The 92259-nt window shown below is 67.4% G+C and carries 87 protein-coding genes and 1 pseudogene; 45 read left to right on the top strand and 43 right to left on the bottom strand.

Annotated elements, in window-relative coordinates; translation table 11 throughout:
* From C9424_RS16630 to C9424_RS16620, 3 genes are all read right to left on the bottom strand, one after another.
* On the bottom strand, positions 1 to 1734 hold a 1734-nt coding region (locus C9424_RS16630), incomplete at its 3' end, for an HNH endonuclease signature motif containing protein (RefSeq protein WP_133247527.1).
* Positions 1735 to 2077: 343 nt separating this feature from the next.
* Positions 2078 to 2851 carry an IclR family transcriptional regulator gene (locus tag C9424_RS16625; protein WP_116767999.1) on the bottom strand — a complete coding sequence of 258 codons (774 nt, stop codon included), beginning with the start codon at positions 2849 to 2851 and terminating at the stop codon, positions 2078 to 2080.
* Between the two features lie 21 nt (positions 2852 to 2872).
* Entirely contained in the window at positions 2873 to 4600 is a 1728-nt protein-coding gene (locus tag C9424_RS16620; RefSeq protein ID WP_116767998.1) for an FAD-dependent oxidoreductase, read from the bottom strand.
* A 132-nt stretch (positions 4601 to 4732) separates the two neighbouring features.
* Between C9424_RS16620 and C9424_RS16615 the strand changes: the two genes are divergently transcribed.
* The 6 genes from C9424_RS16615 (at position 4733) to C9424_RS16590 (ending at position 10111) form a co-directional block, all read left to right on the top strand.
* Positions 4733 to 5518, top strand: coding sequence for an IclR family transcriptional regulator (locus tag C9424_RS16615; protein WP_116767997.1), 786 nt, complete (start codon positions 4733 to 4735; stop codon positions 5516 to 5518).
* A gap of 120 nt (positions 5519 to 5638) precedes the next feature.
* Entirely contained in the window at positions 5639 to 6400 is a 762-nt protein-coding gene (locus C9424_RS16610; protein WP_091252424.1) for an SDR family NAD(P)-dependent oxidoreductase, read from the top strand.
* Between the two features lie 37 nt (positions 6401 to 6437).
* Positions 6438 to 8126 carry an FAD-dependent oxidoreductase gene (locus tag C9424_RS16605; RefSeq protein ID WP_116767996.1) on the top strand — a complete coding sequence of 563 codons (1689 nt, stop codon included), beginning with the start codon at positions 6438 to 6440 and terminating at the stop codon, positions 8124 to 8126.
* Position 8127: 1 nt separating this feature from the next.
* Positions 8128 to 8457, top strand: a complete 330-nt coding sequence (locus C9424_RS16600) for a Dabb family protein (protein ID WP_091252371.1) — start codon at positions 8128 to 8130, stop codon at positions 8455 to 8457.
* An 11-nt stretch (positions 8458 to 8468) separates the two neighbouring features.
* Complete coding sequence (locus C9424_RS16595; protein WP_116767995.1) at positions 8469 to 9866, top strand: MFS transporter; 1398 nt, start codon at positions 8469 to 8471, stop codon at positions 9864 to 9866.
* Between the two features lie 29 nt (positions 9867 to 9895).
* On the top strand, positions 9896 to 10111 hold the full coding sequence (locus C9424_RS16590) for a hypothetical protein (RefSeq protein WP_116767994.1): 216 nt from the start codon (positions 9896 to 9898) through the stop codon (positions 10109 to 10111).
* 71 nt (positions 10112 to 10182) lie between these two features.
* Here C9424_RS16590 and C9424_RS16585 read toward each other — a convergent pair whose 3' ends face one another.
* Positions 10183 to 10995 (bottom strand): GNAT family N-acetyltransferase, encoded by an 813-nt coding sequence (locus C9424_RS16585; RefSeq protein WP_237563517.1) that lies wholly within the window; start codon positions 10993 to 10995, stop codon positions 10183 to 10185.
* 247 nt (positions 10996 to 11242) lie between these two features.
* The gene (gene aspS / locus C9424_RS16580; RefSeq protein ID WP_116767992.1) at positions 11243 to 13027 is read right to left on the bottom strand and encodes an aspartate--tRNA ligase; all 1785 of its coding nucleotides are present in this window, start codon (positions 13025 to 13027) and stop codon (positions 11243 to 11245) included.
* 121 nt (positions 13028 to 13148) lie between these two features.
* On the opposite strand from aspS, the gene C9424_RS16575 reads away from it, so the two are divergent.
* A complete protein-coding gene (locus C9424_RS16575; RefSeq protein WP_116767991.1) occupies positions 13149 to 14486 on the top strand; it encodes an APC family permease in 1338 nt (445 codons plus the stop codon).
* 6 nt (positions 14487 to 14492) lie between these two features.
* On the opposite strand, the gene hisS is transcribed toward C9424_RS16575, so the two are convergent.
* A complete protein-coding gene (gene hisS, locus C9424_RS16570; RefSeq protein ID WP_116767990.1) occupies positions 14493 to 15842 on the bottom strand; it encodes a histidine--tRNA ligase in 1350 nt (449 codons plus the stop codon).
* 264 nt (positions 15843 to 16106) lie between these two features.
* Here hisS and C9424_RS16565 point away from each other — a divergent pair, with 264 nt between their 5' ends.
* From C9424_RS16565 to C9424_RS16555, 3 genes are all read left to right on the top strand, one after another.
* Positions 16107 to 16913, top strand: a complete 807-nt coding sequence (locus tag C9424_RS16565) for a peptidylprolyl isomerase (RefSeq protein WP_116767989.1) — start codon at positions 16107 to 16109, stop codon at positions 16911 to 16913.
* 61 nt (positions 16914 to 16974) lie between these two features.
* On the top strand, positions 16975 to 18612 hold the full coding sequence (locus tag C9424_RS16560; RefSeq protein WP_237563512.1) for a DUF349 domain-containing protein: 1638 nt from the start codon (positions 16975 to 16977) through the stop codon (positions 18610 to 18612).
* A gap of 103 nt (positions 18613 to 18715) precedes the next feature.
* Complete coding sequence (locus tag C9424_RS16555) at positions 18716 to 19357, top strand: type IV toxin-antitoxin system AbiEi family antitoxin (protein WP_237563511.1); 642 nt, start codon at positions 18716 to 18718, stop codon at positions 19355 to 19357.
* A gap of 14 nt (positions 19358 to 19371) precedes the next feature.
* Here the strand turns inward: C9424_RS16555 and C9424_RS16550 are convergent, their stop codons facing one another.
* The 9 genes from C9424_RS16550 to pdxT form a co-directional block, all read right to left on the bottom strand.
* Positions 19372 to 21663, bottom strand: a complete 2292-nt coding sequence (locus tag C9424_RS16550) for a RelA/SpoT family protein (protein ID WP_237563510.1) — start codon at positions 21661 to 21663, stop codon at positions 19372 to 19374.
* Positions 21664 to 21908: 245 nt separating this feature from the next.
* The gene (secF, locus tag C9424_RS16545) at positions 21909 to 22928 is read right to left on the bottom strand and encodes a protein translocase subunit SecF (protein ID WP_116767985.1); all 1020 of its coding nucleotides are present in this window, start codon (positions 22926 to 22928) and stop codon (positions 21909 to 21911) included.
* On the bottom strand, positions 22929 to 24704 hold the full coding sequence (gene secD, locus C9424_RS16540; RefSeq protein ID WP_116767984.1) for a protein translocase subunit SecD: 1776 nt from the start codon (positions 24702 to 24704) through the stop codon (positions 22929 to 22931).
* Between the two features lie 105 nt (positions 24705 to 24809).
* A complete protein-coding gene (gene yajC, locus C9424_RS16535) occupies positions 24810 to 25232 on the bottom strand; it encodes a preprotein translocase subunit YajC (protein WP_116767983.1) in 423 nt (140 codons plus the stop codon).
* A 212-nt stretch (positions 25233 to 25444) separates the two neighbouring features.
* The gene (ruvB, locus tag C9424_RS16530) at positions 25445 to 26569 is read right to left on the bottom strand and encodes a Holliday junction branch migration DNA helicase RuvB (protein WP_116767982.1); all 1125 of its coding nucleotides are present in this window, start codon (positions 26567 to 26569) and stop codon (positions 25445 to 25447) included.
* Positions 26562 to 27206, bottom strand: coding sequence for a Holliday junction branch migration protein RuvA (gene ruvA / locus C9424_RS16525; RefSeq protein ID WP_116767981.1), 645 nt, complete (start codon positions 27204 to 27206; stop codon positions 26562 to 26564). Before ruvA ends, ruvB begins: the two co-directional genes overlap by 8 nt.
* A 99-nt stretch (positions 27207 to 27305) precedes the next feature.
* Entirely contained in the window at positions 27306 to 27884 is a 579-nt protein-coding gene (gene ruvC, locus C9424_RS16520) for a crossover junction endodeoxyribonuclease RuvC (protein WP_116767980.1), read from the bottom strand.
* Positions 27885 to 27929: 45 nt separating this feature from the next.
* On the bottom strand, positions 27930 to 28685 hold the full coding sequence (locus tag C9424_RS16515; protein WP_091252341.1) for a YebC/PmpR family DNA-binding transcriptional regulator: 756 nt from the start codon (positions 28683 to 28685) through the stop codon (positions 27930 to 27932).
* Positions 28686 to 28688: 3 nt separating this feature from the next.
* Positions 28689 to 29390 carry a pyridoxal 5'-phosphate synthase glutaminase subunit PdxT gene (pdxT, locus tag C9424_RS16510; RefSeq protein ID WP_116767979.1) on the bottom strand — a complete coding sequence of 234 codons (702 nt, stop codon included), beginning with the start codon at positions 29388 to 29390 and terminating at the stop codon, positions 28689 to 28691.
* A 92-nt stretch (positions 29391 to 29482) separates the two neighbouring features.
* Here pdxT and C9424_RS16505 point away from each other — a divergent pair, with 92 nt between their 5' ends.
* Genes C9424_RS16505 through C9424_RS16495 form a run of 3 tightly spaced genes read left to right on the top strand, consistent with a single transcriptional unit; the run spans position 29483 to position 32071 of the window.
* Positions 29483 to 30772, top strand: a complete 1290-nt coding sequence (locus tag C9424_RS16505; protein WP_116767978.1) for a Mur ligase family protein — start codon at positions 29483 to 29485, stop codon at positions 30770 to 30772.
* Positions 30769 to 31563 carry a type 1 glutamine amidotransferase gene (locus C9424_RS16500; protein WP_272914157.1) on the top strand — a complete coding sequence of 265 codons (795 nt, stop codon included), beginning with the start codon at positions 30769 to 30771 and terminating at the stop codon, positions 31561 to 31563. The genes C9424_RS16505 and C9424_RS16500 overlap by 4 nt, the downstream gene beginning before the upstream one ends.
* Positions 31564 to 31582: 19 nt before the next feature.
* A complete protein-coding gene (locus C9424_RS16495; RefSeq protein ID WP_116768005.1) occupies positions 31583 to 32071 on the top strand; it encodes a GNAT family N-acetyltransferase in 489 nt (162 codons plus the stop codon).
* Between the two features lie 55 nt (positions 32072 to 32126).
* On the opposite strand, the gene C9424_RS16490 is transcribed toward C9424_RS16495, so the two are convergent.
* From C9424_RS16490 to C9424_RS16480, 3 genes are read right to left on the bottom strand one after another with little or no spacing between them, the layout of a single operon-like run.
* Positions 32127 to 32963, bottom strand: coding sequence for an alpha/beta fold hydrolase (locus C9424_RS16490; protein WP_161958239.1), 837 nt, complete (start codon positions 32961 to 32963; stop codon positions 32127 to 32129).
* 12 nt (positions 32964 to 32975) lie between these two features.
* Positions 32976 to 33827, bottom strand: a complete 852-nt coding sequence (locus C9424_RS16485; protein WP_237563509.1) for an alpha/beta fold hydrolase — start codon at positions 33825 to 33827, stop codon at positions 32976 to 32978.
* An 11-nt stretch (positions 33828 to 33838) separates the two neighbouring features.
* The gene (locus C9424_RS16480) at positions 33839 to 35110 is read right to left on the bottom strand and encodes a CapA family protein (protein ID WP_116767976.1); all 1272 of its coding nucleotides are present in this window, start codon (positions 35108 to 35110) and stop codon (positions 33839 to 33841) included.
* An 82-nt stretch (positions 35111 to 35192) separates the two neighbouring features.
* Between C9424_RS16480 and C9424_RS16475 the strand changes: the two genes are divergently transcribed.
* Entirely contained in the window at positions 35193 to 37205 is a 2013-nt protein-coding gene (locus tag C9424_RS16475; protein WP_116767975.1) for a M3 family metallopeptidase, read from the top strand.
* A gap of 326 nt (positions 37206 to 37531) precedes the next feature.
* On the opposite strand, the gene pdxS is transcribed toward C9424_RS16475, so the two are convergent.
* From pdxS to C9424_RS16445, 6 genes are all read right to left on the bottom strand, one after another.
* A complete protein-coding gene (pdxS, locus tag C9424_RS16470; RefSeq protein ID WP_116767974.1) occupies positions 37532 to 38458 on the bottom strand; it encodes a pyridoxal 5'-phosphate synthase lyase subunit PdxS in 927 nt (308 codons plus the stop codon).
* Positions 38459 to 38666: 208 nt separating this feature from the next.
* On the bottom strand, positions 38667 to 39305 hold the full coding sequence (pgsA, locus tag C9424_RS16465) for a phosphatidylinositol phosphate synthase (protein WP_116767973.1): 639 nt from the start codon (positions 39303 to 39305) through the stop codon (positions 38667 to 38669).
* Positions 39298 to 39918, bottom strand: coding sequence for an HIT family protein (locus tag C9424_RS16460; RefSeq protein ID WP_091252325.1), 621 nt, complete (start codon positions 39916 to 39918; stop codon positions 39298 to 39300). Before C9424_RS16460 ends, pgsA begins: the two co-directional genes overlap by 8 nt.
* Before the next feature lie 19 nt (positions 39919 to 39937).
* Positions 39938 to 41947 (bottom strand): threonine--tRNA ligase, encoded by a 2010-nt coding sequence (gene thrS, locus C9424_RS16455; protein ID WP_116767972.1) that lies wholly within the window; start codon positions 41945 to 41947, stop codon positions 39938 to 39940.
* A gap of 158 nt (positions 41948 to 42105) precedes the next feature.
* Complete coding sequence (locus C9424_RS16450) at positions 42106 to 45618, bottom strand: DNA polymerase III subunit alpha (protein WP_116767971.1); 3513 nt, start codon at positions 45616 to 45618, stop codon at positions 42106 to 42108.
* Positions 45615 to 45950, bottom strand: coding sequence for a DUF6504 family protein (locus C9424_RS16445; RefSeq protein WP_116767970.1), 336 nt, complete (start codon positions 45948 to 45950; stop codon positions 45615 to 45617). Before C9424_RS16445 ends, C9424_RS16450 begins: the two co-directional genes overlap by 4 nt.
* A 538-nt stretch (positions 45951 to 46488) precedes the next feature.
* Here C9424_RS16445 and C9424_RS16440 point away from each other — a divergent pair.
* On the top strand, positions 46489 to 46875 hold the full coding sequence (locus C9424_RS16440) for a hypothetical protein (protein WP_091252316.1): 387 nt from the start codon (positions 46489 to 46491) through the stop codon (positions 46873 to 46875).
* Between the two features lie 29 nt (positions 46876 to 46904).
* Here C9424_RS16440 and C9424_RS16435 read toward each other — a convergent pair whose 3' ends face one another.
* Positions 46905 to 47231: a chorismate mutase gene (locus C9424_RS16435; RefSeq protein ID WP_091252314.1), complete on the bottom strand. Its 327-nt coding sequence runs from the start codon at positions 47229 to 47231 to the stop codon at positions 46905 to 46907.
* A 14-nt stretch (positions 47232 to 47245) separates the two neighbouring features.
* Here C9424_RS16435 and C9424_RS16430 point away from each other — a divergent pair, with 14 nt between their 5' ends.
* Positions 47246 to 47668: a VOC family protein gene (locus C9424_RS16430; protein ID WP_116767969.1), complete on the top strand. Its 423-nt coding sequence runs from the start codon at positions 47246 to 47248 to the stop codon at positions 47666 to 47668.
* Between the two features lie 16 nt (positions 47669 to 47684).
* Here the strand turns inward: C9424_RS16430 and C9424_RS16425 are convergent, their stop codons facing one another.
* On the bottom strand, positions 47685 to 48434 hold the full coding sequence (locus tag C9424_RS16425) for an SOS response-associated peptidase (RefSeq protein WP_116767968.1): 750 nt from the start codon (positions 48432 to 48434) through the stop codon (positions 47685 to 47687).
* A 135-nt stretch (positions 48435 to 48569) separates the two neighbouring features.
* Between C9424_RS16425 and C9424_RS16420 the strand changes: the two genes are divergently transcribed.
* The 4 genes from C9424_RS16420 (at position 48570) to C9424_RS16405 (ending at position 51278) form a co-directional block, all read left to right on the top strand.
* A complete protein-coding gene (locus C9424_RS16420; protein ID WP_091252308.1) occupies positions 48570 to 48827 on the top strand; it encodes a mycoredoxin in 258 nt (85 codons plus the stop codon).
* A 147-nt stretch (positions 48828 to 48974) separates the two neighbouring features.
* Positions 48975 to 50060 (top strand): S-(hydroxymethyl)mycothiol dehydrogenase, encoded by a 1086-nt coding sequence (locus tag C9424_RS16415; RefSeq protein ID WP_116767967.1) that lies wholly within the window; start codon positions 48975 to 48977, stop codon positions 50058 to 50060.
* The gene (locus C9424_RS16410) at positions 50057 to 50701 is read left to right on the top strand and encodes an MBL fold metallo-hydrolase (protein WP_116767966.1); all 645 of its coding nucleotides are present in this window, start codon (positions 50057 to 50059) and stop codon (positions 50699 to 50701) included. The genes C9424_RS16415 and C9424_RS16410 overlap by 4 nt, the downstream gene beginning before the upstream one ends.
* Before the next feature lie 76 nt (positions 50702 to 50777).
* A complete protein-coding gene (locus C9424_RS16405; protein ID WP_116767965.1) occupies positions 50778 to 51278 on the top strand; it encodes a DinB family protein in 501 nt (166 codons plus the stop codon).
* Here C9424_RS16405 and C9424_RS16400 read toward each other — a convergent pair.
* From C9424_RS16400 to C9424_RS16390, 3 genes are all read right to left on the bottom strand, one after another.
* Positions 51275 to 51544: a hypothetical protein gene (locus tag C9424_RS16400; protein ID WP_116768003.1), complete on the bottom strand. Its 270-nt coding sequence runs from the start codon at positions 51542 to 51544 to the stop codon at positions 51275 to 51277. The genes C9424_RS16405 and C9424_RS16400 overlap by 4 nt on opposite strands.
* 32 nt (positions 51545 to 51576) lie before the next feature.
* Positions 51577 to 52266 carry a hypothetical protein gene (locus tag C9424_RS16395; RefSeq protein ID WP_116767964.1) on the bottom strand — a complete coding sequence of 230 codons (690 nt, stop codon included), beginning with the start codon at positions 52264 to 52266 and terminating at the stop codon, positions 51577 to 51579.
* A gap of 125 nt (positions 52267 to 52391) precedes the next feature.
* A complete protein-coding gene (locus tag C9424_RS16390; protein ID WP_116767963.1) occupies positions 52392 to 55106 on the bottom strand; it encodes a LuxR C-terminal-related transcriptional regulator in 2715 nt (904 codons plus the stop codon).
* 135 nt (positions 55107 to 55241) lie between these two features.
* Between C9424_RS16390 and C9424_RS16385 the strand changes: the two genes are divergently transcribed.
* From C9424_RS16385 to C9424_RS16355, 6 genes and pseudogenes are all read left to right on the top strand, one after another.
* Positions 55242 to 56282 carry an NAD-dependent epimerase/dehydratase family protein gene (locus C9424_RS16385; protein ID WP_116767962.1) on the top strand — a complete coding sequence of 347 codons (1041 nt, stop codon included), beginning with the start codon at positions 55242 to 55244 and terminating at the stop codon, positions 56280 to 56282.
* Positions 56283 to 56871: 589 nt separating this feature from the next.
* Complete coding sequence (locus tag C9424_RS16380; RefSeq protein WP_116767961.1) at positions 56872 to 57513, top strand: VC0807 family protein; 642 nt, start codon at positions 56872 to 56874, stop codon at positions 57511 to 57513.
* Between the two features lie 196 nt (positions 57514 to 57709).
* Positions 57710 to 58051 (top strand): Hpt domain-containing protein, encoded by a 342-nt coding sequence (locus C9424_RS16375; protein ID WP_237563508.1) that lies wholly within the window; start codon positions 57710 to 57712, stop codon positions 58049 to 58051.
* Positions 58052 to 58143: 92 nt separating this feature from the next.
* Positions 58144 to 59088, top strand: a pseudogene (locus C9424_RS16370) (threonine/serine dehydratase).
* 438 nt (positions 59089 to 59526) lie between these two features.
* Complete coding sequence (locus C9424_RS16360) at positions 59527 to 60018, top strand: hypothetical protein (protein ID WP_133247526.1); 492 nt, start codon at positions 59527 to 59529, stop codon at positions 60016 to 60018.
* Between the two features lie 31 nt (positions 60019 to 60049).
* Positions 60050 to 60664 carry a hypothetical protein gene (locus C9424_RS16355; RefSeq protein ID WP_116767957.1) on the top strand — a complete coding sequence of 205 codons (615 nt, stop codon included), beginning with the start codon at positions 60050 to 60052 and terminating at the stop codon, positions 60662 to 60664.
* 26 nt (positions 60665 to 60690) lie between these two features.
* On the opposite strand, the gene C9424_RS16350 is transcribed toward C9424_RS16355, so the two are convergent.
* Genes C9424_RS16350 through C9424_RS16340 form a run of 3 tightly spaced genes read right to left on the bottom strand, consistent with a single transcriptional unit; the run spans position 60691 to position 63113 of the window.
* Positions 60691 to 61479 carry a GNAT family N-acetyltransferase gene (locus C9424_RS16350; protein ID WP_116767956.1) on the bottom strand — a complete coding sequence of 263 codons (789 nt, stop codon included), beginning with the start codon at positions 61477 to 61479 and terminating at the stop codon, positions 60691 to 60693.
* Between the two features lie 11 nt (positions 61480 to 61490).
* Positions 61491 to 62030, bottom strand: coding sequence for a methyltransferase family protein (locus tag C9424_RS16345; protein ID WP_116768002.1), 540 nt, complete (start codon positions 62028 to 62030; stop codon positions 61491 to 61493).
* Between the two features lie 18 nt (positions 62031 to 62048).
* Positions 62049 to 63113, bottom strand: a complete 1065-nt coding sequence (locus C9424_RS16340; RefSeq protein WP_116767955.1) for a hypothetical protein — start codon at positions 63111 to 63113, stop codon at positions 62049 to 62051.
* A gap of 224 nt (positions 63114 to 63337) precedes the next feature.
* Between C9424_RS16340 and C9424_RS16335 the strand changes: the two genes are divergently transcribed.
* The 3 genes from C9424_RS16335 to C9424_RS16325 are packed head-to-tail and all read left to right on the top strand — an operon-like array spanning position 63338 to position 66499.
* Complete coding sequence (locus C9424_RS16335) at positions 63338 to 64276, top strand: ABC transporter ATP-binding protein (protein WP_116767954.1); 939 nt, start codon at positions 63338 to 63340, stop codon at positions 64274 to 64276.
* Positions 64273 to 65382, top strand: coding sequence for an ABC transporter permease (locus tag C9424_RS16330; protein ID WP_116767953.1), 1110 nt, complete (start codon positions 64273 to 64275; stop codon positions 65380 to 65382). Before C9424_RS16335 ends, C9424_RS16330 begins: the two co-directional genes overlap by 4 nt.
* A gap of 13 nt (positions 65383 to 65395) precedes the next feature.
* Entirely contained in the window at positions 65396 to 66499 is a 1104-nt protein-coding gene (locus tag C9424_RS16325; protein WP_116767952.1) for an ABC transporter permease, read from the top strand.
* Between the two features lie 123 nt (positions 66500 to 66622).
* On the opposite strand, the gene C9424_RS16320 is transcribed toward C9424_RS16325, so the two are convergent.
* Entirely contained in the window at positions 66623 to 67810 is a 1188-nt protein-coding gene (locus C9424_RS16320) for an IS30 family transposase (protein WP_116767951.1), read from the bottom strand.
* A 118-nt stretch (positions 67811 to 67928) separates the two neighbouring features.
* Between C9424_RS16320 and C9424_RS16315 the strand changes: the two genes are divergently transcribed.
* Positions 67929 to 68801 (top strand): SGNH/GDSL hydrolase family protein, encoded by an 873-nt coding sequence (locus C9424_RS16315; protein WP_116767950.1) that lies wholly within the window; start codon positions 67929 to 67931, stop codon positions 68799 to 68801.
* Positions 68802 to 68829: 28 nt separating this feature from the next.
* Here the strand turns inward: C9424_RS16315 and C9424_RS16310 are convergent, their stop codons facing one another.
* On the bottom strand, positions 68830 to 69057 hold the full coding sequence (locus tag C9424_RS16310; RefSeq protein WP_116767949.1) for a hypothetical protein: 228 nt from the start codon (positions 69055 to 69057) through the stop codon (positions 68830 to 68832).
* Entirely contained in the window at positions 69054 to 69611 is a 558-nt protein-coding gene (locus C9424_RS16305) for a hypothetical protein (protein WP_116767948.1), read from the bottom strand. The genes C9424_RS16310 and C9424_RS16305 overlap by 4 nt, the downstream gene beginning before the upstream one ends.
* Before the next feature lie 364 nt (positions 69612 to 69975).
* Between C9424_RS16305 and C9424_RS16300 the strand changes: the two genes are divergently transcribed.
* Positions 69976 to 70635, top strand: coding sequence for a GAF and ANTAR domain-containing protein (locus C9424_RS16300; RefSeq protein WP_237563507.1), 660 nt, complete (start codon positions 69976 to 69978; stop codon positions 70633 to 70635).
* Between the two features lie 27 nt (positions 70636 to 70662).
* Positions 70663 to 71376, top strand: coding sequence for a GAF and ANTAR domain-containing protein (locus C9424_RS16295; RefSeq protein WP_116767947.1), 714 nt, complete (start codon positions 70663 to 70665; stop codon positions 71374 to 71376).
* Between the two features lie 103 nt (positions 71377 to 71479).
* Here C9424_RS16295 and C9424_RS16290 read toward each other — a convergent pair whose 3' ends face one another.
* On the bottom strand, positions 71480 to 74089 hold the full coding sequence (locus C9424_RS16290; RefSeq protein WP_237563506.1) for a bifunctional lysylphosphatidylglycerol flippase/synthetase MprF: 2610 nt from the start codon (positions 74087 to 74089) through the stop codon (positions 71480 to 71482).
* Positions 74090 to 74366: 277 nt separating this feature from the next.
* Between C9424_RS16290 and C9424_RS16285 the strand changes: the two genes are divergently transcribed.
* The 6 genes from C9424_RS16285 to C9424_RS21310 all read left to right on the top strand — a co-directional run bounded on the left by C9424_RS16285 (position 74367) and on the right by C9424_RS21310 (position 81343).
* On the top strand, positions 74367 to 75743 hold the full coding sequence (locus tag C9424_RS16285; protein ID WP_116767945.1) for an alpha/beta hydrolase: 1377 nt from the start codon (positions 74367 to 74369) through the stop codon (positions 75741 to 75743).
* A gap of 163 nt (positions 75744 to 75906) precedes the next feature.
* A complete protein-coding gene (locus C9424_RS16280) occupies positions 75907 to 76605 on the top strand; it encodes an ABC transporter ATP-binding protein (RefSeq protein WP_116767944.1) in 699 nt (232 codons plus the stop codon).
* Entirely contained in the window at positions 76602 to 77888 is a 1287-nt protein-coding gene (locus C9424_RS16275) for an ABC transporter permease (RefSeq protein WP_116767943.1), read from the top strand. Before C9424_RS16280 ends, C9424_RS16275 begins: the two co-directional genes overlap by 4 nt.
* A 100-nt stretch (positions 77889 to 77988) precedes the next feature.
* Positions 77989 to 79620: an FAD-dependent oxidoreductase gene (locus C9424_RS16270; protein ID WP_116767942.1), complete on the top strand. Its 1632-nt coding sequence runs from the start codon at positions 77989 to 77991 to the stop codon at positions 79618 to 79620.
* 55 nt (positions 79621 to 79675) lie between these two features.
* Entirely contained in the window at positions 79676 to 80950 is a 1275-nt protein-coding gene (locus C9424_RS16265; protein ID WP_116767941.1) for a cytochrome P450, read from the top strand.
* A 102-nt stretch (positions 80951 to 81052) separates the two neighbouring features.
* Entirely contained in the window at positions 81053 to 81343 is a 291-nt protein-coding gene (locus C9424_RS21310; protein ID WP_133247525.1) for a hypothetical protein, read from the top strand.
* A gap of 35 nt (positions 81344 to 81378) precedes the next feature.
* Here the strand turns inward: C9424_RS21310 and C9424_RS21950 are convergent, their stop codons facing one another.
* Together C9424_RS21950 and C9424_RS16255 are read right to left on the bottom strand one after the other, a co-directional pair.
* On the bottom strand, positions 81379 to 81867 hold the full coding sequence (locus C9424_RS21950) for a hypothetical protein (protein ID WP_237563505.1): 489 nt from the start codon (positions 81865 to 81867) through the stop codon (positions 81379 to 81381).
* The gene (locus tag C9424_RS16255) at positions 81852 to 82496 is read right to left on the bottom strand and encodes a GNAT family N-acetyltransferase (protein ID WP_116767940.1); all 645 of its coding nucleotides are present in this window, start codon (positions 82494 to 82496) and stop codon (positions 81852 to 81854) included. The genes C9424_RS21950 and C9424_RS16255 overlap by 16 nt, the downstream gene beginning before the upstream one ends.
* Before the next feature lie 136 nt (positions 82497 to 82632).
* Between C9424_RS16255 and C9424_RS16250 the strand changes: the two genes are divergently transcribed.
* The 4 genes from C9424_RS16250 (at position 82633) to C9424_RS16235 (ending at position 84412) form a co-directional block, all read left to right on the top strand.
* Positions 82633 to 83265: a cysteine hydrolase family protein gene (locus C9424_RS16250; protein ID WP_237563504.1), complete on the top strand. Its 633-nt coding sequence runs from the start codon at positions 82633 to 82635 to the stop codon at positions 83263 to 83265.
* Positions 83266 to 83405: 140 nt separating this feature from the next.
* Positions 83406 to 83654 carry a hypothetical protein gene (locus tag C9424_RS16245; RefSeq protein WP_161958238.1) on the top strand — a complete coding sequence of 83 codons (249 nt, stop codon included), beginning with the start codon at positions 83406 to 83408 and terminating at the stop codon, positions 83652 to 83654.
* Complete coding sequence (locus C9424_RS16240; RefSeq protein ID WP_116767937.1) at positions 83605 to 83883, top strand: hypothetical protein; 279 nt, start codon at positions 83605 to 83607, stop codon at positions 83881 to 83883. Before C9424_RS16245 ends, C9424_RS16240 begins: the two co-directional genes overlap by 50 nt.
* 157 nt (positions 83884 to 84040) lie before the next feature.
* Positions 84041 to 84412, top strand: a complete 372-nt coding sequence (locus C9424_RS16235) for a hypothetical protein (RefSeq protein ID WP_237563503.1) — start codon at positions 84041 to 84043, stop codon at positions 84410 to 84412.
* A gap of 27 nt (positions 84413 to 84439) precedes the next feature.
* Here C9424_RS16235 and C9424_RS16230 read toward each other — a convergent pair whose 3' ends face one another.
* Positions 84440 to 85771 (bottom strand): carboxylesterase family protein, encoded by a 1332-nt coding sequence (locus C9424_RS16230; protein WP_116767936.1) that lies wholly within the window; start codon positions 85769 to 85771, stop codon positions 84440 to 84442.
* Positions 85772 to 85777: 6 nt separating this feature from the next.
* Positions 85778 to 86485 carry a FadR/GntR family transcriptional regulator gene (locus tag C9424_RS16225; RefSeq protein WP_116767935.1) on the bottom strand — a complete coding sequence of 236 codons (708 nt, stop codon included), beginning with the start codon at positions 86483 to 86485 and terminating at the stop codon, positions 85778 to 85780.
* A gap of 126 nt (positions 86486 to 86611) precedes the next feature.
* Here C9424_RS16225 and C9424_RS16220 point away from each other — a divergent pair, with 126 nt between their 5' ends.
* The gene (locus tag C9424_RS16220; RefSeq protein ID WP_116767934.1) at positions 86612 to 87871 is read left to right on the top strand and encodes a CaiB/BaiF CoA transferase family protein; all 1260 of its coding nucleotides are present in this window, start codon (positions 86612 to 86614) and stop codon (positions 87869 to 87871) included.
* On the top strand, positions 87865 to 89424 hold the full coding sequence (locus C9424_RS16215; RefSeq protein ID WP_116767933.1) for a carboxyl transferase domain-containing protein: 1560 nt from the start codon (positions 87865 to 87867) through the stop codon (positions 89422 to 89424). The genes C9424_RS16220 and C9424_RS16215 overlap by 7 nt, the downstream gene beginning before the upstream one ends.
* On the opposite strand, the gene C9424_RS16210 is transcribed toward C9424_RS16215, so the two are convergent.
* Positions 89421 to 90167 carry a lipoate--protein ligase family protein gene (locus C9424_RS16210; protein ID WP_116767932.1) on the bottom strand — a complete coding sequence of 249 codons (747 nt, stop codon included), beginning with the start codon at positions 90165 to 90167 and terminating at the stop codon, positions 89421 to 89423. The genes C9424_RS16215 and C9424_RS16210 overlap by 4 nt on opposite strands.
* 16 nt (positions 90168 to 90183) lie before the next feature.
* Here C9424_RS16210 and C9424_RS16205 point away from each other — a divergent pair, with 16 nt between their 5' ends.
* Positions 90184 to 90573 carry a DUF2177 family protein gene (locus C9424_RS16205; protein WP_116767931.1) on the top strand — a complete coding sequence of 130 codons (390 nt, stop codon included), beginning with the start codon at positions 90184 to 90186 and terminating at the stop codon, positions 90571 to 90573.
* A 16-nt stretch (positions 90574 to 90589) separates the two neighbouring features.
* Here the strand turns inward: C9424_RS16205 and C9424_RS16200 are convergent, their stop codons facing one another.
* Both C9424_RS16200 and C9424_RS16195 read right to left on the bottom strand, forming a co-directional pair.
* The gene (locus C9424_RS16200) at positions 90590 to 91393 is read right to left on the bottom strand and encodes a thioesterase family protein (protein WP_116767930.1); all 804 of its coding nucleotides are present in this window, start codon (positions 91391 to 91393) and stop codon (positions 90590 to 90592) included.
* On the bottom strand, positions 91390 to 92259 hold an 870-nt coding region (locus tag C9424_RS16195; protein WP_237563502.1), incomplete at its 5' end, for a CPBP family intramembrane glutamic endopeptidase. The genes C9424_RS16195 and C9424_RS16200, both read right to left, overlap by 4 nt.

Here is a 92259-nt window from a genome sequence, read left to right as displayed (position 1 = left end):
GGGGTCGTCGGTGTTTGCGGCGGGGAATGGGTGCCCGGCCGTGAAGTGGTGCCAGTCGGGGAAGGGGTCCGGGGGCAGTTCCGGCTCGGGATCCGCGGGCACGCCTCGCTCCGGCCATGGGTCTGTGTCTCTAGCCGTGATCGGGAGGTGGTCCGGCCAGCGGGGCGGTTCCCAGTCCTGATGCTCACTCGGATAATAGCGTTTTGCCGGCGAAAGCCAGCCCGGCGGGCTCGTTGTGGTGGCCCCGCTCGGTGTCCAGGCGGAGGAGTGTTTGAGGCGGTGATGTTTCGGGCAGGGCTGGCCCAGGTTGGAGATACCGGTGGTGCCTCCGTCGGCCCAGGCCAGGAGGTGGTCCGCCTCGTTGTCCAGGGAATGGTTGTTACAGCCGGGAAACGGGCATCTGCCGTCGCGGAGCCGGAGCCAGTGCCGCTGCGCCGCCGTCAGGCGGTAGCTGCTCCGCCAGATCTCCAGCGGCGCCCCGTCCCGGGGATCGGTCAGGACCCGGTAGAAGGAACCCGCGCCGCCGGCGACGAGGCGGCGGGCCATCGACGGCGGGATCGGACCGTACCCGTCCAGGACGGCCGGTTCGTCCGTGAGGCCCAGCAGCGACAGCACCGGCACGGTGACCAGGACCTGCGCCCGCGGCACCGGAACACCCCCAACCACACACCCGCCCGTCCCGCCGCCGGCAAGTCCGCTGGTGCCGTTGGAGCCCCCGCTGGCAAGTCCGTTGGTCGCGCCGCCCGCCGTTCCGCCGTTGGTGCCCCCGCCGGCACGTCCGCCGTTGCTGCCGCCGCCGGCAAGTCCGCCGTCGGCGGCTGTTGCGGCTGTGGTCCCGGTGGTGGGGCCGGTGGCGTTGGTGAGGAGCCAGGTCGCGGTGATGTCGGCGCGGAGCTGGGCCAGGGTGCGGGTCTCGGCCGGGCCCTGCAGGGCCCGGGCGGCGGCGGTGGTCCGTTCCCAGATCCCGGCCGCGGTCTCGGCCGGGAGCCGGGCCGAAAGCCAGGCCATGCCGTCCCGGTCCGGGACGAACTCGACCCGCCGGTCCGCGACGCTCACGGTGTGGCGTGCCTCGATGCTCTCCGGATGGTGGCGTTCGCGCCAACCACGGGCCTTGGCCCGGAACCGGGACGGCACGAGCTCCCCGGCCGCACAGCCCCGGGCCGCCCCGGGCGCGGCCGGGTCCAGGAAATGCCCCTCCAGCGAGGCCGCCCCGGCACCGTTCAAGGAAGCGGTTTCGTCGACAAGGATCCGGGCGTGCTGCCAGGAAATCGTCCCGGCCCGCAACGCCGCCCAGGTCAGCGGCAGCCCGGTCGTCAACGCCCGGGCCTCGGACAACAACGCCCCGGCGGTGCGTTCGCTCACGGTCAGGACACACGCGACCTCGGCGACCAGGGCCATCTCCTGGACGGCACGGTCCCGCACGGATCCCGCCGGCGGGGCCAGGAACCTCGCCGCCCGCGCGTAGTCGGCGGCCAACTGAACCTTCAGCGCCGCCGTCCGGGCCTCCAACCGGGCCACCTCAGCCAACCCGTCCAACAACCCATCCGCCAAATCCCGCAACGGATCAGCGTCCCGGAGGGCACCGGCATCCCGCTGGGCATCGGCGGCGGCCGGATCAGAGCGGTCCGGGCCGCCGGCGCCGGACCCGAGCAAAGCAGCCAGCACAGCCACAGACGCCGCCACGGCGTCCACCGCCGCCCCGCTGTCCCCGCTCCAAGCCACCCTGCTTTGCATACCCCAAGTCTATGAAGGGGCACTGACAATCTTGATGCTGCCCCGACGGGACGCCGGCAATGACGCCCGGTCCGCCGTGACATCTCTTTGACCGGTGCCGTGGTCGCCGTGGTGCCTGCAACCGGGTCTGCTGCAGGCCTGTTCGTGCAAGCGTGGAACTCGCCCTTCCCGTCCAGCAGGGCTCAAGCCTGGGCAGCGGGCTGGGGTGCGTGCTGATTGCATCTGCAATAACTGCACGGCTCCTTCGCTACACCGGAACCTTGCGGACGGAGCCTGACGACCAGCCATGGGTCCGGCAGACCGCCGCCCACCGCTGCTCACGGACACGTCCACAGGCACGCCCTCAGACGCGCCGGGGAACCGGGCCGGAGGCCTTCAGTGCACGGGAGATCCCGTGCGCTGCGGTCAGGAGCGCCGGGACGGTGAGGGGCACGGCGGCTTCCTGCCGCGGAACGATGGCATTGAGCGCGGCGGCGACGGTGTTGCCCGGGCCGAAGACGGGCACGGCGATGCCCGTCCACTCCGTTACGCCGATGCCCGGCAGGGCAACGTAGCCGCGCTGCCTAATGTCGGCCAGGTGTTTCCGGATGAGTGCCGGGTCAGTAATGGTCTCCGCGGTCACCGCCGGCAGCGGGCGCGAAAGCACGTCGTCCTGGACGGCAGCCGGCGCGAAGGCCAGCAGCACCAGGCCGGACGAGGCGGCATGAATAGGCATCCTCTGCGCGATATGGGCGGCGTCCAAGCTGGATTGGGGCGAGGACAGCCGCTCCACGTAGAGCACGGTTCCGTGGTCCAGCACCGCCAGCGTGGTGTGCTGGTGCACGGCCGCGTGGACATCCTCCATGAAAGGCAATGCCAGCTCACGAAGATTCAGCGCACGCGATCCCCGTGCTGCCAGCTCCCACATCCGCATCCCCGAACGCAAGTTCCCGTCCGCCAGCCGCTCGATCAGGCCGTGCAGCACTAGATCGTCCACGAGCCGGTGGGTGGTGGTCAGGGGCAGGTCTGCGCGGCGGGCTAGGCCGGAGAGCGTCATGGTAGGGAGGTCGCGGTCGAACGCGCTCATGAGCCGCACAACGCGGCTGATGACCGATTCACCGGTGGGTGAGTTTGCCACGGACGCCTCCGGCCCTGCGCCTTAGCCGGCTTCCACGGTGGCCGCGCGCTCCACACCCCGGACCGCGGAGAGCTTCGCGATGTCGCGGCCCGCCCGGTAGCCAAACACGAGGGCCGGCCCAATGTGCGAGCCGTAGCCCGGGTAGCCGCCGCCGAAGACGCTGACCGCTGCCGCACCGACGGCGATCAGGCCGGGAATGGCAGTCCCCTCTTCAGTGACCACCTCGGAGCGTTCGTTGACGCCGATCCCGGCGAAGGTGCCGAGGTCGCCCATCTGAATCTTGGCGGCATAGTACGGGCCGTTGCCCACCGGGGCCAGGTTCGGGTTCGGCTTGTGCTGCATGTCCCCGCGGAAGTGGTTGTAGAGCGTGGAACCCCGGCCAAAGGACGGATCCTCGCCGCGCTCCGCCGCCGGGTTGAAGTCAGCCACCGTCGCCTTCAGACCCGCGGCGTCGATGCCGAGCTTGCCGGCCAGTTCCTCCAAGGTGGCGCCCTTGACCAGGTACCCGGTCTTGTAGAAGTACCCGCGCGGCATCGGCCAGGGCTTGGCGTAGCCGATGCCGTATTTGTGCATCGTCTTCGCATCCCCGATCACGTACCCGAACGTCTTGTCCCGGCCCTTATTGTGCTCGATCATGGTGCCGCCGAAGTCGTGGTAACTCAGGGCTTCGTTCCCGAACCGCTTGCCGTGGCGGTCGACGGCGATCAGCCCCGGCAGTCCGATGGCGCGCAGGTGCGGGAAGAGGCGCTGCTTGCCGTTGAGGTATTTGAATACCGTGACCGGCGCCCAGGACCCGACGCTGAATACCGAATTGTCGATGTGGCCGCCTGCGCTGATCGCCAGGGTGGCGGCGTCACCGCCGTGGCCCACGGTCGGGGTGAAGTGGTCCTCGCCGTCGGCGTCGTGCGGGAAGTACTGCTGCCGCAGTTCCTTGTTGCCGGAGAAGCCGCCGGCGGCGAGGATGACGCCGAGCCGCGCCGTCACTGTGGCGGCATGCTCACCGCCGATGAACGCCCCGGTGATGGTTCCGTCGTCGTCGCGGGTCAGGGAGAGGGCCGGCGAAGACTTCCACAGGCGCACGCCCAGGTCATCGGCGCTCTTGACCATGCGGGTCATCAGTGCGTTGCCGTTGGAGCGCAGGACGGGTCGCTTGTAGCGGGCGGCGTCGGCCCAGGTGCGCAGCAGCTTCTTAGCCACATACACGAACGAACTGACCGACTGGTTCACGTGGAAGAACTCGTTGATATCCGGGCCGACCTGCGGCATGTAGCCGAACACGGTGTAGGAACTCATGTACGGCTGCATGAGGAGTCGCTTGTCCCCCAGCACGCGCGCGTCAACATCCTGCGGCAGAATGGCCCGGCCCGAGAGCTTTGCGCCCGGCAGGTCCATCTTGTAGTCCGGCGACTTCTCCGGGTAGGTGAACTTCACCTCGGTCTCGTTCTCGAAGAAGGAGATGGCTTCCGGCACGGTGTCCAGGAAGTCACGGACGCCAGCCTCGTTGAACGTCTCCGGGGCCAGGTTCCTCAGGTAGGTCTCGGCTTCCTCCCGGGTGTCCCCCTGCTCCACGCCCTGCTTGTTGCCGGGGACCCACGCCCAACCGGCGGAGATCGCCGTCGTGCCGCCGAAGTACTGTTCCTTCTCGGCCACGATCACGTTCAGTCCTTGCGAGGCGGCTTTCAACGCTGCGGCCATTCCGGCCACACCGGAGCCAATGACGAGGACATCACAGAGGACGGGTTTGCTCATGGTTTTGCTCCGTTCAGTCGGCCGCACGCTTCGCTGCGGCAGCCGGGTTGGAATGCTAGACCCCCAGTAGAGCCGGTGACGCGGATCACCGCGAGGACGATTACCATTGAGCGGGAATCCTGAGGAGGGTCAATGGCGAATTCCGCATCGGGCGAGTCGATCATCGGACGCTTTGTGAAGATCGTAAGCGCGTTCGACGACGGCCACACCTCCATGAGCGTCGCGGAACTGGGGCGCCGGACCGGGCTTCCGGTGACGACGACCTACCGGCTGGTCAACGATCTGCTGCTCGAACGGCTCCTCGAACGCGAGCCCGGCGGTGACATCCACATCGGCACCCGGATGTGGGAGCTCGTCTCCCGCGGATCCAAGATGCTGGGGCTGCGGGAGGCCGCCCTGCCGTTCATGGAGGACGTCCAGGCAGTGGTGCAGCACTCCACCACCCTGGGAATCCTTGATTCGGATGAGGTTCTGTACATCGAGCGGCTGGGCTCCGACAAGGCAATCGTGGACATCACCAAGATCGCCGGCCGCCTCCCCGTCCACGCGACGTCGTCCGGGCTGGTCCTCCTCGCCTACTCCCCCGCCGCCTACCAGGACACCATCCTGGCCCGCCCGCTGACAAAGTACACCGAAACCACCCTGACCGATCCCGCCCTGCTGCGCCGCCACCTGGCCGAGATCAGGCAGCGCGGCTTCGCGGCCATGCCCGGCGTGATCGTGCCCGAGTCCAGCGGCATCGCCGTCCCCGTCTTCGGCCCCGAGAACACCATCCGCGCCGCCCTCAGCGTGGTGGTGCCGCGCAACGAGGAGAACGCGGCCGCCCGCGTCCCCGTCCTGATGGCTGCCGCACGGGGCATCTCACGGGCCCTGGGCTGGCGCGGCGAACTCAAGGGCACCCTCCGCCAAAGTCACTGAACCACAGTTTTCCGGTCAGACTTTTGCCGTTCATCGGCAATCGTGTGGCTGCCGTCACAACTCCCCTGCCACTCTGGCTTAGACGCAGCGAAGATGCTGCAGGAGTACGAGGAGCAGCACATGAACCCCACACAGAGCCGCGTGGCCGGGAAGACCGCCGTCGTCACCGGTGGCCGCGGAGATTTGGGTAGCGCCACCGCCGCCCTGCTCGCCGAGCACGGCGCGAAGGTCGCCAGCCTGGACGTTGCGGGCATTCCGTCCGCCGCCACCCACGAAAACATCAGCCAGTACGACGTCGACGTCACCAGCGAGGACAGCGTCGCTGACGCGATCCGCCGGGTGACGGACGAACTCGGCGCCCCGGACATCCTGGTCAACGCGGCCGGCATCATCGGCCCGGCCGGGGCCTCGCACACCGCATCACTGACGGACTTCGACACGATCTTCAACGTCAACGTCAAGGGCGTCTGGCTGATGACCAAGCACGTGGTCCCCGGCATGATCGAGAAGGGCGCCGGCAGCATCATCAACTTCTCGTCCATCCACGGCATCACGGGCGGCCGGAACGTGCCGCTCTACCACGCCACCAAGGGCGCCGTCCGGCTGCTGAGCAAATCCGACGCTGCGGCCTACGGAAGCCACGGCATCCGGGTCAATTCCATCCACCCCGGGTCCATGAACACCCGCATGAGCCGCCGCTCCGCCGAGCAGTCCGACATCGGCCCGGAGGCGTATTACAAGCAGCTCGTCGGCTCAAACCCACTCCCGCGGCAAGGCGAACCCGACGAGATCGCCTACGGCGTGCTCTACCTGGCCTCGGACGAATCGCGGTTCACCACCGGTTCCGAGCTCGTGATCGACGGCGGCTACACCGCCGTCTGACGGCCGCATACTCTTCCCTTCCTGAAAGGCAACACCCATGAAATTCGTCCATGGAACCGCGTCGGACCGCTACGACGTCGTCGTCGTCGGCTCCGGCGCCGGCGCCCTTACCGCGGCGGCCACCGCCGCCCGTGCCGGCAAGTCCGTCGTCGTGCTGGAAAAGAGCGCCCTGCTGGGCGGCACCTCGGCCGTCTCCGGCGGCATGCTCTGGGTGGCCGACAACCACCACGCCCGCGAAGCCGGCATCACCGATTCCAAGGAAGCTGCCGCCAAATATGTGCGGGCCGTGGCCCGCGGCCGCGGACGGGAGGAACTCCTGGACGCCGCCTTGGACTACGGGGACCAGATGCTCCGCTTCGTGGAAGAGGAATGCGGCGTACGCTTCATCTTCCTGAACAACTTCCCGGACTACCGCCAGGACCTGCCCGGCGCTGTCGAGGGGGGCCGCACGGTGGAGCCTGAACTCTTCAACAGCAAGGAAGCCCTGGGCGCGCTCACCCCGCACGTCCGCACCGACGGCCGCGCCCCGTTCACCATGCAGGAGTACGAAAACTGGGGCGCCTTCACCAAGTTTCCCTGGGACGAACTGAACCGGCGCCAGGCCGACGGTTTCGTGGCCAAGGGCCAGGCCCTCGTATCCATGCTCCTTGCGAGCCTGGTCCGCGACGGCGCAGCCCTCGTCACCGGGGCCCGCGGACACCGCCTGCTGACCGACGGCGGCCGGGTGACTGGCGTCGAACTCGAAACCGGCGACGTCTTCCAGGCGAACGACGGCGTGGTGCTGGCCACCGGCGGCTTCGAATGGGACAAGGCACTGGCCGACTCGATGCTCGCATCGCGGCTCTACACGATGTGCTCTCCGCCCTCGAACACCGGCGACGGCTTGCGGATGGTGCAGCGGATCGGCGGCCAGACCCGCGGCACCCGGGAAGCCTGGTGGGCCCCGATGTCGGTCACCGGCGACACCCGCGACGGGCAGTCAATCGGCACCCTGCTCCGCTTCGAGCGCCAGGGCCCCGGATCCTTGATGGTCAACCGCCACGGCCGCCGCTTCGCCAACGAATCCCAAAACTACAACGACCTGGCCCGGAGCCTGCAGTCCTGGGACTCCCCCCGGAACCAGACCCTCAACACCCCGGCACACGTGATCGTCGACCATGCCTACATGGAGCGTTACGGCATCCTGGCGCACCGGGCCGGTCAGCCCGTCCCCGACTACCTGATCGAAGCGTCGACACTGGCGGAGCTCGCGGCAAAGATCAAGGTTCCCGCCGGAAATCTGACGGCGACTGTGGCGCGGTTCAACGAGTTCGCCGTCAAGGGCGAGGATCCCGACTTTGGCCGCGGCGAAAGCGCGTACGACAAATACTGGGGCGACGACGACAACCCGTACCCGAACCCGTCCCTGGGTCCCCTCCAGACCGGACCGTTCTACGCCATGGAGGTAGTGAACGGCGCCTTCGGAACCAACGGCGGCGTCGCCACGGACGGCCGCGCCCGCGTCCTGGACGTGGACAACCGCCCCATCGAGGGTCTCTACGCCGCCGGCAACACGACCGAAAACGCCTACGCCGCCGGCTACCCCGGCGCCGGCGCCACCCTCGGCCCGATCATGACCATGGGCTACCTCGCCGGCCGCACCATCGCCGGCCAGGACCCCGGCTTCGCCCCGACGGCCCGCACCACGGCCACCGCTGACGCAGCCGCTGAACTGGTGGAGGCCTGAGATGATCCGCCACACCGTCCTCTTCAAGTTCAAACCGGACTTCCCTCCCGCCGACAAACAGGCCTGGATCACCGGACTCAACAAGATGACCGGGAATATCCCCGGCATGCTCAGCCTGACCCACGGCCCGGATGTGCTCAGCACAGAGCGCTCCTTCGACTACGCCATCGTGGCGGACTTCGAAAAGGTCGAGGACATCGCGGTGTACAACACCCATCCGCTGCACGAACCGCTCAAGGCCTATTCATTCCCCAACAGCCAGCAAATCCTCTCGGTGGACTTCCACCTCGGGGATACCCAGCCGGCTGCCACTAAGACGCCGTCGTCTTAAAGGAGATCCCCATGCACACTGCACCCGCTCCACGCCTGGCCGCGCGAAAGACACCGCGGAAGGCAGCCCTGGCGTCCTTCCTGGGCAGCACCCTGGAGTACTACGACTTCTTCATCTACGGGACCGCCGCGGCGCTGGTGTTCCCGCACCTGTTCTTCCCCGCCGCCGACCCCGCCATCGGCCTGATCGGCGCCTTCGCCACCTTCGGCGTCGCGTACGTGGCGCGGCCGGTGGGCGGGCTCGTCATGGGCCACTTCGGCGACAAGCTGGGGCGCAAGAAGATCCTGCTGCTCACCCTTGGCATCATGGGCCTGGCCTCGCTCGGCATCGGTTTCCTGCCAAGCTACGAGCAGGTGGGCATCTGGGCCCCGATCCTGCTGGTGGCCGGGCGGCTCGCGCAGGGTTTCTCCGCCGGGGCTGAATCGGCGGGCGCGTCCACGCTCACGCTGGAACACTCCCCGGAGGGCAGTCGCGGGTTCTTCACCAGCTTTGTGATGACCGGCTACGCCTCCGGCATGGTGCTCGCCACCCTCGTCTTCATCCCGGTCACCTCCATGCCGCAGCAGGCCATGATGAGCTGGGGCTGGCGCATCCCGTTCTGGCTCTCCATCGTGGTCCTGGCCATCGCGTACTGGGTGCGGACCCACCTGGACGAGACCCCGGTCTTCGAGGAGGCCCAGGAACACCGGCAGGTCGCCCCGATGCCGGTCAAGGACGTGCTGAAGTTCCAGGGCACCGATGTGCTCCGTGTGATGGGCATGTCCATCATGTCCGTCATGCAGACCATCTTCACCGTCTTCGGGCTGGCCTACGCCACCTCCACCGCCGGGTTTGACCGGGCCTCCATCCTGACCGTCAACGCCGTCGCCATCGGCTTGTCGATGTTCGCCATGCCGCTGGCCGCGAGGCTCTCGGACCGGATCGGCCGGCGCCCGCTGCTGCTGACCGCCGCGATCGGCTGCTCGATCACGATCTTCCTGTACTTCCTGGCCCTGTCCTCAGGCAATATCGTGCTGGTGTTCCTGGCTGCTCTCCTGAACATGACGGTGCTGTACTCCGGCTTCAACGGCATCTGGCCCTCGTTCTTTGCCGAGCAGTTCGCCGCCCCGGTGCGCTACACGGGCATGGCGATGGGCAACCAGCTGGGCCTGGTCCTGGCCGGTTTCGCCCCGATGATCGCCGGCATCCTGCTCACCCCCGGCATCACCGGGTGGGTTCCCGTGGCAGTCTTCGCCACGGTCTGCATGCTCATCGCCGCCGTCTCCGTGTACTTCTCCCGCGAGACGTACAAGACCCCCATAGAGGACCTGGGCGGCCCCTACCTGGCCGGGACCGCCCGCCGCCGGGAACTGCTTGCCGGGGAGAATCCCGCCGCGCAGCAGGCCCCGCCGGCCCTGCAGCTTCCCTGAACCGCCGCCACCACCCGAAGGAGAACCCCGTGTCCAGACGTCACAACGCGTTCCCGCACCACTGGCCAATCCACGTGGCCGGGACCCGGATCCTGGGACCACAGGGGTCCGGCATGCACGGATCCGCAGGGTGCCTGGTCCCTGTTGCAGGCACCGGGGAACCGCCGGCCACGCCTCGGACCTCCACCGGTGAACTGACTGCCTCGCCGTGGCTCGGCCTGCACTATGACACGGAAGACATGTAGAGCAGCCAGTGGCTCCGCACTGCCCGACGGCGCCTGCCGCCCCGATCCGTTCGGGTGCCGCAGGCGCCGTTTCAGCAGCCGGTCAAGTGACGCTTCGGCCGCTCCTGCCGGTAGAGGTACCGGCAGGCTTCGCGGAAGCCTGCTTGTGCGTACAGGTCCCGGGCACCGGCGTTGGACGCCATCACCAACAGCCAGTAGCCCTCCAGCCCGCGGGCGTCGCCTTCTCGCAGCAGGGCCCGGACAATCCGGCCGCCATAGCCGCGCCGCCGCGCGTCGGGGCGCGTCGCCATGCAGTACAGGCCGCCCCAGCCCGGCCCGGCGGGCGCAGGGCCGGCCACGACGGGGACAGGGTCGGTCAAGGCGGGCACCGTCCCGGGCATGGCGAGCCGCGCGACGGCGGCCGGTACGCCGTCGTCGTCCCGCACCAGGGCGTAGACGGCCGGGCAGCACTCGAGGATGCCGCGGGCGACGGCGAGCTCGGCCGACCCGCCGCGGCCGTCGACGCTCCACCACAGATCCAGCCAGTCGGCAGTGGGTTCAGGGGTGATTTCCACGGCCGGGTCCGGGCCCGCAGAGCCGCCGCCAGGCTCCGCCCCGGACGGACGTACCAGGACCAGGGTTTCGGACTGCCGCGTGAACCCTTCGGCGTCGAGCACCGCATTCAGGGCCGCATAGCGCGGGCCGTCAAAACTCTGGAAGATCAGAGGGAGCCGCCGGTCCCGGTACCACAGCCGCGCCTGCCGGAGCCTGGCGATCAACCGGTGCGGGTCCTCGCCGGGATCCCGCGTCCAGACCGAGTTCGCCCGCTGGGTCACGCCGGACGCGGCCCGCAGCACCCACCCGCCGGACTCCTCGCATTCGGCGGCGCGCCAGGCGGCATCCATCAGCGCCTCCAGACGGCAAATCGCTGCGGGCTTCCCCGGCGCGGTCTGTGCGGGCTTTGGTGCGGGGTTCGATGTGGGGTTCTGTGCGGGGTTCAGGCTCTGATCCATCGAGGTTCTCCGTCCGGAACGAATGAAGGGGCAGCTGTGCGGAGTGTAGGCAACTGTGCAGAGAGTAGGCACTTGTGCAGACAGCAGGGGCTCCCCGGTTTCCCGGGGAGCCCCTGCTGTTGATGCTGATGCTAGACGGCTAGTTCTTCGCCTCGGGGGCCTTCGTGGCCTCGGGCTTGAAGTCCACGCCGGCTTCCTTGCGCTGCTGCGCCGTGATGGGAGCGGGCGCCTGGGTCAGCGGGTCGAAGCCGCCGCCGGACTTCGGGAATGCGATGACGTCGCGGATGGACTCCACACCGGCCAGCAGGGCCACAACGCGGTCCCAGCCGAAGGCGATGCCGCCGTGCGGAGGAGCGCCGAACTTGAAGCCCTCGAGCAGGAAGCCGAACTTGGTCTGGGCGTCCTGCTTGTCCAGGCCCATGAGTTCGAAGACCCGTTCCTGGACATCGCGCTCGTGGATACGGATCGAGCCGCCGCCGATTTCGTTGCCGTTGCAGACGATGTCGTAGGCGTAGGACAGTGCCGACTCGGGATCCTGGTCGAAGGTGTCCATGAACTCCGGCTTGGGCGAGGTGAATGCGTGGTGCACGGCGGTCCATTTGCCGGCTCCGACGGCGACGTCGCCGGACGCGACAGCGGCGGCGGCGGGCTCGAACATCGGCGCGTCCACGACCCAGCAGAAGGCCCAGTCGGAGGGGTTGATCAGGCCGGTCCGGTGGCCGATTTCCACGCGGGCCGCGCCGAGGAGGGCGCGGGACGGGGTCTTCTCGCCGGCGGCGAAGAAGATGCAGTCACCGGGCTTGGCGCCGACGGCGTCGGCGAGACCGGCACGCTCCGTGTCGGTGAGGTTCTTGGCCACGGGACCGGCGAGTTCGCCGTCTTCCTTGTACAGGACGTACGCCAGGCCCTTGGCGCCGCGCTGCTTGGCCCATTCCTGCCAGGCGTCGAGGGCGCGGCGGGCCTGGGAGGCGCCGCCCGGCATGACGACGGCACCGACGTAGGGCGCCTTGAAGACGCCGAAGTTGGTGTCCTTGAAGAACTCGGTCAGCTCGGTGAGCTCCTGGCCGAAGCGCAGGTCCGGCTTGTCCGAGCCGTAGCGGGCCATGGCATCGTGGTAGGTGATGCGCTGGATCGGCGTCGGGATTTCGACGTCGATCAGCTTCCAGAGTGCCTTGACGATGTTCTCGCCGAGACGGATGATGTCGTCCTGCTCGACGAAGCTGGCTTCGATATCCAGCTGGGTGAATTCCGGCTGGCGGTCCGCACGGAAGTCCTCATCGCGGTAGCAGCGGGCGATCTGGTAGTACTTCTCGAAACCGCCCACCTGCAGGAGCTGCTTGAACAGCTGCGGGGACTGCGGCAGCGCATACCAGGAACCCGGCGCCAGGCGTGCGGGGACCACGAAGTCGCGGGCGCCTTCCGGCGTCGAGCGGGTCAGCGTCGGCGTTTCGATCTCCACGTAGCCGTCCTGGTGGAGCAGCTCGCGGGCCACGCGGTTGGCCTCCGAACGCAGGCGCAGGTTGCGGGCGGGGCCGGGGCGGCGCAGGTCCAGGTAGCGGTGCTTCAGGCGGGCTTCCTCGCCCACTTCGACGTGCTCGTCGATCTGGAAAGGCAGCGGATCCGAGGTATTGAGGATGGTGACCTTCTCGGCCATGACCTCGATCTCACCGGTGGGAAGCGCCGGGTTCTCGTTGCCTTCGGGGCGCTGGGACACGGTGCCGACAATCTGCAGCACGTACTCGTTGCGCAGGCCGTGGAAGACTTCTTCTTCGCGGACCACAACCTGGGCGACGCCGGACGCGTCGCGCAGGTCAACGAATGCGACACCACCGTGGTCACGACGCCGGCCGACCCAGCCGGCGAGGGTTACGGTTTGTCCAATGTGCTCGGAGCGAAGCGATCCGAGGTCATGTGTGCGCAGCACAGCACGCCTTTCTGAAGAAGACAGAGGGAAAATCAAAAGCGACATTAAGAAATGACGTTCTATAGGATCGCTACGGGAACGATCCCGTACGAGTTTACCCGTTGATAAGGACCCTTCCGCCATGGCAACTCGGCATAACGGAACCCAGCCCGGTGACCGGACCGGCGGTAACCCCGGTGACCGGCCCGGCCAGCAGCAGCTGCAACGCCGGCTCGGCGTCTTCGATTCGACGGCAATCGGCCTCGGTTCCATGCTGGGGGCCGGGGTGTTCGTGGTGTTCTCCCCCGCCGCCGCCCTGGCCGGCCCGCTCCTGACTTTGGCCGTGGCCGTCGCCGGCGTCATTGCCTACTGCAACGCCGTCGCCTCGGCGCAGTTGGCGGCCAGATACCCCGCCAGCGGCGGCACCTACGTGTATGGTCGCCGGCAGCTTGGCGAATGGCCAGGGTTCATTGCGGGCTGGGGCTTCGTGACGGGCAAGACGGCATCCTGCGCGGCAATGGCGCTCACGTTCGGGCACTACGTGGCACCGGCCTACGCCACACCGCTGGCGGTCGCCGCCGTCGTGGTCCTTACCGGAATCAACCTGCTCGGCATTACCCGGACCGCCTTCCTGACCAGGATCCTGCTGGCCATCGTGCTGGCCACGATCGTTTTCGTCGCGGTGGCGTCGCTGCTGGGTCCGCACCCGGACGGCGCCCCCGCGGTGTCGGCGGCACCGGTCTACCCGACGCCGTCCGGCGTCGGCTGGGGCGTCCTTCCGGCGGCGGGGCTGATGTTCTTCGCCTTCGCTGGCTACGCCCGGATCGCCACCCTCGGCGAAGAGGTCAAGGACCCCACCCGCACCATCCCGCGCGCCATCCTGGCAGCGCTGGCCGGGGCCTTCGTGATCTACCTCGGCCTGGCCGCACTGCTGCAGTGGCACCTTCCGCCGCAGCAGTTGGCGGAGTCGACGGCGCCGCTGCTTGACGCGGTGGCCGTCTCACAGCTCAGCGCCGGAGTTCCCTTCGTCCAAGCCGGGGCGGCGGCCGCGTGTCTTGGCGCGTTGCTGGCCCTGATCACCGGGGTGGGCCGGACCACCCTGGCAATGGCCCGGGAACGCGACCTGCCGGCCCGGCTGGCCCGGGTGGGCGGCCCCCACACCGTCCCGTTCGTCGCAGAACTGGCGGTCGCCGCCGTCGTCATCGTCCTGCTGCTGAGCACGAACGTGATGACCGTCGTCGGATTTTCCAGCTTCGGGGTGCTCATCTATTACGCCGTGACCAACGCCGCCGCCTTCACGCTGGCCCGCCGCCCGTGGCATGCGCCGCGCTGGCTCAACGTGCTGGGTTTCCTCGGCTGCCTCGTCCTGGCCGTGACCCTCCCGCCGGCTTCCATGCTGGTCATGGCGGCGGTGCTGGCCGTCGGGGTGGCCGGGCGGTTCCTGGTCCTGCGGTGGCGCAGGACTCCCCAGCAGCGCTAGCTGGCTTTAGTTCCCGCCGACGGCGGTCACCCGGACGTGCAGGTCCTCTTCGGCGGGCGTCCACGTGGCCGGGTCTGCGTCAACCTGCTCGCCCGTGCGGATGTCCTTGACCTGGTGCTTGCCGTCGTCGTCGGTGAACCAGACGAACGGGATGCCGCGGCGGTCCGCGAACTTGATCTGCTTGCCGAATTTCTCGGCCTTCGCGGCCACCTCCGTGGCGATGCCCCGGCTGCGCAGCTGCGCCGCGACGTCCTGCGCCGCGCCCCAGCTGTCGTCGTTGTTGAGGGTCACCAGGACGGCGGTCGGAACGGAGCGGGTGGCCTTGGCGAGGTCCTGGCTCAGGATCCGCGACACCAGGCGGGTCACGCCGATCGAGAGGCCGACGCCGGGGAACTTGCGGTTGCCCTTGGTGGCCAGGGCGTCGTAGCGTCCGCCGGAGCAGATCGAGCCCAGCTGCTCGTGCCCCACCAGGACGGTTTCCACCACGGTGCCCGTGTAGTAGTCGAGCCCGCGGGCGATGCTGAGGTCCGCGACCACGCGGCCCGGTGCGCGCTGGACGGCGGCCGCAATAACCTGTTCCAGCTCGTTCAGGCCCTCTTCGAGCAGCTCGTTGGTGACGCCCAGTGCCCGGACCTGGTCCACGAAGGACGTGTCCATGGTGCGGATGCTCGCGAGTTTGAGGGCGGCCTGCGCCTGTTCGTCGGTGGCCCCGAGTTCCTCCTTGAGCAGCTCGGCCACTTTCGCGGGCCCGACCTTCTCAAGCTTGTCGATGCTGCGGAGAACGCCGGCCGTGTCGGTGAGCCCGATTCCGGTGTAAAAGCCTTCGGCCAGCTTGCGGTTGTTGATTCGGAGCAGGAAGTCGGGGATGGGCAGCGCGTTGAGCGCTTCGGCGATGACGAGCGCTATTTCGACGTCGTAGCGGAACGGCAGTTCGCCGTCGCCGACCACATCGATGTCCGCCTGGGTGAACTCGCGGGCCCGCCCCTCCTGGGGACGCTCGCCGCGCCAGACTTTCTGGATCTGGTAGCGGCGGAACGGAAAGGCCAGGTAGCCGGCGTTCTCCACGACGTAGCGGGCGAAGGGCACGGTGAGGTCGAAGTGCAGGGCGAGGGCGTGGGGATCGGTCTTGGCCGCCGCGTCGCCTTCATCGTCCTGGAGCCGGCTGAGGCCGTAGACCTCTTTGTCGATTTCTCCCTTGCGCAGCAGCTGCCCCACCGTTTCCACGGCACGGGTCTCGATCGAGGAGAAGCCATGGAGCTCAAACGTCCGGCGCAGGGTGTCCAGCACATGGAGTTCCACCAGCCGCTCCTCGGGAAGCCACTCGGGGAATCCTGACAGGGAGGCTGTGCGTGCCATGGTGAAATTTTCTCCTCTAGTTGCTGCTGGTGCCGGTGCAGAATCCGGGCGCGGACGTCACGCGGCATTCTCTGTCGAAACGTAACGAAGATAGGCGGCAGACCGGCCAGTCGTGCATAAACTGTGTGCGGCAGTCAGTTTATGCGTTCGGCGCCCGCTTCTTCCAACGGAGGCGGCCCGGCGGGACTGCCGGCAGCTTGCAGCTGTGACCGCGACGGCGCCCACGGCCCGTCACGGTCACGCACCTTACAACCAGGAGGACCTTTGGCGGCCAGTTCACGCAACGCACGCGAGGCGAAGCGGCGCGTTCAGCAGATGGAGGCCAGGCGCGGCCTGCGCCGGGACCAGGACAAGCGCCGCAAGCGCGACAACGTTCTGGCCATCAGCGCCGGCACCGGTGCGATCGCCCTGGCCCTGGTCCTGCAGCTCACCGTCTTTTCGTCGAACCCCACCGAGGAAGAGTTCGCGGCCGCGCAGGCGGGACTCCAGAGCCCCTCGGCGTCTGCCACGCCGACGGCGGCCGCCACGAATGCGGACAACATCCCCAAACCGGACACTGCCGCGGGCAAAACCTTTACCGGCGAACTCGCGCTGAACCGCGGCACGCTAGGCGTTGAAATTGACGGCACGAAGGCCCCGCAGGCCGCGGCCGTCTTCAAGTCCCTCGCCGACCAGAACTTCTACAAGGGCCTCAGCTGCCACCGGCTGACCACGGGCGAGACCTTTGGTGTCCTGCAGTGCGGGTCCAAGACCGGCGACGGCAGCAGCGATCCTTCCTACACGTGGGGCCCGCTGGAGAACACCCCGGCGGACAACAAGTACCCGGCCGGAACCATCGCCGTGGCCCGGACCAGCGGCAACGCCAACGGCAACGGCACCCAGTTCTTCATCGTCTACAAGGACACCGTCATTCCCGCGGACGCCGCCGGCGGCTACACGGTGGTGGGCAAGGTGACCTCCGGGCTCGACGTGGTCGGCGGGATTGCCGCCGCCGGTCTGAAGCCGGGCGATAACGCCACGGACGGCGCACCTGTGGAACCAGTCACGATAGACTCGTTCACACTGAAGTAACCAGATGCGGCCCTGAAGGCCGTAGTCCCGGTATTTCCCTCCAAGCGAAAGACTTCTAGCGGTGACAGACAGTCAGAAATCCGACGAAACAGTGGCAACAGCAGCTGCCAACGAAACCGAAGCCGAGGCAACCACTGCCGAGGGTGCAGGCGCTGCCGTAGACGCGGCACCGGAAACGGCAGCCGAGGCAGGCGAGAACGCCGAGGCAAGCGAGAACGCCGAGGCCGCCGATCCCGCCGTGGCCGCTCCGGCGGACCCGGCCGTCGAAACGGCAGTGGAAACGGCAGCCGAGCCTGTTGCCGAGGCAGCTGCTCCGGCTCCTGGTCCCGCCCCGTCAGCGGCGGCGCGGCCCGCGCCGAGCCCGGCAGCCTTCGCTGCCCGGCCCAAAGCCAAGCCCTCCGCAGCCGCACCGGCTCCCGCACCCGCGGCAGTCTCCTCCGCAGCCTCGCTGGCCGAGGCGGCCCGCTGGGGCCGCGTTGAAGGTGACGGCCACGTCTTCCTGACCGTTGACGGCACGGAATACCCCGTTGGCCAGTACCCCGGAGTGAGCGCCGACGAGGCGCTGGGCTACTTCGCCCGCAAATTCGAGGACATCGTGGCCCAGATTGTTCTGCTGGAACAGCGCGTGAGCTCCAAGGCGCCCACCACGGACATGCAGAAGACCGTCACGCACCTGCGCGAACAGCTTGCCGAGCGGAACATGGTGGGCGACTACCTCTCCGCTGAGGCCCGGCTGGATGCCCTGGTATCGCAGATCGGCGAGCTCGAGAAGGCCGAGAAAGCCGAACACGACGCCGTCCGCGCCGCCGAGCTTGCCGCCCGCGAGGCCATCGTGGCCGAGGCCGAGGAAATCGCCGGCCACGATCCTGCGCAGATCCAGTGGAAGACCTCCAGCGCACGGATGAACGAATTGTTCGAGAGCTGGAAGATCGCCCAGAAGAGCGGCGTCCGTCTCGGCCGCAGCAACGAAGACGCGCTGTGGAAGCGGTTCCGTGCCGCCCGGACGGTCTTCGACCGCCACCGCCGCGCCTACTTCTCCCAACTGGACAGCAACAACTCGGCTGCCAAGGCCGTCAAGGAGAAGCTGATCACCGAGGCCGAGGCACTCTCCTCCTCGACCGACTGGGGCTTTGCCGCCGGCGAGTACCGCCGCCTGATGGACGAATGGAAGGCCTCGCCCCGCGCCAGCCGCAAGGACGACGACGCCCTGTGGGCCCGCTTCCGCGCCGCCCAGGATGTCTTCTTCACCAACCGGCAGGCCGCCAACGACGAGATCGACCAGGAATACGGTGCGAACCTCGTGGTGAAGGAAGCGCTCCTGGTGGAGGCCAACGCGCTCCTGCCCATCAAGGACCTCAACGCTGCCAAGAAAGCGCTGCAGTCCATCCGTGACCGCTGGGAAGAAGCCGGCAAGGTTCCGCGCGCCGACATGGGCCGCATCGAAGCCGGCTTGCGGAAGGTGGAGGACGCCGTCCGCCAGGCCGAGGACGAGAACTGGAAGCGCTCCAACCCGGAGACAAAGGCGCGCACCAACAGCGCCCTGACCCAGCTCGAAGCCGCCATTGCCGGTCTCAAGGAAGACCTCGCCAAGGCGGAGAAGGCCGGCGACGAGCGCAAGATCAAGGCAGCCCAGGAGGCCCTCGAGGCGCGCCAGGCCTGGCTCGAGCAGCTCGAGCGCTCAGCGAGCGAACTCTCTTAAGCAGCCGGCACGCCGGGAAACCAAGTACAGGCCCCGTTTCGGTTTATCCACATGACCGGAACGGGGCCTGTTCTGTGTCCGGGGAACCGGGAACGATGGCGGAATGGTACTCATGCCCCGCGCCCCCGCGGATCGTCCGGGTTTGCCGGTGCCGGGCCCGGGTCCGGGTCGGGGTCGGGAGCAGTGCGAGCTTTACTCCCCCGGCGCCCTGTTCTCCTGGCCGGAGCTGCAGGCCATGGCCGCCGACGGCGTGCTGACGCAGCTGTATCAGCGCGGGTACCTGCCGCCCGGCGTCCCGGCCAGTCCTCAGCTGCGCGCCCGCGCCGCGTCCTTGGCCGTGGCGCCGGCGATCCGGCAGCGGGTGGTGGCGGGGCGGATGACCGCTGCGTGGATCTATGGCTGCGCCGACGAACCTGACCGCCTGGCCCTGCTGGTCGATGCCAACCGGCGCATTTCCAGCCTGAGGTCCGTGCGCGGCTGTACCTTCCATGAAGTGCGGCTGGGGCCGTTCGACGTCGTGAGCCTGGGCGGTTTGATGGTGTCCAGCCCGTTGCGCACGGCGTTGGATGTGGCCCTGCACGTGGAGGCGGAGCGCGCTGTGCCGGCCCTGCGGGCGCTCCTGGCCAGCCCCGAGCTGGGAGTGCGGCTCCGGCTGCTCAGGCTGGCCGTCGAGGCCAGCCCGCGCGTCCCGCACAAGAACGCCGCCCTGGCGAAGCTCGCCGCCCTCGTGCCGGATCCGGAGTAGCTGGCTAAAACGCCTTAGCTCCGGCGGCGGTTGCCGGTGGTGCGGTACACGTCGAAGACACCGTCGATCCGACGGACGGCACTGAGCACGTGGCTGAGGTACTTCGGGTCGCCCATCTCGAAGGCAAACTTGGAGATCGCCACCCGGTCCGTCGAGGTGTGGACGCTCGCCGCCAGAATGTTGACGTGGTTTTCCGAGAGCACACGGGTGACGTCGGAGAGCAGCGACTTGCGGTCCAGCGCCTCGACCTGGATCTCCACCAGGAAAACGCTGGATTGGGTCGGCGCCCAGTCCACTTCCACGATCCTGTCCGGCTGGTCCATCAGGCCGCTGACGTTGGTGCAGTCGGTCCGGTGAACCGACACTCCGGAGCCGCGCGTGACGAAGCCCAGGATCGGATCCGGCGGGACCGGTGTGCAGCACCGGGCCAGCTTCACCCAGACGTCGTCCACGCCGCGGACAACAACACCGGAGTCGGAGAAACGGGCTTTGCTGACCTGCGTGGGGATGGAGACCTCGGCGAGGTCATCGTCCGGGTGCTCGTTCCCGCCAAGGCTCTCCACGAGCCGCTCCATGACTGACTGCGGGGACGTGTGGCCGTCGCCCACGCCGGCGTAAAGCCCGGAGATGTCCGCGTACTTGAAGTCCTCCGCGATTGCCGCCAGGGCATCGTGGGTCATGAGCCGCTGCAGCGGAAGGTTCTGCTTGCGCATCGCCTTGGTCAGCAGGTCCTTGCCGCGGTCAATCGCTTCCTCGCGGCGTTCCTTGCTGAACCACTGCCGGATCTTGTTCCGGGCCCGGGCGCTCTTTACGAAGTGCTGCCAGTCCTGGCTGGGCCCGGCGCCCTCCGCCTTGGAGGTGAAGATCTCCACCCAGTCGCCATGGTTCAGTTCGCTGTTGAGCGGGACGAGCTTGCCGTTGACGCGTGCGCCAATGGTCCGGTGACCAACTTCGGTGTGCACGGCGTAGGCAAAGTCCACCGGGGTGGAGCCGGCGGGCAGGGCCATGACCTCACCCTTGGGGGTGAAGACAAACACCTCGCGGGCGTTGATCTCAAAGCGCAGGGAGTCGAGGAACTCGCCGGGGTCCGAGGTTTCCTGCTGCCAGTCCACGAGGGAGCGCAGCCAGCCCATGTCGCCGTCGCGCGGGCTGCCGGGGCCGGCGGCCGTCCGGTTCGGCTGGTCCTTGTACTTCCAGTGGGCGGCCACACCGTACTCGGCCCGCCGGTGCATCTCGTGGGTCCGGATCTGGATTTCCACGGGCTTGCCGCCCGGACCGATCACCGTAGTGTGCAGGGACTGGTACATGTTGAACTTCGGCATCGCGATGTAGTCCTTGAACCGCCCGGGGAGGGGGTTCCAGCGGGAGTGCATCGCGCCCAGGGCCGCGTAACAGTCCCGGACCGAATCGACTAGCACACGCACGCCCATGAGGTCGTTGATGTCGTCGAAGTCCTTATCGCGGACGATCATCTTCTGGTAGATCGAGTAGTAGTGCTTGGGCCGGCCGGTGATCGTTGCCTTGATCTTTGCCGCGCGGAGGTCCTCGGTGATCTGGTTGCGGATGACGGCCAGGTTCTTCTCGCGCTCCGGGGTCCGGTCCCCCACCATGCGCACGATTTCCTCGTACACCTTGGGGTAGAGGGCGGCGAAGGAGAGATCCTCCAGTTCCCATTTGATGGTGTTCATGCCGAGCCGGTGGGCCAGCGGGGCGAAGATTTCCAGGGTTTCGCGGGCCTTGCGCGCCGAAGACTCGGCCGAGACGAAGCGCCACGTACGGGCGTTGTGGAGCCGGTCGGCGAGTTTGATCATCAGGACGCGGATGTCCTTGGCCATCGCGACGACCATCTTGCGGACGGTCTCGGACTGGGCCGCCTCACCGAAGCTCACCTTGTCCAGCTTGGTCACGCCGTCCACCAGCATGGCCACTTCCGGGCCGAACTCGGCCTTGAGGTCGGCCAGCGTGTAGGACGTGTCCTCAACGGTGTCGTGCAGCAGGGCTGCGGCCAGCGTCGTGCCGCTGAGGCCGAGCTCGGCGAGGATGGTGGCCACCGCCACCGGGTGCGTAATGTACGGGTCGCCGCTCTTGCGCTTCTGGCCACGGTGGCAGCGCTCAGCCACCACGAAGGCGCGCTGGATCAGGTCGAAGTCTTCTTTGGGGTTGTTGGCCCGGACGGTGCGCAGCAACGGCTCCAGGATCGGAGAGTAGGCGGGGGCTCCGCGGCCCGTCAGTCGGGCAAGGCGTGACCTCGTGCGTTCACGCCGTCCGGGGAACGTGGGCCGGGCGCCCGAATTATCGACCGGCACGGGAACATCAGGACGTCCGGGAGCCACAAGGCCAGTTTGAGAACTCTGGCCTTGGCCCTTGCCCGCAGGTGCCTCCGGCACCGGCGTCGAACGTTCTTCCAATGGAACACCTCTCGCGACCGGTTAATTATTCAAGTGTATTCCCGCAGCAGGATACTTCGATAACCGGCCCGGATACGGCGGCGGGCCGGAGGTCGTCCCCAAGGACGTTCTCCGGCCCGCCGGTGGTGCACTTGAGCCTCCGCCTAGGCGGTGGCGGCGGATTCCTGCGCGGCGGTCTTGGCGGCCGCTTCCGCGCGCCGCTGTTCCACCCGCTTGGCCTGCTTGACCAGTTCAGGTTCGCCCTGCCGCAGCGCGGCGTACAGCGGCGCCGCGATGAAGATCGTGGCGGCGGTGCCGACCAGGATGCCCACGAACAGCGCCAGGGACAGGTCCCGCAGGGTCCCGGCGCCCAGCAGACCGGCGCCGATGAAGAGGATGGCGGCGACCGGAAGGATGGCTACCACCATGGTGTTGATGGAGCGGACCAGGGTCTGGTTGATGGCCAGGTTGACCTCTTCGGCGAAGGTCCTCCGGGTGGAGGCCTGCATGTCCGAAGTGTTCTCCCGAATCTTGTCAAACACCACCACGGTGTCGTACAGCGAGTAGCTGAGAACGGTCAGGAAGCCGATGATGGCCGACGGCGTCACCTCGAAGTCGCTGAGCGCGTAGACGCCGGCGGTCATGAACAACGTGACAGCCATGCCGGCCAGTGCCGAGAGCGACATCTTCCAGGTCCGGAAGTAGAGCGCCATCAGGACGGCGGCGAGGCCGACGAAGATCGCCAGACCCATGAGGGCCTGCTTGGTGACGTCGGCGCCCCAGGTGGGGCCGACGAAGGTCGACGTCACCTCGTTGTCTGTCACGCCGTAGGCCTTGGTCAGGCCTTCCTTGATCTGCAGCGTCTCGTCATCGGACAGCTTGTCCGTCTGGATGCGCATGGTGTTGCCGGCGACGTTGGCCACGCGTGGCACGGACCCCGCCACGACGTCCTTGACGGCTTTCTCGCCGCGGGACGCATCCGTGTTCTGGACGTTGGACACCGTGAACTCGGAGCCGCCACGGAATTCGATGCCGAGGTTGAAGCCGCCCTTGGCAACCGGAATCAGGATGGACAGGGCGATGGCGACCCCGGCAATCAGGAACCAGATCTTCCGGTAGCCGACGAAGTCATACGAGCGTTTGCCCGTGTAGAGCTCATTGCCGAACGTTGAGAAGTTGACCATTTACTTGCCCTCCTTGGACGCGCTCTTGGAGGTACCGGCGAGCTGTGCCTGTTGTGCCTGCTCCTGCTTTTCGGCGAGGCGGCGTTCTGCGATGGTCATCCGGCGCTCGGCCTCTGCGGCTGCACCCGTGTTCTTCGCGCGCACCACCGCCACTGGCTTGTCTTCCGGAGTACGGATCCGGCCGGCCCCGCGGTAGAGCGGCACAGCGCCCAGGCGCTTCGGATCCAGACCCGAGAACCTGTGGCCCTCGCCGAAGAACTTGGTCCGGGCCAGCAGCTGCAGGGTGGGGTGCGTGAACATGAAGACGACGATGAGGTCGGCGATCGCGGTGAGACCGAGGGTGAAGGCGAAGCCGCGGACGTTGCCCACGGCCACGAAGAACAGCACCACGGCAGCGAGGAGGTTCACGGCCTTTGACGCGAGGATGGTGCGTTTGGCCCGCTTCCAGCCGTTCTCCACGGCCGAGACCAGGCCGCGGCCTTCGCGGAGCTCATCTCGGATGCGTTCGAAGTAGACGATGAACGAGTCGGCCGTTTGGCCGATGGCCACGATCAGACCGGCGACGCCGGCGAGCGAAAGCCGGTAGTTTTCGGTCCAGCCCAGGATGGCGATGGCCAGGAACGTGAGCACACCGGCGATCACGAGGGACGCCAGCGTCACGAAGCCCAGGGCCCGGTACTGAAACAGCGAGTAGACGGCGACCAGGAGGAGCCCGATAAGGCCGGCGAGCATGCCCATGCGGAGCTGCTCCCCGCCGAGGGTTGCGGAGATCTGCTGTTCGCTTTGGATTTCGAAGCTGATCGGCAGGGCGCCGAAACGGAGCTGGTCGGAGAGGGCCTTCGCGGAATCCTCCGTGAAGCCGCCGGTGATCTGCGGGCGGCCATCGGTGATGACAGCCAGGGAACGCGGGGCGGAGATGACCTGGTCGTCCAGGACGATGGCGAACTGGGACTTCGGATCCGAGCCCGACTCACCGCCGCCGGCGGCATAGAACTGGTACAGGCGCTGGGTGACGTCCTTGAACTTGGCGGTACCCTCATCATCGAACTGGATGTTGACGGCCCATTCGTTGGTCACGGCACCCTGGGCGCCGCGCTGCAGCTGGAACGAGGAGGACTTGATGTTCGAGCCCTTGACTTCCACCGGACCGAGGATGTACTTGATCGCCGGCGACTTCGCCGAGGCCGGCTGGCAGGTCACCAGCGGCTTCGTCGGGTCGGAGCGCTGCTGCTTGTCCTGCGAGGGGTTGTCACAGTCGAGCGCCTCGAACTGCTTGTAGATCTCGGGGGTAACCCAGTTCTCGTCGCTGCTGTTGGCAGGCGCGGCCGTCGGCTTGGGCAGCTGCGCGTCCGGGGTCCGGGATGCCTCGGGGACCGCCGCGCCGGGGCCAGCCTGGATAACGGGGCGGAAGTTCATGTCGGCGGAAGCCTGGATCAGGGCGCGGGTTTCCTTGGCAGGAGTTCCCGGGAGGCTGACCACGACGTTGCGGCCGGACTGCGTGCTGATTTCCGCTTCCGCGACGCCCGAGCCGTCCACGCGCTGACGGATGATCGCCACGGCCTGGTTGAGCTGATCTTCGGTAATGCCCGAACCGCCCTCAACCTTGGGCGCCAGGATCATCTGTGTGCCGCCTTCAAGGTCCAGGGCGAGCTTGGGAGCCCAGCTGGCCTGGCCGGCAATCGTGCCGCCCGCCAGGACGGCCGTCATGGCGGCGATGATTACGCCGAGCCAGACCAGCATCCTGATGGCTGAGTTTTTGGGGCCAGTTCGTGCCATTGTCGATCTTTCTATTATTTACGGCGGATCCGCCGACGCGGGCACTTGGCCCCCGACGACGGATGCCCGCAACCGTTGCTTCGCGGGATAGCTCAGGTAGGCAGACTAGCTGTCTTTCTTACCTTCGTCGTTGAGGCGGCGCAGGGTTTCCTCGGGAGTTTCGATGCCGGCCGGCTCGTTGAAAGGGGCAGCGCTTTCCGGCGTCTCAGCGTCCGGCTTGTCAAGGGTCAGCGAGGATGCGTCGTCAGGAACAACTGTCGGCTCTTCGGCTGCAACAACCGGCTCCACAATCTTGGTGACGGACTGGCGGTGCACGGTGGCGGTGTTGCCCGGGGAGAGTTCCAGCGTGACCTTGTTCTCCGCTTCATTGATGTCGACGATCCGGCCGAACAGTCCGAAGCTCGTCATGACCTCGACACCGGGGCCGAACTTCGACTGGAGCTCCGCCTGCTGCTGCTGCGTCTTCTTGTTGCGGCGGAACATCATAAAGACGAACACGCCGAGCATGACGAACAGGAGAATTGTCATTGGATCCAAGGGGAAAGTTCCGTTCTGTACTTGCATAGCTGTTTTTCAGCAACGTCCGTTTGCTCCGGGCGGCGCGGCAGAGGCCTGCACAGCAAGCTGGCAGAGAGACCATCCCCCAACCGCCGGCGGCTACCTGCTCTCCGCCCACGGAAACAAAACCCGAACGTGCCGAGCGTCATACCAGTCTAAAGGGAAAAGCTGGAGGAAGGGTGTTAGCGGCTATTTCGGATCCGCTCCGGACCTGTTTCCTCAGCGATGTCGGCGCCGGGCTCCCCCTGCGCGGCGTCGTCCGGCTCGTCAGTCTGGAACAATTCCAGCGGGTCCTGTCCGAAGACGCCGGCGGGAACGGCGAAGCCCAAGTGGGTCCATGCCGGCGCCAGCGCAATGCGGCCCCGCGGGGTCCGGCCCAGCAGCCCCTCGCGAACGAGGTAGGGCTCGGCGACCGTTTCCACGGTCTCGGTTTCCTCGCCGACGGCGATCGCGAGGGTGGACAGGCCCACGGGCCCGCCGCCGAACTTGGTAATGAGGGCTTCCAGGACAGCACGGTCCAACCGGTCCAGGCCACGCTTGTCCACCTCGTACATGTCCAGGGCCGCGGACGCCGCCCGGGCATCGATTTGTTCGATGCCGTGCACGAGCGCCCAGTCACGGACCCGCCGCAGGAGCCGGTTGGCGATGCGCGGCGTGCCCCGGGACCGTCCGGCGATCTCGCTGAATCCTGCCGAGTTGACCTTCAAATCCAGCAGCCCGGCCGAACGGCGCAGGACGAGTTCCAGCTCCTCGACGGAGTAGAACTCGAGGTGGCCGGTGAAGCCGAAGCGGTCACGCAGCGGCCCGGGAAGCAGGCCGGCCCGCGTGGTGGCTCCGACCAGGGTGAAAGGCGGCAGCTCCAGCGGGATCGCGGTGGCGCCGGCGCCCTTGCCGACGACGATGTCGACCCGGAAGTCCTCCATGGCCATGTACAGCATTTCCTCTGCCGGCCGGGACATGCGGTGGATTTCGTCCAGGAACAGGACTTCGCCCTCGGAGAGCGAGGACAGGATGGCCGCGAGGTCGCCGGCGTGCTGGATGGCCGGCCCGCTGCTGATCCGCAGCGGAACGTTCATTTCGGCGGCGATGATCATGGACAGCGTCGTCTTGCCCAGGCCCGGCGGACCCGAGAGCAACACATGGTCCGCGCTGCGGCCTCGCATGCGCGAGGCTTCCAGGACGAGGGACAGCTGCTTCCGGACGCGGTGCTGGCCGACGAAGTCGTGGAGGTTCTTGGGCCGCAACGCGGCTTCGATGGCGCGCTCCTCCGGCTCCTCTCCCCCGGTGACAATCGACGGCTCAGCCACGCGCGCCTACCCGGTTCCCGGCGCGGGCGCCGTCCTGGCCCAGCCACCGCAGGGTTGCGCGGAGGATTTCCGCCACGTTGCCGTTGGCGGCCAGTTCGGGGGAATCGGCGAGTGATTTGTCGATGCTGGCGGCGGCATCCTTTTCGGACCAGCCAAGGCTGGTCATCGCCGCGATGACCTGCGGCTTCCAGACGGACTCGGCGGACACCGACGGGACCGATGCACCCGCGGTGCCGTGAGGTACGAGCTTGCCGGCGAGTTCCAGCACAATCCGGCCGGCCACCTTGGGTCCGATGCCCGGGACCTTCGTGAAGGCCTTGCCGTCGCCTGAGTGGGCGGCCACCCGGATGGCTTCGGGTTCGTGGACGGCCAGCACGGCCAGTGCGAGGCGGGGTCCGACGCCGCTGACGCTGAGCAGGACATCAAACACTTCCCGCTCGTCGTCGCTCGCGAAGCCGAAGAGCGTCAGCGAGTCCTCGCGCACGATCAGGGACGTGAACAGCTTGCCTTCGTCCCCCACCCGGAGGCTGCTGAGGGTCTGCGGCGTGGCGTTGACGCTCATGCCGGCCCCGTTGAGGTCGATCACGGCGGAGGACAGGCCAACATGCGCTACGGTTCCGCGAAGAAAACTGATCAAAGCCGGGCTCCTGGGGTTACAGCGAAACCGGGCAAATAAAGAAGGGCAACCCGGTTATCCGAACATATCTACGAATAGCGTAGCAAGCGGCGCGGACATTCAGCGCGCACGGCGCGCTTTTGCCTCCGCCTCGGCCCACGCCCGCTGGGCCGGGGTGAGGGACTGGCTCCCCGGCCCCGTGGTCGCGACCGCGGCCCCGCTCCCGGCACGCCAAGCGTGGGTGATGGCCAGGGCGAGGGCGTCGGCGGCGTCGGCCGGGCGCGGCGGCGCATCCAGCCGGAGGATCTTGGTCACCAGCTTGGTGACGGCGTCCTTGTTGGAGGTACCGCTTCCCGTGACGGCGGCCTTGACTTCCGACGGCGTGTGCAGCGCCACCGGGATGCCGCGGCGCGCGGCGGCCGCGATGACCACGCCGGAGGCCTGGGCCACACCCATGACGGTGCTGACGTTGAGCTGGGAAAAGACCCGTTCCACGGCGAGGACGTGCGGTTCGTAAAGGTCCAGCCATTCGTCGATGGACGTGGCAATGACGAGCAGGCGCTGGTCCAGGCTCTCCTCGGGCGAGGTTCCCACGACGCCGAACGCCACCATCGTGGCGCGCCGGTTCTTTTCGACGTCGACCACACCGATGCCGCAACGGGTGAGGCCCGGGTCAACGCCCAGGACGCGCAGCGTCACGCTGGGTCCGTCAAGACCGGGCCTCAAAATCACGAGCTGAGCGGGTCACTCGGCTTCCAGCGCGGCCTGCACTTCGTCGCTGAGGTCGGCGTTGCTGTAAACGTTCTGGACGTCGTCGAGTTCCTCCAGGGCATCGACGAGCTTCATGAACTTCTTGGCGGCGTCGAGGTCCAGCGGCACCTGCATCGAGGGCACAAACTCGGCCTCGTCGGTGTCGTATTCGATTCCCGCTTCCTTGAGTGCGTCACGGATGGCCTGCAGGTCGGTGGGCTCGGAGTGGATCTCGAAGCTGTCGCCGTTGTCCTTGACTTCCTCGGCACCGGCGTCGAGGACCGCCATCAGGACGTCGTCCTCGCTCAGGCCGTTCTTCGGCAGCGAGACGACGCCCTTGCGGCTGAAGAGGTAGCTGACCGAACCGGGGTCGGCGATCGTGCCGCCGTTGCGGGAGATGGCGAGGCGGACCTCGGAGGCGGCGCGGTTCTTGTTGTCCGTGAGGCACTCGATCAGCAGTGCGGAACCCTGCGGGCCGCGGCACTCGTACATGATCTCGGTGTAGTCGACGACCTCGCCGGTGAGGCCGGCTCCGCGCTTGATGGCGCGGTCGATGTTGTCAGCAGGCACCGAGGTCTTCTTGGCCTTGGTGACAGCGAGTTCCAGGCTCGGGTTGCCGGCAAGGTCCGGGCCGCCCATGCGCGCGGCGACTTCGATGTTCTTGATCAGCTTGGCGAAGGACTTGGCCCGACGGCTATCGAGGATGGCCTTCTTGTGCTTGGTCGTCGCCCATTTGGAGTGGCCTGACATGCTTTACGCTTCTCCTCTGATCATTCGAATAAACAGTTCGTGCACGCGTTTTTCCCCTGTCACTTCCGGGTGGAAGGAGGTCGCCAGCAGCTGGCCGGAACGCACAGCAACAATTCTAGCCGTCCCGTCCAACGACTCGGGGTGGCCGGCTTTGGAGGGTTCCACCTGGGCCAGGACTTCGACGCCCTCGCCGACGCGCTCCACCCAGGGACCGCGGATGAAGACGGCGTGGACCGGAGCCACGGCACCGGCGTCGGCGCTGAACTCCAGCCCCTTGAAGTCGAGGTCCGTCTCGAAGGACTCCCGCTGCCGGCCGAAGGCGTTGCGGCGGACGGTGATGTCGAGCCCGCCGAAGGTCTGCTGCGGGTTCCCGGCGAGATCCGTCGCGGGGTCCGCGATCTCGTCCGCGAGCAGGATCATGCCGGCGCAGGAGCCGTAGACGGGCAGGCCGGCCCGGATGCGCTCGCGCAGCGGATCGCGGAGTCCGAAGATCCTGGAGAGCTTGTCGATCGTGGTCGACTCGCCGCCGGGGATGATGAGTCCGTCCAGGCCGTCAAGTTCGGCGGGGCGGCGGACCCCGACGCCCGAGGCGCCGGCGGCCTCAACGGCATGCAGGTGCTCCCGGAAATCGCCCTGAAGCGCCAGGACGCCGATCCGGAGCCCTGTTCCCGCGCGGGATTCAGGGGAAATAGAGGGGGTGGTCATCCCCACAGCATAATGTGCCGCGACTGCCGGGGACGCATGCAACGGGCCCCGGCGTCCGGGTTCCATGCCTCTGCTGGGATATATTACAGAGCATGCTTTACTTCAGCGTTCCGCTCGGCAAGCTCGTCCGCCGGGTCTCCCGGCTCAGGGGCGGAGGCTCGGCCCTTCCCGGGCTTGTGGTCGAAAAAATCGATCCCGGCTTCATGCAACGGACACTGTCCACGCTGCCCCTGGGGGTCGCCGTCGTCAGTGGCACGAACGGGAAGACGACCACCACGAAGATGGTGGTGGAACTGCTGGAGAGCCAGGGACTGAAGGTCTTCACGAACCGCACCGGCAGCAATTTCACCCGCGGCGTGGCCGCGGCGCTCCTGGGCGAGGTGGACTGGCGCGGCCGGCTGGATGCCGACGTCGCGGTCCTGGAACTGGACGAGGCGCACGCGGTGCACTTCGTGAACAAGGTCCCGCCGCGCTACAGCCTCCTGCTCAATGTCCTCCGGGACCAGCTGGACCGCTTCGGCGAGATCGACAAAACCGCCGAGCTCCTCCAGCACATCGCCGCCAAAACCACCGGCACCGTTGTCCTGAACCGGGAAGACCCCCGCGTCGCCCGGATCGCGGCGACCCTGGACGGGCCGGAGGTGCTCTACTTCGGGCTGGACGATTCCCTCCTGAGCACCTTCCCCAACGACGACGACATGCGTGCGGCCCCGGGGAGCCCGGTCCCGGCCGCCCCCGCCCGGCCGGCCGCCGACGTCGTGCTGCGCCGCGTGGGCGTCGATGACGCCGATTTCGAGTACGACGGCGGGACGGTCACCACGGCGATGAAGCTACGCGGCGTCTACAACATCTTCAACGCCGCCGCCGCGCTGACCCTGGCCCGGGCGATTTCAGGGGCCCGCGGCACGGGCACCGACCAGGCAGGACTGCTCACAGCGCTGTCCCAGGTGGCGCCGGCGTTCGGCCGCGGCGAGAGCCTTGTGGTCGATGGCCTGCCGCTGGAGCTGGTGCTGGTCAAGAACCCCAGCGGCTTCCGGCTCGGCCTGAAATCCTTCCCGGCCGCCGGGTACGCCACGATGATTGCCATCAACGACAACTACGCCGACGGCCGGGACATGTCCTGGCTGTGGGACGTCGAATTCGACACCCTCCGCGATGGCGGCGTGGACCAGCTCACGGGCTCCCGCGCCTACGACATGGCGCTGCGCCTGCAGTATGACGACGTCGCCATCGGCGCCGTCGACACGGAGATCGCGCCGGCGCTGGCCGCGTTCATCCGCGGCGCCCAGGGCAAGCCGAAACGGGTTTTCTGCACGTATACGGCCATGCTGGCCATCCGCCGCGAGCTGTCCAAAATCACCACAGTGGAGGTGGTCTCATGACCCCCCAGTCCCCGGAATCGCACGAGCTCTCCTTCGGGCACGAGCTCCCGCCCGAAGACGCCGCCGCCCCGGGCAAGGGAACCATCCGGGTCCTGCAGCTCTACCCGCGGGACATGAACATCTACGGCGACTGGGGCAACGCCCTGGTCCTGGCCCAGCGGCTGCGCTGGCACGGCTACACCCCGGAACTGCTCGAATACAACGTCGGCGACCCGTTCCCCGCGGACGTGGACCTCATTGTGGGCGGCGGCGGGCAGGACAGTGGACAGCTCGTCATCCAGGATGACCTTCTCTCCCGCGAGTCCACGCTGAAGCAACTGGCCGAGGACGGCACCCCGATGCTCGTGATCTGCGGGCTCTACCAGCTCTTCGGCAAGTTCTTCAAGACCCGGCTGGGCTCCGTCATCCCCGGCATCGGCATCCTGGACGTGGAGACCCACGGCACCGACGAACGCCTGATCGGCAACGTCACCGTCTCCTCCCCCGAGTTCGGCAACATCCTCGGCTACGAGAACCACAGCGGCCAGACCACCCTGGGACCGGGCGTGCAGCCGCTCGGAACCACGGCCAAAGGCACCGGCAACAACAGCACCGACGGCCAGGAAGGCGCCCGCTACCGCAACATCGTGGCGAGCTACCTGCACGGCTCGCTGCTCCCCAAGAACCCGGCCTTGGCCGACTTCCTGATCCGGACCGCCGTCGAACGCAAGTACGGCAGCTTCACGCCTGGCACACCGGACGACTCCTACGCGGTACTGGCGCGTGAACACGCCGCACGCCGGCCACGCTGATTCCTTCGCAGGCGACGGCATGCTGATTGAGCGGGACACCCCCGAGCGGGAGGACGTCCGGCAGCTTCTGGCCGGGCACCTGGCCGACATGTACGCGACCTCCCCGCCGGAGAGCGTCCACGCCCTCGATCCCGCCGCCTTGGCCGGACCGGGTGTCAGCTTCTGGACGGCGCGGGAGGGCTCATGGCTTCTTGGCTGCGCGGCACTGAAGGACCTGGCTACCGGCGACGGCGAGATCAAGTCGATGCGCACCGCGGAACCGGCGCGCGGGCAGGGCGTCGCCGCGGCGCTGCTCCGCCATCTCCTGGCGGAGGCCCGGAGCAGTGGGTACCGTCGGCTGTTCCTCGAGACGGGCAGCCACGCGTTTTTCGCCCCCGCGCGGCGGCTCTATAGGCGGCACGGCTTCGCGGAATGCCCGCCGTTCGCCGGCTACGAGCCCGATCCCCACAGCGTCTTCATGACCCTCGACCTCACCGCCGACGCCGAACAGCCGGCCGCCGCCGGGTAGCCCTCGGGCCGGTGCCGGTCTGGTTCGCGTAGCTGTCCACCGGCCCGGTCTGCTATCAACACTCCCGGACGAAAGCCAGGACGTCCCGGGGCACCCGTCTGCTGGATGCCGTCCGGACATGGCCCCACCGCTGATAGACGGTGAGGGTGCAGTCCGGGATCAGACGCGCGGTCTCCTCGATGACGGACCGAGGGAAGAACGCGTCCCGGCCGCCGCAGAGCAGCAGGACAGGCGGCCGGATCAGCGGCAGAAGGGACCGCGCGTCGAAGGCCAGCCCGGCCCGGGCCTCGGTCAGCACGTCCGCGGCGGGGCAGCCGGAACGGCCCATCACGCGCCTGCCGACGACGGGTCCTACCAGCGTCCGCAGCCAGTGCGTGCGCGGACCGCGGAAGAGGTACTCCGCCAGGGCAGTCCCCGCGCCGGCCGTATCGCCGCCGGTGACGGCCGCAGCAATCCGGTGGTCCACGTCCTTGCCCCACGTGCTGAGCTCGGCCCCCGTGACCACCAAGGCGATGTGCCGGAAGGACTCCGGGTGGAAGGCGGCCAGATGCTGCCCGATCATTCCGCCGAAGGATTCGGCCACCACCAGGTCCACCCGTCCACCGAAGTCCTCGGCAATCAGCCGCGCGTAGTCCTCAGCCATGTCGGCGACCGTGTGCGACGGCGGCATGTTGCGCCGGCGGGTGACGATCCAGACGGCGTAGCCGGCCTTGAGGTAGGCATCAAACTCCCGCCGGAACAGGGTTCCCAGCAGCCCCCGGGGCACGGAGCTCCCCGGCCCGCCCTGGACGAGCAGCAGGGACTTCGCGCCCCGCCCCCACGTCACGTATTCCATCCCGTTGCGGAACACCCCGTTCCGCGGTGATCTTTCGTCCCCGGTCAACCCTGCCATCACCATGCCGCCCTAAGGCGTTGCTCCCGGCTGCCGCAACAGTGCCGCGAACTCGGCCGGCCGGGTGGCGGGCCACCAGTGCCCGCCGTCCACCCTGGTGACTGTTACATCGTCCACCCACGCTTCGAGCCCCTCGACGAGGCCCGGCGCCAGGAACGGGTCCTTCAGCGGCACCACGACCTGCACCGGAACGGTCACCCGGACCGGGGCGGCCGGTTTCCGCGGGCCGCGGAAGTTGCTGCGGTACAGGGCCAGGCCCCGGACGGGATCATTGCCGACGTCCCGCTTGGCCGTCCTTTCGTAGCGCCGGGTCAAGAACAGCCGCCACGCGGCTTCCGGCAGGACCGGGACGAGGAACGCCCCGACATACCAGCTGCGCAGGAGCTGCCCTGCCAGCTCCGGCCAGGCCCGCGGGTTCCGGACGCGCCGCCGGATCCAGCGGGAGAAGTGCCCCAGGTCGGGGCCGGAAATGCTCGTGTAGCAGCTGATCCGGCCGGCCGCCCTGGGGTCCTGCACGGCTGCCCAGCCTTGGATCGACCCCCAGTCGTGCCCGACGAGATTGACCGCCTCGGCGCCCGACTCGGCCAGCACGGCGAAGACGTCGTCCACGAGCGCCGTCAGTGAATAGTCCCCGCCGGGGCCGTGAACGGCGGAGGCCCCGGCGTTGCGAGTGTCGTAGGCCACCACGTGATGCGTCGTTGCCAGCTCGCGGATGGCCGGGAGGAAGACCCGGTGGTCGTCCGGGTAGCCGTGAACCAGGAGCAGGGTGGGCACGTCCGGGCCCGGTTCCGGGCCAAACTCGAACACGGCCAGCTCAGCCGCGTCCGAGGCGACGGTACGCCGCCGTTCGTTGAGCATCTCCATGCCGCCCAAGCTTAGAGCTTCCGGGAAAGAATAAGCTCGTGAGCGCCCGCCGCCGCGGCGCCCATCGACTCCACCACTGCCGTGGTGCGCCGGCGCGTGGCGGCGTCCGCCGCCGCACCTGCGCAACGGCCCTGCGGCGCGTCGGCAGCCACCGAACACCAGCGGTAGGGTCCGCGGACTACCACCGTCGGCGCCCAGGCCAGGTCCGAGGCAGCCCAGGCCCCGGCCGCGTCCTGGCTGAACTGCACCCGGACCAACAGGCCCTCGTTGTTAACCACGAACGACGGCGAGAGTTCCGTGATGCCGTTACCGAGCCCGTACACAATCCACGTGCCTTTGTACTTCTCGATCGGCAGCACCGAATGGCTGTGGTGACCGTAGATCATGCTGAACTGTCCGCTGTCCACAAGCGTATGGGCGACCTCCTGCTGCTGGGCGTTCGGCTCACTGGAGTACTCATCGCCGGCGTGCATGACCCCCAGCACGATGTCCGCGCCCAATGCCCGGGCCCTGCGCGCCTTTGCTATCATTGCGGCCGGATCGAGCAGGTCGACCTGCCAGGACTGCTCGGCACGCAGCCCGTTGAGGCCGTACGTGGCATCGATGACGGCGATTTTGGCCGCTGGAGTCTGCAGGATCAGCACTCCCTGCGACTCCGCCTCGGTCCGGTATGAGCCCGTGTGCCGCAGCCCGGCGGCGTCGAGGGCGTCCAGGGTGCGGACGAGGCCAGCGGTGCCGCGGTCAACCGTGTGGTTGCTGGCCGTCGTGCACGCCTGATAGCCCACACCCCGCACGGCGTGGATAATCTGCGGCGGTACGTTGAAGGAGGGATACCCGGAGAATGGTCCGTCCGGGCCCGCCACCGGGGTCTCCAGATGGCAGATCGCCACGTCGCTCTGCTCGATGTAGCGCCGCTGGCCTTCCAGCAACGGCCCGAAGTCCAGCCCCGCCGCACCGGACGCGCGGGCGTCCTCTCGGGCCTGCTGCCAGAGCTGGGGGTGTACCAGCATGTCCCCGGTGACCAAGACGGAGGTGCAGCGGACGGCCGCACAGCCGGGACCCCTCCCCTGCGTCGGCGTCGGCGCCTGCGTAGGCGTGCCCGACGGCGGCCCGGCGCCCTCTGCCGCTTCCCCGGTACTGCCGGTAGCCGACGACGGACTTGGTTCGCCCGGTCCGGCGACGAGTCCGCAGGATGCCAACAACACCGCCAGGCCAACGGCTGAGACAACGGCTGAGGCAGCGGCAACGATCCGGCCGCGCAGACCGGCACTGAGGTTCCCCATGCCGGCCATCCTACGGTGGGCGGAATCACAACACACTGAAGGGATCGTTGAGAACCCGCGTCCTGCATGAAAGAGTCGCTTCATGACCAATCCCCTCCTAAGCCCCAGCACCCTGCCCTACGGCCTGCCGCCTTTCGCGCAGATCCAAGACGCGCACTACGCCGAGGCCGTTGAGGCCGGACTGGCCGAGCATCTCGCCGAGATCCAGGCCATCGTGTCCGAGCCGGCGGCCCCGTCGTTCGAGAACACCGCCTTGGCCATGGAACGTTCCGGCCGGCTCCTGGAACGGGCGGCCGCCCCGTTCTTCACGCTGGTCTCCGCGCACGCCTCGGATGCCATCCGCGATCTCGAGACCCGCCTGTCCCCGCTCTTCTCCGCCCACCAGGATGCGGTGTACCTCAACCGTGGGCTCTACGAACGCTTCGCGGCGCTGGACACGACCGCCCTGGATGCGGAGTCCGCCCGGCTCGTGGAAGAATACCTCAAGGAGTTCCGTGCCTCGGGCATCCAGCTCGACGACTCCGGCCAGGAGCGGCTCAAGGCCATCAACGCCGAGCTTGCCAGGCTCGGCACCGAGTTCGGGCAGCGTGTCAAGGAAGGCATGAAGTCTGCTGCCCTGCTGCTGGATGACGCCGCCGACCTCACCGGCCTGCCCGAGGACGACATCGCCAGCGCCGCCGAGGCCGCGCGGACCGCCGGGCACGAGGGCAAGTTCCTGCTGACGCTGATCCAGCCCAGCAACCAGCCCGCCATGGCCGCCCTTTCGAACCGGGATGTCCGCCGGCGGCTCTACGATGCCTCGATCGGCCGCGGCAGCGACGGCGGCAGCTTCGATGTGCTCGACCTGGTCAAGGACATGGTCCGACTCCGCGCCGAGAAGGCGAGCCTTCTGGGGTTCGCCAACTTCGCCGAGCTGACGGTCGACCGGCAGACGGCACCGGACTTTCAGGCCGTGCAGGACATGATGAGCCGGCTGGCCCCTGCCGCCGTCCGCAATGCCGACGCGGAGGCCGAGGCGCTGGCCGAGGCCGCCGGGCACCCGCTCGAGGCCTGGGACTGGGCGTACTACTCGGCCAAGGTCAAGCGCGAGAGGTACGCCGTGGACGAGCAGGCCCTGCGCCCGTACTTCGAACTGGACCGGGTCCTGAACGATGGCGTGTTCTTCGCGGCGAACGCCTTGTACGGTGTCACCTTCCACGAACGCGACGACCTCGCCGGCTATCACCCGGACGTGCGCGTCTGGGAGGTCAAGAATTCCGACGGCACGGACCTGGGCCTGTTCCTGGGCGACTACTACACGCGGGACACGAAGCGCGGAGGCGCGTGGATGAACTCCCTCGTGGAGCAGTCCGGACTGTTGAACACCCGCCCGGTGGTGATCAACAACCTCAATATCTCCAAGCCGCCGGCCGGCGAGCCCACCCTGCTGACGCTGGACGAGCTCCGCACCACGTTCCACGAGTTCGGCCATGCCCTCCACGGCCTGTTCTCCGCCGTCACCTATCCGCGGTTCTCCGGTACGAACGTGGCGCGGGACTTCGTGGAATACCCGTCGCAGGTCAACGAGATGTGGATCATGTGGCCCGAGGTCCTGGCCAACTATGCACGCCACCATGCGACCGGCGAGGCCCTGCCGCAGGAAACCGTGGACAAACTCAACGCCGCGCAGCTCTGGGGCGAGGGCTTCGGCACCACGGAATACCTCGGCGCGGCCCTGCTGGACCTGGCGTGGCATGTCCTGGACGGCTCCGACATCCCCGAGGATGCCGTGGAATTCGAAGCCAAGGCCCTCGCCGCGGCGGGTATCGCGCACAGCCTGATCCCGCCGCGCTACCGGACAGGCTACTTCCAGCACATTTTCGCCGGCGGCTGGTATGCCGCCGGCTACTACTCCTACATCTGGAGCGAAGTCCTGGACGCCGACACCGTGGAATGGTTCAAGGAACATGGCGGCCTCAGCCGCGACAACGGCAACTTCTTCCGGGCGGAGCTTCTCTCCCGCGGCAACAGCCGGGACCCGCTGGAGTCATTCCGTGCTTTCCGCGGCCGGGACGCGGACCTCGAACCGCTGCTGAAGCGCCGCGGCCTCGACTGACCCTTCATCGGTTGCTCCACAGGCGCCCTTTTGGAGGCTCTAAAGGGCGTTTGCGGAGCAACCGACGGGGAAACGACGCCGGCCCGCCACCTGGAAAGGTGACGGGCCGGCGTCGTCGTTAGCAGCTGGCGACTATCGCGCCAGACTCTCTTGGCTTAATAAGAGAGACTGCAGAGGCTCCATTGACGAGGCGCCTCGGCGCCGAGTCTGTGGAGAAGCAGTCGAATGGCAGAGGCTCCATTGACGAGGCGCCTTGGCGCCGAGTCTGTGGAGAAGCAGTCGAACGGCAGAGGATCAGCGCCGTCCGGCGCCCCCAAAGGCGCGAACTACCAGCCGCGCTCTGCGAGGCGGTGGGGCTGCGGGATCTCGTCGACGTTGATGCCGACCATGGCCTCGCCCAGGCCGCGGGAGGCCTTGGCGATCTCGTCCGGGTCGTCGTAGAAGGTGGTGGCCTTCACGACGGCGGCGGCACGCTGGGCCGGGTTGCCGGACTTGAAGATGCCGGAGCCGACGAATACGCCGTCGGCGCCGAGCTGCATCATCATCGCGGCGTCGGCCGGGGTGGCGATGCCGCCGGCGGTGAACAGCACCACCGGGAGCTTGCCGGTCGCGGCGACTTCCTTGACCAGTTCGTACGGGGCCTGCAGTTCCTTGGCCGCGACGTAGAGCTCGTCCTCGGGCAGCGAGGCGAGCTTGAGGATCTCGGCGCGGATCTGGCGCATGTGCGTGGTGGCGTTGGAGACATCCCCGGTGCCGGCCTCACCCTTGGAGCGGATCATCGCCGCACCCTCGTTAATGCGGCGCAGCGCCTCACCGAGGTTGGTCGCACCGCACACGAAGGGAACCGTGAACTTCCACTTGTCGATGTGGTTGGTGTAGTCGGCCGGGGTCAGGACCTCGGACTCGTCGATGTAGTCCACGCCCAGGGACTGCAGGACCTGCGCCTCGACGAAGTGCCCGATCCGGGCCTTGGCCATGACCGGCACGGATACGGCCGCGATGATCTTGTCGATCATGTCCGGGTCGGACATGCGGGACACGCCGCCCTGGGCACGGATATCGGCCGGAACACGTTCCAGCGCCATCACGGCCACGGCACCGGCGTCTTCGGCGATGCGGGCCTGCTCGGCGTTGACGACGTCCATGATGACGCCGCCCTTGAGCATCTCCGCCATGCCGCGCTTGACGCGGCTGCTGCCCGTGACGTTCTTCGCGGACGCGCCGGCTTCGCTGCTTACATCAGGTGTAGACACAAAAACCCCTATGGGTAGATAGATGACCTCGCCGGGGCGCGGACGGCACGTTCATGACGTGCCTCGCACACACCGGATTACCGGATCCATTGGCCGGTAAAGCTAATACTAGCCCCCGGCCGGGGCGCGGCAGAATTCTGGTTACAGCAGCCCAAATGCGCCCGGGACCGGGGATTCCGCGGGTCTGCCGGGACGCCGCATGGCAGGCTCAGGCGGCGCGTTCGGAGGCGGTGCCGTCCGGTTCCTCCAGCGACTGGCGGTGGACGGTCATGATGCGCTGGACCACGGTGACCAGGCTCGCCGTCGCGAGGAGGCACAGGGTCACGAAAAGCACCACGGTGGGTAAGCCCAGTCCGGTGAGTCCCGTGACCACCAGCACGGACACTAGCCGCTCGGCGCGCTCGGCAATGCCGACATTGGCGTGAAAACCCAGGGCTTCGGCCTTGGCCCGGGCGTAGGAGACCACCATGCCCAGCACGAGGCAGACGACGGCGGCAATGGCGATCGGCGGATTGGCGCCTCCCGTGAAGAACCAGACGGCGACGCCGGCGAACAGGGCGCCGTCGGCCACACGGTCCAGGGTGGAGTCCAGGAAGTTGCCCCACCGGCCGCCGCGGTGCTGCATCCGTGCCATGATGCCGTCGATGACGTCGGAGAAAATGAAGGCCGTGATGAACAGGGTTCCCCAGAAGAGCTGCCCGAGCGGGTAGAACACGAGCGCGCCGACCACCACACCCAGCGTGCCCACCACGGTCACGGCGTCCGGGGAGACGCCGATCTTCAGCAGCCAGCGGGCCACCGGAGAAAACAGCGCGGTGAAGAACCCGCGCGCGTGCCTGTTAAGCATCCTGCTCCCCGGCTGCCTCTTGCTCCGCGGGCATTTCCTGCGGCCAGGCGTCGGCCACCTGCTGGCGAACCTCGCCGAGCGTCTGCGTGATCGCCTTGGTCTGGGCAATGATGGGGAAGAAATTCCCGTCCCCGCCCCAGCGCGGCACCACATGCTGGTGCAGGTGGCCGGCGATACCCGCCCCGCCGGTGACGCCCTGGTTCATGCCCAGATTGAAGCCGGTGGGGTTGGCGACCTTACGCAACACCCGCATGGCCGTCTGGGTCAACTCGGCGAATTCCGCCGTTTCCTCGACCGTGAGATCGGTGTAATCGGGGATGTGCCGGTACGGGCATATCAGCAGGTGACCCGGGTTGTACGGGAAGAGGTTCAGCACCACGTAGCTGGTCCGTCCCCGGTACACGATCAGGGAGTCCTCGTCCTCCCGCTCGGGCGCGACACAGAACGGGCAGTCGTCCACGTTCTTGAACTGGTGCTGGCCCCCCTTGATGTACGCCATCCGGTGCGGGGTCCACAGACGCTGGAAAGCGTCCGGGACCCCGGCCAGGCCGAAGTCGTCCGTCACGGCGTGGTCGCCCGGATACTCCGGCCCGGCCCCTGTGGATTCCTGCACGCGCTGCCCTTCCGTCTGCCTAGCTGGTCCGGTTGCGGACAGCGTCGACGATCCGCTGGACGGCTTCGGCGACGGGCACGCCGTTGTCCTGGCTGCCGTCACGGAAGCGGAAGGACACCGCTCCCGCCTCGGCGTCGTCTCCGCCGGCGATCAGCACGAACGGGATCTTGTCCTTGCTGGCCGTGCGGATCTTCTTCGGGAAGCGGTCCGAGGAAATGTCCACCTCGGCGCGGATGCCGGCTGCCTTGAGCTGGCCGACGACGTCGAACATGTAGTCGTTGAAGGCCTCCGCCACCGGGATGCCCACCACCTGCACGGGAGCCAGCCAGGCCGGGAAGGCTCCGGCGTAGTGCTCGGTCAGCACGCCCATGAAGCGCTCCACCGAGCCGAACAGGGCGCGGTGGATCATCACGGGCCGCTGGCGGGTGCCGTCGGCGGCCTGGAACTCGAGCTCGAAGCGTTCGGGCAGGTTGAAGTCCAGCTGGATGGTGGACATCTGCCAGGTGCGGCCGAGCGCGTCCTTGGCCTGGACCGAGATCTTGGGGCCGTAGAACGCGGCTCCGCCCGGATCCGGGACCAGCTCCAGGCCGGAGGCTTCGGCCACCTCGGCGAGGGTGCGGGTGGCTTCCTCCCACGTGGCGTCGTCGCCGACAAACTTGTCCGGGTTCTTGGTGGAGAGTTCGAGGTAGAAGTCATCCAGGCCGTAGTCCTTGAGCAGCCCGAGGACGAAGTTCAGCGTGGTGGTGAGCTCGTCCTTCATCTGCTCGCGGGTGCAGTAGATGTGGGCGTCGTCCTGGGTCATGCCCCGAACGCGGGTCAGTCCGTGGACCACGCCGGACTTCTCGTAACGGTAGACCGAGCCGAACTCGAAGAGCCGCAGCGGCAGTTCGCGGTACGAGCGCCCCCGGGACCGGAAGATCAGGTTGTGCATCGGGCAGTTCATCGGCTTGAGGTAGTAGTCCTGGCCCGGCTTGCGGACCGTGCCGTCCTCGTTCAGTTCCGCGTCGATGTGCATGGCCGGGAACATGCCTTCGCGGTACCAGTCCAGGTGGCCGGAGACCTCGTACAGGTGGCCCTTGGTGATGTGGGGGGTGTAGACGAACTCGTAGCCGGCGTCGACGTGGCGCTGCCGGGAGTAGTCCTCCATGGCCTTGCGGATGATGCCGCCCTTGGGGTGGAAGACCGGCAGGCCGGAGCCGAGCTCGTCCGGGAAGGAGAACAGGTCCAGTTCCGCGCCGAGTTTGCGGTGGTCGCGGCGCTCGGCCTCGGCGATGCGCTCCTGGTAGGCCTTGAGCGCATCCTTGGTGGGCCAGGCGGTGCCGTAGATGCGCTGCAGCTGCTGGTTGTTCTGGTTGCCCAGCCAGTAGGCGGCCGAGGACCGGGTCAGGGCGAAGGCGTTGGAGATCAGCTTGGTGTTCGGCAGGTGCGGGCCGCGGCACAGATCGCACCAGATGCTGTCGCCGCTCTTGCGGTCGACGTTGTCGTAGATGGTGAGGTCGCCGGCGCCCACCTCGACGTTGACGCCCTCGCCGGCGTCGGCGGCGTCGTTCTTCTTGCCCAGGAGCTCAAGCTTGTAGGGCTCGTCCTTCATCGCCTCGCGGGCCTCGTCCTCGGTGACGACGCGGCGCACGAACTTCTGGTTCTGGTTGATGATCTTCTGCATCATCTTTTCCAGGGCCTTCAGGTCCTCCGGGGTGAACGGTTCCGCGACGTCGAAGTCGAAGTAGAAGCCGTCGGTGATGTAGGGGCCGATGCCGAGCTTCGCGTCGGGGCGCAGCTGCTGCACGGCCTGGGCCATGACGTGGGCCGTAGAGTGGCGCAGGACGTTGAGCCCGTCCGGGGAATCAATGGTGATGGCCTCGACCGTGGCGTGCTCGGGAAGGGGCTGGTCCAGGTCCTTCAACTCGCCGTTGACGCGGGCCACAACAACATCGCGGCGCTCAAAGAAGAGTTCCGCGCCGGTGGTCCCGGTAGTCACCTTGGTCTCTTCGCCGTCGACGAGAAGGGTGATCTGCTGGGCATCTGACACGGGTGTCTCCTATTCAAAGTTAAGGCTTCGTAGCTTGTGGCGTACGGGGACCACAGCCAGCCTCGTCCATGCTATCGGTTTCTCCAGAGGCCAACCAACGCGCCACGGGTGCGGCGGCGCCGCAGGCGCAGCGCTATTGCGGCCGCGCCGCTGGCCGGTCAGCCGCCCAGCCCGGTAATGGCGAGGTTCCTGCTGATCCCGTCCAGGGGGCCGGGCAGGGGAACGGGCAGCTCCGGCCCGGGATAGGCGGGGGCGCCCGGCGCCGCTACCGGAAACGGCAGGGTTTCGGGGCGGCTGAGGTCCCAGGCCATGGAGGCGCTGATGCTGATCCCCCGCGGCCCGGTCCGGCGGGTGGTGCCGCGGATCAGCAGCAAACGGGTCCCGAACAGCAAGGACCCGGACTGCTCCTGCGCCTCGTGGAAGAAGACCGAATCCACGCAGCCCGTGCCGTCGTCGACGCTGATGAACACCACCCGGCGGCCGCCGCGCATGGGCGGGGTCTGGGTGGCCACCCGCACCCCGGCGACCAGCACCTCCGTGCCGTTGCGCAGTCCCAGCAGCTTGTCCGCGGTGGTGACGCCGAGCCGGTCCAACAGCGGACGGTGGCTGGTCATGAGGTGCTCGCTGACGTCCACGGCCATGAGGTCCAGTTCCGCCCGCACGTTGTCCACCATGCTGGGCGCGGGCAGCACCGCCTTGAGGTTCTTCAGTTCCATGTCACCCAGCGGCAACGCCAGCTGGCCCTCAATGACCTCCACGCCCTTCCGGTGCGGGCGGGCCTGGAGCTTTTGCAGGTGCTGGACCAGATCCGCGCGGTTCGCCGCTCCCCCGGACGCCCGGTGCAGGGTGTCGAAGGCGCCCAGCTGGGCCAGGCGCTGGATACTCGGCCTGCTCAGCCGCGACCGGGCGCGCAGGTCCGCCAGGGAATCGTAGGGCTGGCCGGCCACAATCCGCTTCAGCTCGGCGGCGGAGAGCCCGAAGATGCCGTTCAGGCTCAGCCGGATGCCCAGCTTGCCCCGGTCCGGCCCGGATTCCACCCGTTCCACCCGGTACTCGGCCTGGCTCCGGTTGATGTCGAGGGGAAGGATGGGGATGCCCAGCCGGCGCGCCTCGGCCACGAGCAGGCGTTTGGGGTACATGCCGGGGTCGTGCTCCCAGAGCCCGGCCAGGAAGGCCTCCGGGTGGTGCGCCTTGAGCCAGGCCGACTGGTAGGTGGGCACGGCGAAGGCTGCTCCGTGGGCCTTGCAGAACCCGAAGCTGCCAAAGGCCTTCAGCGTGCCCCAGACCTTGTCCACCACCTCCGGGCTGTAGTTCCGGGCCCGCGCCTCCTTCCGGAAGAACTCCTCCACCTTGGCCTCCAGGACGTCGTTGCCCAGCGCCCGGCGGAATTCGTCGGCGCGCGCCAGCCCGCATCCGGTCATGACGTCGAAGGTTTTGAGGATTTGTTCGTGGAAGACGGTGACCCCGTGGGTCTCCTTGAGGACCGGCTTGAGGTCGGGGTGCGGGTAGACCTCGGGGGCGAACCCGTGCCGGTGCTCCAGGAAGGGCCGGACCATGTCGGATTTCATCGGGCCGGGGCGGAACAGCGAGATGTCAATGATGAGATCGTTGAATTCCCGGGGTGCCATCTTGCCGATCAGTTCGCGCTGGCCCGGGGATTCGATCTGGAAACAGCCCAGGGTGTGGGTGCTGCGGATCAGTTCAAAGGTCGGTTCGTCATCGAGCGGGACCGCGTTGAGGTCGATGCGCCCATCCTCGGCAATGTAATCCGGGCCCGTCCCGTCCGGACCGGCCTGATGTGCGCCGGCGGCCACTACCTCGGCCTTGGAGGGGTGGAGCCGGATGACCTCCCGGACGGCGAAGGCCATGGCGCTCTGCATCCGGACGCCCAGGACATCGAGTTTGAGCATGCCCATGGGGTCCATGTCGTGCTTGTCGAACTGGCTCATGGGCAGGCCCAGGCCGCTGGGCTGCACGGGGGTGCGGTCCAGCAGGGTGGCGTCGCCGAGGATAACGCCGCACGGGTGCATGGAGATGTGGCGGGGCAGCCGGTCCAGCCGTTCCGTGAGGTCCACCAGCAGGTCCAGCTGCTGGTTTTCGCTGAAGCCGCGCTGCTCCACCCGGTCGGCGAATTCCTTCAGTTCGGGTTTCTCCACGAGGGCTTCGCGGAAGTGCCGGGCCGAGAACCGCCACAGCTGCTTGGCGATTTCCCCGACCTCGCCGTCGTCCATGCCCAGGGCCAGGCCGGCGTCCCGCACGGCACCGCGAGCGCGGTAGCCGTTTTGCATGCTCATCAGCGTGACGCGTTCGGCTCCGAAGCGCTCAAAGATCTTCCGGTAGACGTTGTGCCGTTCGGCGCTTTCGACGTCGATGTCGATGTCGGGCAGCGTGGCGCGGTCACGGGAGAGGAAGCGTTCAAAGATGAGGTCGTGCTGGAGCGGGTTCACCTGGCTGATGTCGATCAGGTAGTTGACCAGGCTGGAGGCGCCCGAACCGCGGGCGGCCGCCCGGACGCCCATGGCCAGGATCATCCGTGAGACTTCGGCGACGGTCAGGAAATAGGAGGCGAAGCCCAGTGAGTCGATGATCCGGAGCTCGTGTTTCAGCCGGGTCCGCATCTGCTGTTCCCGCTGCCCGGAGATTCCCGGGAAGCGGCGGCCGATGCCGGCCTCACAGCGCAGGGTCAGCTCTGCGAGCGCGTCGCCGGCGATCCCGATCACGGACGCTTCCGGGACCACGGGCTGCTTCCAACCCATGTCGGCCACGGGGTCCATGCGGCAGCGGTCCGCGAGCGCCTCGGTCTGGGCGAGGAGCCGCTTGAGGTCCGCCGTGCCGTACCCGGCGGCGTGGATGATCTCCTTGGCCAGTTCGAGCATCCGGGCCGCCGATTTGAGCCAGCCCTGCCCGTTGGGCTGCAGCAGCGGGGCGGCGGAGAGCTCGGGCAGGGATTTGAGCGTCCGGGCGGAGTCCAGCACGTCGGCGGTGGCCGCGCCGTCCTCGGCGACATACCGCACGGCGTTGCTCAGCACGGCGGGCACCCCGTGTTCCGCGGCGAGTTTGAGCATGCGCACCGCGTGGGCGGTGCTCAGCGGTTCCCCGGGCGGGCTGAGCTGGGAAACGACTTCCGCCGCCAGCGTCCCGGGGGGCATGGCGTCCAGCCAGCGTTTGAACAGGGTGCGGGGCCGCAGGTACCGCCGGCCGCCCATGGCACGGCCGACGTCGGAGTCCGGACCGATCAGCACCGTCAGGACCGGCTGCAGGGTTTCCGGGTCCAGGGTGCGGGAGGCCAGTTCGGCCCGGGTGACGGCCACCGGAACCGCTCCCTGCGCCTTGCCCGTGGTACGGGCATGGGCGTCGGAGATCAGCCGGCACAGCGCCCGGTAACCGGCGCCGTTGTTGTGTCCGTGCGCCAGCACGACGACGCGTCCCCCGAGCTGGGTGCGGAGGTCGCCGTCGTCGTCAAAGACCGCGAGGTCCACCCCGACGATCGCATCCAGCCCGGCGGCCATGCACGCCTTCAGGTGCTTGACGGTTCCGTAGAGCCCGTCACGGTCGGTGCAGGCCAGCGCGGTGGCGCCGTCGGCGGCTGCGGCCGCGGCCAGTTCCTCCGGCCATGAGACGCCGTAGTGGGCGCTGAAGGCGGTGGAGACGTGCAGATGGGTGAAGCTCATGCTGTTTCGGGCTTCCGGTGGGGCTGCAGGGCGTCGTGGATTCGCACGAGCCGCCACCGGCCGCTACTGACGTGCCGGCTCAGGTCAAGGGTGAGGGTGGGCTCCGCCGCGTCCTCCCCGTCGGCACGCACCTGGACCCGCCAGATCTCGTGGTCCACCAGGCCCGGACCGCTCCCGAGGGGGGCCCGGCTTTCCTCCGTCCACCACTGGCGGCGTTCATACCAGCGGACCGGTTCCGCGCAGACCGTGTAGTGCCGGCCCGCCCAGTCAAGCCGCAGGGGCTGCCCGGAGGGCGTGCAGGCGACATCCACGGACTCGCTGAACATGCCCACGTTGCCTCCCGACCCAGTCCGGGCTGGAGCCGGCCCAGTCCCCGCTTTCATGCCACTGCATTCACGTTATTCGAACATATATTCGAATAAGGCCAGTCTACGTCGGAGTGGCGACAAAACCCATTCCTTGCGGCATTGCACCGGATGCATGATGGGCAACTACAACGGGGCCGGCGGGAGCGGCCCGACCCTCCCGCGCCATCAGCACGGGCAACGGCACCGGCAACGGCTCTGTGTCCCGCTACGCCCCGGCCGCCGCAGCTGCGGCGCCCTTCCCAGCCTCGGCACCGGCGTCCCCCAGCACCAGGAGACCCCGGCTTTCCGCCACAGCCCCATCCGGTGACGCGGCCGGGGCAGTGGACCTCGCCGTCGCGGTGCTCATCGTCCCCGCGGGACGGCGCAGGAAGGCAGCCCTACGCGACCACGTCAATGGGACCGGGGACGGCACCGCCGATCCCCACGCCGCGAACGAGCTGCTCCGCAGACCACCGACAGATCAGGGGTGGACGGACGCAGGTGCAGGTAGCAGGATTGAGCCATGAGCTCCCACAACGCACTCCTGAAGCACGTAAGCATCGCCGCCAAGGATTCAACCTTGGTGGCGACTTTTGATATAGACGGCAATATCCCCGGCCAGGGCGCCTATGTGGTGGGGCTCGTGGCGGCAACCCCGGACCATTCCCATCAGCGAAGAATGGGGATCGAGTTCATGAACGGCGAGGCCGTGTCCTTCTACTGCTTCAGCCATGACGGCACCGAGGAAAATTTCGACCTCAAGGGCGTCGAGCACTCGGGCAACACCATTACCGGCCATTTCCCGCTCACCACGGTGCTGGGGCTGCCGAAGGGTCACCTCATGACGGCGTTCAGCGACGCCGACGGCCGGGACTACCAGTCCAACGTGCCCGTGGAAGAGGCCCTCTAGGCGCGCTGGCCCGGCAGGAAGCAGAAGCCTCAGCTGCCGGCTTTGTACACTTCGAGTTCGAGCGCGGTGAAGGCCTCCACCATGGCGCGGTAGGTCTTCTCGACGATGTCGGGATCGATGTCTTTCTGCTCCGCGACGGCCTTGACGTGTTCGATCACGCGCTCCACGCGGCCCGGCGCCCGAACCTCCGCGCTGTCCGCCTTCAGGGTCCCGGCGATCCGGATCAGCCGCTCCCGGCGGCCGATCAGCGCCACGATCTGCTCATCCACCTCATCCACTGCCACCCGCACAGCTGCGAGCTGTGCCTTGTCGGCCTGGGCATCTTTGTCGTATCCGTGATTTGTGGACATGTTCATGACAGTATCCAAAGATGCAGCCACGAGTCGATTTAATTTCACTGGGTGTCCACAGTGTTGACGCCTCCCGCAGTTTCTATGTGGATGGCCTGGGCTGGCCCGTCCGCCGGGAAGTCCGGGGCGAGGTCCTCTTTATCCAGGCCAATCACGGCCTCATCCTCTCGCTCTGGGACGCGGGTCAGATGCAGGCCGAAGCGGCCACCGATCCGCCAGCCGGCATTCCCTGCATCACGCTGAGCCACAACCTGGGCAGCGCGGCGGAAGTTGACTGGGTGATGGCGGAGGCCGAGTCCGCGGGAGCCACGATCGTCGCGGCGCCGAAGACCCAGTCCTGGGGCGGCTACACCGGGTACTTTGCCGATCCCGACGGCTACCGCTGGGAGGTCGCCTTCAATCCCGGCTGGGAGGTCGACGACGGCGGCACTGTGACACTGTGACCCGAAGACGCTGTGACTAGAACAGGCTGCCCACCGGCTTGATGAGTTCGGCGGAATCATTCTTCACGTTTCCGACCGCGGTGCCGACGGCGTCGATGGTCCAGCCCTCGGCGACATCGTGCGCCCCCGAGCGGACCAGGTCCACCAGGGTGGCGGCGTCCCCGGCGTGCGGGTCCAACCAGGCCTGCATGGTCGCCCGGTCCATCGGCAGCGGGACCCGGTCGTGCAGGGCCGTCAGTTCCGCCAGCATCCCGCCGGCATAGTCTTCGGGCGGCGAGTCGGTAGTCAGGATCGATGTCGAGAGCAGCCAGCGGTGCGGATCGCCGTCGGCCTTGGACGGGTCCTTCCACCATTCGTACAGTCCGGCGAACACCATCGGGCCGCCGTCGCTCGGGTGCACGTAGTACGGCTGCTTGCTGCGGCCCTCACCGGCTTTCCATTCGTAGTAGCCGTCCGCGGGGACGGCGCAGCGCCGGGACCGCACGGCCTTCCGGAACGAGGGCTTCTCCAGCACGCTCTCGCTGCGGGCGTTGATCATCTTCGAGCCGATCCCGGGGTCCTTGGCCCAGGACGGCACCAGCCCCCAGCGCGCAAGGTGCAGCTGCCGCACCGGGTTCCCATCGATGAGCCGTTCGAGCAGAATGGGCACGTCCGCGGTCGGGGCGACGTTCCACGACGGCGGGATCGCGATCTCGTGTTCGAGTTCGGCGTCGAACTCGGCCAGCAGGTCTCCGACGGCCCGGGCCATCACGTAGCGTCCACACATGCCCTCCAGCATGCCACCGCGGACCGTCGTGCGGGAATAGTGTGCTGCGCGGTACGGTTATTGGAAGTGACGTACGACTTCCGTGGGCGCCCGGCCCTCCACGCCGGCCCCAACCACTAGCTTGAGGAGAACTTCGTGGATTTCACCCCCGAAACCGGCACCATCACCATGTTTTCGACCACGTGGTGCGGCTACTGCACCCGGCTGAAGAAGCAGCTGGACGCGCAGGGCATCGGGTACACCGAGATCAACATCGAGGAAGTCGAAGGCACTGCCGATCTCGTGGAGCAGCTCAACGGAGGCAACCGCACCGTCCCCACCGTGCTGTTCCCGGACGGCACCGCCGCGACCAACCCCTCCGCGGCCGAGGTCAAGAGCCGGCTCGCCGCCTAGCCTTCCCTTTATCCAAAAGCAGCACCAAATCACGACGGCGCGGCCCCCACGGGCCGTGCCGTCCCCCGTTGTCCCGGCAGGCTGTGCGGGTAGATTTGCGGGTAAGTTGTGCGGGTAACCCGCGATTCGAGCAGAGGAGCTTATGCCATGGTCCATAAAGTCAAGGGCGCAGTAGTCCGTTCCAAGAATGCCGATGTCACCCTGGAGACGATCCTGGTGCCGGACCCCGGTCCCGGCGAGGCCCTCGTGGACATCCTCACGTGCGGCGTCTGCCACACCGATCTGCACTACAAGCAGGGCGCGATCAACGACGACTTCCCCTTCCTGCTCGGCCACGAGGCCACGGGCGTTGTCAGCGCCGTCGGACCGGACGTCACCGAGGTCGCTCCCGGTGACCGCGTGGTCTTGAACTGGCGTGCCGTGTGCGGCGAGTGCCGGGCCTGCCGCCGCGGTGAGCCCCAGTACTGCTTCAACACCCACAACGCCACCCAGAAGATGACGCTGGAAGACGGCACGGAGCTAAGCACGGCCCTGGGCATCGGCGCCTTCGCCGAGAAGACCCTCGTGGCGGCCGGCCAGTGCACCAAGGTGGATCCCGACGCCGACCCCGCCGCCGTCGGGCTGCTCGGTTGCGGCGTGATGGCAGGGATCGGCGCCGCGATCAACACCGGGAACGTCCAGCGCGGCGATTCGGTCGCCGTGATCGGCTGCGGCGGCGTGGGCGTGGCGGCCATCGCCGGTGCGGCGCTCGCCGGCGCCACCACCGTGATCGCCGTCGACATCGACGCCAAGAAGCTTCAGCGCGCCCGGGAACTCGGCGCCACCCACACGGTGGACTCCTCCGCCGTCGACCCCGTGGAAGCAATCCGCGAACTGACCGGCGGTTTCGGCGCCGATGTGGTGATTGACGCCGTCGGCCGCCCGGAAACGTACAAGCAGGCCTTCTACGCCCGTGACCTCGCCGGCACCGTGGTGCTGGTGGGCGTCCCGAGCCCCGACATGACCCTGGAGCTCCCGCTGCTGGACGTGTTCGGCCGCGGCGGCTCGCTCAAGTCCTCCTGGTACGGCGACTGCCTGCCCTCGCGCGACTTCCCCATGCTCATCAGCCTCTACCGGCAGGGCAAGCTGGACCTGGACGCCTTCGTGACCGAGCGGATCACGATCGACCAGATCGAAGAAGCCTTCGGGAAGATGCACGCCGGCGCGGTGCTGCGCTCGGTGGTGGAGCTGTGAGCGTCCGGATCGACCGGCTGGTCACCTCCGGGACATTCTCGCTCGACGGCGGGACCTGGGACGTTGACAACAACGTGTGGATCGTCGGCGATGACACCGAATGCGTCATCATCGACCCCGCTCACGATCCCGCTGCCGTGACCGCGGCCGTCGCGGGCCGGAAGGTCGCCGCGATCCTGCTCACGCACGGCCACGATGACCACATCCGCGCCGTCGGCGACGTCCGGACGCTCGTGAACGCGCCCGTGTACCTGCACCGGGACGACTGGATGCTGTGGGAGCAGGTGTTCCCCGGCACCGGGCCGGACCACGCGATTGCCGACGGCGACACCTTCGACGTCGCCGGGGCCAGGCTCACGGCACTGCACACGCCCGGCCATTCGCCCGGATCCGTGTGCTTCCTGTTCGAGGGCGAGGGCGCTGTTTCTGAACACACCGTGTTCAGTGGCGACACGCTGTTCCAGGGCGGCCCCGGGGCCACCGGACGGTCCTTCAGCGACTTCCCCACCATCATCGAGTCCATCCGCCACCGGCTCCTGCCGCTCCCGGCGGACACGGTGGTGCGCACCGGCCACGGAGATCCGACGACGATCGGCGCCGAAGCGCCGCACCTTGAGGAATGGATCGCCCGCGGGCACTGACCCCGCACCGGTGCCCCCTGGAAAGGCCCGGTCCGCCACTTCCGGACCGGGCCGTCCCGCCCTAGGATGAGGGCCCATGAGCCCCTTTCCCAGCATGGATCCGGCAACCCTGACCGCGGACCTGCGCACCCAGTTCGATTCGTTCCTCGACGAGCACCGGGCGGCACTGCACAACTGCCTGGACGGGCTCACGGAACAGGAGGCCCGGGCATCGCTGGTCCCCTCGCGGACCACCCTCCTGGGGCTGGTCAAGCACGCCACGTTTGTGGAGAGGGTCTGGTTTGACGAGGCCATCACGTGCCGGACCCGGGCGGAGATCGGGATCCCGGCCACCCCGGACGAATCGTTCATCCTCGAGCCGGGCGACACCATCGCGGGCCTGCAGTCCGCCTACAGCCGTGCCTGCGGGGACTCCCGCCGGGCGGCCGCGCCGCTGGATCTTGACGACCTCGTCCGGGGCAACCGACGGGGTCCGCTGCCCCTGCGGTGGGTCTACCTGCACATGCTCCGGGAACTGGCCCAGCACTGCGGTCACGCGGACATCCTGCGCGAGCAGATCCTCGCCGCCCGGAGCTAGCGCTGGGAGTTCGCGGCGGAGCGGGGCAGTGAGCTAGCCGGACCGATGGCCTCGACGGAGACCAGGATGATGCCGAGGTCCCGGACCTTCATGAGCAGCCCAAACAGGGCCGCCTGGTCGGCGACGAAACCGCTGAGGCTTGTAGTGCCGTCGCTATCGTGGGTCAGGGCCAGGTCGCCGAACCAGGCGGACCACTGCTCGTCGAGGTGTCCGTTGACCCGGAGCCGGTAGCCCGTGGGCTCCGGCCGTTCTCGGTGCCGGGTCATGGTGGCCCGGCCTCCGCCGTCGCCCTGCGTGCTCACTTGACGTCAGCCGGGTTGAGCGGCGCCCCGGTGAAATTGAGCTGGTCGCGGCCGGCTGCGGCGCGCTGATCGCGCCACAGCGAATATCCGAGGCCGATCAGGGCGACACCAGTGGGGACGGCGAACAGCCTTTCGTTGATCTGCGGAAGCAGTGGGATCACGATGGTTGCGACGGTGCCGCCGGCGAGGACCGCCGCAGCCCAGCGGGCCAGGACGTTGGCGCGGAAGAGTGCGATGCCGAAGAGGAGTCCGCCGGCCAGGTAGGTGAGGCCAGACACCACGCTGAGGGGCTGCATCAGGCCGACGTCGCCGGCCGGGTGCCCGCCGGTGGCTGCGGCGAGAACGTCGTTGACGTAGCCGGGTGCACTGTTGGCGAGGGCCGGAAGGACCACTACACCAATGACTTCGACGCTCATCATGATGAGATAACCAACGCCGAACACCGTGTACCCGATCAGGCCGAGCACTCCGGTCTGCTTCACCTGGCGGAGGTACATGCCGGTGATGCCGACGAGCGACAGGACGGACATGAGGACCTTCAGGCTTTGGCGGACAGTCCATTCGGTGGTGGTGACGAAGGCGGCATCCAGGTGCGGGTGGTTGATCTGGACGCCGATGAACAGCAGGCCCGCCGCGACGGCGCAAAGGCCGGCCCAGCGGGTGAGTTTGGTGGTGGTGATGGACATGTCCGGCTCCCTGGTTCTGGGTTTCCGTGGCGGGGCGCCGCGGAATGACTCAAATGTAGGGACGGACGGGGTGACCGGGCGTCACCCCGCGATGTGACTGACAGGGTGAGATGTGCGCGCCGCGGCTACAGCAGGCCTCTTTCGCGTGCCCGGCGGACGGCCCCCCTGCGGTCCGTGACGTCGAGCTTGGTGAAGATGTGCTTGGTGTGGGTGCGCAGCGTGTTGTGCGAGATGAACAGTTCGACGGCGATCTGCGGCCCGCTCAGCTCACTGTCGAGGAGCCTGAGCACCTGCAGCTCCCGCTTGCTCAAGGGGACAACGGACGACGGCGGCGGGCGCTCCCCCGGGCCGGGGGACTGCGCCTGGACGGACGCACCCAAGCTGAGCAAGCGGCGGGCGTGGTCTCCGCCGATGCCGTGGCGTGTGGCGTCGCGCAGCAGCTCCATCATCGGGGTCCCCTCGTCCAGGAAGAGCCGCACGTAGTCGCCTGGCTCGGGTGCCTCGGCCAATGCCCGGCCGAGAGCCTCGCGGGCCTGCGTCCGATGCCCCTGCGCGTCCTGTGCCAAGGCCTGCAGCATGCGGATCTCCATGGCGCTTCCGGCGCGGCCACTTGCCCCAGCGGCCTCCAGCAACCGGTCCAATAGGCGGGCTGCCGGGCCGATCGCGATGCCGCCGGGGTCTGTACGGTGCTGCGCGATGAGCAGACGTACCAAGGTGAGGTGGTCGGACTCGCGCAGATAGCTGGCCTGGTCCGTGGCGGACACGCCGCGCTCGCGTGCCCACTCGTCGGCCTCCGGTATCTTGCCCTGGGCGATCCAGACCCTGGCCCTCATCGCAGCGATAGGGCGCACATCGGGGAAGAACCCCCGCTGGTAGAGCGTCTCCGCCTCGTCCAGGAGATTGACCGCCTTCTCCGGGGCTCCTTCGGCCCGGGCGATCAGCGCCATCGCCACGAACCACCGATAGCGGCTTTCGGTCACCGGCGCCCGCTCGGCGAATACTGCGGCGGTGTCGAGGTGTCGCCTGGCGCTGCCCAGGTCTCCGGCCTGGCAGTCGATCTCGGCCAGTCCGACGTGCAGCTCGGCGGTGGCCCGTGCTACGGACTCACCGTGCGCCTCGGCCCGCTGCAGCGCGCTCCGGTAGAGCCGGCGTGCCTTGCCCGGCCGGCCGGCCGCGAGCCACATGTCGGCAAGCACCACCGTACTGCTGAGCTCGTCGACCAGGTTGCCGGCAGCGTGGAGGCTGGCCACGGCCTGCGTGAACGTCTCCAGTGCTGCCGCTACGTCGCCCTTTGCCCACGCGGCGAGACCTAGGAATCCGGCGGCAGCGCCCCGCCCGAGATGGTCGCCCGGGCGGGCCAGATCCAGTGCGCGCCGGGCATGTTCGACCGTGCCGGCCACATCGCCCCGTGCTTGCGCGAGCGAGGCGCGGTAGACGGCGATGGTCGATGGCAACGACTGGAGCGCCTCGGTATCGGCCCAAGGGGGAACCTCCCCGGCCGGTACCGCAGCCAGCGCGCGTTCCGCGTCGTCAAGCCGCGGGCCGACCTGATCGAGGTCTCCGGAGACCATGAGCATGAAGCCGGAGAAGACGCTCAGCACCGGGCTGCGCCGGACGGCGTCGTCGGGCAGTTCCCTCAGCCAGCCGAGCAGCATCGCGTCCTGCCGGTTGCGCCGGATCGTCGGCACAGCCAGTTCCATGAGGTGAGCTGCGTGGTCGAAGTCCCCGGCGGCCATTGTGTGCCTGATCGCCTCAGCTGGCAGATTGTTGGCCTCGAACCACCGGCTGGCGCGCTGATGCAGCAGGGGAACCTGCTCAGGCCGTTCGCTGAGCAGGCGGGCGCGCAGCACGTCAGCAAAGAGGTGGTGGTACCGGTACCATTCCCGCCGCTCGTCCAGCGGGACAAGGAAGAGGTTCGCCCGCTCCAGGACCATGAGCATCTGGCCTCCGTCGTCGCGGCCGGTGACGGCGTCACAGAGCGGCCCCGTCAGCCGGTCAAGCACAGCGGACTGCAAGAGGAAGCCGCGAACCGGTTCAGGTTGATGCTGCAGCACCTCCTCGACGAGGTAATCGACCACATACCGGTCGTTCCCGGCGAACCGGGCGATGAAACCGGCGACGTCGTCGCGCCCCTGGAGTGAGAGCGCGGCGAGCTGCAGCGCGGCAATCCACCCCTCCGTGCGTTCCTCCAAAGCCGCGACATCCCCGGCTGCCAGGTCCAGTCCCGCCGCCCCGTTGAGGTAGGCGGCGGCCTCCTCCGGCGTGAAGCGCAGCTCCGCGGCACGGATCTCGACCAGCTCGCCGCGCACGCGCCAGCGGGACAGCGGCAGCGAGGGGTCGGCGCGCGTGCTGATCACGACGTGCACGTGGGGCGGAAGGTGCTCCAGCAGGAAGGCCATACCTTCGCCGACATCGTGGCCGTCCACCAAGTGGTAGTCGTCCAGCACCAGCCAGACAGCGGCCGGGGCGGCGGCCAGTTCGTTCAGCACCGTAGTGAGCACACGCTCGGTGGGGAACGGGGACGTCCCCGTCAGTTCGAGCGCAGTAGAGCCGACGCCGGGCACCGCCGTTTGGAGCGCGGTCACCACATAGGTCCAGAACACCGCAGGCTCGCTGTCGGCTTGATCGAGCGAGAGCCACGCCACGCAATGGTCTTCGCCGGATACCTCAGCCAACCACCCGGCAAGGAGAGTCGTCTTGCCGAACCCTGCGGGGGCGGACACCAACGTCAGTGACGACTCGGCTCCGCGGCGCAGAAGCTCACTGAGCCGCGGGCGTGCCACCAGTCCACGTCGCGGCCTGGGGACGTAGAGCTTCGTGGCAATCACCGGATATGCCATGGGATCCCCGTTCCAAACGTTCACAACCCTGGCTGAAGTGTGCTGCAGATAGCTTCAGCGTACCGGGGAGACGCCGGCGAATCCGGGTGAAGTCACTGCGCTGCGGCCGCCTGGTGGCCCACTAGTGTGGTGCGAATGAAACAGGCAGTCATTCTTGGGGGCACCGGCGTGCTTGGCCGGGCCATCGCGCACCGCTTGCTGGAGGCCGGGTGGCAGGTCCGCATCACGGGCCGGGACGCGTCAAAGATGCCGTCCGCTCTTCGTGCTGCGGGCGCCCGGTTCCTCGCATCGGACCGGCGCAGCGGACACGATCTGGCGCAGGCACTGGGAAACGGCGCGGATCTTCTAGTTGATGCCGCCTGCTACACAGCTGCCGAAGCCCGCCTGCTCCTCCCGCACCTTTCCGGGGTCGGGTCTGCGGTCATGCTGTCCAGCAAAGCCGTGTACACCGACGACGCCGGCAACCACGTCAACTCGGACGTCCCGCCGTGCTTCCCGCATCCCATCCGGGAAGACCGGCCCACCATGAAGCCGCTGAACGGCGGCTACGATTCCCGCGAGGGCTACGGCGCCAACAAAGTCGCCGCCGAACATGTGCTGCTCGACACCGGGCATCCCGTCACTGTCATCCGCCCATCCAAGGTTCATGGCGAAGGCGCAGCCGTGCCGCGGGAGTGGATGTTCGTGAAGCGTATCCTCGACCGCCGCCCCGCAGTATTCCTGGCCACGGCTGGCGCGGGAGGCGACCATACGAGTGCCGCCGTCAACACCGCGGCCCTCATCGAAACAGTCGCCGCCCGCCCGGGACAACGGATCCTCAACAGCGCAGATCCCGATGCGCCCACCAGCCTGGAGATCGCCCGCACCGTCGCGGCCTACCTCGGCCACGAGTGGGAAGAGATCCTCCTCGAGGCCGGGGACCATCCCGAACTGGGTGCCCACCCCTGGAACTTCACCCCGCCGCTGGTCCTCGACACCCAGGCTTCCACGGCACTGGGTTACGAGCCTGTGGGCACCTACGCCGAGACGGTGACGGCAGAAATTGACTGGCTCCTTGCCTCGCCTGCCAACCGGCCCGACGCCGCGGACGGGTTCTTCAGCAACTTCACCGACTACGACCTCGAGGATTCGTACCTCACAGACCGGGGCAGGCCAACAAGTGCTTGTTCATGCTGAGGACACGACCGTCCTGACTTCGGGCAGAAACGATGGTCTCCCGTTCGTCACTTACTGCGCGGGATCCTGAGGAACTTGTCTGGACGGTCGTGGCGACCCGGTGCGAGAAGATGGCGGTGTTCCCAAGCAGCTGGATGCGCTGTTCACTGCTAGGGCAGTCGATCACCCTCCTGCCGGAGTCCAGCCAGCCGAACACCCCAAGCCACGAATCGACAGGAATAGGAGCATCCCGAGGCGATTCAACCCGGTTGCGGGCCTGTTGACGACGCTTCCTGCTCGGACCTAGCATGGCGTTGCTGGCCGGTGAAGCTCTTGGTCATAAGCGGAGGGGAGCTGAAGACGGCGGCTCCGGTGATCGCCGATTTCGGCGGGGTCCCCGTGGCGGCGATTCACCGAATTCGGCCAACGAAGGGCCTGGTCCCCGGTCTCGGGGAAGGCTTGGTATGCCGTCACGGCCGGAGGTCGTTTGGCGGACGGCATGCTCGTGATCGTGCTGCTGACTGCATGGTCCTCGGTCTTCTTCGGAAGACTGCTGTAGCCGGTGTGTTGTTCAAAGAGCCCGCATCCGGAAAAGGGACGGAGCACCCCGATGAACGCTGAGCAGGCTTCGGGACGGGAACGTCCGGGTTTGGTGACGCGTGCGCTGGTCCGGGGTCTGGCTTGGGACGTAGGGGCACCGCTCGCTGCCTACTACGTCCTGCACCTGGCCGGTGCCACGGACTGGGCAGCACTGCTGGCGGCGACGGGAGCAGCTGCATGCCGGCTGTTGTGGACCGCGTTCAAGGGACATTCCCTGAACCCGTTTGCGATGCTGATGGTCATCGTCTTCGGACTCGGCCTGGGCCTTTCTTTCCTTACCGGTGACCCGCGGTTTCTGCTGCTCAAGGACTCTGCTATCACCGGCGGCCTTGGTGTTTCGTTCCTGGTTTTGGCTGCCCTGGGACATCCCCTGACTTTGGACGCAGCCAAGACCTGGAGTCCGGAGCGCGCCGGGGAAATGGACCGGGAATTCCACCGCAACCCTGCGGTGCGCCGCTGGCACCTGAAGATTTCCGCCGTTTGGGGTGCGGGACTGATTGCTGAAGCCAGCACGCGGGCCGTCCTGGTCTATCTGCTGCCTATTGACGTCATGGTGGGGGTTTCGGCCGCCCTGGCAGTGACCGTTTTCGCCGCCCTCATCGCCTGGACTGCCTGGGACCTGAAACGACGGCAAGCAGCGCGGTCTTCCTGACGGCTCCATCTCGGCTCATAAGCATCGTAAGTTGATTGGACGGCTGCCTTGTGAAGGGGCTCACACTACGACCGTGAAGCGGCGGGTCTGCTGCACCGGTTAGGCTATGGCAATGACGTTGGGGGACGCTGCGGGCAAACCGCCTACCGGGGCTGCGCAGCCAAACAGTGGCGTTCATCCACGCCCGCCACAGGTCGTGGACGAATCGAAACTCCAGGATCTGGTTGATCACGTCGGTCGCACCGCAGCAGCAACGTTTGCCTCCAACTTCCTCGCCCTGCTCCGGGACCGCCTGACGCAGGTGCACACGGCTCTGGGCACGGCGGACCCGGAGCATGCGCTCGATGCCGTCCTGAGCCTGAAGACAAGCTCGGCAATGGTTGGAGCAGAGCAGCTGACGCGCTACTGCACAGGCCTCGAGAAGGAACTCCGTGAGGGCCGGATCCCGAACGCCGACGCACTCCCCCGCATCGCGGCAGACCTCCGTCCCGCTTTGACGGACGTGCTGGCCAGCATGCCTCCGGACACTGACGGCTGACCCGGGGCCGGCTCGGCGGCAGTGTTGGAAACCGTACCGGCGGCACGCGTTATTCTAGCGACCGTATCGGCGGGGCAATTTGAGGAAAAACCGTGATCAACCGAAGCGATGTGCTCGAGGCAGAGCGGCGCATCAACGGCTATGTACGGCGCACGCCCCTGCTCCGCGGAGGCACCGCCGCCGCCCCGCTCTGGTTCAAGTGCGAGTTTCAGCAGCACACCGGTGTTTTTAAGGCCCGTGGGGCCTTCAACCGTCTTCTCGCCGCCCGGGAGCGAGGGGAACTTGACCCCGCCGTCGGTGTGGTGGCCGCGTCCGGCGGCAACGCGGGCCTGGCAAATGCCTATGCCGCAGCGGCGCTTGGGGTTCCGGCGACAGTGTTCGTCCCGGAGACGGCACCGCGCGTCAAGGTCGAGCGCCTCCTTGGATACGGGGCAGCCGTCCGCCAGGTCGGCGCGGAGTACGCGGAGGCCTATGCGGCTGCAATGGAGTGCGTGGAAGCCAGCGGTGCACTGTTCTGCCATGCCTACGACCAGCTCGAGATCGCTGCGGGGGCGGGCACCCTCGCCGAAGAGATCCTGGAGGATGAGCCCGGCATCGACACGATCGTCGTCGGCGGGGGCGGCCTGTACGCGGGCGTTGCTGCAGCTGCCGAGGGCCGCTCACGCGTCGTGGCGGTGGAACCCTTCAATATTCCTACTCTGCATGCGGCCCTCGACGCCGGACAGCCGGTCGATGTGCCGGTTTCCGGGATCGCGGCGGACTCCCTGGGGGCACGGCGCGTAGGTGAGATCGCGTTCAGCATGGCCGCCCGTGTCCCGCCGGTCTCGGTGCTCGTGGACGACGCTGCCATTGTCTCCGCCCGGGAATAGCTGTGGAGCGAGTACCGCATCCCCGCCGAGTACGGCGCGGCCGCGGCCTTCGCTGCGCTCACCTTCGGGGCCTACACGCCCCAGGACGGCGAACGCGTGGCGGTGATCGTGTGCGGAGCCAACACAGATCCGTGCACGCTGGAGCGCATCCCGACGCCGGCATCCTGACAGCGTCAGGCAAAGACCGGGCGGATGCACGCGGGTGGGACCGTCGCCCGGTCGGTGTATTTCCCGGGAAAGGCCTGCTTCGTTGGCCAAGCGGGCCGTTCGCCCTATCGTGGCCGCATGTGGATTCTTGGGGAGATCATCCGGGCTCTGCTCCAGGCCGTGACGGAGGCCGCGTGCGAGGCACTCTTCTCAGGCCGGGACAAGAAGAAGCAGGAGGACGACTCCGGCGATTAGGTGTTGGCGCGGTTGTCACGCAAGCCGGCTTAGCATTCCTCAGGCACCGGGGGCGGACGGTCAGCGAAACCGGCCCGGCGTCTCAGCGGTCCCCATCGCGATCTCGCCGATGCGGACCTGGACAATTCTTCCGGCGGACTTCGACGGCGAAACTCTCGCAGCGGGAGGCGAGCGGTCGGCCGGGAGTCTGTCTAGACTGGCACGATGAGGTCGAATTGGGGGATCTTTCGCTCTGCCGTTGTGCTCATGCTTGCCGGCCTGCCACTGTCGGCCTGCGCAATGACCGACGTCGTTTGCCCGGCAGTTGGCTGGGTCAGCACCATCACTGTCAGGCTCGAAGGCGACATCACCGCCGTCAACGATGTTCAGCTCTGCACTCCGGAGGGCTGCTCCGTTCGCGAGGCAGCCCCGGCACAGGCTGCGTCGCCGAAAACAGCGGGCCCGAGCCTCCCGGGTGACGCTTCCCCGTCCCCGGCACCTTTCGTTGCCTCCAAGACGGCGCTCAATTCCTGGTTGTTCACTGTCAGCGGCCCATTGCCCCACGAAGTGACGACGCGCGTGCTCGCCAAGGACGGCACGGTGCTCGCCCAGCAGCAATCACCGGTGGAATGGACCAGGACCGGCGGCTCGGAAGAATGCGGCGGTCCCGTAACAACGCCGCCCATCACGGTCCAGCTCCCGGGCCGGCCGCAGTGACTGGGGGCGCACGCCAACGAAAGGATCACCCATGACCTTCTTCCAGGAATTCCCGGTGCCGCCCCTTCCGCCGCGCGGACGGGCAACGCGGTATGTGCCCCCGGCCTGGGCGGGCGCCCCGCCGTCCGAGCTGCCGGCCGTGCTCCATGTTGGGCAGTTTCTGCACCGGAGCCCGACGATGGTGATGGCTGTAAAAAGCGTGGATGTCTTCTCCACGGGTTGTTCGTTCGATGTGTGCTGGACCATCCGCCGGGGCGAACAGACCGATGAGGAATGGGCGGATCTCAACGACGCATTCTTCCGGGGCAGACCCGGCGCACGCAGGGGCTCCGGCGCTGCTTCCATGCTCCTGTTCGGCGCAGCCTTTCCCGATGGCGCCAAGGCCAGCACGGGCGCACACCCGCACGGGGTCTTCGACGGCACCCAGCAGCCGCCAGCCCCGGTCCTCCTGCTGAGAAACGGCGGCGGGAACGGGGGCGACGACGAGTTCTCCGGCACAGGCACGCTCTGGCTCTGGCCGTTGCCGCCGGCAGGAGACCTCCGAGTGCTCGCACAGTGGAGAGAGTTCGGCTTAGAGGAGTGCTCCATCGTCCTCGAAGGTGCCCGGCTCCGTGACGCAGCCCCGGGTGTGCAGAAATTTTGGTGACCGCCCCGTGCCGGACTCCAAGATCTTCAGCGCCGCCATCGATACGGGGTGGTTGTTGACACCCGGAGCAAACCGTAGCGTTCCAAAATAGGGCGTGAATACTCGGTTGAATCGCTGTGGATGAGTGTCTTGCCCCTCGCCAGCGCGGCCCGGGCACGGGCCGCGGTAACGGCCCGGTAGATGCCTTGGCCGCGCCACTCGGCGCGCGTCGCCCCGCCCCAGATGCCGGCAAATTCCGTGCCAGGAACGGGTTCGAGGCGCCCGGCGCTCACCATCGATCCCTCGTGTTCGGCCACCCAGAGTTCCATCCCGTCGTCGCGTGCCGCACGGGCCAGGATTGCGTCGGCGTTGCCATTGGAGACGGAAACGCCGAAAACTTCGTCCTGCATTGCGCTCATGGCGCGGATGTCCCGTTCTTCGCTCACGCGGCGGAGGCTGACGCCGGGCGGGAGTTGCACGTCCGCGGTCAACGCCTTGGCTGGCCCGATCATGATCGACTCGGTTTCATCGGGCTCAAATCCGTTGGCGAGCAACGCGTCATGGAGTCCGGGCGCATCATCGTGTCCACGGGTTTTCCACTCGACCCGCACAATGGCTGGATCGCTGCGGTAGAAAGCAAGTGCCTCGGCCACCCATCGCGCGATCGTGGGTGCGTCGGCGCCACCGAGATCCTGATAGGTCACGAAGCCTCGGCCGCCGGCAAACGTCACCAGACGTAACGGGCCCAGTAGTTCAACGGCGAGCGCGCTCGGGGTCTCCGCATCTGTTCGGAGTTGCTGGTCATAGGCCATGAGAAGCTGCGTCGAAAGTGTCATTGGCCTCCACGCTACAACGGCACAGCGGATCCGTCCCGCCAGGGAGTGAGCCTGGGCAGCCAGCGCGGGACATTGGCGCGGTAAATCTCATATTCAGGTCCGAACGTCCGTTCCAGCGTGGGCTCCTCGTGGAACACCACAAACGCGGCCACCGGGACGGCATCCACGGCGGCAAGGGCAAAAAGCTTGGGCTGCCCCAGCAGGAGGCCCTGCCCGGTAATCGAGGCGGCGAGGGCGACGTAGATGGGGTTGCGCACGTATCGGTACCAGCCGCCGACCACCAAATGCTTCGTCGGCGCAAAGGGAGCCGGGGTCCCCAGTCCCTCGACGGCGAACCGGACAAACGAACTTGTGATCACTGCCGCGCCCGCACCGATGAGCACGACGCCGGCGCATTGCGCGGGGAGTCCGCCCGGCACCGGCCGCTTCACCTTCCAGCGCGTCAACAACCACGGAACGAGCCCGGCCGCCGTCGCCGGCGCGACGGCGAACACCGCCGTGCCAATGGCTGCGAGCCTCTTCTCCCGCGACGTCTCTCCGGATGCCGTCATGCTGATCACTTGAACCTCCTAAACGTGCGTTGCTTCCTGGGTTGGCGTGCTCCCGGTGTTCCAGGAGCTGACGAAGGCCAGACCGGCAGCCACTGCCGAACTCAGCACAATGGCTCCAAGCCACATCGACACAGGCCATCCAACCCCTGACACCACGGCGATCCCGATCATCTGGCCTGTCCAGATAAGAGCCGCCAGTACCGCGCTGACCGCCGGCAGCCGGCGGCCGGTCAATTGGCCGCCCCCTCGGGCGATCAGCACGTCCGCCACAACTGCGGCCAGCGTGGCACCTGCCGCTCCGGCGACACCTGCCGGGCGGAATCCCGACATCGCCAGGGGCAGCCACGCCACGACGGCGACCAGCATGGTGGCGATGCCGCGAGGTGGCCGCAGGGCTCCCGACCAGGTGTAGAGAAACGGGGCGATGATCAGTGCCGTGGTCACCAGGTAGCTGGCCATACCGATCGCCGCAGGCATCTCCGCTTGGGTGTGGCCGGGACTGCCGATCGGCGTCGGGATGTACGGGACCGCGGGAGCGGTCCGGACAAAGGCCGAGCAGTAAATGAGGAAGAAAGCGCCCAAACCGGTCATCAGGGCGACAGCCAGCAGCGCCGGCGCCGACCACTCGAAGGCGCCCGACCGGCCACGGGCCCGTGCGCTGCGGACGCCGGTACCGAGTATGAGGAAGAGGCTAAACCCCAGCAGCAGATGGGTGGGGCTTACCAGCGCATCGAGCGAGACTTCGATGCCCAGGATTTCATGCCATGCCAGGTCCAGAACGCCGGCGACGGCGAAAAGGACAACTCCAACTACCGTGCCCCGGTAGCCGGCAGGTATCGCGCGGGCGAGCGGCTGCCCGGGCTCGCGGTTCCTCCAGATCACGGTGGCCGTCCACGCTGCCATGGCAAGGAGGCCGGAATAGAGAGCGGCGTGCCAGGGGGTGAAGAACGTTTCCAGTCCGGGAACGTGGAGGTGTGCCCAGCCATCCAGGAAGACCGCCAGGAGGAGCCAGATGCCCAGCAGTTCTGTGACCAGGTCCCGCCCGACGCCGGTCCTGAGCGCCGGGGCTGCCGTGTCAACCATGGTCGTTCTCCTCGCACTCCGCAGACCGCCCTCGGCGATCCGGCACCGCCCGACGTCGGGCTACAGCCCGACTCCTTAAAGCGTGGACCTCCCGGGGTTCAAACGCCAGATGCGTAACCGCGACCGGTTGTGTTTTGATCGGCCCCGTCCCATCATGGAGCCGTGGGGCCGCCCGATGAGACTGCCGGCCGGTCACCGCGCCTGTGGCCCAAGGAGGTAAGGGCATGACCGAAACGGCCATCGAGCTCACAGAAGTCACCAAACGATTCGGCTCCTTCACCGCAATCGACAAGCTCAGTCTGCGGGTCGAACGCGGGGAAATCTTCGGCCTGCTCGGGCCCAACGGATCCGGCAAGACAACCACCATCAACATGATCAGCGGCCTGAGCCGTCCGACCTCCGGAGGGGTCACGGTCCTTGGCGTGGACATGCTCGTGGATCCGCAGAGGATCCGACGCTCGCTGGGGACGGTGCCGCAAGAGAACGCCCTCTACGAGGAGCTCACGGCGGAAGCCAACCTCCGCTTTCACGCCGATCTCTTCGACGTGCCCCGGAAGGGCATCGAGAAGCGGATCACGTCATTGCTGGAGCTTGCGCAGCTCGACGAGCGGCGAAAGAGCCGCGTCTCCACCTTCTCCGGCGGCATGAAACGACGTCTGGCCCTGGTCCGGGCACTGCTCCACGAGCCCGAGCTGCTCTACTTCGACGAGCCCGCCCTGGGAGTCGATGTGCAGAGCCGGCGCGCGCTCTGGGACCGGATCCTCGAGCTCAAAGAGCGCGGAACCACCGTGCTCATCACCACGAACTACCTCGAAGAGGCAAACGTCCTCTGTGACCGGCTGGGCATCATCGACCGCGGGCGCCTCGTGGCGCTGGACTCGCCGTCGAACCTTCGCCGCAGCTTCGGTGACACGGTCCTGGAAATGCGCACCCAGCCGGTGCCGGCGGAGGACATCGTCCGGAAAGTCCGTGCCCTGCCCGGTGTGGTTTCCGCTGTCGCTGCCGACGAATGGCTGAAGGTCACTGTGGAAGGGGGCGCCGCCGTCACCGGCAAGGTGGTGACGGCGGTGGTCGAATCCACGAGCCTTGAGGAGATCCAGAGCCGCGAACCGAGCCTGGACGAGGTCTTCCAGAGCCTGACCGGCAAGGAGCTCAGGGAATGAGCCTCCGACACAACCTGCGTGTGGTCCGGGCCGTCGCGGCGGTGGACATCCGCCTCACCCTCCGGGAACCGCTGTTCGCGATAGCCGGCATCATCATCCCGATCAACTTCCTGCTGCTTTTCCTGCTGTTCGCCATCAGCGGGGGCCAGGCGCCGATCGCGGTGGTGATGAAGACCCATGGCCCGTTGGCCGGGCAATTCGTTCAGGCCATGAACAACTCGCAGTCGTTTATCATCCATACGGCCTCCCCGGCGGACGCGGAGCGCGAGATCCGCGCGGGAACCGTCGTCGCCGTCGTGACGGTACCGCAAGACTTTGATGCCGCGCTCAACGCCGGACGACGGGTGGACATCCCGGTCGAGCTCAACAACCTCAACGTCGACTTCACCAACGACATCCGGCGGGCGGTGCCGCTGTCCATAACATCCTTCTACGCCGGCGCGTTCCCTGAACAGGTCGTCGTGAGGGCGGTCGAGTCCGACGTCCAGGAGCACGACACCGGCTACATTCCCTACCTGGCCGTCAGCATCGTGGTGGCCGGGCTGCTGCTCGCCGCGCTGTTGCAGGGCAGCGTCAACGCCGCGCGGGACTACGAACTGGGAACCGTCAAGGAACTGGCACTGGCCCCGGTTAGCCGGCTTGCGATCGGGCTCGGAAAAATTCTTGGCGCAGCCGCGCTCACTGCAGCGTCGGCCATTCTGGTGCTGGGCGTCGTCATCCTGGTGATCGGGGTGCAGCCCCTCCATCCCCTGGAGGTACTCGGGTTTGGCCTTTTGATGATCGCAGCCTTTCTTGCCCTCGGTGTGCTGGTCGGGACGCTGGTCCGCCGGCGCCAGCAGGCGATCCCGCTCTCCATCGCCTGCGTCCTGCCGCTGTTCTTTCTGAGCGGTCCGTTCGGACCGGCGAACTGGCTGGGTGAAGTTCCCGGAGCCATCGCGGCCGTGTCCCCGCTCACCTATGCGATCGCCGCGTTCGAGCACGCCTTCCACGGTTTCCAGACGGCCACCCCGGACCTGACCGTCGACACGATGGTCCTGGCCGGGTTCACCCTTCTCACGGTGGCGCTCACCGCATTGGTTTTCGGCCGCCGGGGGGTGGGGCACTGATGGGATCGCACTGATGGGAGCCCTGCGGGCAGTCCTTGCCATCGCGGCCAAAGACATCGTGACGTGGGTGCGCACACCCTCGGCAATCGCGGTCAGCCTGCTGCCGCCGATCGCCTTCTTGCTGATCATCTTCGTCGTGGCGGGGGCAACCGGCCGCAATCCGGTGGCAGTGGTGGCCGAGGACTCCGGCCCGCAGGCTCAGCGCCTGGTCTCGATCCTCAATGACTCCGACGCGTTCCGCGTCCAAGCCGCAACTCCGGATGAGGCGGCGCATTTGCTCGACACTCTCCAGGTGGCCGCCGTGATCACCATCCCCGCCTCCTTCGACGACGACTACCGGATGCACCGGCCGGACCCGGTACAGATCCGGATCAACAATCTGAACCTGGACTTCACCAACGACCTCCGGCGATCGCTGCCGACGGCGATCACGCGCTTTTACGCGGGCCAGCCGGACAACCCCGTCATGGTCGGCGTCGCCGAGTCGGATCTGAGGCCGCATGACGTTGACCTCGTACAGTTCGAACTGGTGCCCATCCTCGTGCTGCTGCTGACGCTCTTGGGTGTCGTCAACGGCGGGCTGGCCACCGCCCGGGAATTCGAGGACCTGACCATCAAGGCGCTGCTACTTGCACCGATCGGCCGCGGGGCCCTGATCGCCGGGAAGATCCTAGGGTGCTGGGTGACCACCATGCTGGTGGCAGCGCTGGTGCTGGTCCTGTCGGCGGTCTCGGGCTTCCTGCGGCCGGCGGGCTGGTACTGGCTGCCGGCGCTGGCCGTGATCGGGCTGATCGCACTCGCGGCGGCCGGGGTCGGGGCCGCCCTTGGAGCCACCTTCCGCCGGTTTGCGCCGGTATCGGCGGCCGGGATCAACGTGGCGATCTACCTTTTCTTCCTGAGCGGCGGAATCAGCGTCGCGGCCTTCCTGCCCGGATGGATTCAGACCATAGCGCACTTCACGCCCACGTTTTATGGGGTGGATGCACTGGAGGGCGCGATCTTCTACCAGTCGACCGACAACCTTGGCCGGGACGTGGCGGTGCTGCTGCTGACGGCCGCAGGCGGCCTGGTCTTGGGCATCATGTCACTCCGCCGGCGGCTCGTCCTTGACGACTAAGTCCGGATGGGGGCCGGACGGAATGCGCTGGCCGCACACCGTCCGTGGGCGGCACTGCATGGGCCTCCGGGCAAGAGTCTTGATACCAGGGGCAAAGTCAACTGGTTGGAGCAACGCCGGGGTTTAGGCTGCGTGCAGCAGCTGGTTCAGCCGGTTGGCTGGGGTCTCCAGGTTCAGGGTGGGTCGGGGGCGGCGGTTGAGTTTCGCGGCGACTTGGCGGAGGTCCTCCGGGGTATGGACTGAAAGGTCTGAGCCTTTCTCGAGCCAGAATCTCAGGAGCCGGTTGGTGTTCTCGTTGGTCCCGCGCTGCCAGGGCGAGTGCGGGTCGCAGAAGTAGAGCGTGGTGTCCAGTGCGGTCTGGATCCGGGCGTACGCGGCGAGTTCCGTGCCGCGGTCCCAGGTGATCGACCGGCGCAGGTGATCCGGGAGTTTTCCCATCTCCCGGATCATCGCGGCAGCGACGGTGTCAGCGGTGTGGTCCCCGGGAAGGTGGAGGAGGATCGTGAACCTCGTCGAGCGTTCCACGAGAGTGCCGATCGCGGTCCCGTCGCAGCCGATGATGAGGTCGCCCTCCCAGTGGCCCGGGACCGCCCGGTCCTGGACCTCGGCCGGGCGCTCACTGATCTTGAACGCCTCCTTGTAGGGGCTGTTCTTGTGCCGGTCCGCGGCGTGGGGAACGCGCTGCTTCCGCTTCAGGCTGAGCTTCTCCGCCAGATCTGCCCGCAGACTTCCGCGGGATTGAACATATAAGGCCTGGTAGATCGTTTCGTGGCTCACCTGCATAGTCTGATCGTCGGGGAAGTAGAAGGCCAACATCGCCGAGATCAGTTTCGGGCTCCACCCGTCATCCATCCACACCCCGATCAGCCGGCAGAGCGCCTCGTCCCCGACGAGCTTCAACGCCTTCGGCCGGCGCCTGGCCTGATGTGCCTTCGTATGGGCGACCGAGGCGTAATACACCCCGTCCGCGCCGGTGTTCCGTTTCGCCTCCCGCCAGACCACGGACCTGTCCCGGCCGATCAGCTCACCGATCCTGGCGTAACTGAGTCCGCTGCGCAGGCCCATCTGGATCATCCCCCGCTCAGCCAGATTCAGTGCCCGGCCCTCCGGCCCTTCGGCCGTGGGCGCCGGATCCGAAAGACCCCCAACGGGCCCCATGTCCACAGTCATCATGTGGCCAGACTGGGCCCACCAATTCCTCCCGGTCCCATGCGTGGCGCCGACACGCCGGGCCGCAGCCAGGATCGACATCCCGCCACACACCAGATCAAAGAACTCAGTACGCGCATCCAGGGAAAACACATTGACCATCAAACGCTCCATCAATCAGAGCGTTGCAGCGACCATATGACTTTGCCAGGGGTAGACCGAAAGTCATGTGATAGCTCCGGGCATGGCGCCCGCCCTCGGTTGAGCGCAGTATGAGTGAATGAACGTTCCCAGCGCCGAGGGTCCGGCGCAGGCTGGCTTTGTTGAAGACCGAGCCCGTCTGCACCCTTGGAGCCGTTATGTGGCCTTGGGTGATTCATTCACTGAAGGGGTCGGGGATCCGGAACCGCGGAGCCCGGGGGGCCTGCGGGGCTGGGCGGACCGGGTCGCGGAGGAGCTAAGCAACGGACACGAAGGCTTCGCCTATGCAAACCTGGCAATCCGCGGACGGTTGCTTCACCAGATCCTGGATGAGCAGGTGGGTCCCGCTCTAGACCTGCGTCCGGATCTGATCACGCTCAATGCCGGGGGAAATGACTTGATCTTCCACAGGAGCGATCCGGATAAACTCGCCGCCCGGATGGACGCCGGCGTGGAACTGCTGGCCTCCACCGGCGCCATGGTCGTCATATTCGCCGGCCCGGACTGGGGCGCAACTCCCGTGCTGGGTCGGGTCCGCGGCAGGGTGGCCATCTTCAACGAGAATATGCGCACCATTGCGGTCCGCCATGATGCGGTCATCGCCGACCTCTGGGCACTGCGTCAGCTCGCCCACCCGCAGATGTGGGATCCGGACCGGCTGCACTTCTCCGCGCTGGGCCAGCACACCATCGCCATGATGGTGTTGGATACCCTCAACGTCCCCCACACCTTGCAACCGATGACGCCCAAAGACCTCCCGGGGCGCAGGTGGCGTGAGGCAAGGGCCGATGACATCTTCTGGGCACGCGAACACTTGGCCCCTTGGGTCCTGCAACGCCTCAAACAACGGATCGCGCAGGAAGAGCTCCGTGCCAAGCGGCCAGCCGCGGGCCCCGTGTTTGGCGCCCGGATGCCACCCGGGACATTCATCGGAAATGATGCACAGGACTAACCCGGCCGGGCCAGGGGCCTTGCCGCTTTTATGAAGCGGGCCCGTTCTCCTCCATGGTCTGCCCGTAGGGCACATCGGCGCTGAGGGCGACCGTGAACCTTGTGTGTCCATGACGAGTCACGAGAATGCCGAACCGGCCGTCCTTCATGGCGTGCTCCAGTGCTACGTCCAATGCGGCGTTCAGGTTCTCTTCAATGAGATGGGGCTCATTTGCCTCTACGAAACAAGTCCATTCGGACTCGAGGGGGTTGGTCATTCTGCTGTTCCTGTCTGTCGTTCGTCGACTGTTTCGTTTCTGAGGTCCTGTTCCCCTGCCGACTTGGCGCGGAGAAATAGTTCGCGTGAGGCAATCTCGATGCCCACGGCAGTCGCGGCAATATCTTCAAGGGCATCCTGAATCCAGGCCACGGCAACTTCGTTGGTTGGTTCCGCGGCTTGATCGGAAAAGTAGGCTGCCCGCACCAAGGCGTACCGTTCCACCTTCACTCTCAGCTTCCCGGCGATGTTTTCGATCTCTGCCAACAGCTGATCCCGCCAGATTCCGAAATTTTGCGCGTTACCTCGCCCACCGGTGGAAGACGGCAGCTGGTCAAGACCCGGTTCCTGTCGCCTCCACAGGAAGTCGGCAAGCTCGGCCGGCAGCACCTGCTCCGAGGCTTGGACCGGAGGCGCCGGCGCCTGCCCGCCATCACCGGTCTGGTCCTGCTGCTCATTGGCTTTCCTGCGCTCGACGCGCGGATTGTCGATGATGGCCGTGGAACGGTGGAAAGGGTGTACGGACTCGACTCTGGGGTCGGGGTTGCCTCGCATCAGTGGGAGCCTCCTGGATAATACGCCGAAGAATGGCGCTACCGGGGTCTGGGGCAACAAGGTCACTTTATCGGATCTTGATTCAAGAAGGTAGGGCGAGCCGGGGCAAGTCCACGCCGCTGAGACAGCAGTGGCAAAAGGAGGAGCTTGCGCCGCCACCAGGGTCAACTTGAGGCAGGCATAAACTGGAACAAACATTGAGGTGGTTCCATCGCGATTGATGGCACTCCAACCCGGCCGAGGAGGCGCGACCCCATGGCCAGCTGTCTGACGATTGAATGGCATGTCCCTCCCGCCGCGGGAAGCTTCGGCCTCGTGGACTCGCCTGGTCCGGCGGCCCGGCATGGTTGATGACTCAGACTCATTGGCAGACGGACTTGATGCCGGCCTGTGCGCCGGGTTCCTTGAGTCGTTGCCGATTTCCGGAGCGGCAATCTCGGTGTTCTCCGGGCTGGCGCCGGAGACAATGGTGTGTGCCAGCGACGCGGTCTCTGCAAGAATCGACGAGCTGCAGTACGACCTTGGGGAAGGCCCACGCTGGGAAGCCCTGCAAACCCGCAGACCCGTGCTTCTACCGGATGTGCGCAATGGTTCGCATGCCGCGTGGCCGGTCTTTGCAAAGTCCCTGTTGGAGCTGGATGTTTCGGCCCTCTTTGTTTTTCCGCTGGCGCTCGGCGCGCTGGATGTCGGCGTGGCAGAGCTCTATAGTTCCGTGTCCGGCCCACTTAGCCCGGCGGAGCATTCCAAAGCCCTGCAGCTCGCCGACGTCGTGACCTGGCACTTGCTGCGCCAGCTCCTGACCCTTCCCACCGGAGACGGCACTGACCCACCACCGGATGGCTCTCCCCTCTCACGGCGCGAGATCCACCAGGCCACCGGGATGGTCCTGGCTCAAGCCGGGACGTCTGCACGGGACGCACTTCTGCTGATGCGGGCGCACGCGTTCGCCCACGGACGTACCGTCCGGGAGGTGGCGAGGGACGTGGTCAGCAGAAGCGTCGACTTCACCCCCGGGGGCGGCTGAGTTGGGCGCATGCAGTAGAATCCGAATATGGCGATGATAAGCCGCGCCGGACGCGTAAGTGCCGCTTTCGTCAAGATCGCGGACACACTCGTGGCAGACTTCGACGTCTTCGACCTCCTGCACACTCTGGTAGATGAATCCGTCGGCATTCTTGACGCCGCCGCCGCAGGACTCGTGCTTGTCGATCCGGCCGGAGACCTCCAAGTTATGGCTTCAACGAGCGAGGAAAGCCAATTGGTGGAGGTCCTCCAGCTCGAGGCCGGTGCGGGTCCGTGCGTGGACTGCTACCGGACCGGAGCTGTTGTTGCTGTCGATGACATCGCGGCAGAAGGTTCCCGATGGCCGCTCTTCCAGGCTTCTGCGCTATCCCAGGGCTTCCGGTCCCTGCACGCCGTCCCAATGCGCCTGCGCAACCGGACCATTGGTGCTTTGAATCTCTTTGGCCACGAGGCCGGTCCCCTCACCGCAGAGGACGCCGCGATCGCACAGGCCTTTGCTGACGTGGCAACCATCACCCTCCTGCAGGAACGCGCCGCGAGGGAAAACGCCCTGATCAACGAACAGCTGCAGCGTGCTCTCAGCAGCCGCATCCTGATCGAACAGGCCAAGGGCGTGATCGCACAGACCTCCAAGGTCGACATGAACGCGGCGTTTGCCCTGCTGCGCGGCTACGCGCGCGCCCACAACCAGACCATCTATGAAACAGCGGACAAGATCATCAACCGCAGAATTAGCATCTAGCCCCAACCGCAATCCGCGTCCTCGACGGCTCAGCGACACCTGCGCTCCTTCCGCCTCCCCCAGCGCGGCCACATGGAGAAGGGCCGCTTCCTGACGAGCATCCTCATTGCGGCCGACGACCCGGATGTCCACCCGTCCCGACGCGTTCGCTAAGGATGCTGCGCAGGAGCCGGAACCCCTCGCCCAGGGACAGGTCCGGCAGGTAGGCGCGGGTGAGGGCATTGGCGATGCCGGGCAGGGCTGCCGAGTCCGGGTAGACCATGTAGATAGGGACATAGCGGGGGTGAAACTTGCTCTTGAAAGCCAAAAGGGACCGGAATCCGTAGACGGGTTCAAGGGCGGATCCCAGGCGATCCAAGAGCCGGTCCAGGCCGGCGGTCGCAGGCGGACGCTCCGGCGTCCCGTCCGGGTGGAGGGTGGGAGACACCCGGGCCAGGGGCGCCCCGGAGAGGCTGATGAATTCGCAGTTCTCATCCTTGAGGCTCGTTGCTGCGGAGGCTATGAGGAACTCGATAGCCGGCCGGAAGCCGGTGCTGCGCCTCCTCATGAAATCAAGGGTCCAGCCGACGATCCGTCCGTTGCGGTAGACCGGGAGCCAGGAGGTGACCGCGTGGATCTGTTGGTGGGCGTCAATGGCGAGCAAGCAGCGAACTTCAGGGTCGTTGAGTTCGTCCAGCCCGCCGAGGGTGAACCCCATTTCGGGCATTTTGCGGTCCGCGACCCATTCTTCGGAGATGGCCAGGATCTGGGTCTGGATGCCCAGGCCGGCCGTGGGATAGCGAACCCATTCTGCATGGATTCCGGCCTTGGCCGCGTTGTTCAAGGCCGTGCGTATGTCCTGGAATCTCTTCCCTTTGAACGACAGGGTGTCCAGGGGCAGGACGGTTTCCTGGGCGACCTGGACGGAATCCCAGCCGAGGCCGGATGCAGCATCCCGGACCTCCGCAGTAACGGAGTAAAAGCAGGGCGTCCACCCATTGGACCTGCAGTAGCCGTAAAACTCCTCCACTACCGCCGGGATCAGGTTCTTGGGCCCGACAGGGCCGCCGGCCGTCAGGGCGATCCCGGCGATGACCCGGTAGGCGATGAAGCTCTGACCCGTGCGGGAGAACCAGTAGGCGTTCCCGGTCCACGTCGTCATCCAGGATATGGAACTGCCCTCCTGTGATGTGAGGATCGCCAACGCTTTGTCTTTGTCATCGCCGTGCCGGGGGTGTGTCGGACGGACAAAGGATTTAAGGACCAGCACGCCCGTGATGGCCCAGAAGACAATGCCGACTCCCTCGTAGAGCAGAACTGCCAAGGTGCTCTCCGGGAAGAAGGCGGGCGGAACGTCCACCGTGAAGCCCAGCGGCAGGAACCTGTCGGGGACGTCGGCCACCAGATCGGCGAGTCCGGGGACGGGGGTGAAATCCGCTGCGAGGACCAGCCCGGCCGCGACATAGATAACGCCCAGGACGCCGGCCAGAGCCAGGACCTGCAGGGCGAGCCGGGTGTAGGTCCCGGGGGGTGCGGCGACAGGAAACAACCTCCGGCAGGCCAAGACCACGCCGAAAATCATGACGGGGACGAGAAGCGGGACCACAAGTGCCAGCGGTTGGGTGCTGTGGCCCGGCTGGCTCGCATCCACCAGTTCCCCGGCAACCGTGTCCGGTCCTGCCGCCAGGAGCACCCCCACCAACGTAATGAGGGCCAGCAGTGATAGCGCGGCCTGGACCACCAGCACACCGGCCCAGGCGAAGCGCCGTCCGCGTCGGAGGCCCTCAGAGAGCAGCAGCAGAAGAAAGGACGGAACAATCGCCATGAAGATTGCGCCCGCCCCTGCCCTCAGTTGCAGGTGCGCGGCCTCACAATCCCGGTGCTGGGCCGGGACTGCACAGATGTTCTGCATTGTCTGGGGGTCCACGGGCCGGATGTCCGTGAAGAGGAAGCGCAAGACCGAGAGCGGCCCGACAGCGTGCGGGGCCAGGCCCGCAACCACCGGCCCGACGGCCGAGACTGCCACGAGGAGAGCTACGAGGATCCTCCCCTCATGCCGTGAACTCACCGGGCGCACCAGCCGGGGGCGGCGGCCCAGAAGGATCGGGCCCAGGAGTGCGCCCGCAGCACCGGCTCCAAGCCGCGCCAGATCGGCGAACCCCCCGTTGTAGAGGGCGAGAAGAATCAGGAGCCCAAAGAGCCCCAGACGGATCCGCCGCCTCCACAAGGTGCCCATGGAAGCCGTGGCGGCCATGGCGGTCCCGCAGATGAAAGCGCTCGGGCCAAGAAAAAATGTTCCGCCCACTTCCCGGGCCCAGTTCCCCGTCAGGGCACGGGTGCCCGCCCAAAATCCTGCGGCAGCCAGGAGCCCCGCAATCTGGGTCGCAACGGCCGCCAGTGCGAACTTCCTGCTGCCCATCTGCCGTTCCAACGGTATGCAGGCCAACAGCACCAGCACCGTTCCCACCACATAGCCGAGCAGATCCCGGGCCCAGAACGCGGCGGTCAGAGGCGTCCACCAATGATTCGGCAACGACTGCGCCGTCGCCGCCACATCGGCCCTCCAGTGCAGTGCAGGGCCGGAGACGATACTCGAGGAAAGGAGACCCAGGATCCAGAAGACGGCGACAAACGCCAGCGTGACGGGAGCCCCCCGCAGCACCGAGAGCAGCCAGCGCGCTGACCTGCGGCGACGGGACCGCCTGTGCCCGGCGAGCGGCGGCGATTCTGGCACTGGGGATCCTTTCAGGATTTCGGGACACTCAAGGCAGGCCCATCCTGTCGCTTCCATTTGACCACTTACGTCCGAGCCCGCAAAAGGCTGTTCCCCTGATCGCTCATCGACGGTGGCCCAGGGCCGGAACGATGCTAGCACCCCTCAAACTCCCAGCTTCGCCTACGGCTGGCGTGCTATAAAAGCCACTGAAGGCGCTTGCATTCCCTGTGCGGAGCAGCGTCCGGCCTTGGCGGACCGCCGGCCGTAACCCCAATCGCGGACAGGAGGAAACACGATGGAGCAGCTCCTCAATGTCAGCGTCATCGATGAGCCGTTGCTCTATTCCTTCTATGCCGTTTCCGCACTCGCGGTCCTCTTCCTCTTCCTGCGCGCCGGGCTCCTGCCGCGCCGGGCCCGCCGCACGGGGCCGTCAGCCGGGGAGGTCAGTGGCCCGGCGTCGGCCGCATCACGACTGCCCGGACGGCGGAAGTGGCTCGTCACAGCCGCCGTAGCCGCGGCCGCCGGCGCCCTCACCGGAGCACTGACGCTGTTTGTCTGCGAAGTGGTGCTGAACGTCTTCGGTCTGCCGCTGGACACGGACACCCGCATCTGGGTGATTGTCGCGTTCGCGGGGCTCGGCCTGGCTGGTGTGAGCATGTGGCGGTCCCGCTGGTGGCGGAAGGCGGTCGCCGTCCTCGCCTGTCTGTTGTTCATTGCGACAGCAGCGCTCGGGATCAACGCCGGATACGGACTGAACCCGACATTGGGAGCCATGTTGGGCATGAACCAGGCCAAGCATCTGACCCTGCCCAAACTAAATCCTGCACAACAGCCGGGAGCCGGGTCCGCCCTTTGGCAAAGCTGGAAGGCGCCTGCGGGGATGCCGACCGTCGGACGCAGCGGGTCCGTCACGATTCCGGCCGATGCCTCCGGATTCCACGCCCGGGATGCCTTCCTCTACCTGCCGCCCGCCGCCCTGGTGGATAACCCGCCTCCCCTGCCGATCGTCATCATGATGATGGGACAGCCAGGAGGCCCCGAACAGAGCAAATCCGCCGTCGAGGAACTCGATGCCCTGGCACAGCAAAACCACGGGCTGGCCCCGCTGCTCCTCACGGTGGATCAGCTGGGCGATCCGTACAAGAATCCTGTCTGCGTCGACTCCGCCAAGGGCAACGTCTACACCTATGTCACTACCGACGTCGTCAACTACATCCGCAAGAACCTCAACGTGGCGACCGACCGGACCCAGTGGGCCGTGGCGGGATACTCCAACGGCGGGGAATGCGCGCTCTCGTTCGCGGCCAAGCGACCGGAGATTTTCGGCTCGCTGCTGGACATCTCCGGCGAGCTGGAACCTGTGGACGGCACTGCGGCCAATACCGTGAAAACCATTTTCGGCGGCAGCCAGGCCGCGTTCACCGCGGAGAAGCCCGCAACGATCCTCAAAGCCCACAAGTACTCCGATGAGCTCGCCATCTTCACCAGCGGCGCCCTTGACTCAAAGTACGGGCCCCAGAGCGCCTGGGCCGAGAAGGACGCGAAGGCCGCCGGCATGACAACGCGCCGGTTCGTCGGGCCCGGGATCGGACACCGCGGGGACGCTGTGGGCTACGGCCTCAAGTCCGGACTGCCGCTGCTCTTTCAGAGGTTCGGCCTGGCCCCCTCATGACCAGTCCCCTCATGACCAGCCCCCTCATGACCAGTCCCGTCATGAGGGCCGCTACCGCCCTTAGTCCTCTGGGCTTCTGAGCTCGCGTGCCGGGCCGCCGACCCGACACCGCCTACCCCTCCTCCCCTGACCTTATGCAGTCCCACCTCCTGATTGGAACCCCATGTCTGTGCCAATTCTGGCCGCCCAGGACCTCACCAAGACCTACGGTCGCGGGCCCGACCGCTTCGACGCCCTCAAAGGCGTCTCACTGGAGATCGGCCGCGGCGACTCCGTGGCGATCGTGGGGAAGAGCGGCTCCGGAAAGTCAACGCTGATGCACATCCTCGCGCTCCTGGACACCCCCGGCGGCGGGCAGGTCCACGTCGACGGGACTGACGCGAAGACCCTGAGCGGCCGGCGGCTCAACGCGCTGCGGAACACCATGTTCGGCTTCGTGTTCCAGCAGTTCTTCCTCAACCCCGGTTCCAGCGTTCTGGAGAACGTCGTCCTCCCCCTCAAGATCGCCGGCGTCGGCAGCCGTGAACGGCGCGCCCGCGGGATGGCCGTCCTGGAACAGCTCGAACTGGCCGACAAGGCCCGCAACAAAGCCGGCAACCTCTCCGGCGGCCAGAAACAGCGGGTCGTGATCGCCCGGGCCCTGATCAACAGTCCCCAGGTCCTGTTCGCGGACGAGCCCACCGGGAACCTGGACACGGCCACCGGGCGCATCGTCGAGGACATCCTGTTCGACCTCAATTCCAACCACGGCATCACCCTGATCACCGTCACCCACGACCACGACCTTGCCGCCCGCTTCAACCGCCGTCTCTATATCCGTGACGGCCTGCTGATCAACACCGACGAGGAGCACGCGGCATGAACCCGCTCGAAATCCTGAAGACCGCCATGGCGAACAGCTTCCGCAGCAAGTTGCGCACGCTGCTGACCATCCTGGCGATCTTCGTCGGAGCGTTCACCCTGACCATTACCAACGGTCTTGGCACCGGCATCTCCAATTACATCGACAGCCAGATCGCCGCCGTCGGCTCCAGCAATTCCTTCACGGTCGCCAAAACTGACACGAGCGGCAATCCCGCCTCGGGACCGAAAAAATACGACGCCACTACGAAAGTCCTTGCGGCCGGCGGCAGGCCGGGTTCAACCCAGCTGGCCCTGGGCCAGGCCGATCTGGACGCGATCGGCGCCATCCCTGGCATCACCGGCGTCACCCCGGTGACCCGGCTCAGCCCGGACTTCATCCAATGGAACGACCACGACAAGTACCAACTGTCGGTCAGCCCCCTTGCCGGGGCGCAGCCGCAGCTCGCGGCGGGCGCTCCCCTGGACGATTCCGCAGCCCAGCCGCAGCTGATCCTTCCCTCCAGCTACGTGGCCCCGCTCGGCTTTGCCGACAATAGCCAGGCCGTCGGTCAGGACGCCACGATCGGCATCACCGACGCGACCGGAATCATGCACTCCATCACCGCCCGGATCACCGGCATTGAACAGAGCGCACTGCTCGGCGGCGGCGGCGCTTTCATCAACAAGTCCCTCTCAACGGCCCTCGCCGATGCCCAGGGAACTGGCGCGCCTGCCGCATCAAAGTCCGTCTGGGCGAACGTGACAGCCAGTTTCGCACCGTCCTCTGCCGCCCAGGTCAACGACATGAAGGGCAAGCTCGCCGCGGCCGGCTACACCGCCCAGACCCTCGATGACCGGATCGGCACGGTCAAAACCGTCATCAACGGGATCATCGGCGTCCTGGACGCCTTCGCCGTCATCGCCCTGGTGGCCGCAGGCTTCGGGATCGTTAACACCCTGCTGATGTCCGTGCAGGAACGCACCCGGGAAATCGGCCTTATGAAAGCCATGGGCATGGGCAGCGGATCCGTCTTCGCGCTTTTCAGCACCGAAGCGGCATTCATCGGCTTCCTCGGAAGCGCCATCGGGTCCGCCGCCGCAATCGGGCTCGGCACCGCGGTGAGCGGCGCCCTGGCCCGCGGGCCCCTCAGCGATCTGGAGGGCCTCCACATCCTCGCCTTCGCTCCCGGCTCTGTTGCCGGCGTCATCCTCCTGGTCATGGCCATCGCCTTCATCGCCGGAACCCTCCCGGCGTGGCGGGCAGCACGGCAAAACCCGATCGACGCCCTCCGCTACGAATAAGGGCCGCCAGGGCCTCGCCGCAGCCGGCCGCAGGCCTCTTCCGCGGCCGGCCCGCGAGGCTTAGACTCGATTGGCTTGACGAAACAGGGAGAAGTTCGGCATGAGGCTCGTCGTCGATCTCACTAAATGCCAGGGTTACGCGCAGTGTGCCTTCCTCGCCCCGGACGTCTTCACGATCCAGGGGGACGAGGCACTCACGTACGACCCCGCCCCTGACGAGGTGCAGCGAACACGGATCCGGCGGGCTGCGGCCGCCTGTCCCGTTCAGGCCATCCGGCTCGACCAGCTTGAGGAGCCGGAGAGTTCGCAACCTCCGACAGAAACCCCAGGTGCGGCAGCCGCTAGCGGAGGCAACGGGGGCACCTTCAAACGATCCGGAAGGATCGTCGTCGTGGGCGCGTCACTGACCGGGCTGCGCGCAGCGGAACGTCTGCGCGAGGAGGGGTTCACAGGTTCGCTGACCCTGATCGGCGAGGAAACACACGAGCCGTATGACCGGCCGCCGCTGTCGAAACAGGTCCTGGCCGGTGCGGTACGGTCCGAAGACACGTCGCTGCCACGCCGCCGGGCACTCGACGTCGACTGGCGTCTGGGCGTCGCCGCCACAGGACTGGATCTGGCCGCACGACAGGTAGAGCTCGCCGACGGTAGCCGGATCGGGTTCGACAAGCTGTTGATCGCCACCGGGGTGCGGGCCCGGTCCTGGCCCAACGCAGCGGAGGCGGCGCTGGTAGGAGTCCTGACCTTGCGAACCCGGGAGGATGCGGGCACGCTTCGGAAGCTGCTGGCCGGCCGCCCTCGTCGGGTCTTGGTCATTGGCGCCGGGTTCATCGGTTGCGAAGTCGCTTCGGTGTGCCGCGAACTCGGCCTGTCGGTCACGGTGGCGGAGGCGGGTCCGGCACCGCTCGGCGCGGCGCTCGGCGGTGTCATCGGCGCAATCGCCGGAGAGCTGCAGGAAGAGAACGGCGTGGATCTGCGCTGCGGCGTCAGGGTGGTTTCGCTCGAAGGCGACGCGACCGGACAGCTGTGCCGCGCCCACCTGTCCGATGGCACAGCACTGGACGTGGACGTGGCCGTCACCGCGCTCGGGGCCGTCCGTAACGCCGAATGGCTCGCCGGTTCCGGCTTGGCGAGCGGCCCGTGGGGCGTCGCGTGCGACGCCGGCTGCCGCGCTTTCGACGTCAACGGGCTGGTCACCGACGATGTCTTCGTCGCCGGCGACGCATCCCGCGCCCCGCAGCCGATGTTCGGCTACCAGTTCCTCGCCGTCGAGCACTGGGGCAACGCAATCACCCAGGCCGAAGTTGCAGCACACAATATGGTCAGCGGCGAGACCGAACGCTGGCCGCACCTTGCCGTGCCGAAATTCTGGTCCGTCCAGTTCGGCACCGAAATCAAGAGCGTGGGCGTGCCTTCGGTTGCGGACGAGGTCGCCATCGTACAAGGATCGGTCGCGTTGCGGCGGTTCCTGGCCGTCTACGGCTACAAGGGACGCATCGTGGCTGCGGTGGCCTTCAACCAGAACAAATGGCTCGAATTCTACGAACCGCTGATCGAGCAGGCGGCGCCTTTCCCGCCCACGTTCCGCCACGTTGACGAACCGGCCGAAGCCCGGCCGGTGCCCGCCGGATTCCCGGCCGCCGCCAACCCCACCCAGGACGCGACCGTCGTCGTAACCGGCCACTATCCCAATGAGCGACGCGCCAGGCTGACTGACCGCCGCGTCCCGTAGAGCGCCGCCCCGGAGACCGGCAGCCACCGGCCCCACGACCCAAGGAGCCTTCGCCATGTCCCAGCCCAGCACATGGGAGCAGATCCTCGACTACGCCAACCGGGCCAACCCCTACCCCTTCTACGAAGAGCTCCGCAAGACCCCGGTGACACGGCTTCCGGACGGGAGCTACCTCGTGAGCACCTACGCGGAGATTGCCGCCCTGCTGCACGATCCGCGGGTCAGTTCCGACATTGAGCGCAACCCGGCGGCCGCTGCGATGCGCGCCGCCGCCGGTGAGGACGGGGAAGGGGACGGGCCGGGCATGACGCCAACGTTCCTCAGCATGGATCCTCCGGATCACGACAAGTTCCGGCGGATCACCATGCGGCATTTCGGACCACCGACGACGCCGGGCAGGGTGGCGGGGATGGAGGCGCGGATGACGGAAATTGTGACTGACCTCATCGACAACATGGCGGCCCGCAGCCGGATCGACGTCGTCGATGACCTGGCATATCCGCTGCCCGTCACGGTGATCTGCGAACTTCTGGGAGTGCCCCCGGGGGATGAACAGCGCTTCCGGGTCTGGGTGGACGTTGCCCTGCAATCGACGGATCCCGGCCTGGATCCCGAAACACAGCAAAAGAAGCGGATTGAGGCCGGCAAGGAACTGCGCGCGTTCATGGAAGAGCTGGTCGACGCCCACCGGCGCGCTCCGGGGAATGACTTGCTGTCGGCGATGGTCACCGATGACGGCCCGGAAGGCCGCATGCCGGACGAACAACTGGTGGGCACCGGGCTTCTCCTGCTCATCGCGGGACATGAAACCACCGTGAACCTCATCTCCAACGGCGCACTGACGTTGCTGCGCCACCCGGCCGAGCTCCAGAGGTTGCGCGATGATCCCGGCGTGGCCATCCCGATGGTCGAGGAGCTGCTTCGCTACGAGCCGCCCGTACATTTCGTCCCGTTCAGAACGGCCCTCGATGACATCGACATCGCCGGCACCACCATCCCGGCCGGCGCTTCCCTCACCCTGGTCCTGGCCGCGGGCAACCGGGACCCCGCCCACGTGGCTAATCCCGGCCTCTTCATCCCGGACCGGCACAACAACCAACACCTCGGCTTTGGCGGCGGCGTCCACCTCTGCTTCGGGGCGCCCCTGGCCCGGCTGGAAGCGCAAATCGCCCTCACCGCCTTCGCCACCAGGCTGGAGAACCCGCGCCTGGTCTCCGACCCGCCCCCGTACCGGCCGAGCCCGTTCCTGCGCGGCCCGTCCCACCTCCCGGTGGACATCGACGGCGTCCTCGCCCCTGACGGGCCCGCCGGCGACGGCACGGTCCGATAGGGCCGGCTGACCCGGCTTTGGCTGCGGCCCCGCGTCGGCGTTGGCTTTAGCGTCGGCGTTGGCCTTGGCCTTGGCCTTGGCCGGCTACCGGTAGATGTTCCGGTGAATCCTGGCAGCGCCTTCCGATTCCAGCTTCTGTGTCTCCGCGTCGTCTCCGACGAGGCGAGCATTGAGACGGCCATGGTCAAGGCCCAGCGCCAGGATGTGGGTCCCGTGGGACAGGTCCCCGCACGCTGCACCCCATGCCGCCAACCAGAATCGAGAATTCTCTTGGCCCAGCCCAAAATCGCCGACATCGGCGCCGGCATCATCGGGCGCACTCGTGCCCGCCGCGAACAGGGCCCGGGCCGCGGCGTGGGATTTAAGATCCTCACCAGGGATATCGGGAACTAGGCCGCCGACCGCGTCACACCGCCGAGGAAAGCGCTTCAGCGCGTAATAGCCAGGGGCTGCATGGGAATCACGCACGACACCCGCTCCGGCAGGACATCCCCTGAGGCCGCCACGCGGTTGTTCCTGCCGGTGTCATCGCACCAGTCAATGTTGTACGGCACGGCGGTGACCACCGCATCTCCGGCCACCGCCCGAAGAGGTACGACAAATGTGTAGGAGAACCCGCCGGCGTCGTTCATTGCCGTTGTAGCTTTGACGACTTCCGCACCCGAGGCGTCGGTCACGCTCACCTGGATTCGTGCGTTCATGCCGTAGCGGGGATTGCAGTCGGCGTCCGGTGCCGCCACGGTGACTTTCTCCCCCGGCGTGGCTTCCGTGGGGGTCAGTGAATAGGCGGGCGGGAAACACGGCGGCTCCCCGCCTGCCGGCGCTGAGCAACCCGAAATCGGGGCAAGCAGCAATAGGGCACCCATCAGCGCAGCGGTCGCGAAGCGCCGGTCACGGTACTTCAGAGAGAATGCCATGCGGTCATTGTCGGCGGAACAACAGCCCGGGGACACGGTTGTGCCGGATTCGTGCCCTGATCGTTGCCGAAGCCTGCCACGTCTGAATGAGCCGGTTGCCGCGCCCGCGAAAGGGTCCGGCTGTGCCGATTTTCTGACACGGGAGGATCGAATCTGGTGTCTTCCAGGGTCGCTCCGTCGTGGAGCCAGCGACGGTTGTTGTAGAAGCTGATGGCCCGATCGTTGCTCTTCGCCACCCAGAGAACTGCCCGCTCATAGCCGAGTTCGATCAACTGCTGTTCGGCGGCTGCAAACAAGACGGAGCCTGCGCCCTGCGCCCACCAGTCCGGATGCACATTGATCGCGTGCAGCTGACCGGCGCCCGCTGCCGAGCCTCCGACGGCGGGACCGACAATGGCGAATCCCGTCACCTCATTGCCGCATCGGACCACGAGGTGCATAGTCCCCTTGCGGGGCTCGCGGATATTGCGGCGCCACGCAGACGCCGCGCGTCCGACGTCGAGGCCGTCAAGATACTGATCGGTCATGACGCCACGGTACGTGGCCCGCCATGCCGCAACGTGAATCTCTGCCAGCCGCGCGGCGTCGGCTTCGGTCGCGGCCCTGACGCTGATATCCGAAGTGGTCATGCTCGCGAATCTACCAACTGAGGTCACCGGTGCCGGGCGGCGCGCGCGAGAGGGACTCTCCCGCACGGAAAGAGGTTAGGATCGCAACGCCGGGATGCCTCTCGCCCGCTCGACAACGCACATTCAAGGAGCCCCCGTGAACCGCGCCCTTCTCGTCATCGACGTGCAGAACGAATACATCTCCGGAAACCTGCCGATCGGCTTCCCTGACCCGGAAGTGAGCCTGGCCAACATCGGCAAAGCCATGGACGCCGCCACGGAAGCGGGCATTCCTGTCATTGCGCTCCAGCAAACTGCGCCCGAAACATCGCCAATTTTCGCCCGCGGCAGCCATGGATTCGCTTTGCATCCCGTCGTCAGCAGCCGTAGCCATGACCACTTGATCGAAAAGACCCTGCCCTCCTGCTTCGCCGGCACAGATCTCGAGGAATGGCTCGCTGAGCGTGACATCGACACGGTCGTGATCGCCGGATACATGACGCAGAACTGCGACGAATCAACAGCCCGGGACGCGGCACACCGTGGACTGAAGGTCGAGTTCCTCTCCGACGCCACAGGAACTCTAGCCATGTCCAACCACGCGGGATCACTGGGCGCCGAACAGCTGCACAGCGCCGTGCTCGTGGTTCTGCAGTCGCGCTTCGCCTCCGTCCTGACCACCGGTGAGTGGATCGACGCTGTTGAACACGGCACGTCCGTCCCGAAACCGGACATTTTCGCCAGCACTCAGGCAGGACGCGACGCAGCCGCAGAAGGCCGATTGATGTAGGTTCCTCTTATCCCGACGACTGCTCGGAGCATGGAGGGGGACCATTGACAGCACCGGACGCGAACCTGAATCAACTGAAGGCTCACAGGACGGACTCTGCGCTGCAGTACAGAACGCACCGCTCGGCGTCGGGCCGTCCCGTGGCGGCCATCGTCTGGGCCGGTGTCATCGGCACATTGTGCTGGCTGGTGGCAGCCGGAGAAATCAAGGCCATAATGGACGCCGCGGCGTGGCTGGTTCTGTTGTCCTGGTTCGCCTACTACCAAATACCCTTCGATACGGTCCGGGACATCGAGGTCCGGTATACCGTGGCCATCTGGGCGGCCGGCAAAAAAATACGTGAGCTGGGGCGCTCCCACCCCGCCCGGCTCCTTCGGATCCGGCTTTGAGCTCGTCAGCGACCTGAAGAGCCGGCCGCACAGCATCCTCCCGCACAACGAACGCATTCGCCAGCCCGAGGTGGCCACCGGCCGTGACGAGATCGCCAAGGCCTGGCAGGACGCCCGCACCTCCGGACTCCAGTCCTCCGACGGAACAGTGAAGAGTAAATGGAACCGCCCGATGATCGCCGTCGGGGCCTTCGCACTGCTTTGGGTGATCGCCGTCGCCCTGACATAGGCGCGCTTCCACCCCGGGCCGGCCGGTCCCGAGGGGGTCTGTCACTACCTGTATCAACAGCCACTCCCCAACGTGCCGATTCTGCGGTGTTCTGTATAGGAACCCCTGGCGGCCCCACCGGCCGGGTCCGGCTACTACTCGGCAACCAAGGCGGCCCTTGGAGGGCCTGTCCGGGTCCCTCCACAAGGAACTGCAGCCCCTCGGCATCAAGGTCACCGTGATCGAGCCCGGCGCGTTCCGGACCGACTTCGCCGGCCGCTCACTCACCCAGTCGGCGACGGCGATTCCGGACTATGCGGAGACGGCCGGGAAGCGACGCAAGGAGAACGACACAGTCCACGGCACCCAGCCAGGCGACCCGGCCAAGGCCGCAGAAGCCATCCTGGCAGTCGTCGACAGCGCCGACCCGCCCTCGCTCATGGTGCTCGGCAAAGACGCTTTCGACGCCTTTGCCGCCGTCGCCGACGCACAGCGTACGGAACTGGACCAATGGCGCGAGCTCAGCCTCAGCACGGGCATCGACCGCTGAACAGGACCGGCGGCGTCAACGCCCGGCTTACGTTCGGACGGCGCGGTACCGGAGCGAGCCGGGAATCTCTCCCCGGGTTCCCAGGCTCTCCCCATACGCGAATTTTGCCCAGAGTGCCCGCATCGCCCGGCCGTGGGCGTTGACCTCGTCCCAGGTCGCACCGGCAAGGAGTCCGGCGGACTCCCATGTCCGCTGGTGGCCGAACAGCAGCGGCAGGTCAACCGTGTGTGCGGCGCCGTAAATGTTGCCGGGTGCCCGCCAGGACAGCACGTAGCTGTGGGCCCGTCCGCCCGCGCGCACATGCCGCCTGGCAAACTGTCTGGCTGACTTGCCGTACACCACTTCGGTGACCACCCACGTGACGGCCTTGAGCACGGCGCTGCCGACGACGGGAAGCCGCGCCACCCGGCTGAGGCGTGGGCTTTGGGGCAGGAACAGCCGGGCCTCCTCTGCCGTGTGGCCAATGAGGATGTCGATCCCCGGCGCGGCAGCATTCCAGGCCTGGTCAACCTCGGACTCCTTCGGCAGGGGCGCGTGCCCGTACTGGGTTCCGAACGGCATGGCAGCCATGAGCCCGAATTTGCTGGCAGCCCGGGCCACATCCTCCTCGAGGGCGACGACCTCCATCGCCGGGGTGGCGTCGGTGACGGCTTCCGCGGCGGCGCCCATGGCGGCGCTCATCTTTTCCCGCCCGCGGGTAATCCCCAAAGGTGCGCTTTGGATGATGGCCCGCTGGAAGAGAGACGCCGCGTCCGGCGTCGCCATGAGGTGTGCGACGGCGTCGCCGCCGGCCGACTGCCCGAAGGCGGTGACCCTGCCCGGATCGCCTCCAAAGGATGTGATGTTGCGCTGGACCCAGCGGAACGCCTCGATCTGGTCCAGCAGGCCCAGATTGGCCGGCCGGCCCGTGCTGGTGGACAAATATCCGAAGATGCCCAGCCGGTAGGTCACCGAGACGACGATGACGCGGGTTTCGGAAACCAGCACGGCCGGGTCGAAAATCGCCAGGTCCCCCGAGCCGGACGTGTAGGACCCGCCGTGCAGCCACACCATGACCGGCAGCCGTTCGCCGTCCCCGACGTCGGCGGGCAGGGTGATCGACAGGTGCTGGCAATGCTCGTCGCCGGGGAGTTCGCCGTAGCGGGTGCCCAGCACGTCGTCCAGGAAGGGCACCGGGGCCTGCGGGCACGCCGGGGACAGGGACGTTGCCGTGAGCACGTCCGTCCAGTCGGAGGCCGGCGCCGGCGGCTGAAAACGGCGCGCCGTGGCGTACGGAATGCCGGTGGCACGCACGACGGCGCCGTCGCGCCATCCGGTAACGGGACCGCACGGCGGTGCGAAAGAATGGTCCGCAGTCATACCGGTTCAGCCGTTTTTCAGCAGGGCCACATCGGAGACAAGGTCAATGTGCTCCAGCATTGCCGCCGCCGCGGCGGCCGAATCCTGGGACCTGATCGCATCGGCGATCTTGCGGTGGGAGGCGAGCGACTGCTCCGGACGGCCGGGCTGTCCAAGCGATTCGAGGCGCGTTTCCAGGACCATTCCGGCAATGAATGTCATCAATTGGGCCAGCACGGCCGAATGCGCGGCGGCGGTCACCGCCTGGTGAAAGAGCTCGTCGCCGCGTGCACCGCGGTCTCCGGTGGCGACTTCCTCCGCCATGGCCTCGAGGGCCTGATCGATGGCCTTCATATCCTGCCCGGTGCGCCGTGCCGCGGCCAGCTCGGCCAGCTTGACCTCGAGCGTGCTGCGCGCCTCAACGATCTCGGGCAGCCGGCTGCGGTGCTCGCGGAGGCCCTTGATCACCGAAGGAACGTTGGGCCGGTAGACCAGCACTGCACCTGTGCCGTGCTGGACGTCGATCACGCCGAGCACTTCCAGGGCCACGAGGGCCTGCGCCAGCGTTGCCCGCGAAACCCCCAGCCGCTCGGCAAGGTCCCGCTCGGCAGGCAGCGTGTCGCCAGGACCCAGCTGGGCGGCCTCGATGAAATCCATGATCTGTTCCACCAGCTGTTCGTAGAGCCGCGGCCGCGAAACGCGGGAAATCTGATGCGTTGCTGCCTGCTTTGCCATGCGCGTCCTTCCAGCCTGTCCTGACTTCCAAGACTACCGGAGAACTATTGACAAAGACACCTAGTGCCTAGGAGGCTAGGCCACTAAGCCAGTAATCCAATTATCGCCAGATCCGGAGCCCACCTCATGACTTCTGAACCCACGCCGCGCGACCACGGCCCCCTGACCGGTTATCTCGTGGTGGACCTGAGCCGCGCCCTCGCCGGCCCGCACGCCGGCATGATGCTGGCAGATCTCGGCGCGCGGGTAATCAAGGTGGAGAACCCCGGCACCGGAGACGACACCCGCGGCTGGGGTCCGCCGTTCGTGGGCCCCGAGGACGATCCCCAGGCCACGTACTTCCTGTCCTGCAACCGCAACAAGGAGTCCATTGCCCTGGATTTGAAGAGCGACGACGGCCGGTCAGTCCTGCGTGAATTGCTGGAGCGCGCCGATGTTGTCATCGAGAACTTCCGTCCCGGCGTGCTGGACCGGCTCGGGTTCTCGGCTGCGGAGATGCATGCCCTGAATCCGGCGCTGGTGGTCCTGTCCATCACCGGGTTCGGGCACGACGGCCCGGAATCCCGGCGCAGCGGCTACGACCAGATCCTGCAGGGCGAGGCCGGGCTGATGTCGCTGACCGGGTCCGGGCCGGGCGATCCGCAGCGCGTCGGGGTCCCCATCGCAGACCTCCTCGCCGGCATGTACGGGGCGTTCGGCACCCTGGCCGCGCTGCTGCAGCGCGAACGCACCGGCCAGGGCCAGATCGTCCGCACCTCGCTGCTGGCGGCGCTGATCGGGGTCCACGCCTTTCAGGGCACCAGGTCCACCGTGGCCGGCGAGGTTCCCAGGGCCCAGGGCAACCACCACCCCTCCATCGCCCCCTACGGTCTGTTCCACTGCCGGCAGGGCCGGGTCCAGATCAGCGTGGGCAGCGAAAAACTCTGGCGCACGTTCGCTGCCGAGTTCGGGATCGACGCCGCGCGGCCGGAGTTCGCCACCAACGCGGACCGCGTTCGCAACCGCGGGAAAGTCATCGAGGAAGTGGAGCGCGTGTTCTCCGATTACGACGCCGGGCCGCTGCTCGCCAAACTCAACGCCGCCGGCATCCCGGCCGGCAAGGTCAGAACCCTGGACGAGGTCTACGAATGGGACCAGGTCCGCTCGCAGGGGCTCGTGATCGACGTCGAACACAAAGTCCTCGGCACAGTGAGCCTGCCCGGTCCCCCGCTGCGGTTCTTCGGCCCCGCCGACACTACCGAAACCACCCTGAAGGCCCACACTGCACCGCCGCTGCTGGGCCAGGACGGTGACCGGATCCGTACATGGCTTGGGCTGGTGCCGGCGAGCAGTGGCGGCACGGCCACAGAATCCGGCACGGCACAGGAAGGTCACCCGGCATGCTGACCCAACAGAAAGTCCGGCACCTGGACGCCGCCGAACTCCTCGCCGCGGTCCTCGACCCGGGTTCCTATCGGAGCTGGGACGCGCCGGTCGTGGACCCCGATCCCGGGCCGGAGTACCGGCAGGAACTCGCCGCCGCCCGGGCCAAGACCGGAGTGGACGAATCCGTCCTCACCGGCGAGGGCCTCATCCGCGGGCGCCGGGTCGCCGTCATCGTCAGCGAATTCCGGTTCCTCGCGGGCTCCATCGGCCTCGCCGCGGCGCAACGGATCGTCAACGCCGTCGAACGGGCCACCCGCGAAGGACTTCCCCTCCTCGCGGGCCCGGCGTCCGGCGGCACCCGCATGCAGGAAGGGACCATCGCGTTCCTGTCCATGGTGAAGATCAGCGCGGCCGTCCGCGCCCACCGGCAGGCGGGGCTGCCCTACTTGGTCTACCTGCGGCATCCCACCACCGGTGGCGTCATGGCGTCCTGGGGATCCCTTGGCCACATCACGGCCGCCGAGCCCGGAGCCCTGCTCGGTTTCCTCGGACCACGGGTCTACGAGGCCCTCCGCGGCGAACCGTTCCCGGAGGGCGTCCAGAGGGCCGAAAACCTCTTCGACAAAGGTCTGATCGACGCGGTGGTCCCGCCCGGGCAACTGTCCGACGTCGTCGACCGCGCCTTGAGCATTGTGTCCGCCGGCCCGCACCCGCGGGTGGTGCCTCCCGCGACGCTGTCGGTGAAGCCGTCCGACGCCGGCGCCTGGGAATCGATCAGGATCTCCCGCAATCCCCGCCGGCCGGATGTGCGCCAACTACTCGCGCACGGCGCCCGGGACGTCTTGCCTCTCAACGGCACGGGCCAGGGCGAAAAGGACCCCGGCCTTCAGCTCGCGCTGGCCCGCTTCGGCCATCAATCCTGTGTGGTCATCGGCCATACCCGGCCCCGGCCTTCCCGGCAGACGGCGATGGGCCCGGCGTCCCTCCGCGAGGCCCGGCGCGGCATGCGCCTGGCCGAAGAACTCGGGCTGCCTCTTGTCACCGTGATCGACACCGCCGGCGCGGCGCTGTCACCGGAGGCCGAGGAAGGCGGCCTGGCCGGCGAGATCGCCCGTTCCCTGCATGACCTCATCGGACTGAACGCGCCCACGGTGTCGGTCCTGCTCGGCCAGGGTGCCGGCGGCGGCGCACTGGCCCTCCTGCCCGCGGACCGGACCATCGCGGCCCAGCATGCCTGGTTGTCTCCCCTCCCGCCCGAGGGCGCCAGCGCCATCGTCCACCGGAGCACCGGCTTCGCGCCGGCCATGTCGGAAGCCCAGGGTGTCAACGTGGCATCGCTGCACGCCAACGGACTCGTGGAGCACATCGTGGATGAATGCCCCGACGCCGCCGACGAGCCGAAGGCCTTCTGCCGGCGGCTGGGCCAGGCCATCGAGTACGAACTCGGTACCCTCGCCAGTGCAGGAATCGCCGAGCTACTCCCCCGGCGGCTGGCGAAGTACCGCAGCCTGGGCGGCCTGCTCCCGCCAGTTGCTCCCCGGTCCGGGGCCGGTCCGGTTGAGGACCGCGCCTAGCGCAGGCTCGAGAACTCCGCATCACTGAGCGCGGCGTAGCGGCCGTAGGCGGCAACCACGGCGGCTTCGACGGCGTTGACGTTGAGGCCCGGCACGAGGTCATCGGCGGCGCCCGCCGTCGCCGGGTCCCATTCCAGGCCGAGCGCGGCGTAGCTGGCCTCCAGGACTGAGCGGATCGGGGCGGAATTCTCCACCACGATCACGGAACTGAAGAGCCAGCCGCCGGCGACCACCCGCTGGGCGGTGCCCACGAGTTTGATGAGGTGTTCCGGGACCTGCGGGTCCCGGCCGTGCACGCTAAACTCGCCGGGGCAGTATTCGCCCGGGATCTCTCCGACGCCGGCGTCCACGCCGGCGTCGCGCAGCGCCCGGGCGAGCAGTTCGCCAAACAGCGAAAACCGGCCTTTGGCCCCGGCGATCGCGTCGGTATCGGGTTCCAGGTGGTCGATGACCAGCGTTCCTTGGTGGTACGCGGCGGCGCGGCCGCCGGCCTTGCGGACCAGAGGCTCGAAGCCGTGTTCCCGGCAGGCGGCGGCGGCGGCCTCGAAGCCGGTCAGGTGCGTGTCGCGCTGCCCGAAGGCGACCGTGGGAACGGGCCGGTAGAGCCGGAGGGTGGGACCCAGCGCACCGGTCTTGACCTTCTGGAGGAGCCCGAGCGCGAAGTCGAGGTCGGCGGCGGCGCCGAGCGATTCCTCCTGCCGCACCACCGTCAGTGTCCGGGGTCCGGCTTGCGCCTGCGGCATGTTGTTATGCTCCCTTATGGTCATCCTGCAATTCCTCGTCGTAGCCGCCGCGTTCGCCATCATCGACGCCATCTGGCTCAAGGCGATGAACCCGTTCTACCGCCGCCAGATTGGTGGCCTGCTGGCCGACAAGCCCAATCTAGGGTACGCGGTGGTGTTCTACGTGATCTACATTGCCGGGATCGTGTTCTTTGCCCTGCGGCCCGCGCTCGACGGCGGCAGTTGGCTCACCGCCGTCGGCTACGGTGCCGCGCTGGGCGTGTTTGGCTACGCCACCTACGATCTGACCAATGCCGCCACCCTCAAGACCTGGCCGTGGCAGCTGATCGTGGTCGACATCCTCTGGGGTGCTGCCTTGACGGGCCTGGCCACGCTGGCCGGCTGGGTCGTCTTCCACACGAACTAGGAATCTCCCGGACGAACTAGGACTTACGCAGCGTCAGGATCTGTTCGGCGCGGCCGAACGGTCCGGTGAGGTCATGCAGCACCGTGGAGGTCAGCCCGATCCCGTCGGTGCCGAACGATACTTCGTTATCCAGCCCCAGCCAGTCCCCCTCCGGCTGCCGGTACATGTGGATCTGCAGGTCCAGGTTGGGGAAGGCGTAGCTGCCCTTGCCCGGCGGGACCCGGGCGGCAATGCCGTTGGCCGTGTCCACGAGGCCGATCAGCCGGGCGAGGTCGCCGCTGTCCGCCCGGTCGGTCAGGGGATGGTCGGTGCGGAGCCACACCGTCCCGGACCCCGCCCGGTGGCCCTCGGCGATCCGCATGTGCAGCGACGCGATGTAGCCGCCGGGCCACACGCTCGCGGCGTCGTACGGTTCGCAGTCCTCCGGCGCGGGGATCCGGGGATCCTCGAAAGCCGCAATGGCAGACGTGTCCGAGGTGATCATCCGCCAGGCCGTGGCGCGGATGGCCGTGCGGCCACCCGCGACAAGCTCGGCCTGCACCAGCTCGATGGTCCGGCCCGGGCGCAGGGTGGAGGTCACCACCTCGAAGTCCCCGCCGGGGATCAGCCCGAGGATTTCGTAACTGAGACGGGCCATGCGCATGTCCTCGCGCGGCTCGTGCCTGGCCAGGCAGTCGGCCATGATCCCGGATGCCGGGGCCATGTGCTGTTCGTGCACGTTCCAGGCACCCTGAGCGTGGATTGTGGAGCGGAAACGTCCGTCCCCCAGCGCCTCATAGTAGAAATCGCCCTCGGCCAGAACAGGCAGTTCAGCAGTCAACGTCGACCTTTCGCAGCTTCCATCGGAGAATTCCAGACCACCCTATCGCCTTGCGCGCCCACCGCCCGCCGTTGCCGGCCTGCGGTCCGGCCTGCTGCCCGGGGCCACAACAGGGCCAAACCGAACACCAGCAGCACTGTGTCGCCGCCGATCATGAGCCCCCAGCGCCAGGCGCTGCTGACATCGCCGAGCTGGAGCGCGATGTCGGTCAGGGCATGGAGAAGGACCAGCGGCCACAAGGTCATGCCGCGCAGGCGCAGCGCCGCCAAGCCAAGCCCGAAGGAGGCGGCTCCGATAACCTGCGCCGCAGTGACGGCCGGGTTCGCTCCGAACGCGATGTTACACAGGTGCAACAGCCCGAACAGCGCCGCGGACAGCGGGGCCGCCCGCAGCGGGGTCCAGGAAGCCAGGGCCTCGAGGATCATCCCGCGGAACCACAGCTCTTCGTAGATGCCGGTGGCGAGGTACCCGGCGACGATCACGGCGGTTGCCGCCAGGCCGGGGTCCTTGATCCCTCCGGCGAACGGAGCCAGGGCGACGGCGCCGGGGACTGCCAGCAGCCTCCACCGGAGGTTCCCGGAAGTGAAGATGTCCCGGTGAGTGGCGGCCACGACGCCGGTGGCCGCGCCGGCGAGCATCACGACGGCGATGAGCCGCTGCTGTGTAGGCTCCAGGTCCGGTGCCAGCCAGCCGAGCAGCAGGGCGGCGAGGAGGGTGGCCGCAGCCGTAGCGGCGGCGAGGACGAGGGCACGGATGAGTGCACGGACGTCGCGGCTGGTGCTGACACAGACACGGGCGGACCGCGTGGCGGATCCTTTCAGGGCGGACTTCACGCTTGCACCGCAGGGAGCGCGGGGGCGGGGGCG

The organism is Arthrobacter sp. H-02-3 (assembly GCF_003097355.1).
GTDB lineage: Bacteria > Actinomycetota > Actinomycetes > Actinomycetales > Micrococcaceae > Arthrobacter > Arthrobacter humicola.
This window is presented reverse-complemented; position numbering and strand designations above follow the sequence as displayed.

What these genes read in the sequence shown, in the direction of transcription:
- C9424_RS16620 (WP_116767998.1), bottom strand. Translation starts at nt 4,600, where the DNA reads ATGAGCAAACCCGTCCTCTGTGATGTCCTCGTCATTGGCTCCGGTGTG.
- C9424_RS16615 (WP_116767997.1), top strand. Translation starts at nt 4,733, where the DNA reads ATGGCGAATTCCGCATCGGGCGAGTCGATCATCGGACGCTTTGTGAAG.
- C9424_RS16610 (WP_091252424.1), top strand. Translation starts at nt 5,639, where the DNA reads ATGAACCCCACACAGAGCCGCGTGGCCGGGAAGACCGCCGTCGTCACC.
- C9424_RS16605 (WP_116767996.1), top strand. Translation starts at nt 6,438, where the DNA reads ATGAAATTCGTCCATGGAACCGCGTCGGACCGCTACGACGTCGTCGTC.
- C9424_RS16600 (WP_091252371.1), top strand. Translation starts at nt 8,128, where the DNA reads ATGATCCGCCACACCGTCCTCTTCAAGTTCAAACCGGACTTCCCTCCC.
- C9424_RS16595 (WP_116767995.1), top strand. Translation starts at nt 8,469, where the DNA reads ATGCACACTGCACCCGCTCCACGCCTGGCCGCGCGAAAGACACCGCGG.
- C9424_RS16585 (WP_237563517.1), bottom strand. Translation starts at nt 10,995, where the DNA reads ATGGATGCCGCCTGGCGCGCCGCCGAATGCGAGGAGTCCGGCGGGTGG.
- C9424_RS16575 (WP_116767991.1), top strand. Translation starts at nt 13,149, where the DNA reads ATGGCAACTCGGCATAACGGAACCCAGCCCGGTGACCGGACCGGCGGT.
- hisS (WP_116767990.1), bottom strand. Translation starts at nt 15,842, where the DNA reads ATGGCACGCACAGCCTCCCTGTCAGGATTCCCCGAGTGGCTTCCCGAG.
- C9424_RS16555 (WP_237563511.1), top strand. Translation starts at nt 18,716, where the DNA reads ATGGTACTCATGCCCCGCGCCCCCGCGGATCGTCCGGGTTTGCCGGTG.
- secF (WP_116767985.1), bottom strand. Translation starts at nt 22,928, where the DNA reads ATGGTCAACTTCTCAACGTTCGGCAATGAGCTCTACACGGGCAAACGC.
- secD (WP_116767984.1), bottom strand. Translation starts at nt 24,704, where the DNA reads ATGGCACGAACTGGCCCCAAAAACTCAGCCATCAGGATGCTGGTCTGG.
- yajC (WP_116767983.1), bottom strand. Translation starts at nt 25,232, where the DNA reads ATGACAATTCTCCTGTTCGTCATGCTCGGCGTGTTCGTCTTTATGATG.
- C9424_RS16515 (WP_091252341.1), bottom strand. Translation starts at nt 28,685, where the DNA reads ATGTCAGGCCACTCCAAATGGGCGACGACCAAGCACAAGAAGGCCATC.
- pdxT (WP_116767979.1), bottom strand. Translation starts at nt 29,390, where the DNA reads ATGACCACCCCCTCTATTTCCCCTGAATCCCGCGCGGGAACAGGGCTC.
- C9424_RS16505 (WP_116767978.1), top strand. Translation starts at nt 29,483, where the DNA reads ATGCTTTACTTCAGCGTTCCGCTCGGCAAGCTCGTCCGCCGGGTCTCC.
- C9424_RS16500 (WP_272914157.1), top strand. Translation starts at nt 30,769, where the DNA reads ATGACCCCCCAGTCCCCGGAATCGCACGAGCTCTCCTTCGGGCACGAG.
- C9424_RS16495 (WP_116768005.1), top strand. Translation starts at nt 31,583, where the DNA reads ATGCTGATTGAGCGGGACACCCCCGAGCGGGAGGACGTCCGGCAGCTT.
- C9424_RS16490 (WP_161958239.1), bottom strand. Translation starts at nt 32,963, where the DNA reads ATGGCAGGGTTGACCGGGGACGAAAGATCACCGCGGAACGGGGTGTTC.
- C9424_RS16485 (WP_237563509.1), bottom strand. Translation starts at nt 33,827, where the DNA reads ATGGAGATGCTCAACGAACGGCGGCGTACCGTCGCCTCGGACGCGGCT.
- C9424_RS16480 (WP_116767976.1), bottom strand. Translation starts at nt 35,110, where the DNA reads ATGGGGAACCTCAGTGCCGGTCTGCGCGGCCGGATCGTTGCCGCTGCC.
- C9424_RS16475 (WP_116767975.1), top strand. Translation starts at nt 35,193, where the DNA reads ATGACCAATCCCCTCCTAAGCCCCAGCACCCTGCCCTACGGCCTGCCG.
- pgsA (WP_116767973.1), bottom strand. Translation starts at nt 39,305, where the DNA reads ATGCTTAACAGGCACGCGCGCGGGTTCTTCACCGCGCTGTTTTCTCCG.
- C9424_RS16450 (WP_116767971.1), bottom strand. Translation starts at nt 45,618, where the DNA reads ATGAGCTTCACCCATCTGCACGTCTCCACCGCCTTCAGCGCCCACTAC.
- C9424_RS16440 (WP_091252316.1), top strand. Translation starts at nt 46,489, where the DNA reads ATGAGCTCCCACAACGCACTCCTGAAGCACGTAAGCATCGCCGCCAAG.
- C9424_RS16435 (WP_091252314.1), bottom strand. Translation starts at nt 47,231, where the DNA reads ATGAACATGTCCACAAATCACGGATACGACAAAGATGCCCAGGCCGAC.
- C9424_RS16430 (WP_116767969.1), top strand. Translation starts at nt 47,246, where the DNA reads ATGCAGCCACGAGTCGATTTAATTTCACTGGGTGTCCACAGTGTTGAC.
- C9424_RS16425 (WP_116767968.1), bottom strand. Translation starts at nt 48,434, where the DNA reads ATGTGTGGACGCTACGTGATGGCCCGGGCCGTCGGAGACCTGCTGGCC.
- C9424_RS16415 (WP_116767967.1), top strand. Translation starts at nt 48,975, where the DNA reads ATGGTCCATAAAGTCAAGGGCGCAGTAGTCCGTTCCAAGAATGCCGAT.
- C9424_RS16405 (WP_116767965.1), top strand. Translation starts at nt 50,778, where the DNA reads ATGAGCCCCTTTCCCAGCATGGATCCGGCAACCCTGACCGCGGACCTG.
- C9424_RS16400 (WP_116768003.1), bottom strand. Translation starts at nt 51,544, where the DNA reads ATGACCCGGCACCGAGAACGGCCGGAGCCCACGGGCTACCGGCTCCGG.
- C9424_RS16395 (WP_116767964.1), bottom strand. Translation starts at nt 52,266, where the DNA reads ATGTCCATCACCACCACCAAACTCACCCGCTGGGCCGGCCTTTGCGCC.
- C9424_RS16390 (WP_116767963.1), bottom strand. Translation starts at nt 55,106, where the DNA reads ATGGCATATCCGGTGATTGCCACGAAGCTCTACGTCCCCAGGCCGCGA.
- C9424_RS16385 (WP_116767962.1), top strand. Translation starts at nt 55,242, where the DNA reads ATGAAACAGGCAGTCATTCTTGGGGGCACCGGCGTGCTTGGCCGGGCC.
- C9424_RS16380 (WP_116767961.1), top strand. Translation starts at nt 56,872, where the DNA reads ATGAACGCTGAGCAGGCTTCGGGACGGGAACGTCCGGGTTTGGTGACG.
- C9424_RS16360 (WP_133247526.1), top strand. Translation starts at nt 59,527, where the DNA reads ATGAGGTCGAATTGGGGGATCTTTCGCTCTGCCGTTGTGCTCATGCTT.
- C9424_RS16355 (WP_116767957.1), top strand. Translation starts at nt 60,050, where the DNA reads ATGACCTTCTTCCAGGAATTCCCGGTGCCGCCCCTTCCGCCGCGCGGA.
- C9424_RS16350 (WP_116767956.1), bottom strand. Translation starts at nt 61,479, where the DNA reads ATGACACTTTCGACGCAGCTTCTCATGGCCTATGACCAGCAACTCCGA.
- C9424_RS16345 (WP_116768002.1), bottom strand. Translation starts at nt 62,030, where the DNA reads ATGACGGCATCCGGAGAGACGTCGCGGGAGAAGAGGCTCGCAGCCATT.
- C9424_RS16340 (WP_116767955.1), bottom strand. Translation starts at nt 63,113, where the DNA reads ATGGTTGACACGGCAGCCCCGGCGCTCAGGACCGGCGTCGGGCGGGAC.
- C9424_RS16335 (WP_116767954.1), top strand. Translation starts at nt 63,338, where the DNA reads ATGACCGAAACGGCCATCGAGCTCACAGAAGTCACCAAACGATTCGGC.
- C9424_RS16330 (WP_116767953.1), top strand. Translation starts at nt 64,273, where the DNA reads ATGAGCCTCCGACACAACCTGCGTGTGGTCCGGGCCGTCGCGGCGGTG.
- C9424_RS16325 (WP_116767952.1), top strand. Translation starts at nt 65,396, where the DNA reads ATGGGAGCCCTGCGGGCAGTCCTTGCCATCGCGGCCAAAGACATCGTG.
- C9424_RS16320 (WP_116767951.1), bottom strand. Translation starts at nt 67,810, where the DNA reads ATGGTCAATGTGTTTTCCCTGGATGCGCGTACTGAGTTCTTTGATCTG.
- C9424_RS16315 (WP_116767950.1), top strand. Translation starts at nt 67,929, where the DNA reads ATGAACGTTCCCAGCGCCGAGGGTCCGGCGCAGGCTGGCTTTGTTGAA.
- C9424_RS16310 (WP_116767949.1), bottom strand. Translation starts at nt 69,057, where the DNA reads ATGACCAACCCCCTCGAGTCCGAATGGACTTGTTTCGTAGAGGCAAAT.
- C9424_RS16305 (WP_116767948.1), bottom strand. Translation starts at nt 69,611, where the DNA reads ATGCGAGGCAACCCCGACCCCAGAGTCGAGTCCGTACACCCTTTCCAC.
- C9424_RS16295 (WP_116767947.1), top strand. Translation starts at nt 70,663, where the DNA reads ATGGCGATGATAAGCCGCGCCGGACGCGTAAGTGCCGCTTTCGTCAAG.
- C9424_RS16285 (WP_116767945.1), top strand. Translation starts at nt 74,367, where the DNA reads ATGGAGCAGCTCCTCAATGTCAGCGTCATCGATGAGCCGTTGCTCTAT.
- C9424_RS16280 (WP_116767944.1), top strand. Translation starts at nt 75,907, where the DNA reads ATGTCTGTGCCAATTCTGGCCGCCCAGGACCTCACCAAGACCTACGGT.
- C9424_RS16275 (WP_116767943.1), top strand. Translation starts at nt 76,602, where the DNA reads ATGAACCCGCTCGAAATCCTGAAGACCGCCATGGCGAACAGCTTCCGC.
- C9424_RS16270 (WP_116767942.1), top strand. Translation starts at nt 77,989, where the DNA reads ATGAGGCTCGTCGTCGATCTCACTAAATGCCAGGGTTACGCGCAGTGT.
- C9424_RS16265 (WP_116767941.1), top strand. Translation starts at nt 79,676, where the DNA reads ATGTCCCAGCCCAGCACATGGGAGCAGATCCTCGACTACGCCAACCGG.
- C9424_RS21950 (WP_237563505.1), bottom strand. Translation starts at nt 81,867, where the DNA reads ATGGCATTCTCTCTGAAGTACCGTGACCGGCGCTTCGCGACCGCTGCG.
- C9424_RS16255 (WP_116767940.1), bottom strand. Translation starts at nt 82,496, where the DNA reads ATGACCACTTCGGATATCAGCGTCAGGGCCGCGACCGAAGCCGACGCC.
- C9424_RS16230 (WP_116767936.1), bottom strand. Translation starts at nt 85,771, where the DNA reads ATGACTGCGGACCATTCTTTCGCACCGCCGTGCGGTCCCGTTACCGGA.
- C9424_RS16225 (WP_116767935.1), bottom strand. Translation starts at nt 86,485, where the DNA reads ATGGCAAAGCAGGCAGCAACGCATCAGATTTCCCGCGTTTCGCGGCCG.
- C9424_RS16220 (WP_116767934.1), top strand. Translation starts at nt 86,612, where the DNA reads ATGACTTCTGAACCCACGCCGCGCGACCACGGCCCCCTGACCGGTTAT.
- C9424_RS16215 (WP_116767933.1), top strand. Translation starts at nt 87,865, where the DNA reads ATGCTGACCCAACAGAAAGTCCGGCACCTGGACGCCGCCGAACTCCTC.
- C9424_RS16210 (WP_116767932.1), bottom strand. Translation starts at nt 90,167, where the DNA reads ATGCCGCAGGCGCAAGCCGGACCCCGGACACTGACGGTGGTGCGGCAG.
- C9424_RS16205 (WP_116767931.1), top strand. Translation starts at nt 90,184, where the DNA reads ATGGTCATCCTGCAATTCCTCGTCGTAGCCGCCGCGTTCGCCATCATC.